The organism is Microbacterium sp. GW823-FHT02G05, assembly GCF_058797175.1.
The window spans coordinates 739103-851754 of sequence record NZ_JBXAJK010000001.1; the positions used below are offsets into that span (position 1 = coordinate 739103).

Here is a 112652-nt window from a genome sequence, read left to right on the forward strand (position 1 = left end):
CTCGGGTCTCGGAGTCGTCACCCCGGGAAGAACGATCTCGACGATGGGGGCGACGATGTCGTCGACCACGGGAGTGACGACCCCGATCACCGGAGCCAGAGTGTCGTCCAGTGCGGAGCCGACCGTGCCGACTGTGCCAACCGTCGTATCGACGACGTCCAGCACCGTGTCGACCGTATCGACGGCCGTGTCGACAACGACCGGAACGACGCCGGTGACGTCTTCCACGATCGCGGCAGCGGGTGGCCCGGCGACCGGCAGGGGCTCGACGACCTCGGTGACACCGTCGACGACCGGCTCTGGGGCGATCGCCGTCTCGACGGCACCGAGAACGTCGGACACCGGTGACGTGATCGATGACGTCGTGTCGCTGACCACGGACGTGAGGTCTTCGAGCTGCCCGGTCGGGCGCTCGACCGCCGACGCGGATCCGGAGCTCAGCGCGATGGTCAGCACAACCCAGCCGAGCACGACCACGGCACCACCGAGGAGGCCGGTGATGGCACGGCGGGTCCGACACGCGAGAGCGTCCACGTCACCTTCCCCTCTGAAGGAACGTCTTGCACGGAGCTGGGGTTGTAGGAGCCGAATGTACTCCTCACCGGGGCATCCGTCTAGCCCGACTTTCTCCGAGCTCGGACAGAAACCGCGTGATTCCGCGGAGGCGCGCCCGGCGCGGTTTCGACTTGACTTTCCCCACAGTTGTACACACGTGCATAGATCACTGACAAACCTTCAACGTGGGGTTTAAGTCGCTTGTTATCCACATCCTGGGGAAACAACAAATACCAGGTCAAAGGGAAATACCTTAGGCAACCATTGAGTTGTTCCCACAGTTATCCACAGAGCTTGTTCACAGACATGCCGGAGTTCTTCGCACACTCTCCACACAGTTATCCACAGGCTCTGTTGCGTGGGGATAAGGGCGCTCGTAGCGTGGGGGAGCCCCCCGATGTCCGAGGCCTGTGGTCTTGTTGTGTCAGGGTCGCCGCGGCCCGATCCAGGCAGCGAAGCGACCTCGGAATCCGGGCGGGCGCGCACAGGTCGCTGACAGCGGAAGGGGTCACGTGTCGATTGCTGACATCTCGGACGAGCGCCTCGGAGGAGGACGCGGACCCGAGCGCACCCCGCCGCACGACCTGATCGCCGAGCAGAGCACCCTGGGTGGAATGCTGCTCTCGAAGGACGCGGTCGCCGACGTCATCGAGACGCTCCGCGGCACCGATTTCTACGTCCCCAAGCATGAGCTCATCTTCGACGCGATCCTGACGCTCTACTCGCACGGTGAGCCGACCGACGTCGTCGCCGTCACCGATGAGCTGATCAAGTCGGGCGACCTCGGACGCGCGGGCGGTGCCGACTACCTGCACTCGCTGACCTCCATCGTGCCGACGGCCGCCAATGCCGGCTACTACGCGAGCATCGTGTCCGAGCGCGCGATCCTGCGCAAGCTCGTGGATGCCGGAACCCGCATCGTGCAGATGGGCTACGACGGCCAAGGCGATGCCACCGACCTCGTGAACAATGCGCAGGCAGAGATCTACTCCGTGACCGGTGGGCAGGAGACCGAAGACTACGTCCCGCTCACGATCGCCGTCGATTCCGCGCTCGAAGAGATCGAAGCGGCGAGTGGTCGCGATGGCTCGATGACGGGTGTGCCCACGGGATTCCGTGAGCTGGATGAGCTGACCAACGGCTTGCACGGCGGACAGATGATCGTCATCGCCGCCCGTCCCGCCATGGGCAAGTCGACGCTCGCTCTGGACTTCGCCCGTGCAGCATCCATCGGACACAACCAGCCGTCGATCTTCTTCTCGCTTGAGATGGGGCGCGCCGAGATCGCCATGCGATTGCTCAGCGCGGAGGGCTCCGTGCCGCTCCAGAGCATGCGCAAGGGCACGCTGGACCAGCGTGACTGGACGACCGTCGCCGCGACCCGCGGGCGCATCAACGACGCTCCGCTGTACATCGACGACAGCCCCAACATGACGCTCGTCGAGATCCGCGCGAAGTGCCGGCGCCTCAAGCAGCGTGCCGGCCTGCGCATGGTGATCATCGACTACCTCCAGCTCATGACGAGCGGCAAGCGCGTCGAGTCTCGTCAGCAAGAGGTCTCGGAATTCTCACGTGCGCTGAAGCTGCTCGCCAAGGAGCTGCAGGTTCCCGTCATCGCGCTCTCGCAACTGAACCGTGGTTCTGAGCAGCGCCAAGACAAGAAGCCCGCGATCAGCGATCTGCGTGAGTCCGGCTCGATCGAGCAGGACGCCGACATGGTGATGCTGCTGCACCGCGATTCCGTCTACGACAAGGACGTGCGCCCGGGCGAGGCCGACCTCATCGTCGCCAAGCACCGTAACGGTCCCACCGCGACGATCCCCATCGCCTTCCAGGGCCACTTCTCGCGCTTCACCGACATGGCGCCGGGTGGCGACTTCGGTGGTGGCGGCGGAGGCGGGTTCGGCTAAGCCGGCGAGGTGAGCAGTTTCAGTGCAGTGTCAAGCGCCTCTGACGCGTGTTCCGCGGGCAGTTTCGCACTGAGAGTCATCACCGCGAGGCCTTCTGCAACGGCCAGCAGTGATGTGGCCACGAGGGAGAGATTTCCTTCAGGCGCACCGCCGAGGAGGTGACTGATGTGCCCGATCAAGGCGTCATTGCCTTCGCTCAACCGCGCGGCAGCGGAGGGGTTGTTCGCGGCATAGGCCTGGAATGCCAGGGCGACGCGTGCGTCCTCGACTTCTGAAGGGCTCTGGGGGATGAGGCCCCCAACCAGCGATCGAATGACCGCAAGCGGCTCAGGCTCTGCCCCCAGCGCGCCAAGCCGTTCGGTGATGCGCTGCTCGTACCGCTCGCTCGCGAATGTCATTGCGTGCTGCAGCATGTCTTCCTTGGAAGGGAAGTAGTGCTGCACCATCCCCGCGGTGACGCCCGCTTCTGTGGCGACATTGCGCAGGCTCACGGCATCCAGGCCGTCGCGAGAGACGACGCGCAGAAGAGCCGCGGCGATGTCTCGACGGCGTCCTTCATGATCCACGCGTTTGGGCATGCCCACAGCTTTTCACATTGCACTTGTATTGACAATCGCTGACTCAACGCTTTACATTACGAGTGTATTGAAAAGACTGGTTGGTAGCGCGCCCGCCACCTATCACCGCATTCTTGCCATCCTCACCCCGCCGAAAGACTCCAGATGGACGCCACACCTCACGCGCTTGCCGACACGGGCCCTCGCAAGATCGGCCCCGAACTGCACGGCTCCGCGCGGGCACGTCATCTGGTGGCCCGGGGGACCGCGATTGAGGTGGCCGGCTGGCGCAGCATTGGACGCGCCATCACGCGGCGCCCGCGCGTTCCGGAAGGGGCCTCCGCGCACAGCTATGACAAGCCCGTCCGCACGATTCTCATCGTCTTCCTCGTGCTCTCCGCGATCGAAGTGCCGATCATCGACCTCATCACCCACCCCTGGCCGGCGGTGCGCTTTCCGCTGCTCGCGCTCGGCATCTGGGGCGTCATGACCATGCTGGGGATGCTGTTGTCGTACTACACCCAGCCACACGCGGTCGGCCCCGCGGGCATCCGCGTCCGCAATGGCGGGGAGGTGGACATCGACCTCCCCTGGGAGGTCATCGCGGTCGTCGAGAAGCGGCGCAGGTCGCTGTCGGATTCGCCCACTCTTGCGCTCACCGGATCAGGCGACCATCAGGTCCTCAACCAGGTCATCCAAGATGGAACAGACATCGACATCACGCTCGAAGCTCCCACGCTCCTGCGCTTGCCACAAGGAGATGTCACGGCCTCAGCTGTTCGCATCTCCGTGGACGACACCGAAGCGTTTCTCGACGCCGTGCGCCTGCATATCCCGTGACGCCCTTTCGGTGAAGAGCCGCTGAGGGGCGGCGCTGCCTCGGGTGTCTGCCCCTCTTGCTAGGGTGGCGGCGTGCGATGGCGGGCGGACGAGGCGGGTGGTTCACGAGGTGTTCCATCCTCTCCGGGGATACCCCGGGGCACGCAGGCTGAGCTGGCAGAAACGCCGCAGGCGCCTCCCTGCGCTTCGCGCAGTACAGCGCCCGCACTGATGGACGAGTCGTACGCCCGCCATCGCACGCTGCGTTCGCGCCTGGCGAGCGTCAGCGCATGACGCCGACCGCGGCCGCTCGCACCCTGGGGCACACTCCGCAGCCGGCGGCATCCGCCATTGCCCGGGCACTTGCCGACGCCTTCCTCGACGCCCCGGCATGGTCGCGGCACGAACTGATGGCAGCCGGAGCGCGCGTTCTGGGTGCCCGCCGCCGCTGGCTCGGTCGTGTCGTAGATGAGATCCTCGGCGACTTCGTGCGAGCACCGCGCGATTCACCTCGGCTGCTTGCCACACTGATCGAAGACTCTTCTGCCTTCCGAGAAGGCGTCTCCAAGGCCGCGGCGCGCCGTTCCCCCCAGCAGATCCACTACCGACCGCTCGCGCCGCAGCATCCGCTCGCGCCGCAGCCATATCCGCTCGATCCGGCACCGGCACTGCCGCGACTCCGCACCCTCCCGGAACTCGCCGAACTCCTCGACCTCAACCTCGGACACCTCGAATGGCTCGCCGACACGAAGAACTGGAACCGCCGAGCCCGCCCCGGCGGCCTTCATCACTACCGATACGAGTGGCGGGCTCGTCCGGGGCGCGTCCCGCGGCTGCTCGAGGTGCCCGAGGATCGGATGCGACGCACCCAGCGCGCCCTGCTGGATCAGCTCCTGTCACGTATCCCTGCGAACGACGCGGCGCACGGTTTCCTCCCCGGGCGGAGTGCCGTCACGGGGGCTGCGCGGCACGTGGCATCCGACATCGTCATCTCGCTCGACCTGACCACGTTCTTCGCGCGCGTCACCGCAAACCGCATCTACGGAACGCTCCGGCAGGCGGCGTACGACGAGCAGATCGCCCACGCGATCACCGGTCTGTGCACGAACTCCGTGCCTCCGCGGGTACTGGCGGCGATGCCTCCGGGCGGCTCACCAGAGGAGCGCTTCGCTCTGCGGCGGGTGCTCGCCGCAAGCCATCTGCCGCAGGGGGCGCCGTCGTCGCCGATGCTCGCCAACCTCGCGGTGCGCCGGCTCGACTCTCGGCTCATGGGGTGGGCCGAGAAGGCGGATGCCACCTACACGCGCTACGCGGACGACCTGACCTTCAGCGGGAATGGCGTCATCGCGAAAAGGCCGGATGCCTTCATTCGTGGCGTACGGCGCATCATCGCCGACGAAGGGCACATCGCGAACCCGGCGAAGACGCGTGTTCGGCGGCAGGGCACGCGGCAGACGGTCACGGGGATCGTCGTCAACCAGCATCCGAATCTCGCTCGCAACGAGTTCGACCGGCTCAAAGCGATCCTCCACAACTGCGTCGTCCACGGCCCTGCGGCGCAGAGTCACGCAGGTGCGGATGGCTTCCGCGCCCACCTGCTCGGGCGGATCTCGTGGGTCGAGAGCCTGAACCCTGCGCGAGGTGCAAAGCTGCGCCGGGAGTTCTCACGCGTCGACTGGGGGAACTCGTAGTGACCGGTCGTCAGGGTTCCTGATCGCGCCAGAAGATCGGCGGGCCCTCCGTCGGGCGGCGCGGCACGTAGTTGTTCCAGGATCGCTGGTACGTCCGGTAACCCTGGAACGCCCCGGTGATCGCCCACGCGACGCCCACCACGGCACCCACTGTGATGGCCCAGCCGAGCGCACCGCTCGCCATCTGCACGAGCGCACCGGCGAACATCCCGTACACGCAGGCGTTCACGATGATGATCAGCACGGCGGAGCTGCCGAACAGGTGACTGAAGTCGCTGCGACGGTGCAGGAACGAGTAGGTGCGCGCCATCCCCGCTTCGTCATCGGTGGACGAGGCGAGGAAGTACTGTGCGACCTGAGGGTCGAGGTCGACGTACCCACTGCGCATCCGGTTCATCGCGACGACGTACATGAGGTCTTCGTCCGCCACATTGATCACCCGCATCTGCGTCATCACGCCGATGAGGCACAGGAACGCGAGTATGGCCAGCAGCGCGGCCGTGAACCAGCCCGAGAACGCGGATGCTTGGCCGAGAAGCCCGATCGTCACAAGTCCCGCCGACACGAGCGTGAGGAAGATCGTGATGCGCGTGAGCACCTCGCTCTGCGCGGTGCTGCGGGCCGCGAGCAGGCCCCAGTGCTCGGTGGCCAGAATCTGCGCGCGGCGTGCGAGCGCGGCATCCGATTCCGCCGGATGGATGTCGGGCGGAATGTTGTCTGAAGCTGCGGCGCCTGCGTCCATTGGCTGTGCTCACGGTGTCTGACTGTGCCGAATGTCAGCATCCTTCTCTCTGCGGGTGGCATTTCACAAGACCCTCTTCGAGTGGGGTCGAGTTCGGGCCGGGGAGGCGTTCGACGCGAGGTCGCCGGCCCGCGTTTGGCGACGCCGTGTCGATGCTCTAATTTTGGACTTATGACAAACATGGTCTCCGTCCAGACTTTGGACTCCTCTCCACAGCGTCGTCGTTTCGGGCGCGCGATCCTGGGTGCACTGCTTGCGGTCTCGCTCTGGTGGCCCGCCGTGCCGGCTGCAGCGGTTCCCACACCCGCGCCGGTGGAAACGGTGACAACGGTGGAGTTGTCAGCGGCAGCGGCGCAGTACGGAGACGTCACTCTGGCTGTCGCACACGTCTCCCCTGCGGGGCCGGTGAATCTGATGGGTCAGCCCGTGACCTTCCTTCTTGATGGATATCCCCTCGGCACGGGGATATTGATCTACACGGGGTCGGGTGTTTTCACGGCATTCGGCGTATTCACCCGTGAGGTTCCGGCGGGAACGCACGCCCTGACTGCGCGATTCGACGGGTACACGCCGGCGACCGGAGACAGCGCCGCGGGGTCGACGAGCGAACCGGCCTCCTTCACGGTACGACAGGCTCCGACCGGCACGGTGCTGGTCAGCGCCCCGTCAGCGGCGACCGCCTTCGAGGCCATCGACGTCTCCGCATCGGTGTCATCGCCGGTCAGTGGCGTGACAGGAACGGCGACGCTCTACGGAGACAACGCACCTCTGGCGACGACGACCGTTGCCGTTGATGGCACTGTTCAGTTCGAAGACGTGGTGGTTGCTCCGGGAATCAGCGCGCTTCACGTGGGCTTCGACGGGGATGCTGCGTCGAACTTCGCGTCATCGTCGTCGGCCTTCTTCCCCATCACGGTCTCGACGATTGCAACCTCAGTTGCACTGCAGCTCTCGGATGCCGACACGTGGGCGGGTGACACGGTGACGGCAACGGTCGATGTGTCCGCCCTGCCCTCCGGGGAAACCGTGACGCCACGCGAACTGCACGGCGCAGTGGAGGTCCTCGTGAACGGGACGGTGGTGGCCACTGCTCCCGTGCAACCGAACGGTCCGACGGTCTTCGACGGTGCGCAGACCCAGATCGCCCTGGATACAGCCACGCTCGGGCTCGGCGGGCACACTGTCTCGGCGCAGTTCCTGCCGATGGCGGGGCTCGATCCTTCCCGGAGCGCGGATGCTCCGCTGGAGGTGCGTCCGATCGTCACGACGCTCACCCCGGACCACGGTGCGGTGTCGGGAACACCCTCGCTGGCTGCATCCGTGGCGGTTCGTGTATCGGAAGAGCGGGGCGGCGAATTCCCGGCGACCGGCACCGTGCAGCCGTTCGTAGATGGGGTCTCGATCGGTGACCCGGTTGCGCTGGTCGACGGAGCAGCCGAGGTGACGTTCACCGGACTGGCCGTGGGCACGCATGACGTCGAGCTGCGCTTCGCTCCTCTGTCCGGGGATCGTCGTGAGAGCACCGCACAGGTCCGCGTCGAGGTCGTCCCCGACCCGGTTCCCGCTCCTGGCCCCGCACCCGCTCCCGCGGCACCGGCGACCGCGCTGCTGGCGACGACGGGTGCCGAGGCGCCATGGATGCCCCTCGGCGCGGGACTGATGCTGCTTGCCGCAGGGGTGGTTCTGTCGCTGCGACGTCGAGGCGCAGTCTAGGACTTCACCCTGGCCTTCGCCCGTTGCTGCGCAGTACCTTCGGAGCACACGAAGCAGGGGAGGAAGCATGGATCACTTCGACACGATCGTCGTCGGCGCAGGTGTCGCCGGTCTCACGGCGGCGCGCCTGCTCGCCCGGGAAGGGCACCGCGTCGTGGTCCTCGAGGCGCGCGATCGCGTCGGCGGGCGAGTCATCACCGACCGCTCCGATGGTCAGACCACCGATCTCGGTGCTTCGTGGATCCACGGCATCACCGACAGCCCTGTCGCTGCGGCGTGTGAGGCGTTCGGCATGCGCATGGTCGAGTTCACGGTCGGCGGCTATCAGCCCGACAGCCGACCGATCGCGTACTACGGGCCGGACGGGGCGCGCCTCAGCCCGGAGGAGACCGCGCAGTTCATCGACGACATCCACCGTGCGGATGCGGCGCTGCCGGCGATCATCTCGCACTCCGCGCCGCGTGATTCGTACCTCGACGTCACCGACGCGGCGATCGCTGCGCAGGGCTGGTCTGCCGACCGTGCCCAGCGCGTACGCGAGTACATGCGCCATCGCAGCGAGGAGCAGTACGGCGCGCGCATCGACGAGCTCGCCGCGCACGGACTCGACGATGACGTGGTCGACGGTGACGAAGTCGTCTTCCCCGACGGCTACGACCGCCTCCCGCAACATCTCGCCGAGGGGCTCGATGTTCGCCTCGGCCACATTGTCACCGGAGTGCGGTGGGGCGATGACGGAGTGACCGTGACGAGGGATGATGACACGTTCAGCGCGGCATCCGCCATCGTCACGGTTCCGGTCGGCGTGCTCCAGTCGACCGACTTCAGGATCGAGCCGCCATTGCCCGATCCGGTCCGCGGTGCGCTCGGCCGCCTCGCGATGAACGCCTTCGAGAAGGTGTTCCTGCGTTTCCCGACCAAGTTCTGGGACGACGGCGTCTATGCGATCCGTCAGCAGGGTCCGGCGGCGGACTGGTGGCACTCCTGGTACGATCTCACATCGCTGCACGGAACGCCGACGCTGCTGACATTCATGGCCGGCCCCGCAGCCCAGGCGCTCAAGGACAGCGATGACGCCAAGATCGTGGCATCCGCCCTCGTTCAGCTCCGCCAGCTCTACGGTCCGAGCGTGACAGAGCCCACCCGCGCGCATGTCACGCGCTGGCAGGACGATCCCTTCAGCCGCGGCTCCTACGCGTACATGACGCTCGGGTCCACGACTGCCGACCATGACGATCTCGCCACACCGATCGGGGGAGTGCTGCACCTCGCCGGCGAAGCGACCTGGACCGATGACCCCGCGACCGTCACGGCCGCGCTGTGCTCCGGTCACCGTGCGGCCGAGCGGGTGGCGCAGCGCCACATCCCCATCGAGAGTCTGTGGCAGGTCTGACTATGCCCACCGCACCGTGCTCTGCAGTCGGGTGCGCACATCGAACAGCTCGTTGCCGCCGATGACCCTCGCCCCGGGAACGCCCGTTCGCAGGGCAGATCCGACGACGCTGCGGCGCACGACGATCGTCGGAACGCCGCGGATGTTGCCGAGCGTCGTCACCGGCTGCGATACGTCGTCATCGGGGAGCGCGATCACCGCACCGCTGAAGCGGACTCCGGCCGCTTTCCCAACTGTGCGCATCCGCGACAGCAGCCCGGTCACCGGGGCGCTCGGGCCGATCGCCGGTCCGACGATCTCGCCCTTGCGGAACCCGACGACGTCGCCGAAGTCCTCGGAGAGCAGGCCGTAGAGGCCCGTCGGGCTGAGGACGACATGGTCGAGCGTGTCGCCGAGATCCGTGCCCGCCTGCACGTCGTGCCAGGCCGTGAAGCCCATGCCGAGCTCAGAGACCGCGTGGGCGGTCGCCTCCTGCGCGAGGGCGACGGCGAGCATTCGCCGCAGTTCGCGCGGCACCGTGCGCACCAGTGCGGGGTCGAAGGGATCCGCGATCTCGGTGCCCGCCCAGTCGCGCACCAACTGGACGTACTGTGCGCGGATCGCTCCGCCGGGAGTGCCGAAGGCCTGACCGCGGACCCGGGTGCCCGTGCGGCTGGGGGGATCCCACGCGCCCCAGCCGGAGCTCTCCGCGAAGCCATGACCGCGATCGTAGGACACGCGGGCTTCGACGGTGCCCACGAACTCCCATGCGCGCTGCACCTGGATGAACACGGATGCGTCGCCGCCGGTGTCGGGATGCGTCTGGCGCAGCCGCAGGCGATAGGCGCGACGCAGGGTGTCGTCGTCGCTGTCGGGCGCGACGCCGAGGATCTCATAGGCGGATGCCGAGAGCGGACTGTCGAACATCACACTCTCCTCGGGTCTCGACCTCCAGCGTATCCGCTGGGTGAATCAGCCCAGGACGACGAGGAAACCGAGCACTGCGCTGACGAGAGCGAGTCCGCCGAGCACGAGGTTGACGATGAACTTCTCCTTCAGGCGCACGTGCACGATGATCGCCACGGCCATCGTGATCACGAGTCCGACGGCCGCGATCGGTGCGAGGACGGGAGCGATGTTCAGCAGGAGAGGGAGGACGAGTCCGATCGCGCCCAGCAGCTCAACCGCGCCGATCGCCTTGATGCCCGCGGGTGAGACGTCCTCCGCCCAGCGCATGCCTCCGGCGACGATCGCCTCCTTCGACTTGAGGAGCTTCATGGTGCCGGCGCCGAGGAATGCGAGGGCGAGAAGGCCGTTGACGACCCACAGAGCGATGATCATGGTAATCCTTGGTAAGTCAGTTACGATTTGTTAGCTACCCCATGATGCGTGATCATCCGGGCGCGTACAAAAGGCACACGCGTGTGCCGTAGCGACAGGGATGTGCCATGACCGACGTGCAGATTGAGGCGCCGCGCAGCGCCTACGAGGACTCCTGCCAGCACGGTGCCGACTTCGCTCGGGCCGTCCGCGACGTGCTCAACCGCATCGGCGACAAGTGGTCACTGCTCGTCATCGCCACCCTCAACGACGGGCGGCTGCGCTTCTCTGAGCTGCGTCAGCACATCCCCGGAATCTCCCAGCGGATGCTGACGCTGACGCTGCGGCAGCTGGAACGCGACGGACTCCTGACGCGCACCGTGCACGCCGAAGTTCCCCCACGGGTGGAGTACGAACTGACGCCGACGGGGGAGACCCTCATCGGCCCGGCGACGCTGCTCGCCGACTGGGCGGTCGCGAACCACCCGCAGATCGAGGCGTCACGCGCGGCCTACGACGCCTCGCACGCCTGACGTCAGTACTCGGCGCGACCCGGATTCTCCGCCCAGGCGGAGAAGGGATCGAAGAACGTCGTGGTCTCACCCCGGCGCCACGGGACATCCCAGGTTGAGTAGTCCGCGCCCACGAGGTTCCAGAAGTGGCGGTCGTCGAAGCCTCCACGCGCTGCGTCTTCACGGTCTGCGGCGAACACCACTTCGTCGACGCGCGCCCACAGCGCCGTCGTGGCGCACATCGGACACGGTTCGCACGAGCTGTACAGCACGCAGCCCTGCAGCGAGAAGGTGCCGAGCGCCTGGGCCGCGCGGCGGATCGCCACCACCTCGGCGTGTGCGCTCGGGTCGTTGTCGCGGGTGACGCGGTTCTCGCCGGTGGCGATGACCTCGCCGTCCTTCACGATCACGGCGCCGAAGGGCCCTCCGCCGTCGGCCACGTTCGCGACGGCGATGTCGATCGCGCGCTGAAGGAAGGGGGAGTCGGTCATCGCTGTGCTCCTCGGCTCGGGTGATTCGAGTGTATCGACCAGATCAGGCGGGAACGTCGATGATGCGCTCGGTGCCGGTGATCGGTTGGACGGCACCGCCGGATGCCTCGGCGAGGTCCGCCGCGAAGCGCTCGAGTTCCGGCGCGGGAACCCACAGTTCGAGCATCGCCTTCGCGCCGTAGTGGGTCTCACCGAGGGTCGCGCCGTGCTGCGCAGCCCAGGCGCGCACGAGGTTGTCGTAGCGTCCGGCATCCGCGTGAGCGACGTCGAACGTGACCTGGGTGAGCGCCTCTCGTCGCAGCAGGGTCGCGTGATCCAGCGCATACGAGACCGCTGACCCGTAAGCGCGCACCAGGCCGCCGGCGCCGAGCTTGATCCCTCCGAAGTAGCGGGTGACGACCGCGACGACGTCAGTGAGCTCACGCCGCCGCAGCACCTCCAGCATCGGGATGCCCGCGGTTCCCGAGGGTTCGCCATCATCCGACGAGCGCGCCTGATCGCCGAGCAGCCCGGTCACCATCGCCGTGCAGTTGTGCCGCGCATCCCACGCTCGCTTGCGGACAGCCGCGATGACAGCATCCGCCTCTGCCACTGAGGAAACCGGCGCGATGTGAGTGATGAACCGCGACTTCTTGATGACCAGTTCGTGGTCGACCGCCGCCGCGATGGTCTGCGGGTAGCGGCGGGCGGTCACCTCATCACGATACCGAGGGCGCGGGCGGGAGTCAGGTCGTCGCGGTCGCTGCTCGAAGAACCGCATGGAGAGACGCGGTGAGGACAGACCGGTCCTTTGCCGCCACCCACCCACTGCCCACGGCGTTGCGGTACTCGACGATCGTCACCGCTTCGCTGGCGCTGCCGACACCGATGCTGGTCTGGTGGAGGCCGAGGACGTCGACGCGCACTCCGATTCCCTCAAGCGCGGCCGTCAGCGCTTCGATGGGGCCGACGCCGTCATGGCGGGTCACGTTCTCGTCGCCCGCGGCCCGGAGGGTGATGGTCGTCGCCGGACCATCGAGCTGGAATCCCGCGAGCTCGACGGAGGTGGTCGTCTCGGCGAGATAGGCGGCCTCGAAGATGTCCCACACCTGCTCAGCGGTGATCTCCCCACCCGTCTGATCGGCGTGCTGCTGCACGTGGCGGGCGAGATCGATCTGCAGCCGGCGGGGCAGCTCGATGCCGTACTCCGTCTCCAGCAGATAGGCGATGCCACCCTTACCGGACTGGGAGTTCACGCGGATGACCGCGTCGTAGCTGCGCCCGATATCGGCGGGGTCGATCGGCAGGTAGGGCACCCGCCACGCGACCTCTGACGCGGGGCGGCCCTCCGCGACAGAGCGGGCGCGGTGTTCGACGAAGCCCTTTCTGATCGCATCCTGATGGGTGCCGGAGAAGGCCGTGTGGACGAGGTCTCCCACGTAGGGGTGGCGCGGGTGGATCTCGATCCGGTTGCAGTGCTCGACCGTGCGGCGGATCTCGTCGATGTCGGAGAAGTCGATCATCGGGTCGATCCCCTGAGCGTGCATGTTCAGTGCGAGTGTCGCGAGATCGACGTTGCCTGTGCGCTCGCCGTTGCCGAAGATGCATCCCTCGACGCGCTGCGCGCCCGCGAGAACGGCGAGCTCGGCGCAGGCGATGCCTGTGCCGCGATCGTTGTGCGGGTGCACCGAGAGGATGACTGCGTCTCGGCGCGAGAGGTTCTTGTGCATGTACTCGATCTGATCGGCGTACACGTTGGGGGTCGCGGCCTCGACCGTCGCCGGAAGGTTCAGGATCACGGGGCGTTCCGCCGTCGCATCCCACAACGTTGTCATCGCATCGCAGACCTCAAGCGCATAGTCGGGCTCCGTGAGGTTGAACACCTCCGGCGAGAACTCGAACCTCACGTGAGGCAGGTTTCCGGCGAACTCGAGCACGTCCCGGCCGCCGGAGAGGATCAGCTCTGTGAGTCCCGTCCGATCGTGGCCGAGAACGACATCGCGCCAGATCGGTGCTGTGGCGGTGTACATGTGGATGACCACAGGGTTGCGGATGCCGCGGATCGACTCCACCGTGCGCTGGATCAGGTCGCGTCGTGCCGGCGTGAACACCACGATCGTCACGTCCGGCGGTGCGATGTCAGCTTCCGCGATCAGCCGGACGAAGTCGTAGTCGGTCTGCGATGCCGAGGGGTACCCGACCTCGATCTCCTTGTAGCCCATCGCGACCATCAGTTCGAAGAAACGTCGCTTTCGTGCGGGGTCCATCGGCTCGGCCAGCGCCTGATTGCCGTCGCGCAGGTCCACGGGCACCCAGAGCGGCGCCTGCGTGAGACGCGCCTGCGGCCAGTCCCGCTCGGTGAGCGGCACCTCGACGCGGGAGAATACGTCGTCGTACCGGTGGGACGGCATCTGTGAGGGGCGCTGCCGGTTCCACGCCGGTGCATCGACGGGGACAGGCCCGGAAGGGGTGGAGAGCGTGGGGAAAGTGATCATCGGGAGTTCCTCTGCGGAGTCGAAGAAAGTCGACCGGCACGCACTGGCTCCCACGTCGGGGAGCCGGTCTGGCTACACCCCGCCGTGGCGGCGAAGAAGGAGGAACGGGCGGATGAGCATGGCGCCACGCTATCACAACTCCTCAGACAAGTAGATAAGCTGCGCAGTATGGGATACTGAGCCTGTGACCGTCGTGCGCCGTGAATCCCTCGCCGAGCAGGCCGCGGAGCTCGTGCTCGACCGCATCCGAGCCGGAGAGTGGAGCATCGGCGACAAGCTGCCCGGCGAGACCACGCTCGCGCCCCAGCTGGGTGTCGGACGCTCGACCGCCCGAGAGGCGATCCGCATTCTCGCTGGTCGTGGAGTGCTCGCCACCCGTCAAGGTGCTGGCGTGTTCGTCACCGCCTCGGAGGTTCCGGAGAGCTGGGACGACGTCCTTCGGCAGGCCGACATCATCGCGGTCATCGAGGCCCGCATCGCTGTCGAGGTCGAGGCCGCAGCGCTCGCCGCTGTACGGCGAACCTCCGCCGATCTCGAACGACTGCGAAGCGCGCTCGCAGAGAGAGACCGGCATCGGGTCGACATCCCCGCGCACGTCGACACCGACATGGCCTTCCACCGGCACATTGTCGTCGCCGCGCAGAGCCCGGTTCTGACCGAGCTCTTCGACGGCTTCGCGGCCCGTTCACGGCAGGCCATGATCGACATGCTTCGCATCCGTGGTCATCACGGAGACCAAGGCGACCAGGACACGCACCGTCGCATCGTCGAAGCGATCTCCGCGCGCGATGCTGAGGCTGCCGCGGCTCGGACCCGCACCCACCTCACTGCGCTCAAGGACAAGCTCGCCTGACGCGGCAGACCCCTACTGTCGCGATCTGCCCTAGTGGCGGACGAGAGCCTCGGGGGATTCGCCGCCCTCGTGGAACGTCGGCTCCTTGCCGAACAGCTTCACGATGCCGACCACGATGCCCACGATGACGAGTCCGACGACCAGCCCCGCGATCGCCGAGACGACGGTGCCCGCCAGCCACATCGCGAAGCCGCCGAGTGCGGCCAGGGCGTGCTCGGCACCGTGCAGCAGATCCGCCGGGAAGTGCCATCCGACCTCACCGAGGTTCACGAGCACGAGGTGCCCGCCGACCCATAGCATCGCGACGGTGCCGACGATGCTGATGACACGGAACACCGCGGGCATCGACCGGACGATCCTCGTGCCGGTGTGGCGCACGCGCTTGACCGGGTTCTTCGCCATCTTCAGGCCGACGTCGTCGATCTTCACCAACAGCGCGACGGCACCGTAGACGACGCCAGTCATGAGGACCGCGATGACCGAGAGGACCGCGAGCGTCATGCCCAGATCGAGTCCGGGGTCGAGGTTGGCGAGCGAGATGAGCATGATCTCGGTCGAGAGGATCAGGTCGGTGCGGATCGCGCCGAGAACGAGCCGCTTCTCATCGCGGGCGCCCTCTTCGCCGTGGCCGTGCGTCGCGCCGAACCATTCGAGCACCTTCTCGGCACCCTCGAAGCACAGGTACGCGCCACCGACGATGAGCAGGTACGGCAGCACCCACGGTGCGAATGCGGTGAGCAGCAGCGCCACCGGGATGATGATGAGGAACTTGTTCGCGATCGACCCGAGCGCGATCTTGCCGACCACGGGCAGCTCGCGGGCGGGCGTGATGCCCTGCACATACTGCGGCGTCACGGCGGCGTCGTCGATCACGACGCCCGCGGCCTTCGACGATGCCTTCAGGGCCGCCGTCAGAATGTCATCGACAACAGCGAGCAGGCCAACCGACATGTGATTCCCCCCGGGGTCCGTGAACGTCGGAAAGCAACACTATCGGTGCGCGGCGCCTCCCGAGGATCAGACGCCGAGGTGCTGGAAGGTCTCCAGGATCAGCTCGACGCTCAGGTGCTCGGGAACCTCGGATCCGGAGGCCTCGAACTCGGCGAGCTCCACACCGCGGACGGATGCGGCGGGCAGCGCTGCGAAGATCGCGGCGATCTCGTGCGGACGCAGTCCCTCCGGGACCTTGTATGCGGCCGGGATGTAGCCGGGAGTCAGCACATCCCAGTCGACGTGAATCCACACATCGCGGCCGGCCACGAACTTCGCAACCGCCTCGGGCGTGCTCTCTGTGGGCGCCAGTACGGTCACGCCGGCCTCGGCGAGAAGCGCCTGCTCGGCCGGGTCTATGTCGCGCGCGCCCACCAGCGCCACCTGGTGCGGGTTGAGGCCGGCGCCGTGGCCGCTGTCCCACAGGCCGCAGGCCGCAGCGAGAACCATGCCGCCGAGGTAGCCGGAGTCGGTCGTCGCCGGCGTGTGGAAGTCACCGTGCGCGTCGATCCACAGCACGACCGCATCCGGATAGCGGGCAGCGACCTCGGGCAGTGTCGCCAGGCTCGCCGCGCAGGTGTTCGTCGCCAGCACGGGCGTCGTGCCCGCGTCGAGGGCATCGCGAAGTGCGGAGCGAAGACCCGTGAGGGTCTCGGATGCGGCGGGGAGCGCGACGCTCCAATCATCCGTTGCCGGGGCGCTCGGCGTGCCGACGATCACGGGATCGACGTGCAGCAGCGTGCCGAGCGCCTCACCGGTGATGCGGGCACCGGCAAGCGCACCGCCCGTGCGGTCGGCCACGCGGCCCTGATTGATGATGACGGTGCGGGTCATGATGCAGGAATCTCCTGGGGTGCGAGCCGTGCGGCGAGGAACGCGGCCTGGCGCGGCCAGTGCAAGCCTTCGCCGCCCTCGTGCCCATTGAAGTGGTAGTCGGTGATGTCGGCGTACGCCGCCCACGTGTTCTTGGCGGCGTACACGGTGGAGGGCGGGCACACCGCGTCCATGTGCGCGACGGAGAAGAGCGCAGGAGCAGTCGCGCGACGGGCGAAGTTCACCCCATCGAAGTACGAGAGGGTGCGGAAGACGGTCTCACCCGCGTCGCGGTGCACGGCGAGGTAGCGCACGATCTCCTGGTACGGGTCGCGCTCGGTGAGGCCGACGGCGCGCTCGAAGTGGCAGAGGAAGGGGACGTCGGGCATCGCGGCGACGAGGCCGTCGCTGAGTCCTGCTGCGGCGATCGCAATCCCGCCGCCTTGGCTGCCTCCGGTGACCGCGACGCGCGCGGCATCCACGCGATCGAACTCTCGCACCGTGTCGACGGCGCGCACGGCATCGGTGAAGACGCGACGGTAGTAGTAGTCGTCCCGGTGGGCGATGCCCCGCGTCATGAAGCCGGGCGTGGCGCCTCCCGATCCGTGTGGATCGGCCGTGGAGCCACCGGTGCCCCAGCCGCCGCCCTGACCGCGCGTGTCCATGCGCAGGTAGGCGTAGCCGGCGGATGCCCAGGCGAGGCGCTCATGGGGAAGACCGCGACCGCCCCCGTATCCGACGTACTCGACCACCGCGGGGAGGGGTTCTGCGCCGCCGACCGGAAGGATCAGCCAGGCGCTGACGGGGTCGCCGCCGAAGCCGCTGAAGGTCACGTCGTAGACCTCGACGTTCGCCAGAGGTGAGTCGACGCGACGCACGTCGGGAGCGGTCGCCAGCGCACGCGACTCGGCAATCGTGCGCTGCCAGAAGGCGTCGAAATCCGCGGGCTCCGCGACCTCGGGACGGTAGGAGCGCAACTGCTCCAGGGGCAGGTCGAAACGGGGCATCGCGGCTTCCTCACAGACACGGGACGTACCACGGCAGTCTATTGAGTCGTGGAGGGACGCCCGTCGCGATAATACGGATTAGCGCGGCGGATCACAGGCGATCAGCGGATGTCGCGGGCATGTCGCAAGCTCAAAATAATACGCATTATCAAATTGACCTTCTCTTCGCGCTCTGACCAGACTGGCACTCGTGCCCACCCGGGTGTGCGTTGATCAGAGAGGATCACGATGCCGCGTCACCGCTTCACGCAGGCCGATGTCGCCGCCCTCGCCGGCGTCAGCCAGTCGACCGTGAGCTTCGTGCTCAACGGCAACGCCCCGGCCGGTGTGCGCATCTCGGAGGAGACCCGCAAACGCGTGCTCGAGGCGATCCGGATCATCGGATACTCGGCGAATCCTGTGGCCCAGCGCCTTGCCGGGGGACGCAACCAGATCCTCGGCGTGTTCACGTACGAGACCACCTTCCCCCGGGGCGGGCAGGACTTCTACGGCGCCTTCCTCGTGGGGATCGAGCACGCCGCCGAGCAGTTGGGCGTAGACACGCTCCTGTTCACCTCCGCCCGTGTGGTCGATGGCCGCCGCCGGCTCTCGCGCGACGGCTGGCAGCGACTCGGCATCGCTGACGGGTGCCTGCTGCTCGGCCAGCACGAAGACCAGAGCGAACTGCAGCATCTGCTCGACACGAGCTATCCGTTCGTCTTCATCGGCAAGCGAGTGAGCGAGGGGCGACGCCTGCCCTACGTCGGCGCGGACTATGTCACCGCGACCGCACGTCAGGTGGAGCGATTCGTCGCCCTGGGCCACACACGCATCGGCTATGCGGGTTCGCGCGGTTCGGATCAGTCCACGATCGATCGCGTCGACGGATACCGCGAGGCGATGGCGCGCCACGGCCTCCCTTCCCGCTTCGTCGATGTGCACGACGCGGAGGCCGCCGCCGACGAGGTCGTCGAGCGCGGTCTCACCGCCCTCGTGGTCGCTCCGGAGAACTACCTGGAGGACTTCAGCGACGCGCTGGAGTCCCGCGGGCGTCGCATCCCGGAGGACATCTCGATCTTGCTGCTGGGGCAACCCCTGCATCCCGTGCCCCGTGGTCGACGCTGGTCGGGGTTCTCCGTCCCCCGGGAGGAGATGGGCGCACGCGCCCTCGTCCTGCTGTCGCGCATCGTCAACGAGGCCTCCGGGTCCCGCCGTGACGACGCCCGCACCCGACCGCCCGCACTCGACGACGAAGACCTGCATCAGATCCTCGTCTGCCCCGACATCGACGGCGAGACGATCGCCGCCGTACCGCCCCACCCCGCTACACAAGAAGGACATCGTTCGTGACCGCACGTGAACTGACCACCGACGTACTGATCGTCGGAGCCGGACTCGGCGGCGTCGCCGCCGCGCTCGCCGCCGCTGATCGAGGGGCGCGTGTCGTCCTCACCGAGGAGTACCCCTGGATCGGCGGCCAGCTGACCTCGCAGGCCGTGCCGCCGGACGAGCACCCCTGGGTCGAAGAGTTCGGGATCACCGCGCGCTACCGGGCGCTGCGCGACGGCATCCGCGACGTCTACCGACGTCAGTACCCGCTGGTCGAAGAGGTGCGCGAGCGCAAGGACCTCAACCCGGGCGCCGGATGGGTCTCGAAGCTCTGCAGTGAGCCGCGCATCGCCGTCGGCGTGCTGGAGGAGATGCTCGCTCCGCACCGCTCCACCGGTCGGATCACCCTGCTTGAGCGCGTGCGACCGACCGCGGCGACCGTCGAGGGTGACCGCGTCACCTCGGTCACACTGTCGTCGGAGATCGGAGCAGAAGACGTCACGGTCACTGCGCAGTACGTCTTGGATGCGACCGAGACCGGCGAGTTGCTTCCGCTCACCGGCACCGAGTACGTCACCGGCTTCGAAGCACGCTCGGAGCACAACGAGCCCAGCGCTCCCGAGGTGGCACAGCCGAGCAACGTGCAGGCCGTGAGTGTGTGCTTCGCCATGGAGCACGTGGAGGGCGACCACACCATCGAGCGCCCCGCGAACTACGACTTCTGGCGCGACTACGTGCCCTCCGCCTGGCAGGGCGAGAGGATGCTCTCCTGGACCGCACCGAACCCCCGCACCCTCGAGCTCGGAACGCGCGTGTTCGACCCGAACCCGGGCGACGACGCCCTCGCCGTCGATGCGGACCAGTCGAAGAACGCCGGAGACCACAACCTGTGGACCTTCCGTCGTATCGCCGCCCGCGACCTCTTCGAGAAGGGCTTCTACGAGAGCGACATCTGCCTGGTCAACTGGCCGAGCATCGACTACTTCCTGAAGACGTGGCTGGATGAGCCGCGTGAGGTGGAGCTCGCGCGCTATGAAGAGGCCCGTGAACTGAGCCTGTCGATGCTCTACTGGATGCAGACCGAGGCTCCGCGCCCCGATGGCGGTTTCGGCTTCCCGGGACTGCGTCTGCGCCCCGATCTGATGGGCTCGGAAGACGGTCTCGCCCAGGCGCCGTACCACCGCGAGTCTCGCCGCATCCGCGCGCTGACGACGGTCACCGAGAACGATGTCTCCTACGCCGTGCGCGGCGACGAAGGAGCGACCCGCTACGAGGAATCGATCGGTGTGGGCATGTACCGCATCGACCTGCATCCCTCGACCGGCGGCGACACCTACATCGACGTCGCATCCACGCCCTTCGAGATCCCGCTGGGCGCGCTCATCCCGCAGCGGATGACGAACCTGCTGGCCGCCAACAAGAACATCGGCACCACGCACATCACCAACGGCTGCTACCGCCTGCACCCGGTCGAGTGGAACGTCGGCGAAGCCGCCGGGCACCTGGCCGCGTACAGCATCGACCGTGACACCACGCCGCATGCCGTGCACGGCACCCCGGCCCTGCTCGCCGACTACCAGCGTGAGCTCGACGACACCGGCGTCGAGCGGCACTGGCCCGAAGGCCGCGTCTACGCATTCTGACCTGTTTCACCCACCCCACCCACAGCACAAGGAGCAAGGCATGAATCACTTCACGCCCCGTCGCCGGCGCACCGCGCTGGTGGCCGCCGCTGGCATCGCCGCCAGCGCCCTCGTCCTCGCCTCGTGCAGCGGATCTCCCGCTGCCACCGAGACACCGGACGAACCCGTGAGTCTGCGCATGACCGTCTGGACCGCAGACGAGACCCAGCTCGCGCAGTTCCAGGAGATCGCCGACGCCTATGTCGCCGAGAACCCGGAGCTCGTCTCGGACATCACCTTCGAGACTCTGCCGTTCGCGGACTACACCACCTCGCTCACCACCCAGCTGGCCGGAGGCAACGCCCCCGACCTCGGCTGGATCATGGAGAGCTACGCGCCCGAGTTCGTGCAGAGTGGCGCCCTCGCCGACATCAGTCAGACGTTGAAGGACGCCGAGGGATACGAGTACGACGACCTGCTCGCCACTTCGCTCGAACTGTGGCAGAAGGACGACGGCCTGTACGCCTACCCCTTCTCCAACAGTCCCTTCGCGATCTTCGTGAACACGACGCAGATCGCCGCGGCAGGTCAGCCGAACCCCGCCGACCTGATGGCTTCTGGCGACTGGACCTACGAGAACGCCCGCGACATCTCCGCGGCCACCGCCGCAGCGTCCGGCAAGCAGGGTCTCGTCGCGCGTGACTTCGACTTCAAGGTGTGGGAGAACCTCTCCACCATCTGGAACGGCTGGGACGCAGAGCCGTGGCCGGCCGACGGCGCCAGCTGCACGTTCACCGAGCCGGAGATGGTCGAGGCGATGACGTGGATCCACGACGCGATCTTCGTCGACGGCGCCATGCCCGGCCCGGGTGTGACCGCGGACTTCTTCGCCGGTGACGCCGCCATGACGATCACGCAGATCAGCCGCGCCTCGGCCCTGGATGGTTCGTTCGAGTGGGATGTCCTCCCGCTCCCTGCGGGCCCTGAGGGCCAGCAGAACGTGATCGGTCAGGCTGGGATCGGCGTCTTCGCGAACGCGAAGAACCCGACCGTCGCCGCGGACTTCCTCGCGTACTTCACGCAACCGGACAACGCCGAGAAGCTCGCGGCGTTCTTCCCGCCGCCCCGCGAGTCGCTGCTGAACGCGGATGTGCTGGCCGTCGCCAACCCGAAGCTCAGCGCTGAGCAGCTCCAGGCCGTCGTCGTCGACGGAATCCAGGGGGCGGTCACCAAGCCGACGCACGTCAACTTCGCCAAGGTGCAGGACGCCGTGCGCGCCCAGCTCGACGCGATGTGGACCGCGGATGCTGACGTCGAGGCTGTTCTCGACAAGACGTGCTCGACGATCGCTCCGCTCCTGAAGGGCTGAGAACGCATGACCTCCACCGTCGTCGAACAGACGACACGGACCGCGGAGCGGAATGAGGGTCCTCGCCCTCGCCGCTCCGCGGCTGTCCGCGCCGACTGGATCGTGGGTTACACGATGGTCGCGCCCGCTGTGCTCGGCGCACTCGCCTTCGTGATCGCTCCGCTCGTGGCGGTGCTGTGGTTCTCGCTGCACGACTGGAACGTCCTGGCGAACACCTTCGTCTTCTCTGGGACCGACAACTACGAGCGCATGCTCGCAGACGAGGGCCTGAAGGACTCGCTGCTGGCGAGCCTGTGGTTCTCGATCGGGCTGGTCGTGTTCAACATCAGCCTGGCGCTGCTGCTCGCGGTGCTGTTGAACCAGAAGCTCCCCGGCACCACGACGTTCCGCACCTTCTTCTTCTCGCCCGTCGTCGTCTCGCTCGTGGCCTGGACGATCGTCTGGAGCTTCCTGCTGCAGGCCGACGGCGGCATCAACGGCTTCCTGTCGCTCATCGGCATCGAGGGACCGAACTGGCTGCGCGGCGAGTTCACCGCGATGGTCTCGGTGATCGTGGTGCAGCTGTTCAAGAACGTCGGCCTCAACATGATCCTGTTCCTGGCGGCACTGCAGAGCGTGCCTGAGGAGATTCTCGAAGCCGCACGCATCGATGGGGCGGGCGCCTGGCGGCGGTTCCGCTCGGTCACGCTGCCGCTGATCAGCCCGACCATCCTGCTGGTGTCGATCATCACAATCGTCGGCTCGCTCGAGGTGTTCGCGCAGATCGCGGTGCTCACCGGCGGCGGCCCCGGCAACTCGACGACCGTGCTCGTCTATTACCTGTACCAGCAGGCGTTCCGCTTCAACGACTTCGGTTATGCGAGTGCGATCTCCGTGCTGCTGTTCGTCATCGTCCTCGTGCTGACCCTCATCCAGTGGCAGACGCGAAAGAGGTGGGTCTTCCATGAGAACTGAGACACGGATGCCGGATGCCGCAGACACCCTGCCGACGGGGAGCACGACCGCGATCGTGACCGGTTCGCGCGTGCGTCCCCGCGCACGCCGGGCGGGCAGCTCGAAGACGCGCCGCCGACTCACGACAATCGGCTTGGTCGCGCTGCTGACGGTCATCAGCATCCCGTTCATCTTCCCCACGCTGTGGATGGCGACGTCGAGCCTGAAGCCGATGAGCGAGATCCTGCAGAAGGTGCCGACGCTGTGGCCCTCGGATCCGAGCTTCGCGGCGTACGGCGAGGTGTTCCGACTGCAGCCGTTCGCGCAGCAGTACTGGAACAGCCTCTACATCGCCGCCCTCGTGACGATCGGTACGATGCTGGTCGCGGCGATGGCCGGGTACGCGTTCGCTCGCATCAAGTTCCCCGGAGCGAACGCCCTGTTCCTCGTCGTGCTGATCGGGCTACTCGTGCCGTCGGAGGTGACCATCGTCCCGCTGTTCCGCATGGTCAACGCGATGGGGCTCATCAACACCCATTGGCCGCTCATCGTGATTCCGATCTTCGGGGCGCCCGCGGTTCTGGCGATCTTCATCATGCGCCAGTTCTTCCTCGGACTTCCGACGGAGCTCGAAGAAGCAGGGCGTATGGACGGGCTCGGCCGCTGGGGTATCTTCTGGCGGATCGCCTTCCCGCTCGCGCAGCCCGCGCTGGGGGCCGTGGCGATCTTCACGTTCCTCAAGTCGTGGAACCTCTACCTCGAGCCGATCGTGTACCTGTCCAGCAAGGACATGTTCACGCTTCCGCAGGCGCTGACGCAGTACGTCGACGCCTACGGCGGCCCGATGTGGAACGTCCAGCTCGCGGCGACCACGCTCACCGTCATCCCGGTGCTGGCTGTGTTCCTCGTCGCGCAGCGCCAGTTCGTGCAAGGTCTGGCGCACACCGGCCTCAAGGGCTGAGAGAAGGGGCGGGATGATCTCCCGCCCTTTCTTTTCTGACGGCTCCGCCACCGCGGAGGCGCTGTTCGTCGTGTCTGAAATCGCTGTTCTGTATTCACTGTCGAAGGAGATGGTCATGAGAAGAACCTCACCCCGGACCTGGCATCGGCGGCTCTTCGCCGCGGCGCTGGCGACGGCTCTCGGAGCGGGAGGGCTCGCTGCGGCGACACCCGCCGCCGCCGCATCCGCCCCGCAGGCATCCGCGACGTCTGTCGCCCCACCGCCGGAAGGCTGGCCGACCTTCGGCTATCAGGGCGTCATCACCGACAAGTCGCAGATGAGCTACAACCCCACCAACGAGTTCATCTTCCCGACGCTGTTCCACGCGGGGGAGTACTTCGAGAACCCCCTCGGCGAGTGGTACCTGTACACGGCGCCGCACGACGCCCCGGCGGGCATCATCCTGATGTACTCCGACAGCCTCGCTGGACCCTGGACCGAGTACACGGAGAAGGCTCCGCTCATCTCGAACGTCTGGGAGCCGCACTACAAGGTCAGCCACACGTCGAGTCCGGACGCGATCTGGAACGAGGAGGCCGGGAAGATGTTCATGTACTTCCACGGCGAGAACTCGGTCACGCGCTACGCGACCTCCGACGACGGCATCACCTTCGAGTACGGCGGCTCGGTGGTGACGAACGCCATGGGCGGTCCGAACGTCACCGAGACCAGCTACGCGCGCGTCTTCGAGCACCCGGACGAGAACTCCGAGTACCAGTACGGAATGTTCTACATGGGCAACGAGCGCGACAACATCCGTCGTGTGCGGCTCGCCGAGTCCGTCGACGGCGTCACGTGGACGGTCGATCCCGACTACGTCGTCGCACCCGGTGCCGAAGAGGGCGCGAACGTGTCCGGCGGCAACCTGTGGGAGCGCGACGGTCAGCTGTACGTCATCTACCACGGCTCCAGCGGCAAGAGCTATGCGCGCACGATCGATGAGACGCTGCGCCAGGTCGGCGAGGTGCCGATCGTGCTGCACCAGTCGACAGGCATCGGAGTGGATGTCGGACGTGTCGCCGCTCCCGAGATCATCACCGACGACACCGGAACGTACCTGTTCTACGAGTCCGGCGATCGGCTGGGCGCGACCGTCGCCTACGCGAAGGAGGGTGCGGAGCCCGAGGTCGGCCCGATCTTCGAGGGGTTCCCGTCCGATCCGGCGAACCCGGTGTTCGCTGAATGCGCGGCGGACGGCTCGGACGAGTTCACCGCAGGACTCGCTCCCGTGTGGGACCGTGTGGTTCGCGAGGAGTCGGCGCGTCACGCTGTCGAGGATGACGCGCTCGTCATCCCGACCTACACGGGCGGGGTCGCTGCGGCGCCGCTGCTGCAGCAGGAGCTGCCCGAGGGGGCATGGCAGGTCACGACCGAACTCGACATCGCCGCGACGCAGAAGTTCCAGCAGGGAGGGATTCTGCTCTACGCGAGTGACACGCACTACGTAAAGCTCGGAATGGGACGCGCGACGCCCGGCCCGACGGTCGAGCTCGTCTTCCACCGGAACGGTGTGAACCGGCAGGATTCGCGTGCTCCCGAGGTCGCGGGCGCGACGAAGATCTGGCTGCGCCTCACGAATGATGGCGCGCAGGTGCAGGCGTCCGTCTCCTACGATGGCGCGACCTTCGCAGACTTCGGGCGTCCCGTCGAGTCACGCGACATGGCATTCACGCACATCGGACCCTTCGCGTTCCGTGGGGCGACGGAGGCGGCGGAGATGCCGGCTCGCTTCGATTGGTTCCGCTTCTCACCGAGCGCAGAGCAGTACGAAGAATGCCAGAACGCGGAGCCGCCGCTGCCCGCGGACAACGAGACTGCCACGCCCAGCGCGGGCGTCCTCTCTTCCACGAGCGGTTGGGCGACCGGTCTGCATGACGGTACGTTCGACCTGCGCTGGAACCTCTGGTGGGGCGCGAACGCATCGCGCGTGAAGGTCTATGAGAACGGTGCGCTGATCCACACGGGTGATCTCACTGCGGCGGGGCCTGCGGCGCAGATTGTCACGGTTCCGATCTCGGGCCGCGTGAACGGCGAGTACGTCTACACGGCGGAGGTCATCAACTCGCAAGGCGTTTCGCAGCCGCAGCCGCTCACGGTCACCGTGAAGGATGCGCTGCCCGGCATCCCGAAGCTCGCGCTCGCAAAGACCCCCGCTCCGGGGGAGGTCCGAATCGTCGCGAACATGTGGTGGGGTACCAACGCCTCCGCGTGGCGTCTGCTCGAGGACGGCGTCGTCGTTTCCGGGGGCGAACTCGCGGCGGTGACTCCTCAGGCACAGCGCGTAGAGGCTGTGCTGGAGGGTCGTGCTCCGGGAGCGCATGACTATGTGATCGAGTTCGTGAACGCCGCTGGCGTCACCGCCAGTTCGCCGATCACGGCGACGATCACCTAGTCCAGGAGGGGACGGCGCTCGGAAGCATCCGGGTGCCGTCCCTCTTCTATCTGTACAACTCCACCGTTTGAATGATTCGCATCCCGTGGCGGACGCGGCAGACTGCAGGCAGACGGAGAGGATTTCGCATGCATGCAGTGACCGCGGACAAAGCACGGGCGCAGGCGCCGAGTCGCCGCGACTGGATGGCGCTCGCCGTCCTCGCCGCAGGACTCGGAATGATCGTCCTCGACGGAACGATCGTCGGTGTCGCATTGCCGGCGATGATCGAGGATCTCGGGCTCACCCTCACCGATGCGCAGTGGGTCAACAGCCTGTACGCCGTGCTGCTGGCGGCGCTGCTCCTGTCGACAGGCAAGCTCGCAGACAGCTGGGGGCGCAAGCGTCTGTTCATCGCAGGCCTCCTCGTGTTCATGCTCGGCAGCGTGCTCGCCGCGATGGCATCGGATGCAGGCCTGCTCATCGCGGCGCGCGCCGTGCAGGCCGTCGGCGCCGCACTCATCATGCCTTCGACGCTGTCCACCGTGAACGCGGTGTTTCGCGGGAGGTACCGGGCGGCCGCGTTCGGCGTATGGGGTGCAGTCATCTCGGGTGCGGCTGCGATCGGGCCGCTGGCGGGTGGGGCGCTGACGCAGTGGGCGGGCTGGCACTGGATCTTCCTCGTGAACGTGCCGCTCGGGCTGATCGTGCTCGTCGCGGCCCTGTTCACCGTCCCGGAGACACGCGCGGTCAAGAAGCTCCCGGGGGCCGATGTCGACGGGGCGCTGCTGAGCGCGATCGGCTTCGGCGCGCTCGTGTTCGCGGTGATCGAGGGGCCGGACCTCGGGTGGTGGGCGCCATCGGGCGACCTGCAGGTCTTCGGATGGAAATGGCCCACGGATGCCCCGGTGTCGGCGGTTCCCGTCGCTTTCGCGATCGCGGCGGTGGCGCTGACGCTCTTCGTGATCTGGGAACGCCATCGTGAGCGCGTGCAGCGTTCGGCGCTGCTCGACCTCAACCTCTTCGTGCTCCCGACCTTCTCCTGGGGAAACCTCACGGCGGCGATGGTCGCGGTCGGCGAGTTCGCGATCATCTTCGTCCTGCCGCTGTTCCTCATCAACGCGCTCGGCCTCGATGTGATGGGTGCGGGTCTCGTCCTCGCCGCGATGGCCATCGGCGCGTTCCTCTCCGGCGCGGCCGCACGGCATCTCGCTGTGCGGTTGGGGGCGCCGGGCACGGTGCTGCTGGGCCTCGGCCTCGAGGTGGTCGGCGCGATCGTCATGGCACTGCTGCTCACGAGCACGAGTCCCGGATGGCTGATCGCCGTGCCGCTGATCGTCTACGGCCTCGGGTTGGGTCTCGCTTCCGCGCAGCTCACCGGAACGGTGCTGCGCGATGTGCCGGTGGATTCCTCGGGGCAGGCGTCCGCGACGCAGAGCACTGTGCGGCAGATCGGCTCCGCGCTCGGCACGGCTTTCGCGGGCGCGGCGTTGTCGGTCGCTCTCGCGATCACTCTGCCGGGCTCGCTCGCGGCGGCGGGCTTCAGCGGATCATCCGCCGATGCGCTCGCAGAGAGCACCCGTCAGTCTGCGGGCGCCGTCATCGGTCAGCTGCGCGATCAGGGAGAGGCGAGCACGCTCGGTGACCAGACGGCGGCGGCCGTGGACGCCCTCGCGGCGGGATTCGCGGATGCCACCCGCTGGGCGATCCTCATCGCCAGCGCGTTCCTCATCCTGGGCTTCCTCGGTGCGCTGATGCTGCGCCGCGCCTCGCGAAGCACCTCAGCGGAGTGACGCCGTGCGGCGCAGAATCGCCTTCTGTGCCTCAACGACGAGCGGCACGATGACGGCCAGGGCGAGAACGGTGAGCCATTCGCTGCCGCTGAGCGACACGGTGCCGATCAGTCGCTGCAGGAAACCGAGCTCGACGCAGGCGACCGTCATGACCGCAGGGATCGCCAGCCACTTCAGCGCATTGGCGATCGGCGAGACGAACCCTGAGCCGGGGGAGCGACGCATCGCCAGCCCGCCGAGGATCGCACCGAAGCTCGCCACCGCGAAGGCCATCGTCACTGGGACGCTCGGCTGCTCGCCGTGGAGCTCGTCGGCCCGGGTGAGCAGCGGCGTGATGGTCGTCGCGGCGATCACTGCACCGAACAGCAGCCACTGCAGCACGGCACCCGGGTGCGAGAGCGTGACCTTCGGATCGCGTGGTGGACGCGACATGATGTCGTCAGGAACCGGGTCGAGCAGGATGACGATCACGGGGAACATGGTCGTGAAGAAGTTGAGGAACAGCACCATGAGGGGTGTCATGGGCACGCCCTCGTTGATGTTGAAGATGCTCGCGGTGAGGAACAGGATCACGAGCGAGAACAGCAGCGACATCTGGAAGCGCGCGTAGCTGACGATCTTCTCGTAGATCGACCGGCCCACCGTGATCGCGGTGATGAGGGTGCCGAAGTTGTCATCGGTGAGGATCATGTTGCCGGCCTGCTTGGTCACCTCGCTGCCCGAGCCCATCGCGACGCCGACGTCTGCCTGCTTGAGTGCCGCGGCATCGTTCACCGCGTCGCCGGTCATCGCGACGATCTCACCGGACTCCTGCATGAGCCGTGCGATGCGCAGCTTGTCCTCTGGCGTCACGCGGCCGAAGACGTGGATGTTCGGAAGTTGCGCGCTCAGCTCCGCGTCGCTCATCGTACGCAGGTCGCTGCCGCTCGCAGCGCCGGGGCCCAGATCGAGCTGCGCGCCGATCGCCGCGGCGGTGATCGCGTGGTCACCGGTGATCATGCGCACCTCGATGCCGGCCTCGTGCGCCGTCCGCACGGCGTCGACGGACGAGGGCCGCAGGGGATCGATGATGCCCACCATCCCGACGAAGACGAGGTCCTCGACGGCGCTCATGGGGTTGGCGGTCATGGCCGCCTCAAGCGCATCGTCGGCGCGGAAGGCGAACGCGAGCACCCGCAGTCCCTGCTCGGATAGCTCTCGCTGTGCCTGCTCGATGCGGGCCCGTTCCTCTTCGATGTCCACGTGTGTGCCGTCGGCGGTCATGGCCTTGGAGCAGCGGGCGAGCACGACATCCACTCCGCCCTTGACGACGCTCAGCAGGCGCTCCTCCCCGCGCACAGGGGCGTGGTGGAACGTCGCCATGAACTTGTACTCGGAGTCGAAGGGCACCTCGGCCACGCGGGGGTACTCGCGGCGGGTCAGCTCGGCATCGACGCCGAGCTTCGCGGCGAGCACGATCAGTGCCGCTTCTGTGGGATCGCCGATGACGACGCCGGTGTCGGAGACGGTCGCATCGCTGCAGAGGCAGAGACCGTAGGCGAGGGCGGTGAAATCAGGCACCGTGGTGCCTGCGGCGCCGCGGATCTCGCCCTGCTTGGAGTAGCCGCCTCCGCTCACGGTGAACCACTCGTGTGCGAAATAGAGCTTCTGCACCGTCATCTCGTTGAGGGTCAGAGTGCCCGTCTTGTCGGAGTTGATCGCGCTCGTGGCGCCCAGTGTCTCGACGTCAGCGAGGTTCTTCACGACGGCGCGATGATCGGCGAGCATCTTTGCGCCGTAGGCGAGCATCCCCTGCACGAAGGTCGGCATGCCGGAGGGGATCGCCGAGATCGCCATCGAGATCCCGAGCAGCAGCAGCGCCTCGAAGGGCTGCTGGCGGGCCACGCCGATCACGACGATGATCGCCACGGCGCCCCAGGCGATGAGGGCCAGCACCTTGGTGAGCGAGCGCAGCTCCCGCTGCAGGGGCGACAGCGTCGGCTCGACGGCGGCGAGCAGTTCGGCGATTCGACCCATCTGCGTCGCGGCGCCCGTATCGGTCACCACGACGGTGGCGGTGCCGCGCGTGATCTGCGTGTTCTGGAAGACCATCGAGCTGCGATCGCCGAGTGTCGCATCGGTATCGGCGACTACGTCAACGCCTTTGTCAACCGGTGCGCTCTCACCGGTGAGCGCGGCCTCCTGCGCCTCGAGCCGCGCCGCGCGGAGGATGCGCGCATCCGCGGGCACGAGGTCTCCCGCCTCAAGCAGGACGATATCGCCGGGAACGAGCTCCGAGGCCGGGATCTCCTGCGTCGATCCGTCTCGCACCACGCGGGCGTGCGGGATCTGCAGGTCTGAGAGGGCGTCGACCGCGGCACGCGCCGACATCTCCTGCCGCGCCCCCATGACGACGTTGACGACCACGAGCAGGCCGACCATCACCGCGACGGGGATCTGATCGATGAAGCAGCTCACGACAGTGACGGCGATGAGCATGATGTTCATGGGATCCACGAGCAGGCGCAGCGCGATCTGCCAGAGCGAGGGCCCCCGTTCGGCGGGGATCGTGTTGCTGCCGTACCGCTCTCGCCGCTGGGTGACCTCGCTCGAGGAGAGCCCAGTGGTCGGATCGACGCCGAGGGCCTCGGCCACGGCTTCCGCGGGGCGGGCGAACCAGACGTCAGGCTGGTCGGAGGTGGATACAGTCATGTGCGTCGCCCTTCGCAGGAGTATGCGGTCAGTCTTGCGCACGCCACGGCGGGGCGGAAGACGAATGTCCGTGTTCCGTGTTGTCGAATCGATTCGATAGAATCGAGCAACGGTGCCGCATCCGACACCCCACATCCCCCGTTTCTGTTCTGCGAGCACCCATGGCTACCTCCCTGACCACTGGCCGCCCCTGGCGCGTCATCCTGGCCTTCTCGATCCCCCTGCTCATCGGCAACGTCGTGCAGCAGCTGTACCAGTTCGCCGACGCGATCGTCGTGGGCCGCCACCTCGGAGTGAACTCGCTCGCCGCCGTCGGTGCGACCGGAAGTCTGCTGTTCCTGCTGCTCGGCTTCGCCTGGGGTGTGACCTCTGGCTTCGCGATTCCCACCGCGCAGGCCTTCGGGGCGCGGGATGCGGCAGGGGTTCGGCGTTCGGTGGCAGCGGGGACCGTGCTCACCGGCATCCTGAGCATTCTGCTGACCATCGTCGCGCCGCTCGTCAGCGAACCTGCGCTTCGCCTCATGCAGACGCCGCCCGAGCTGCTCGCCGAGGCGACCGTGTTCACGCAGATCAGCTTCCTGGGCGCGAGCGCCATGATGGCCTTCAACTACCTGGCCGCGATCGTCCGCGCGATCGGCGACTCGCGCACACCGCTCATCTTCCTGTCGATCTCGTGCGTGCTCAACGTGGGCCTCGTCGTGCTCATGGTCGGCCCGCTCGGATGGGGAGTCGCGGGCGCAGCTCTTGCGACCGTCGTCGCCCAGGTCGTCTCCGTGCTCATGTGTCTTGAGTTCGTGCGTCGCCGCCTGCAGGACCTCAAGGTCTCGCGCGCGGATTTCCGTGCCGTCACCAAGGCCGACCTCGGCGAGCACCTGCGCATCGGACTGCCGATGGGCTTCCAGGCCTCGATCATCGCGATCGGCACGCTCACCGTGCAGGTGGCGCTCAACACCCTCGGTGCGGATGCCGTCGCCGCCTACACGACCGGATCCCGCGTCGATGGTCTCGCCGTCGCGCTGCTGTCCTCGCTCGGACTCGCGGTGTCGATGTACGTCGCGCAGAACCACGGCGGCAAGCGCCCCGACCGCATCCGCAAGGGCGTGGTCGAGGCGACCTGGATGTCGATCATCGCAGCCGTCGTCCTCGGTGCGCTGCTCGTGGCCTTCGGCACCCCGATGATTCGACTTTTCGTCGGCGAAGGTTCTGACAACGTCGTCGAGATGGCGCACCTCATGCTCATCATCAACGGCCTCAGTTACTCCGCGCTCGCCGTGCTGTTCGTGCTTCGCGGCGCACTGCAGGGGCTCGGCCACACGCTCATCCCCACTGTGACCGGCGTCGTCGAGCTCGTCATGCGCGTCGCCGCGGCCATCATTCTCGGGGCGCTGCTTGACTTCGCGGGTGTCGCGCTCAGCAACACCCTTGCCTGGGTGGGCGCCGCTGCGCTGCTGATCCCCGCGTACATCAAGGAGCACCGCCGACTCGCGAAGCTCCCGGTCGAGCCGGACGAGCCGACGCTCACGACGCCCATCGCGATCGTCGGGCCCGTCGACGGTTCGATGAATGTCGACGCCGTCGTGACCACGACCCAGCCGATCGCCATCCTCAAGAAGCCGTCGAAGCGGATGCTGCGCCGTCGCGAACCGCAACGGTGAGCTCGCTCCGCGCGACTAACGTTAAGCGGTGACATCCGCACCCCTTCGCTCCCGCCTGCGCTGGAGCGGCCTGAGCCGACAAGAGCTCGCGCTCATCGTGATCACCGTCTTCTGGGGCGGAACGTTCCTGATCGTGCATACGGCGATGGATCACAGCGGTCCGATGTTCTTCGTCGGGGTGAGGTTCCTCACCGCGGGCCTGCTGTGTGCCGTGCTGTTCTGGCGGGTGCTGCGAGGCATCCGCTGGCAGGAGATGCTCGCCGGTGCGGCGATCGGCGCCGCCATCTTCGGTGGCTATGGTCTGCAGACCGCGGGACTGCAGACCATCGACTCGAGCACCTCTGCCTTCATCACCGCCTTCTACGTGCCGTTGGTTCCGCTGCTGCAGTGGATCGTCTTCCGCAAAGCGCCGCGCGCGCTGACGCTCGTCGGCCTGGCGCTTGCCTTCGTCGGCCTCCTCCTCGTGGCCGGTCCCACAGCTGACGGCTTCGCGTTCGGCGAGGGAGAGATCCTCACCCTGATCAGCACGATCCCGATCGCTGCGGAGATCATCCTGATCAGCCTGTTCACCGCGAAGTTCGACCTGGGTCGGCTCACGGTCGTGCAGCTGCTCACGGCCGGCGTGCTCGGCTTCGCCGCCATGCCGGTCGTCGGCGAGAGCGTGCCCGCGTTCTCCTGGGTCTGGGTGCTCGCCGCGGTTGGCATGGGGGCGGTCAGCGCGCTGATTCAGCTCACGATGACCTGGGCGCAGCGCTCGGTCTCACCGACGAAGGCGACGATCATCTACGCCGCCGAGCCCGTGTGGGCCGGTGTCGTCGGGCGCATCGCGGGCGAGCGCATCCCCGCACTCGCGATCCTCGGCGCGGGGCTCATCATCCTGGGCACGCTGGTCAGCGAGTTGAGGATCCGGCGGCGTGGGGCGGATGCCTCCGGCGTCAGCCCTTCGCCAGAAACTCCAGCGCCGCCTCTTTGAACGCGCGCGACCCCGGCGCGTTGAAGTGATTGCGGCCGGGGATCTCGAAGAACTCACTGTTGGGACAGGATGCCGCCAGTGCCCGTGACCCTTCGATGACGGTGTCTTCCGAGCCGGTCGCGAACAGCGTCGGCGTCGTCGGGGCGTTCGACGCGTCGGGGTTGAGCGTGCGCGAGACGCGCATGCCCTCCGCGAGTGCGAGCAGCGCAGTCAGGTCGTTGCCGGGAACACGCTCGGTCAAGGCGATGTACGCCTGCGTCGTCACATCCTGAACGGGCGTGCCGTCGATGATGTACCCGCGAACCTCGTCGAGATCGAGGCGCTCCAGGGGGATCCCCTCGGGGACGCCACCGAGAATGGCCCGCGAGATGCGGTGCGGCAGGTCGCGAACGACCTCCCACCCCACGCGGGCGCCGAGCGAGTATCCCAGGTACATCGCGTCGTCGACGAGGTAGGTGTCCATGACCGTCTCGACATCGTTCGCGAGGGTGCGCATCGCGTACGCCTCGCCCTCATGAGGTTTGTCGCTCTTGCCATGCCCACGCTGGTCGAGCGCGAGCACGCGGTACCCCTCACGCATCAGGGCCCGTATCCATCCCGTGAGCACCCAGGTGTCGCGCGCGCTGGACGCGAAGCCGTGCACCGCGATGATCACGGGGGCATCGAGTTCGCCCCAGGTGTACGTCGCCAGGCGGGTGCCGTCCGCCGCGTAGACATACTGGGGATCGGGCATTGCGGTGAGTTCAGCGAGAGGTTCAGCCACCCCTCCATCTTGCTCCCTTCTTCGCGGCCGGGATCGGAATCGCTCCCCGGGCATGCTCGGGTGCCCGCTGGCGGATCCGGACCCTTGCAGGAACTCAGGAGATCCCTCACAGCGCGCGCGTAGACTGGGGAGGTACCCCGTCTGTCAGAGGATTGAACATGCCGGCACCTGTTGCCCACACCTTTACAGCGCGCACCGTGCAGTCCCTGCGTGCGCTGTTCGCGGCCGCTGCCGCACTCATGATCACCTTCTCGTCGGATCATTCGGCGCAGGTCGGTCTCGCTGTCTTCAGTGGTTTCGCCGTCGCCACCGCGCTCGTGTGCGTCCTCGCCGCATGGCTCGTCGCCGCATCCGGCAACCGCTGGCCGTGGGTGCTTCTCGCGGCGATCAGCTTCATCGCCGGTATCGCCGGCGGTGTTCCGATGTGGCGCAGCGACGTTCTCTTCTTCGTGCTCGTGATCGTCTGGGCGGCGGCCACCGGCCTGGTCGAGCTCATCGTCGGCATCCGCGGTCGACGCGCGCGCGCCCAGGGAGTCGTGCCCGTTCCGGGCGGTGTGGCCGACGAGACCACGCGCGACGCACTCCTCATCGGTGCGCTCGGCATGCTGCTTGCCGTCGTCCTGCTCGTCGTCCCGGTGCAGTACGCGCTCGACTACTCGATCGAAGGGGCGGGCGACTTCACGCTCACCGGCATCACGATCGCCGTCGGCCTTTTCGGAGGGTACGCGGCCATCGTCGCCGTCATCCTCGGCATCGCCGCCTTCTCTCCGCGCACGACCACCCCAGACCGTGCCGACATCATTACCGAAGCCCCCGCGCCGCGCGCTGAGGCGACCGAAAAGGGAGGCCACGCATGAGCGACAAGACCACCCGCCGCGACCTGCTGCGACCACTTCACCTTCTTCTCATCGCGCTCGCGTGCGGTGTGTTCGCGGCTGTGGTGACGCTGTTCTCCACAGGTGCCTTCACCTCCCGTGTCAACGACCTCATCTCGCGTGGACTGTACGAGGGCCTCACGCCGGTGGCGCTCAGCCTCGTCGTCGGCGGTGCCGCGTTCATCGTGACGCTCCTCGGCCTCGCGATGCTCATGCTCGCCGTCGATCCCGCCGAGGTCACCAAGACCGTCGACCGCCCCGTGCTCTATGACGCGTCCGCCGGTGACGCAGAGGGCGATGCCCCCGCCGGCGGCGCCCCGAAGCCCACGCACCCGTAGGGTCGGCTCACGCTCGGTCACGTGTCCGCACACCTGTGCAACGCAGAAGCGCACGCCCCCATGGGGACGTGCGCTTCTGCTTTAGGTCGGATCAGCGCGCGAGGCGCTCGGCGATTCCCGTGTATGTGGCGGGCGTCAGCGCGAGAAGACGCTGCTTCGCGGCATCGCCGATCTCGAGGCCCTGCACGAACTCGGCGAGCTCGGCCGCGCCGACGCGGTGGCCGCGGGTGAGCTCCTTGAGCAGCGCGTAGGGGTCGGTGATCGTCGAACGGCCAGCGACGACCTCTGCGCGGATCACGGTCTGGATCGCCTCGGCAAGAACCTCCCAGTTCGTGTCGAGGTCGTCGAGCAGCACGTCGCGGCGCAGCGAGATCGCGTTCAGGCCCCGGCGCAGGTTGTCGAGCGCGAGCAGCGAGTGCCCGAACGCGACGCCGATGTTGCGCTGCGTGGTCGAGTCCGTGAGGTCACGCTGCAGGCGCGAGGTGACGAGTGTCTGCGAGAGCGAACCGAGCAGGGCGCCGGAGATCTCGAGGTTCGCCTCGGCGTTCTCGAAGCGGATCGGGTTGATCTTGTGAGGCATCGTCGACGACCCGGTCGCACCCGCGACGGGGATCTGCGCGAAGTAGCCGAGCGAGATGTAGGTCCAGATGTCGGTCGCGAGGTTGTGCAGGATGCCACCGGCGTGACGCACGCGGTCGTACAGCTCGACCTGCCAGTCGTGCGACTCGATCTGGGTCGTCAGCAGGTTGAACCCGATGCCCATGCCCTCGATGTACTCGCGGGCGATCGTCGGCCAGTCGGCGTCGGGGTCGGCCGACAGGTGCGCCGACCAGGTGCCGGTCGCGCCGGAGAACTTCGCGAGGTAGTCGGATGCCGCGATCTGAGCGCGCACACGCTCGAGGCGCCACGCGAAGACGGCGAGTTCCTTGCCCATGGTCGAGGGGGTGGCGGGCTGGCCGTGGGTGCGCGACAGCATCGCCGCATCCGCGTGCTCTTCTCCCAGCTCACGGAGCTTGGCGATCACGGTGTCGAGGGCGGGCAGCCAGACCTCTTCGACGGCGCGCTTGACGGTCAGCGCGTACGAGGCCGAGTTGATGTCTTCGCTCGTGCACGCGAAGTGGGTGAGCTCGGCGATCTTGTCGAGACCGAGAGTCGCGAGACGGTCGCGCACGAGGTACTCGATGGCCTTGACGTCGTGCTGCGTCACGGCTTCCTTCTCGGCGAGCCAGTCGATCTCGTCCTGGCCGAAGTCGCGGTACAGACCGCGCAGTGCCTGCTTGTCGGCATCCGACAGCGGCTGGGTCTCGAACAGTGAGCGATCGGTGAGCGCGATGAGCCACTCGACCTCGACCTCGACGCGGGCGCGGTTCAGGCCTGCCTCGGAGAGGTAGTCCGACAGTGCTGCGACGGCACCGCGGTAGCGGCCATCGAGCGGGCTCAGCGGCTGGAACGGGAGGGAAGGCTGGGCAGTCAGGGGAGACCTCCTGATAGAGGCACCCTCAGTGGCGGGGCGCCGGCGGCCGAATGGCGGGTTCGAGCTGTCGGAGAAGACCGTGGCTCGCGTTCTCAATCATACCGAGCACGTCGTCGAACATCTGGGTGTCGGCATAGTACGGATCGGGCACATCGAGGCCGTCCCCGTGGGCTCCGAAGGTGAGCAGCAGCGTGACCTTGCCCTCATCAGATTCATCGCGCGCCCACTGCGTCAGAATGCGCTCGTGCGTGCGGTCGAGTGCGACGACGAGGTCGTTCTCAGCGAAAGAGTCGGCGGTGAACTGGCGGGCGCGGTGCGCGGAGCCGTCGTAGCCGCGGCGTGCGAGCGCGTCGATCGTGCGTTCATCAGCGTGCTCGCCGACGTGCCAATCTCCGGTGCCGGCACTGCGCGAGACGATGCGGCCGCTGAGCCCACGTTCCTTCACCAGCTCGCGGAAGACGATCTCTGCCATCGGGGAGCGGCAGATGTTGCCTGTGCACACGAAGATGACGCGAAACGGGTCCGGATCGGTCATTGCTCCATTATCGACCAGGAGACGGATGCTGCCAGTGCCGTTTCCTGCACAACGGCGAGCGTTCATCAACTGTGCACGCACCGGGAGGAGCGTCCGCGATGAGCCGCCACCGCACTTCACAGTGGACGTCATGGCTCCTCTGAACGCGATCCCCGTCATCAGCGCTGCGATCGAAGAATCGTGGCAGCTCTCCGAGATCCGTGCCCAGCTGCACCGCATCCGCGATGAACTTGCCGATCTGCACGCGACGCTGCAGAGCCTGGTCGCGCAGACGACGTGGGAGACGCGATCGCAGGCGATCGGTGCGTTCTCCGCGCGAATGCGCGAGCATGCGGAGCACACAGCGTCAGGTGTGCTTCTCGTCGACGCGGAGCTGATGCGAGCGGGGGGATGGTGATGGCGCATGACGGTCTCGACATCTCGTCCGGCGGTGTGGTCGCCGTTGACAGTGAGCAGCTGCGCGGCGTGCACGACCAGCTCACACGGGTGCGCGAGCAGATGAGCGACGTTCCTGCTCGGCTGCAGAACGTGGCGGGTCTGGCGCTGGACGCGGAGCAGCCCTTCGACGAGATGACACTGATCCCGAGGACGCAGCAGCTGGTCGACGACATCGCCGTGACCTGCGCGAACCTGATGACGATGGTCCATACCTTCGAGATCGTCGAGGCGCGACTGACAGACAGCCCGATCATCGAACCGCAGGAGCTTCCGTGGTGGGACGTGCTCGGACGGTCCCGCTGGTTCCGTGAACCGACGCTGGCTGAGCGCGCCGATGACGTCATCGCGGAGTGGCAGGCAGACCGGCATGCGCACTTCGTGAACAAGGCAGAGCTGATGGGCCTGCATTACGCGTGGCTCTTCCCTGGCGGCCTGATGGGCGCGGCGATGTGGCGCCAGGTGGCGCGCCTGTACCCGAAGGTGGTCGAGCAGACCGGTCTCGGGGTCGTCGGCGCGCAGACGCCTCTGCGCCCGAAAGATCACACGGTGGTCATTGAGCCCGCCGTCGTCAGTCACCCGCGCCGGCCGGTGCAGGGCTTCCGCGATCTGCTGGACCGGATGCCCGAGGGGTCGTCGCAGGTCGTCATCGAGGAGTACACGCAGCCGGGAAGAGAGCCCACCCACGTCGTGTACATCGCCGGGACGCGACTTGATCCCGATCAGCCCTGGGATATGGGGTCCAACGTGGAGCTCTACGCCAACCGGCAGGAGTCCGCTTCGTACGATGCGGTCGTCGCAGCTATGCGTGACGCCGGGATCGAGTCCGGAGATCCGGTCGTGCTGGTGACGCACTCACAGGGCGGGATGATCGGAACGCACATCGCTGCCAGCGGGGACTTCACTGTGATCGCGCACAACTCCTACGGCAGCCCGCTGCAGGGGCAGCCGCTTCCTGGTGTCGCCGAAGTCGCGGTCAGACACAAGGACGACCCTGTGGGGCTTCTCGCAGGAGGAGGATCGGGGATGGTCTCCGACGGCGTCGTTCTCGTTGAGCGGGTCGCCCGCCCCGAGCTCCACGTGGATGATCTCTGGTTGGGGAGCCACCATCTGGACGCCTACCGGGACACGGCGCAGATGATGGATGAGTCACCCGATGGGAGCCTTGGCAGAATGCGGTCGATCTTGGATCGCCTCGGCGAGGCGACCGCCATCACCTCTCGCGAATACACAGTAAAAGACGAGCCGGCGCGGTGACGCCGTTCGTCAGCGCCGGTCGCGCTTGTTCTGCGGGCGGAGGATCGCCCCGAAGACGGCGTTGATGATCGAGATGATGATGGCCGCGACGACGCCCCACCAGAAGTTGCCGACGCTCAGACCCCAGCCGAACCAGCCCGTGATCGCGGCGGTCAGCCACAGCAGGAAGCCGTTGATGATCAGCCCGATGAGGCCGAGCGTGAGGATGTAGAGCGGGAAGGCCACGATCTTGATCACGGTGCCGATGATCGTGTTCACGATCGCGAAGATCGCACCGATCGCGAGCAGCGTGAGCACGAGCTGCAGCGTCTCGCCGGGGGCGAAGGAGGTGACGGTCACCTGCAGGCCCGGGATCAACGTGACGACCCAGATGGCGAAGGCGTTGATGATGACGCGGATGATGAAGCGCATAGTGCGCCCAGTTTTACACGCGGGCCCTGCCTCTCACCAGGGCATCGCCTTGTCGGGGTTCCGCGATCCGTCATTGGGCATGTGCGGCAGAGGCGTCCCGCCGGCGCGGATGCACAGCCACCGCAGCTGTGTCGTGCTGTCCGGCCGTGCCCGCCAGGTGCGCCACACGTGCTGCCCGACCCGCACCACCGACCCGGCGCGCACCTCGATGAGATCGTCGTCGAGGCCCATCTGGCCTTCGCCGTCGAGGAACACGTAAAGCTCCTCCACCTCGCTGTGCGTGTGCCAGTAGCCGGCTTCCTCGCCCGGTTCGAGCGCATTGGCGGTCATGCCGATGTACTGCATCGTCAGCTCATGGTCCACGACCCGTCGGCCGTCGCGCGAGCGTGCGGCATCGAACCCGCCGAAGTGGTCCCGCCAGGCGTCGGGGGCGCCGATCTGCATCACCTCGTAGTCGGTCATCCTGCATCCTCTCGTCGCGGAAGTGTGCCAGAACTCTACTGCCGCCCCGTCGCCCTGATGCCTCTTCTACACTCGAACTGTGACCGAGCCCACGCTGCCCCGCATCCGCCCTGAGATCGCTGCTCTGCCCCCGTACCGTCAGGGCAAGCCCGCCGGCGCGGACGCGTTCAAGCTCTCCAGCAACGAGAACCCCTTCGACCCGCTGCCGTCGGTCGTCGAGGTTCTGGCGCAGCAGACACCCATGAACCGCTACCCGGATGCGACAGCCGCGGCCCTGCGCACGCGACTCGGGGAGCGCTACGGCGTCGCGCCCGACGCCGTCCACGTGGCGTCCGGAAGCGTGTCGATCCTCTACCAGTTCGTCCTGGCTGCGGCGAGCGTCGGCGATGAGGTCATCTACGCCTGGCGCTCCTTCGAGGCGTACCCCGGACTGCCGCTGGTCGCCGGTGCCACAGGCGTGCCGGTGCCGCTGCTGCCCGATGCTCGCCACGATCTCGACGCGATGGCGGATGCCGTCACGGACCGCACCCGCGCGATCATCGTCTGCACACCGAACAACCCGACCGGGCCGATCGTCACAAGCGCCGAGTTCGCCGCCTTCGTCGAGAAGGTCCCCTCCGACGTGCTGATCCTGCTCGATGAGGCGTACAACGAGTTCGTCACCGCGCCCGACGCCGTCGACGGCCTCGCCGAGCGCGTGTTCGAGAAGCACCCGAACGTGGTCGTGCTCCGCACCTTCTCGAAGGCGTTCGGGCTGGCGGGGCTTCGTGTCGGCTACGCGATCGGTCACCCCTCCGTGCTCGACGCCGCCCGCACGACCGCGATCCCGCTGTCGGTCACGTCCGCGGCCGAGCTCGCGGCGATCGCGAGCCTCGACGCGGAGGACGAGCTGCGCGCGCGCGTCGCCGTGATCGTCGAGCGTCGCACCGCACTCGTCGCGGGCCTCCGTGCCCAGGGCTGGGACGTGCCGGATGCGCAGGGCAACTTCGTGTGGCTTCCCGCGGGCGAGCAGACGATGGCTGTCGCTGAGGCGTTCGACGCCGCAGGGCTCATCGTGCGCCCCTTCGCCGGAGACGGTCTGCGTATATCCGTCGGTGAGCATGAATCCGTGGAGAAAGTCCTACGAGCTGCGGAATCCGTTGTGCACACTCTCCAGCCCTGAGCGCCGATGCTCGGATAGCGTAGAACGGTGACAGCTGCCGACCCCGCTCTCGTTCGCATCCTCGATGCCGACGGCGCGTTCACCCCGAGTCCTGCTGCCGACGAGTATCTGCCGCTGATCGAAGCGCTGACGGATGCCGAGCTCGAGCAGTTCTACCGCGACATGGTCGTGATCCGCGCCGTGGACACGCAGGCGATCAACCTGCAACGTCAGGGCCAGCTCGCCCTGTGGCCGCCGAGCCGTGGGCAGGAGGCGGCGCAGGTCGGATCCGCGCACGCCGCGCGACCGCAGGACACGATCTTCCCCTCATACCGCGAGCACGTCGTGACCCGCATCCGCGGCGTCGACACGATCGATGTCATCAAGCTCATGCGTGGCATCTCGCACGGCGGGTGGGACCCGACCGATCCCAAGAACGGCAACACGCGCCTGTACACCCTCGTGCTGGGCTCGCAGACGCTGCACGCGACCGGCTACGCGATGGGTCTCGCCTTCGACGGCAAGCACGCGTCCGGCGATGCCGACGTCGATCAGGCCGTCATGGTCTACTACGGCGATGGTGCCTCCAGCCAGGGTGACGTGCATGAGGCGATGGTCTTCGCCGCGAGCTACCAGGTGCCTGAGGTCTTCTTCCTGCAGAACAACCAGTGGGCCATCTCGGTTCCGGTCGAGACGCAGTCCCGCGTCCCGCTCGTGCTGCGCGGTCGCGGATACGGAATGCCCAGCATTCAGGTCGACGGAAACGATGTGCTCGCCAGCTACGCGGTCACCCGTCGTGCGCTCGACGAGGCACGCGCCGGGCAGGGCCCTCGGGCGATCGAGGCCGTCACCTACCGGATGGGCGCGCACACCACGACTGACGACCCCACGAAGTACCGCGGGACCGACGAAGAGTCGCAGTGGGCGCAGAAAGACCCGATCGCGCGCATGCGCACCTTCCTCGAAGGGCGCGGAGCAGCAGCATCCTTCTTCGCGGATGTCGAGGCCGAGGCCGCCGAGGCCGCCGACGACCTGCGCGTGCGCACGAACGCACTGCCCGGGCCCGACCCGGTGAACATGTTCGACAACGTCTACAGCGAGGCCCACCCGCTCATGGAAGAGCAGCGCGCGTGGCGTGCCCAGTACGAAGCATCCTTCACGACGGAGGAGCAGGCATGACCCTCGAGACCATGACCTTCGCCAAGGCGCTCAACGCCGGCATGCGCAAGGCGATGGAAGACAATCCCAAGGTGCTGCTCATGGGGGAGGACATCGGCCAGCTCGGCGGCGTCTTCCGTGTCACCGAGCACCTGCAGAGGGACTTCGGTCCGCAGCGCGTGCTCGACACCCCGCTGGCAGAGTCGGGCATCGTCGGCACGGCGATCGGACTCGCGATGGCCGGATTCAGCCCGGTCTGCGAGATCCAGTTCGACGGCTTCGTCTACCCGGCCTTCGATCAGATCACCTCGCAGCTCGCGAAGCTGACCTACCGTCATGAGGGCGCGATCTCGATGCCCGTCGTGATCCGCATTCCCTACGGTGGGCACATCGGCGCCGTCGAGCACCACCAGGAGAGCCCCGAGGCGTACTTCACGCACACGGCCGGCCTCCGTGTGATCTCGCCGTCGACGCCGAATGACGCCTACTGGATGATCCAGGAGGCCATCGCGTCCAAGGATCCCGTCATCTTCATGGAGCCCAAGAGCCGCTACTGGCACAAGGGCGAGGTGGAGACGGATGCCTCGGCGCTGCCGCTGCACGCGTCTCGTGTCGCCCGTCGCGGCACGGATGTGACCCTCGTCGGTCACGGCGCCATGGTCGCGACGCTGCTGCAGGCCGCGGCGCTCGCCGAGTCCGAGGGAACGAGCTGCGAGGTCATCGACCTGCGCTCGCTGTCGCCTGTCGACTACGGACCGATCCTCGACTCCGTGCGCTCGACAGGGCGCATGGTCTACGCGCAGGAGGCGCCGGGCTTCAACAGCCTGGGCAGCGAGATCGCCGCGACCGTCATGGAGCGCGCCTTCTACGCGCTGGAGGCTCCGGTGCTGCGGGTGTCGGGTTACGACATCCCCTTCCCTCCGGCGAAGATCGAGGGCGCGTACCTGCCCGACGCCGACCGTATTCTCGAAGCCGTCGACCGCGCCCTCGCGTACTGACCGGCCCCGCCGAAAGGACTCGCAATGAGCACTCAGACCTTCATCCTCCCCGACGTGGGCGAGGGCTTGACCGAGGCTGAGATCGTCACCTGGAAGGTCGCCCCCGGCGACACCGTGGCGATCAACGACGTCATCTGCGAGATCGAGACGGCCAAATCGCTCGTCGAGCTTCCCTCGCCGCACGCGGGCACGGTCGGCGAGCTGCTGGCCGCCGAGGGCGACACGGTCGAGGTGGGTGCTCCGATCATCACGTTCGTGAGCGCGGATGCTGCGCCTGCCGCCGTTGCGCCCGTGACGCCGTCGGTGCCGGGGGAGAGCGGTGGATCCGTCCTGGTCGGCTATGGCTCGGCAGGTGCGGTGTCGTCGCGGCGTCGCAAGACTCCGGAGCGCCCGGTGCGCGCATCCGTGGGTGTCGTGGCGAAGCCTCCGATCCGCAAGCTCGCCCGCGATCTCGGTGTGAACCTGGCTGACGTGACCCCGTCGGGTGCGGACGGCGAAGTGACCCGCGACGACGTCGTGAAGCAGGCCGAGCAGGCCAGCGTGTTCCGCAACATCCAGACGCCCGAGTGGGGCGCTGTGCGTGAAGAGACGCGGCCGGCGCCGGCATCCGCTCCGGTCGGTCTCGCCCGTGGCATCGCCCCCGGCGACCCGGCTCGCACCGAGTCGATCCCCGTCAAGGGCGTGCGCAAGGCGACCTCGTCGGCCATGGTCCAGAGCGCGTACTCCGCGCCGCACGTGACGGTGTGGAAAGAGGTGGATGCCTCGCGCACGATGGAGCTCGTCAAGCGCCTGAAGGCCTCCCCGGACTTCGCCGACATCAAGGTGTCGCCGCTGCTCATCATGGCGCGCGCCGTGATCTGGGCCGCCCGCCGCACCCCCATGGTCAACGCGGCCTGGGTCGACACCGACTCGGGTGCGGAGATTCTCGTGCGCCACTACGTGAACCTCGGCATCGCCGCGGCCACGCCCCGCGGTCTGCTCGTGCCGAACATCAAGGACGCCCAGCTGCTCGGCATGAAAGATCTGGCCCGTGCGCTGGAGCGTCTGACGCTCACCGCGCGCGAGGGCAAGACCTCGCCGGCCGATCAACAGGGCGGCACGATCACGATCACCAACATCGGCGTCTTCGGCATGGATGCGGGCACCCCGATCATCAACCCCGGTGAGGCAGGCATCGTCGCGATGGGCACGATCGCGCAGAAGCCCTGGGTCGTCGATGGTGAAGTTCGCCCGCGTTGGGTCACGACGGTCTCGGGTTCGTTCGACCACCGCGTGATCGATGGCGACGGCATGAGCCGCTTCATCGCCGACGTTGCTGCAGTGCTCGAAGAGCCCGCGCTGCTCGTCGACTGATCGGGGCGATCCCGGCGCCGACTCTGCGGGGTGGGGCCGATTGCGCGTGTCATCCCGCGGGAGATCTGACCTTCCTTGGGCGTGTCGCATGCGACACGCTGTTCGGCGTGACGTTTCGCCCGCGGGATGAATCACATGGGGCGAAGCTGTGAACTTCCTTATCGATAACGATTCTCATGTGCGTTATGCTTTTCGAGTGAAGAAGCCCGCCATCGCCCTCGTGACCGTCGCCCTGACCGCCCTCGTGCTCGCCGGCTGCGCGCCGTCCGCTGCGGAGACCGTCGACGACGGCACGATCGACGTCGTCACGACGACCAATGTCTACGGCGACCTGGCCGCACACATCGGCGGCGATCGCGTCACGGTGACGGCACTGATCGACTCGGCCGCGAAAGATCCGCACTCTTACGAGGCATCCGCGCGCGATCGCCTGACCGTGCAGGGTGCCGATCTTGTGATCGAGAACGGCGGCGGCTACGACGCCTTCATGCACGATCTGCTCGAAGGCAGCACGGCGACCGTGCTGACAGCGGTCGAGTACTCGCACGACTTCCCCGGCAACGAGACGCATGAGGAAGACGCGGATGTGGCGCACGACGAGGCCGCCCATGAGTCCGAGTCGCACGACGAACATGCGCATGACCACGGCGACCATGAGCACATCGAGGGCTTCAACGAGCACGTCTGGTTCGACCCTCACACCGTGAGCCACCTGGTCGACGACATCGCTCGTACGCTCACCGAGCTCGACCCCGAAGGCGCCGAGACGTTCGCCGCGAACGCCGCCGAGCTTCAGACGGATCTGGAGGGCTTCGAAGCCCAGCTCGCCCAGCTCAAGACGGATGCTGCCGGCGCCGGCGTCTTCGTTACCGAGCCGGTTCCCGGCTACCTCGCCGTCGCCGCCGGCCTCACCGACCTCGCCCCCGAGGGCTTCGCCGCCGCCGTGGAAGAGGGGCGCGATGTGCCGCCGGCGATGCTGCTCAACGCGCTCGACGTCATCGCATCCGGCGACGTCAAGGCCGTGCTCAGCAACGCCCAGACCGGCGGTGCGGAGACCGAGCGTGTCGAGGCCGCCGCTCGCGACGCAGGAATTCCGGTCGTCGGGTTCCGCGAGATCCTGCCCCAGGGAACCACGTACTCTGAATGGATGACGTCTGCGATCGACTCACTCGTCGCGGCTCTGACCGCATGAGCGTGCTGGAGATCCGCGGCGCGAGCCTGCGCCGCGGCCAGCGCGAGCTCTGGGCCGGACTCGACCTGAAGGTCGAGCCGGGGGAGTTCATCGCGGTGCTGGGCCCGAGCGGCTCGGGTAAGACGACGCTGCTGCGCAGCATCCTGGGTCTCCAGCCGCTCAGCGAGGGAAGCATCGAGGTCGAGGGTTCGCCGGTCCGCCGCGGCAACCGTCGCATCGGCTACATCCCACAGCACCGCCCGTTCGCGCCCGACACCGGAATGCGCGCGCGTGATGTCGTCGCGCTCGGCGTGCAGGGCACCCGCTTCGGCCCCCCGGTGCCGCGCCGCGGCGATCATGAGCGGATCGACAGCGTCCTCAGCGCGGTCGGCGCCGCGCACTACGCGAACCGTCGCGTCGGTGAGCTCAGCGGTGGCGAGCAGCAACGCCTGCGCGTCGGGCAGGCGCTCGTCGATTCCCCGTCGCTCCTACTCTGCGACGAGCCGCTGTCGAGTCTCGACCTCGCCAACCAGCAGGGCGTGACCGAGATCATCGACCGGCAGCGCCGTGAGCACAACGCAGGCGTGCTGTTCGTCACCCACGACATCAACCCGATCATGGGCAAGGTCGACCGCATCCTCTATCTCGCTCGCGGGCGCTTCATGCTTGGGACTCCCGACGAGGTGCTGCAGAGCCGCGTGCTGACCGACCTCTACGGCGCCCCGGTGTTCGTGCTGCGCGCGGGCGACCGGCTGGTCGTCGTCGGAGTTCCCGATGCCGACACCCACGACCACGGAGACATCGAATGAGCCTCGGGATGGTCCCCGCCGTCGACTGGAGCGACATCTTCTCGTTCCAGGACTACGGCGCGCTCGTAGCGCTGCTGGCGAACTCGATCATCGCCGGTGCAGTGCTCGGCGTCGTCGGCGGGCTCATCGGCGTCTTCGTGATGCAGCGCGACCTGGCCTTCGCCGTGCACGGCATCAGCGAGCTCTCCTTCGCGGGAGCCGCCGCCGCCCTGCTCTTCGGCGGAAGCGTCGTGGCGGGCTCGGTCGGCGGCGCACTCGTCGCGGCGATCATCATCGGCGTACTCGGCGCCAAGGCGCGCGACCGCAACTCGGTCGTCGGCGTGCTGATGCCGTTCGGGCTCGGCCTGGGCATCCTGTTCCTCTCCCTCTACGACGGACGCAGTGCCAACCAGTTCAGTCTCCTCACGGGGCAGATCGTCTCCGTCTCCAGCCCCGACCTGGGTTGGCTCGTCGGCATCAGCGCGATCGTGCTGGTCGGCCTCGTGCTGATGTGGAATCCGCTGCGCTACGACTCGCTCGATCCGGTGTCGGCGCAGGCGCGCGGCGTGCCCACGCGCACCGTCAGCATCGTCTTCATGGTGCTGCTGGGACTCATCGTCGCGGTCAGCGTGCACATCATCGGAGCGCTGCTCGTCATGGCGCTGCTCGTGACGCCCGCCGCGGCCGCGATGCGGGTGGCCGCAGGACCGGTTCTCGTGCCGCTTCTCGCCGCTCTGTTCGGTTTCACGTCGGCCGTCGGCGGCATCCTGCTCGCGCTCGCGGGCACCCTCCCCGTGAGCCCGTACATCACCACGATCTCGTTCGCGATCTACGGAGTCTGCTGGCTGGTGAGCCGTGCACAGGGTCGGGTTCGTCCCGAACGCAGAGCGCGCATCGCGGGCTAAGCTACAACCACCCCACGCCGTCGCCGAGCGGGTATCGGTACGGTCTTCCTTCCTCGCTGTCTCACATCGCCCCGGATGCTGCAGATGTCGCGAGAGCCGAATCAGGAGAGGTCGCACGTGACCGAGCAGAGCACGACCGAGAACGAGCAGGGCGACTTCTTCGACCAGCTCATCGACCGCAACCCGCGGGAGCACGCCTCGTTCACGGTGGCCTTCCGCGGCTACGACCGCGACGAGGTCGACGCGTCCGTCACGGCGCTGCGTGCAGAGGTGCGCCGCCTGACCGAGCGCCTCGATTCCGTGAACGACCGCACGCGCGACGAGATCGAGCGTGCGCGCGAGCAGATCCGCCGTGAGAGCGATGAGGCGGCGCAGTCGTCTCAGGAGGAGCGCGACGAGGCCGAGCGCGCGTCCCGTGAGGAGCTCGAAAAGACCGCCCGTGCGCAGCGCGAAGAGCTCGAAGAAGCACTGCGTGCGGCGAAGGCAGAGGCGGCCGACGCCGAGTCCGCGCGTCAGGCCGCCGACGCCGAGCGTGCGACCGCCGAGGCGAAGGTGGCAGAAGCTGCGGAGCAGGTTGCCGCTCTCACCGCCGAGCTCGCTGGGAACACCGCCCTGGCCGACGCGGACGAAGCCTCGTCGCGTCAGCAGTTCGACGCCGTCCTTCGTGTGGCCGAAGAGCAGGCCCGCTCGCTGATCCAGAACGCCGCCGTGCAGTCCGAGCGCCTCCTTGAGGCCGCTCGCGAAGAGGTCGCGGTCAAGCGCGCCGACCTCGAGGTCGATGTCGCCCGCATCACGACGCAGGCGCAACACGACGCCGATCAGGTGCGCCTGAAGATCGAGACCGAGTACACCGCGCACGAGGCGCGCATCGAGCGCGAGAGCAAGCACGCCGCAGAGAAGGCCGCGCAGGCCGAGCGTGAGGCCGCGGCCATCCGCACTGAGGCAGAGAAGGGCGCCGCGGCACTGCGTGCCCTCGTCACGCGCGAGGTCACCGACCTGCGCACCGACGCCGAGCGCAGCGCTCGTGAGATGAACGCGCGCACGCTCGAGTTCGAGGAGTCGCTGGCACGCCGTCAGGATGATGCGCAGCAGGAGTTCCTGGTGCTGCATGAGCAGGCCGTCGCGCACGCCGAGCGCATCACATCCGACGCGAACGAACAGGTCTCCTCCTCGCTCGAGCATGCGAAGCGCATCTCGGCCAAGGCGGATGACTACGAGCGTGTGGCGCGGACGCAGGCGCAGGCGGTCGACGCCGACGCCCAGGCGCGGGCACGCGAGACGCTGGAGCGGGCACGCGTCAAGGCGCAGAAGATCGTCGAGACGGTCGCAGAGCACACCAACACGGTGCTTCGCGACGCCGAAGACCGCGCCCGTCAGCTGCGCTGGCAGCAGCAGCAGATGTCGAGCTTCATGGCCGAGGTGCGCGAGCTCATCCGCCCCGACGGCGTGCTGTCCGCGGCTGCGACGGACGACGAGCAGAAGACGGATGGTCCCGCACGCGCGGAGTCCGTTGAGGAGACGCCGGCTGAAGACGCGGATGCTTCCGCGAAGTCGCCCGCGATCACGAAACCGACCCCGAAGAAGAAGGGCTGATCCGCGCTCTCAGGGCTCTGTCACGAGGCCGGATCTAGACTCGAATCATGGCTCAACGCAACACCTGGCAGCGCGAACGCGTGCGCGAGGCACTCGCCGACGTGCGGGGCTTCGTGAGCGCGCAGACTCTGCACGGCACACTGCGCGACGAGAACACGGGCATCGGCCTGGCCACGGTCTACCGTGCGCTGGCGGGCCTGGTGGCGTCCGGTGACGCCGACTCGCTGCTGAGCCCCGACGGTGAAGCGCTCTACCGCGCGTGCAGCACGCAGGGGCACCACCATCACCTCATCTGCCGCCGGTGCGGGCTCACGGTCGAGATCGAGGCGACCGACGTCGAACAGTGGGCGCAGCGCACCGCGGCGATGCACGGGTTCCGCGATGCGGAGCATGTCGTCGACGTCTTCGGGCTGTGCACCCCCTGCGCGAAGGCCAAAGCTCGCGCCGAGGCCTGACTGTGGCCGTCGTCACCCGCACAGGGCGCCCCTCCGCCGCGATCGGCGCCGGCATCGGCATCCTGATCATCGCGGCCCTGGTGCTGCTCGACCTCTTCGCTCCGACGCTGTTCCCGATCTCGCTTCCCGAGCGTGCACAGGACGGACTGACCCTCGCGCTCAGCGTGCTCTTCGAGGCTCTGCCGTTCGTGATCCTCGGCGTGCTGCTGTCGATCGTCGTGCAGGTGTGGCTGCCGACGGGCGCGATCGAGCGCATCCTCCCGCGCCGCGGGTGGGCGCGCCGAGCCGTCCTCTCGCTGCTGGGCATGTTCATCCCGGTGTGCGAGTGCGGCAATGTGCCGTTCGCTCGCGGCCTGATGATGCGCGGGCTCGCCCCGGCGGAGGCGCTCACCTTCCTGATGGCCGCGCCCATTGTGAACCCGATCGTGATCCTCACGACGCACGCCGCGTTCGGCTGGGACGGCGGCATCCTCGTGGCACGCCTTGTGGGCGGCTACCTGATCGCCAACCTGATCGGCTGGATCTACTCCCGGCACCCTTCGCAGGACGCGCTGCTGACCTCGCGATTCATCGCCACCTGTGAGCGCGTCGCCGTCGAGCCGGGAACACCGGTGCGCCGCAGCCTCACCCAGTTCCTGATCGAGCTGCGTGCCGTGATGCCGGCGCTCGTGATCGGCTCGGCGCTCGCGGGGGCCGTGCAGGTGCTCGTGCCGCGCGACGCCCTGCTCGCGATCGGAGCGAACCCGGTGCTGTCGATCGTGGCGATGATCGCGCTGGCGATGACGGTCGCGATCTGCTCGAACGTCGACGCCTTCTTCGCGTTGTCGTTCGCCTCGACGTTCTCGCCCGGTGCCCTCATCGCTTTCCTGCTCGTCGGCCCGCTCGTCGACGTCAAGATGCTCGCGCTGCTGCGTACGACCTTCACGACACGCACTCTCGTCGGCCTTGTCGTGATCGTGGTGCTGAGCGCCTTCGCGATCGGGATCGGGGTGAATGTCTTTGGCTGACGTCTCGTTGTCGACTCCGGATGCTGCGGCGCACCGCCATCCGTCACGTGCGGCCGCGCTCGGCAGCCGGTGGCTCGGCGTCGGCCTTGCCGCGGGCATCTCCGTCGTCACGCTCATGCTGGCGTTCGCAGGTCAGCTCACCCTCTACATCAGCCCGGAATCCGTCTGGTTCGCGTGCGCCGCAGCCGTCGTGACGATCGCCGGCGCGATCTGGTCGTGCACGCTGCCGCTCGGCGCCGAGAGCGATCACGACCATGACCACGGTGAGGCATCCGGTGGTCGCCGGGCGGTCGCGGTCGGCGCCACGGCCGTCGGCGGGGTCATCGCGAGCGCGGTGGTCGCCGGGGCCGTGCTGCTTCCCCCTGCCTCGCTGTCGGTGAGCCTGGCGCTCTCCCGCGACACCGGCGGCGCCGGTCTCTTCGCGGGCGCGGATGTCGCGACGCTGGGCGCCGCGAGCGACACGAGCTCGTTCGGTGTGGGGGAGTGGTCGACGGTCTTCGCTACCGCCACCCGCCCGGAGCTGTACGACGGTGCGACCGTGACCCTCACCGGGTTCCTGACACCGGGTGCGGATGACAACGCGCAGCTGACCAGACTCGTCATCACGCACTGTGTGATCGATGCGCAGCCCGCCTCCGTGCCGGTGGACATCGCCGACTGGCAGAACGACTACGCCGTGGGGGACTGGGTGGAGATCGCCGGAACCGTGCGCGTCGCATCCGATGGTTCGCTGAGCATCGAACCGGCCGACGTCGCGCAGATCGAGGAGCCGGGGGATCCCTATGAGCACTGACGTGCCGGATCCCTCGCCCACCCCGGGCGACACCCCGGAGCCGCGCCCCATGACGCGCGCCGAAGCCCGCGCGTTGCGAGAGGCTGCCGAGGCTGCCGAGGCGGCCGAAGCACCCGCACCCGCACCCGCGGTGCCGGTTCCGGAGACGCCGCCCGCGGCATCCATCTCCCTGCCTCCGGCTCCTGCGTCCGCAGTTCCACCGCGTTCCTCGCGCCGATTCCTGCTCCTGTTCGCGTCGGTGCTCGGAGTCCTCGCCGTCGTGGTCGGAGCGCTCAGCGCGGTGAGCCTCGTGCAGGGGCCTCGGCTCGCGAGCGTGCAGGTGGATCCGAACGGCGCCGTCGAAGCATCCGGAAGCCGCCTGATTCTCACGGCCAACCAGGCGCTCGCGCCGATCGACGAGTCCCAGGTGAGCATCGAACCGGACGTTCCGTTCACGATCGACAGCACCGGGCGTGCGCTGGGCGTCCGCTTCACGGTGCCGCTGCACGATGACACGGTCTACACCGTGCGGGTCGCCGACGTCACCGGCGTCGGTGGCGGACCCAGCGCGACGCTGGAGACCGAGTTCCGCACCCCGAAGACGCACATCTTCCTGCTGCAGCGCAGCGTGGACGGTGACGACAAGATCTTCCGCACCGACCTCACCGGGCAGAAGGCCCTCGCCGTCTACCAGCACCCGCAGATCGACGACTTCCGCGCGACGGCGAACGAGCTCATCGTCGCGGTCGAAGAAGAGGGTACGTCGAGTCTGATCGCGATGGATCGCGAGGGGAAGAACGAGCGCGAGCTGCCGCTGCCGGGCGTCGGCTATGTCTCGACGCTGCAGGTCTCCGACCGAGGCGGACTCGTCGGCTACACCTTCACCGACAAGAACCTGTCTGCGACGCAGGGGCGCGCGAGCGTCCTCGCGACCCAGTCGCTGCGCGACGCGAACGCCGAACCGCAGCTCATCGAGATCGGCGGTGAGCCTGCGAGCATCGCGTCGTGGGAGTTCGTTCCGGATGCTGCTGCGGTGCTGTTCGTCGACTTCGACGGCACGCTCTCCCTTGATGATCGTTCGGGTGACGCGGGCCCGCAGACACTGGGACTGGCGCAGTCGATCCAGGCGCTCTCGCGAGGTACGTACACGGCGATCATCGAGCGCACCGAGGGTCTCTTCGTGCTCGACCTCGCCGACGGCGCGGAGGAGCCCCTCGCCCTCTCCGTGCCTGACTTCGGCACCCCCGTGGGAATCACCCTCTACCCCGGTGGTGAACTGCGTCACGTCATCGCGCGCGACGCGGGGGGCCTTCCCACAGGGCAGGCGATCATCCGCGTCGACGACGACGGTGCGGCGCAGCCGCTGTTCGAGGTCTCCAGCACGGACTCGATCGTGCAGAGCTGCGCCTCCCCGAGCGGTCGCTACGCCGCCGTCTCCGTCGCCCCCGACCTGCTGAACAACCCCTACGACCGTTCACTGCTGCCGATGCCCGAGACGGTGCAGACGCATCTCATCGAGATCGCGACGGGAGAGGAGCTGGTCGTGCTGGCGGGCTTCGACACCTCCTGGTGCGCGAAGGGGCCGCGTCGGTGAGCGCGGAGGCGAGGAAGCTTCGCCGCGCGACCCGCGCGGACCTGGCAGGCCTCCCCGCCGACGTCGGACCCTCCCTGCTGGGAGCGGAGCTGCGCACCGTCGTCGGCGGTGCCGAGGTCCGGGTGCGCATCACCGAGGTCGAGGCCTATCACGGACACGGAACGGGTGCGGTGGCGGACCCGGGATCGCACGCCCGGATGGGACGGACCGCACGGAACGCGACAATGTGGGGAGAGCCCGGTCATCTCTACGTCTACCTCAGCCACGGCATCCACTCCTGTGTGAATGTCGTCTGCGGACCGGAGGGTGAGGCCGGGGGAGTCCTTCTTCGTGCCGGCGAGATCGTCTCAGGAGTCGAGACCGCTGCAAGGCGACGCGGTGCCACGGAGCCCCTGCGCGCGACCGCCCTGCGTGATCTCGCCCGTGGGCCGGGACGCTTCGGGCAGGCGGTCGGCCTGCGGCATCCGATCCATGACGGCATCGATGCGATCAACGGGATCGCGCAGGCCGGAGCATCCGCCGAGCTGTGGCTCGGTGCACTCGAAGCGGATGTCGTGAGTGGCCCGCGCGTCGGCGTTGCCGGCCTCGCCGGAACGGCCGCATTCCCCTGGCGGTACTGGATCGCCGATGACCCGACGGTCTCGCCGTTCCGATGGGGGCGCGGAGCAGCAGAAGCCGCTCGTGGCGCTTCCCCGACGGGTGACGTCTCCGGCGCTCAGCATCCGGCGCTCTCGCCCACCGACACGCCCGGCTCCGGAGGCGTGCTAAACTGACTCCTTGTCTGTGCGCACTCCTGTGCACAGTTCGCATACTTCCCCTTCCTGAGGCCGAGAAATCGGCGAGGGATGGCTGTGTGCAGACAAGGGATCTTGGGTGAGGCCGTCCGGCCTCACGGTAATGAAGGAGTCACAACATGGCAGCAGTGTGCCAGGTGACCGGAGCTGTTCCCGGCTTCGGACACAACATCTCGCACTCGCACCGCCGGACGAAGCGTCGCTTCGACCCGAACGTGCAGAAGAAGACCTATTTCGTGCCGTCGCTCGGTCGTAAGATCACGCTGAACGTGTCCGCCAAGGGCATCAAGGTGATCGACGTTCGCGGCATCGAGAACGTGGTCAACGACCTCCTTGCGAAGGGTGTGAAGCTCTAATGGCCAAGAAGGCACAGGACGTACGTCCGATCATCAAGCTGCGTTCGACGGCAGGTACGGGTTACACGTACGTGACCAAGAAGAACCGTCGCAACACCCCCGACCGCCTGGTGCTGAAGAAGTATGACCCGGTCATCCGTCAGCACGTCGAATTCCGCGAGGAGCGTTAATCATGGCGAAGAAGAGCAAGATCGCTCGCAACGAGCAGCGCAAGGTGGTCGTCGACCGCTACGCAGAGCGTCGTCTCGAGCTGAAGAAGACCCTGATCGACCCGAACGCGACCGACGAGGCCCGTGAGGCTGCACGCGTCGGCCTGCAGAAGCTCCCGCGCAACGCGTCGCCGGTGCGTGTGCGTTCGCGCGACGTCATCGACGGTCGCCCCCGCGGTGTCCTCACGAAGTTCGGCATCTCGCGAGTCCGCTTCCGTGACATGGCACACCGTGGCGAGCTGCCCGGCGTGACCAAGTCGAGCTGGTAAGCATCGCTTTCTGAAAGGGGCGGGGTTCTTCGGAACTCCGCCCCTTTTGCGTGCCTTCGGCGGCCTTGCGACCGCGTGACGGTTTGTCCCCTGTCTCATCCTCTCCCTCTCTCGGCCTCTCCTCTTCCTTCCTCTGCCTCTTCCTGTCCCTCCATGTGCGGAGGAGTTCTCACGGACCGGAGGGGTATCCCGCGCGATTCCTCCTCCGACAGTGAGAAGTCCTCCGGAGCCGGAGCCGGAGCCGGAGCCGGAGCCGGAGCCGGAGCCGGAGCCGCACGCCTCGACCGTACAGTCCGGGCGTGTTCTGCACATCGCTCCGGGTGAGGTTCTTCTCCACGAGTCGACCCGACGGAGGCATCTGGGTGCTGCACCCTGGCCATCCTTGATGCATGCGCACGATCGATGCTCTCCGCTCCCGCGCCGGCGTCGCGCCGATCGTCGCCCTTCGGCGCGACGGCGTCTCGGAACATGCACTGCGCACGGCGCGCGAGCGCGGCCAGATCTTCTCCGTGCGGCGCGGGTGGGTGGCCCTTGCTGACGCCGATCCCATGCTCGTGGCCGCGGCGCGGCGCGGCGTCATGCTGACGTGCGTCACACTCGCGGCGCGCAAGGGCCTCTGGGTGCTCGAACAGGATGATCCTCATGTCGCCGCGCATCCGAAGTCGGGTCGTGCGCTGGTTGATCGGGGCGTGATCCATTGGAACGTGCCGGTGTTTCCGCGTGATCGGGAGTCATGTGAGGACTCGCTGGAGAACGCCCTCATCCAGGTGGCGCGATGTCAGCCGTATGAGCAGGCGCTGGTTGTGTGGGAGTCGGCGCTCAAGAAGAGGATGATCGACCCGCAGATGCTTGCCCGCGTTCCACTTCCTCCGGCGGCTCGCAGGATGCTTGCTGATGCACGTCCTTTCGCGGATGCAGGCACGGAGACGATCTTTCTCACGCGCCTGCGCTGGCTCGACATCCCGATCGTGCCGCAGGTGTGGGTTCTCGGGCATCGCGTGGATCTTCTTCTGGGCGAGCGACTGGTCGTTCAAATCGACGGCGGCCATCACGTCGGGGCGCAGCGCACCAGTGACATTGCGCATGATGCCCTGCTGAAGCTGCATGGCTACCACGTGATCCGCGTCAGCTACGAGCAGCTGATTCATCAGTGGCCACGCCTGCAGGCGACGATCATGGCGGCGATCGCACAGAGGCTGCACCGCGCCGCCTGACCGCACCCGCGAAGTGAGGAGAACTCCCTGATCGGAGGAGGGCAGTCTCTCCTACTTCCGCCGATCAGGGAGAACTCCTCCGAACGCTTGGGAGGTAGTGAAACTCCCCGCCTGGGCCCTCTGTCTGTGACTGGAGTGACGAAAGTAGCGCGACACGCCGACCGAATTCGGCAAATTCCGCGAAATGACGCGGAAATCCGGGCAGAGATTGATACATTCAAGGCGGTCGTTCCGACCATCGGGGGGCATCCGCTCTTCGACTTTCTGAACACGATGTGACGGAATCTCCGTCGCTGGAGGATGCAATGGCTGACAAGTCCATCACCAAGACCGAGCTCGTCGCGAGCATCGCAAGCGCCACCGGTCAGAGCCAGGCCGCCGTTTCCGGCGTTCTCGACGCACTGTTCTCCACGGTCGCCGACGCTGTTGCCAAGGGCAGCAAGGTCTCGATCCCGGGCTGGATCGCGTTCGAGCAGGTCGCAACTGCTGCTCGTACGGGCCGCAACCCGCAGACCGGTGCCGAGATCAAGATCCCGGCCGGCCACCGCGTGAAGGTGACCGCTGGTTCCAAGCTCAAGGCAGCCGTCAAGTAAGACCGCCTGTCGCAGAAGGCCGTTCTCTTCGGAGGGCGGCCTTTCGCGTTCCCGGGTTCTCCACAGTTCTCGGAATCGGGACAGCGGGGCGGATGCTGACCCCTACACTGGCGCGCATGACCTCCGCCCCGGGCCCTGTGCCCTCCCTGTCTTCTGGTGCCCTGCGCCGGGAGGCACAGCTGCATGATTCGTCCCGGCCGCGCTGGGGCGGTGTGGGGCCCCGGCCGGTCCGTGCGCACATCCTGCGCCCCGCGGGTGAGGGCCCGCACCCGGTGGTGCTGCTGTCGCATGGCACGGGCGGTGCGTTCGACGACCTCCTGTGGCTGGCGGACGCGCTCGTGTCGGCAGGCTTCCTGGTTGCAGGCGTCGACCATCACGGCAACTCGACAGCCGATGAGTATCTCGTCGAGGGTTTCGCCTTCGTCTGGGAGCGGCCTCGTGACCTGGACGTGCTGCTCACCCACCTGCGCGACACCGAGCACATCGATCCGCGCAGCATCGGTGCGGCCGGGTTCTCGCTCGGCGGGTACACGGTGGCGGCTGCCCTGGGGGCTCGCGTGAGCCCAACCACGGCCGCCGGCGTTCTGCTGGGACTCGTGCCCACCCCGCCGCTGCCCGAGTTCCCCGACCTCATCCCGGAGCTGCGGGCGCGTTATCCGCACGACGAGCTTCTCGCCCAGATCGTGGGCGGCACGGGCTCGCAGCGCATCCCTGAGGTGCGGGCCGGCCTGCTTCTCGCTCCGGCGATCTGTGATCTACTCGACCCCGCAAGCCTCGCTGAGATCGCCGCCCCCGTCTCGATCCTCTGGGGTGACGCCGACGACAACGCCGTTCCCTCCCGCAACGCGCACGTCTACCGCGACCGGATCCCCGGGGCCACGGGCGAGAGCGTCGGCGCGGACGTCGGTCACTATGTCTTCACGGCGGATGCCGCCGATCCGACGGGCGTCCGGGTGCGCACCGCATCCGCGGCAGTGGCGTTCTTCAGCGCGGCTCTGAGCCCGGGCGGCACCGCTCATTAACGCGCCTAGGCTGGAAGGGTGAATACGCGCGTGCCCTCCGCCTCCCCGCTCTATCGAGTCGCGGGTCTCACGATCCTGGTGGTGGCCTCGCTGGTCGGGCTCGTGATCGCGCTGATCGCGGGTGGCGGTGCCGCGCCGCTGCTGCTCGGAGACGCGGGTCCTGTCGTGCGCTGGGGGCTTCCGCTGGCGAAGCTGCTGAGCAACCTGTCGGCCGCCGTCATGATCGGCTCGCTCGTCTTGGCTCTGTTCGCGTTGCGCAGTGACGAGCGCAGCTTCGCCATCGCGTTCGACACCGCCTCTATCGGCGCGGCCCTGTTCACAGTGACGTCCGCAGTGGCGGCGTTCTTCACCTTCCTCATCTCGTTCAACCCGCAGCTGAGTCTGTCGACGGAGTTCGGTGCGCAGCTGGGGCGCTTCCTCTTCGAGCTGCCGCTGGGTCAGTCGTGGATCATCACCGTCCTCATCGGCGCTGTCGTCACGATCATGGCCTTCGCTTCGCGCTCGTGGACGGCAGGACTGTTCACCGCCGTCATCGCGGTCGCCTCTCTGCTTCCCATGGCGCTTCAGGGGCACTCCGGTGATCTCGAGGGCCACACGACGGCAGTGAACTCGATCCTGCTGCACACGGTCGGAGCCGCGGTCTGGGTGGGCGGCCTGGCCCTGCTGATCATTCTGCGCAGCGCGCGTCGCCGTGACGCGAAGGCGAAGGAAGCCCCGGCGACGCCCCTCAACAGCGTCCTGCGTCGCTACTCGTCGCTGGCTCTCGCCGCCTTCATCGTCGTGGGCGTCTCGGGCATCGTGCGCTCGCTCGTCGCGATCGGCACCTGGGACGGGCTGTTCACGCCCTATGGGGCGATCCTCCTGGCGAAGACCGTGCTCCTCGGTCTCCTGGGCGCCTTCGGTGTCTGGTACCGCGCGCGACTGATCCCGCGGATCGATGACGCCAAGAGCGGAGCCAGCCGCTGGTTCTGGATGCTGGTGCTGGGCGAGCTCGCCCTCATGGGTCTCGCCTCGGGGGCCGCTGCGGCTCTGGCGCGCACGCCCCCGCCGATCGGTGAGGAGCCGCCGGCTGTGCGCACGCCGGCCGAGATCCTGACGCGTTCGCCGCTGCCGCCCGAGTTCACGATCGACCGCTGGGTCACCCAGTGGGACGTCGACATCCTGTGGGTGGTCGCGGCCGGCTTCGGTGCGGTCCTGTACATCGCCGGTGCGCTGCGTCTGCGCCGCCGCGGTGACGCCTGGCCGGTGCATCGCACGATCTTCTGGATCCTCGGGCTTCTGCTGCTCGTCTGGGTCACCGGTGGGCCCATCAACGCATACCAGGAGTACCTGTTCAGCGTGCACATGCTCGGGCACATGATGCTGTCGATGGCGATCCCTCTGCTGCTCGTGATGGGCGCCCCGGTCACCCTTGCATTGCGGGCCATCGAGAAGCGCGACGACGGCACCCGCGGTGGCCGAGAGTGGATCATGTGGGCGGTACACTCGCCGTACTCGCGCATCATCACCAACCCCTTCGTCGCGGCGGCGATCTTCGTGCTGTCGCTGTGGGCGTTCTACTTCACCGACATCGTGCGGTGGACGATGAAGGAGCACCTCGGGCACGAGTGGATGATCATCCACTTCCTGATCTCGGGCTACCTGTTCGTGCTGTCGCTCATCGGCACGGACCCGGTTCCGAAGCGTCTGCCGTACCCGGGCCGGCTCATCACCCTCATCGCCGTCATGGCCATGCACGCCTTCTTCGGGATGGCGATCATGATGCAGGAGGGCCTGATCGTGGCCGAGTGGTTCGGGTCGATGGGGCGTACCTGGGGTCCGACGCCGATGGAGGACCAGTACATCGGCGGCGGCATCGCCTGGTCGATCGGTGAGATCCCGACGCTGATCGTCGCGGTGACCGTGGCCGTGCAGTGGAGCCGCAGCGACACGCGTGAGGGACGCCGTTCCGACCGCCACGCGGATCGGACCGGTGATGCGGAGCTCAACGAGTACAACGAGCAGCTCGCCGCTCTCGCTGAGCGTGACCGCCGACGCGCGGAGCGGGAGCAGGCCGCGCGCGGCAACCGCTGAGCGTCAGCGGCTTAGGGGCCCCGCAGACCTGCGAGCTACTCCGCGGGCGCGCCGATCCGGATTGACGCGGAGCCATCGGGCAGGATCGTGATCGTGCCGTCCACCCGGAACGGCACGTCCTCGGAGAGTTCGGTGACCTCGCCGTCGAAAAGGGACTTCACCTCGACGTCGATGTGGGCGACGGCCGATGCCGGCAGGATCTTCCAGTTCGCGCCATCGGGGACGACGCTGATGGTGGGCATCTCGATGATCGACCAGACGGGGGCGCTCGTGACGCGGTTCTGCACCTGCAGGCCGAACGGGCAGGCAGTGGGCTGCAGCACTTGCTGCTGCGCGCACGCGGTCAAGAACTCGCTCACGCGGGTGGACACGGTCTCGGTGAACGCATCGGTGGGTTCGGTCTGCACACTCAGTGGAACAGTCACGAGCGGAGCATCCGCCAGCACTCCCACCGGATCGGCGGTCGAGATCATCGTGTCGACCGCGACGGTGTACATGCCCGGCGAGAAGACGAGCAGTGGCAGAGGCTCGAGCGGCGGCGCCTCGAGGCCCCCTGCGGCGACCTGACGGCGATCGAGCGTGAAGCCGTTGACGCTGAACTCCTCGGCGCCACGGAGCGTCAGCTCTATCACGGACAGTGGGCTCTGCGCGAAGGCCCACGAGGGGGCAACGCCGATCCAGCCCTGCTGCTGCACGCGGAAAGTCGTGGTTCCTGAGTGGGAGCCGGCGCTGTACGTGGCGGTGATAAGGAACTCCTCGCCCTCCCTGCGCTGGTCGACGATCTCGACGTCGCTCAGCGTATTCAGCGCGTCGCGGCGCAGCAGCACATCCGAGGCGGTGCCGAGGATGTCGGTGGCGGCAAGGTCGGTGTGACTGATCGCCACGCCCGGCAGCTGCAGCGCGTCGGCGGCCCGACCTTCTTCCAGGAGGGAGAGGTAGCGCTGGACGAATGCGGCGGGGCTGTAGAACTCGCGGTACAGCGCGGCACCCCCAGCGCCGATCGCGGCGACGAGCAGGAGGCCGACCACCAGCAGGAGGGTCAGGTCGTTGGTCAGGTTCGCGGGGCGACGGGCGGATGCTGCGCGGCGCGCTCTGCCGGACCGGGTCGGCGGGGTCGCCGATGGATCCGCCACCCCCTGCGTCTGCGCCATGCGCTCAAGTCTAGGCAGAGCGTGCTGGGTCTCTCCCGAGTGCCCTCGGGGAGGAGATGGGCCGGGTCGCGACCGTGCTGTCCGCCGTACCATGGAGGGGCGCTTCGCACCCGAAGCGCGTGCAGAGCCGAGAGTTCGAGAGCGCGTTGAGCATCCCCACCCTGTCCGAGGAGCAGCAGGAACTGTTCCGTCTCATTGAGGACACCAGGGAGCACGTCTTCGTGACAGGACGCGCCGGCACCGGAAAGTCGACGCTTCTGCAGCACTTCGCGTGGAACACGAGCAAGCAGATCGCCGTGTGCGCACCGACGGGCGTCGCCGCGCTGAATGTCGAAGGGCAGACGATCCACTCCCTCTTCAAGCTTCCGATCGGGCTGATCGCCGATACGCAGATCGATCAGTCGGATGCGACGCGCCGCATCCTGAACGCGATCGACACGCTGGTGATCGACGAGGTGTCGATGGTCAATGCCGACCTCATGGACGGCATGGATCGGGCACTGCGCCAGGCTCGAGGGCGGCGATCCGAGCCCTTCGGCGGTGTGCAGGTCGTGATGTTCGGCGACCCGTATCAGCTGGCTCCGGTTCCCCCGCGCGGCGACGAGGCCCGCTACATCGAAGATCACTACCGATCCTTCTGGTTCTTCGACGCGAAGGTGTGGGCGGGGTCGGTCGAGAATGCCGAATCCGGCCTGCTCGACCTCGGACGACACGGTGCGCACCTGCATGTGCGAGAGCTCGTGCAGATCCACCGCCAGTCGGATGACGGCTTCAAAGCCATGCTGAACGCGGTGCGCTACGGCAGGGTGACCGCCGACATCGCGGAGAAGCTCAACACGGCCGGCGCACGCCCCGCACCCGAGCCCGCGCCAGGTGAGACGCCCGTGATCACTCTCGCCACGCGCAATGACATCGTCAACAGCATCAATCGACGTCATCTCGCCGCCCTCGCCGGCCGCGAGCAGACGGCGAAGGCAGAGGTGAACGGCGACTTCGGGCGCGGCGAGTCCGCGTTCCCCGCGGATTCCGAGCTCAAGCTCAAGGTCGGTGCGCAGGTCATGTTCCTGCGCAATGACGTCTCTCAGCAGGGGGACCCGCCGCGGTGGGTGAATGGCACGATCGGCACCGTGCAGCGCATCCTCGGCGACAGCGTGCGGGTCGAGATCGACGGCGAGAGCGTCGACGTCGAGCCCGCCGTCTGGGAACGGTTCCGCTACGCCTACAATCCCGGCACCAAGACACTCACCCGCGATGTCGTCGCGGAGTTCACCCAGTTCCCGCTGCGCCTGGCATGGGCGGTCACCATCCACAAGTCACAGGGCAAGACCTACGACCGGGCGGTGATCGATCTCGGCTCGGGCGCCTTCGCACCCGGGCAGACCTACGTCGCCCTGAGCCGACTCACCTCACTCGACGGCCTGCACCTGTCGCGCCCGCTGCGGCCCAGCGACATCCGTGTGGACCCGGACGTGACGCGCTTCATGAAGGCCGCGTGGGAGGCGCGCAACGCCGCGGCCGGTGCGGAGATCCCGGCGAAACAGGGCTGAACTGCGGCATCCGGAAACAGCGAAGCCTCCGTACAAGACGGATGCTTCGTGCGAGTGCTTCCGCTCAGGCGGCCCGGCGTTCACGGTCGAGCTCTTCGAAGAGCTCGGTGTTGAACCGGTACGCGAGGATGACCTCCTCGATGACGCGCTCGCGTTCGGTGTCGTCCCAGGGGGCGGCGTCGAGCTGTTCGCGGTAGACGTTCTTGAACTCGTTCGGGTCGGCGATCGCGTCGAACAGGTAGAAGCCGATGCCGTTCGTCTCGAAGCCGAATCGACGTGCCATGACGCGGCCGATGAAGATGCCGCCGGAGAGGTCACCGAGGTAGCGGGTGTAGTGGTGTGCCACGAAGCCACCTGCCCACGTCGCGCCGACCTTGCGAATGCGGTCGACGTAGCGCTGCGTGGTCGACAGCGGGGTGATCTTCTCGCGCCAGTCGGCACCGATCAGGAACTCGAGGTCGGCTTCGAGCGCGGGAAGGCGCGTCAGCTTGTCGGAGAGGAAGGTGGATGCCACGGCGTCGTTGCGCATCAGCTCACCGGCGGCCTCGAGGGCTTCGTAGATGAAGTAGTGCTGTGCGACGAGGTTGACGTAGTCTTCGCGTGACCCCTCGCCCTTGAGGAGGTCGGCCATGAAGCCGGCGTGCTCGCTTCGGGAGTGCGAGCCGGACGAACGCTCACGGAGCGCCGTCGAGAAGGAGATGATCTCGGTCATGCTCCTAGTGTAAGGGTGACCTTACCTTCAGCGAAGCCGAAGATTTCATGACGTGTCAGTGCGGACGCGGTGTGATGCCCAAGGTCACGCAGGCGGCGTCGTACAGGGCGACGATCTCGCGGCGCACCTCGGGGCGCTCGGTGATGGCGCCACCGGGCCACGGTACGCGCAGCTCCTGGGGTGCAGCACCCGCGTCGGCCCGGCGAATCTCCCACAGGCCCGCATCTCCGTCGAAGGCGACCATCGTCGCGGCCGTGACGTCAGAGCCGCCGAAGGCGCGGCCGATGAGCAGATTGTCGTCGCGGTGGTCGTCGTTCATGTGATGCAGAACGGCGGCGATGACCTCAGGAGAGAAAGGCGTGGACACCCGGCCCACTCTACGCCCCGATCCAGGATCATCCTCTGGGTGGATAGGATCGCGCGCGCAGGCAACCTAGACTCAAGGGGGAGCTCAGGGGGTTTGATGCAGGTCACAGCAAAGCAGCGCATGCGCGCAGCGGTCGTCGGAGTCGCCGCACTTGCGCTTGTGCTGACCGGGTGTGCCGGGTCTTCAGGCTCGATTTCGTACGCCGGTCCCGCGCAGGTCGACGGCGCACTGCCGCAGGAGACGCAGGCGCAGCTCAACGACGCCGTCACCCACGCGATGGCGGCAGCGGGTGCCTCGGGTGCCATCGTCGGCGTCTGGGCGCCCTGGAGCGGCACCTGGGTCACCGGCCTCGGTACGCAGACGGTCGATGGTGCGGACGCCGTCGATGCCGAGATGTCCTTCCGCGTGGGCGACGTCACCCGCCTCATGACCTGCGACGTGCTCTACGCGCTCGCCGACCGCGACATCCTGGAGCTCGACGATCCGGTCACGAAGTACGTCTCGGGCGTCGCCGACCTGTCTGCCGTGTCGCTCATCCACCTCTGCAACGGCACAGGTGGAATCGGTTCATCCGCCGCGGTCGTGGGCGGCTCGATGATCAACACCCCGAACCGCAACTGGAACCCCAAGGAACTCGCCAGCTTCGGCCTTGAGCGTTCACGTCTTGCTCCCGGCCTCCAGTACCAGGATTCGGACGCCGGCTACCTTCTGCTGGGTCTCGCGATGGAGCGCGCGTCCGGCAAGAAGATGGAAGAACTGATCGAGGAGTACGTGGCCGCGCCGCTCGACCTCGACCACACGCTGCTTCCCGGCTCGGCGCCGGGCGCACCGGGCGACGCGCCGCTGAACGGGCACTTCCTGGTGCCCGCTGAAGAGGGCGGCATGAACTGCGCCGCACCCGTCGACATCACGAAGAGCTCTGCGAGCGCAGGATTCTCCAACGCGGGCGTCGTGTCGACGATCACCGACCTCGGGCGCTACGCGCAGGCAGAAGCCGTCCAGGCGCTGCGTATCCGCGAGAAGCCCCAGCGCTACGCCGAGGCCATGCCTGCGTACGCAGACGCACCGTCCTGGCTGCAGGCCACCGGGGGCGCCTTCATGGTCGGATCGATGATCGGTCAGCACGGCTGGGCACCCGGTTACCTCACGGCCGCCTACTCCGACCCGACCACCGGGTTCACGGTCGCTGTCGTGCTGAACAACTCCACGGCGGGCAGGGGCCTCATCTCTGCGCTCGCCTGGGAACTTGCGGCGATCGCCTCCAAGGCGCCGGCCGCCGCGGGGCAGACCGCCCCCGAGTTCGGCCTGCCGTTCACGGCAGAGCAGTACCACGAGCAGATCACGGCTCTCGCGGTGTGTCCGATCGCGCCGCCCGCGGAAGAGCCCGCGCCGGTGGAGGGCGAAGAAGAAGAAGGCTGAGCCGCCTCCGCGGACTGACCGAGAGGGGCAGCATGGCGATCATCGACAACGGGATCTATGTCGACGGTGTGCGCACGTCGAATCCGGCGACGCTCGATGAGACGTATGAGCTCATGCGTCATCGCGGCGGCGTAGGGTGGATCGGCCTGTACCGCCCGAGCGAGACGGAGATCCGCTCGGTGGCGCAGGAGTTCGGTCTGCACGAGCTTGCGGTCGATGACGCTCTCGCCGGGCACCAGCGCGCGAAGCTGGAGCGCTACGGAGACACGCTGTTCGTGGTGCTGCGTCCCGCGCGCTATCTCGATCCGCTCGAGGAGGTCGAGTTCGGCGAACTGCACGTGTTCGTTGGCCCCAACTTCGTGGTCACGATCCGCCACGCCGAGTCGCCGGACCTGGGTGCCGTGCGCCGGCGCCTGGAAGCCGATCCGGCCATGCTCGCCCGCGGGCCCGAAGCGATCCTGTACGCGATCCTCGATGAGGTCGTGGACGAGTACATGCCGGTGCTCGCGGGACTCGAGAACGACATCGACGAGATCGAAGGGCAGCTCTTCGTCGAAGAAGCGGATGTGACGCAGCGCATCTACGAACTCGCCCGTGAGGTCATCGACTTCCAGCGGGCGACGCAGCCGCTCGCGGCCATGCTGGAAGCGCTGCTGCGCGGCTCCGAGAAATACGCCGTGGATGTGGAACTGCAGCGCCACCTGCGCGATGTGCTCGATCACGTGCTGCGGGTGAGTGAGCGTTCGGCGTCGTTCCGCAGCATCCTAGACAACGCTCTGACGGTGGAGTCGACGATCGTCGCGCGCCGACAGAACGAAGAGATGCGTCGGATGACCGAGCTGAGCGTCCATCAGAACGAGGAAGTCAAGAAGATCTCCTCCTGGGCAGCGATCCTCTTCGCTCCGACGGTCGTCGCCGGCATCTACGGCATGAACTTCACCGAGATGCCGGAGCTGGAGTGGTTGTTCGGGTACCCGATGGCTGTGGGGTTGATGCTCGCCATGGCCGGTGGTCTCTACCTGGTGTTCAAGAGACGAGGCTGGCTGTAGTCGGCCATGAGCCCCTCGGCTTGCGAATGACGGGGTGCCCGAGCATCGGGTTGTAGTCTTTCGTCGCGGGCTTCCGCGCAGACGACCCAGCGAAGGAGCCGACGCCGATGCCATCAATCGTCTTGTTCGGGCTCGCCGCGATCATCCTGTGGTCGCTCGTCGCGCACCGATTCGAGCGGTGGGGCGTCGCGGGACCGGCCGGTCTCATGCTGCTCGGCGCACTCTCGGTCATCTGGGACGTGGACGCGTTCGGTGTGACGATCGACTCGCACTTGGCGGAGAAGATCGTTGAGATCATCCTCGCTGTGCTTCTGTTCGTGGATGCCACGGAGGTGAAGGGCGGCCTGTTCGGCGGGGAAGGCCGGGTGATCTCGCGTCTGGTGCTGATCGGTTTGCCCCTGTCTCTTGTCCTCGCTGTCGCATCTGGATTCTTCCTCGCTCCCGGCGCGGGCATCCTCGTGGCACTCGTGCTGGCCTGCGTGCTCATGCCGACCGATTTCTCGTCGGCCGCGCAACTGCTGCGGGGACGACACCTTCCGGAGCGCACCCGCCAGATCCTCAACGTCGAGAGCGGATACAACGACGGTCTGATCTCGCCCCTGTTCAGCATGGCGCTCGCCGCCGCCGTCTTCGTGTTCGCGCTCGGACCGATCACCTCCGACACGATCGAGGTCACCGACGAGCAGGCAACTCAGCTCGAAGGTCCTGCGGAAGAGTTCGTCGTCGCCTTCTTCAACGCCGTCCCGGCGACCGTGAACGCGCTGATCGTCGGAATCGTGCTGGGCGCGGGCATCGGTCTTCTCGTCGCGTTCGTCCGTAGACGGGAGCTCGCCAACGCGGTGGGTGTGCGCTACATCATGCTGCTCGTGCCCCTGGTCGCGTACGGCATCGCCACCCTTCCCGTCCTCGGGGCGAATGGCTTCGTCGCCGCGTTCGTCGCCGGCATCGCCTATCGTTTCGCGCGCACGCGGAAGCTGCCGGAGCGTGAGATCGATCGCTCCGAGCTGCTTCTCATCGACGAGGTCGGCACCCTCACTGCGTACTTCGTCTGGTTCGTGGTCGGCGGTGCTGCCGTGCTCGTCTTCACGACAGGCGTCGACTGGCGCATTGTGCTGCTCGCGATCCTGGCGCTGACGGTGCTGCGCATCGGGCCCGTCTACCTGTCACTCATGGGCAGTTCCGTGGCGCGTCAGGAGCGGCTCACGATCGGTGCACTCGGCCCGCGTGGCACGGCATCGATCGTGTTCGGTCTGCTCGCGTACAACGCGCTCCCCGAAGGTCCGGATGACATCGTGCTCAGCGCGACCGTTCTCGTCGTCGTCGGCAGCATCGTGTTGCACGGCGTGATCGCGCCGTTCGCGGTGCGTCGGATCTACCGCGACGCCGCCGCGGTGAACTAGAGGAGCTCAGCCCGCAGATCTGCGGGCGATTTCGGCGACAGCAGTGCGGGAGCGACGTCGAGCACCGTGACGGCACCCGTGCGGCCCTGCTGATTGAGCCGGTGCGCCGCGCGGGCGTAGGTCACGAGCACGCTCGCCGTGAACTCGGGGTTGCTGTCGAGCGCGAGACGGTACTCGATCGTCTGCGACGCCTCGGTGCTCGTGTTGCCGCTGCGGATCACGAAGCCACCGTGCGGCATCGCGGAGTGATCCCGTGCGAGTTCCGCCGCGCTGATGAAATGCACGGTCGTGTCGTACTCGTCGAAGTAGTGCGGCATCGTGACGATGGCATGCTCGACAGCGGCAGCATCCGCTCCGTCCTCCAGCACCACGAAGCACTCGCGGGTGTGCTTCTGGCTCGTCGTGAGCGTGGGTCGTGTGCCACTGCGCACTGCATCGATCGCGGTGTCCGACGGCAGGGTGTACTGGGCGGCTCCGGCGACGCCGGCCACGCGACGGACCGCGTCTGAGTGTCCTTGGCTGAGCCCCCGGCCCCAGAAGGTGTAAGTGTCACCGTCAGGCAGAAGCGCCTCGCTGTACAGGCGGTTGATCGAGAAGAGGCCCGGGTCCCAACCGACGGAGATCATCGCCGTGGTGCCGGCGGCCGTGGCCGGAGCATCCATCGCAGCGAAGTACTCGGGGACGCGCGCATGCGTGTCGAAGCTGTCGACCGTGGTGAACAGTGTCGCGAGCTCGGGACCCTGCACAGGGAGGTCGTCCTTGGAGCCGCCGCACAGGATGAGCACGTCGATCTCATTCTTGAACGACGGAAGATCGGTCATCGTGCGCACGACCGTATCGTCGCCGAGCGTGGTGACCTGCGCCGGATCGCGGCGGGTGAAGACACCCACGAGAGTCATGTCGGGATTCTTGCCGATCGCCGCTTCGACGCCGCGGCCCAGATTTCCATAGCCGGCGATGCCGATGCGGATGTGCTCACTCATACCTTCTACGGTACCGGGGAGAGTGGGCGGGGCCGTGTCAGTGGACGGCGACTCGGCTGGCGTGATCTGCGGCGTCGGTGAGCTTCTCGAGGAACGCCACCACGACGGCATGCTCGTCGGGGGCAAGGTCGTCAGCGATGCGCTGGGTCTCGTTCTGGAAGGCGACGACGGGCGCGCCGACGGTCTGCTCCGCGTGGTCGGTCGCCGTGATGAGGAGGCTGCGGCGATCGGAGGGGTGGCGCACGCGCTCGATGGCGCCGGCGCGCTCGAGGCGGTCCAGCAGTGCGGTCATCGAGGCGGAGGTGACTCCTAGGTGCTTCGACAGATCTGTGGGCGTGACCGCGTGCTTCTCTTCGGCCTGCGTGAGGAGATAGCGAACGATGCGCATCTCGTTCTCGCTCATGCCTGATGCAGCGCGTGCGCGGTCGTTCATGGCGTTCTCGGCCATGCGGTAGCGATGCAGTGCGTCGAGCACCTGCGTCACTGAGTCGATCATCTCTGCCATTGCTGCCTCTTCCCGACGCCCATCATAGCAAGGTAGCAAGTGTGACAGATAAGTAGTTTGACAAACTAGTTTTCTGGTGAGTAAGTTTTTGAACACAACGAACCCAAGGAGGCGTCATGGGCAAGCTCTACTACGGCAACGCGATCGAACCGGTGGAGATGCCGGACCGGACGCTGGCACACGTCAAGACGCTCATCACGACGAAGCTCCGCCGCTCGGAGAGCTTCTCCCTGTCGTGGGATCGAGTGGTCGATGGCGAAGTGCAGCGATCGGGCATCTGGCTCCAGAGCTCCATCCCGCTCAGGTTCGAGCTGAGCGCCGAGGCGGCGACGAAGTTGGACATGGCCTATCTGCAGCAGCTCGCGCAGGCGGCCAACTCATCCGCCGGCGTCATCATCGACCTCTGCGATGCTCCGATCGAGACGCAAGCGCAGAGCATTCCGCGCATCAGCGAACTGGGGCGTGCCGCATGAGCATCATCGAAGACGTCGTCACCCGGGTCAATCCGGACGCGATCACCTGGAGCAAGGTGGATACAGACTTCTACGTCGCCTCGCGCGCCGGAGAGTACGTCGGCTCCGTCGACGGCACGGCGGACGGGCACTTCATCGGATTCGACGCCACCTCGACGCCAATCGGGCGCTACGCCGACCTCAAAGAGGCGCAGCGGGCAGTCGCCGAATGGGAGCCGGAGCAGGCGCGCGAGAACGACCGCCACCTCGCGCGGGTGCTCATGCCCATCGCCACGGCCGCCGGCCTCGTCGCGAGCGTGACCGCCGTGACGGGAATGCTGGTCGCCGCAGCCTGAACCGGGGAGGTCAGCTTGTGATGGGGTCGGGCTCGGTCTGAGCCTGGGCGCTGTCGTGCGCCAGCAGCGCAGCATCCGTCTTCATCTGCAGGAAGATGCACAGGCCGCTCAGCGCGCCGATATCGGCAGACAGCTGCTCGAGTGCGACCGAATCGAGGTCGAGTGCCTCGCTGCGAGGCTCGAAGGTCACGATCCAGCGGGGGAGCCCCTCAGCGATCACGGGGTGCGCGTAGGTGATCGTCGACGCCGTGCGCAGCTCGACGACGACCAGACCGGAGTTGGGACCCGACTCGAAGTTCTTGTCGAGGACGGCGACCTGCAGTGCCTCGGAGGGGCGGGATGCGAGGTATTCGGAAATCCAGGATTCGACTGTGTTGCGGTCGCGATACGGCATGCTTACCCCGTCAGTAAAGATGTGCGAATGCACTGGTCTGAGCGTACCCCAGGGGCCTATGCGTTTGTTGCTCTTGTATCTGCGCCGCTGCGGGTGTAGGACTGAGCCAGCTGATGTTCACTGGGGATCATCGGCATTGGGGTTGGTGGCTCATGGGGATGATTCATCGCGCCCGAACAGCAGCGATCGCGCTGCTCGGAGTGGCGGCAGTTCTGGGTTCCACGCTCGCCGTGCCCGCCGCACAGGCGGCAGAGGACACGTTCACGATCGTGGTGCTGCCCGATACGCAGGGGTACACCGCGACGGCGACGTATGAGCAGACGATGGGCGCGCAGACCCAGTGGATCGTGGATTCCCGACAGCAGCTCGGCACGAAGTTCGTGATCCAGGTGGGCGATCTCGTCGAATCCTGGCCGAACGTCAACCACTGGGAACGCGCGAGCCGATACATGAAGACGCTCGACGATGCCGGCGTCCCGAACTCGGTCCTGCCCGGCAACCACGATCTCAACATCACGACCGGAGAGTCGAGCACCTACGACACCTACTTCCCGCCATCGCGGTATGCGAACGCATCTTGGAACAGCGCGACCGTGTCCTACGGCGGGTACCTCGGGCAGAACCTGTACGGGCCCGATGGCATCGACCGGAAGAACAAGGACAACTTCGCTCTGCTCACGGTGGGCTCGACCAAGCTGCTCATCCTGAACCTCGAGTTCGAGTCGCCGGCGTACACGCTGACCTGGGCGCAGAAGGTGCTCGATGCGCACCTGGACCGCAAAGTGATCCTCGCGACGCATGGATTCATCAACACCGCCGGCGTGCGCTCGTCGCATGTGATTCGTACGGATGTCACGCCCATCTCGGCCGTGACGCTCTGGAATGAGTTCGTCTCGCGCAACTGCTCCATCTTCATGGTCGTCAACGGGCACTGGCACGATGGCGACATCGGTGAGGCGCGTCGTACGGACGCGAACTCCTGCGGGGAGCCCGTGCACCAGATCCTCTCGGACTACCAGAGCCGAGCGAACGGCGGCAATGGATGGCTGCGGTACTACACGTTCAATCCGACTGCGGGAACCGTCGACGCGTACACCTACTCACCCACGCTGCGGCAGTACGAGACCGACGACAGCAGTCGCTTCACCCTCCCGATCGACCTCTCTGGTGCGAAGACGGAGGTTCTGCTGCCCGGTGGATCGACGTGGAAGTGGCGCAACTCCACGCAGACCTGGCCGATCGGCTGGAACATGCCGGGCTACTCCGACGCATCGTGGGGCACGGGGGCGGCGCCGCTGGGATGGGGAACCGGCGTCGCCACCGTGCTCGACCTCGCGCCTCCGACGTCGAACCGGGCGAGAGCGATGATCTTCCGAAACACGGTGACGATCGCCGACGTGGATGAGCTGTCGGATGTCACCGTCACGACTCGCGCCGATGACGGCGTCGCGGTCTGGGTGAACGGCACCCTGATCGGCACCTCTCATCTGCAGTCCACGAATCCGAACAGCTCGACCTACGCGGATGCCACGAGGTCGACGAATCTCGCCACCTCGGATCCCGCTGTGTTCACCGTGCCGGAGGGGCTCCTGCAGGACGGGGCGAATGTGATCGCCGCGTCGGCGCACGTGAACTATCGGGCGACGGCGAACAGCACCTTCGATCTCTCCATGACCGCCCGCCGCACGACCGTCGCCGAGCCGGGTGATCCGCCGGGGGCACCTATCGTCTCCGCCACTGCGACGTCGCCGACGAGTGTCGAGGTCGCCTGGTCGGCAGGGGCCGGAGCGCCCGTCGCGAGTGTCGAGGTGGCCCGCGCGGGCATGACGACGCTGACGGGGGCGGGGGCAACCGGAACCGTAACGGATACGGCGGCACCGCCGAACACGGCGCTCGAGTACACCGTGACCGCGATCGGCGTCGACGGGCAGCGGTCCGCCCCGACCGTGGCGACCGTCACCACACCGCCGGTGGTCGTCGTTGATCCGCCCGCAGCGCCGACCGCGACTGCCACGGCGACGTCGGCGACGAGCGTCGACATCGCCTGGGCCGCCGCGGCAGGGAGCCCGATCTCCGGCGTGGAGGTGACGCGCGTCGGAATGACGGCGCTCCCGGGCAGCGGGGAGACGGGGTCGGTGACGGATGCGGCGGCTCCGCCGAACACCGCGCTGGAGTACGCGGTCACCGCGATCGGCGTCGACGGGCAGCGCTCCGCGCCGACGGTCGTGACGGTAACGACTCCTCCGGGCGGTGAACCGGTGCCGACGACGCTTGTCGCGGCCGCGAACAGCTGGCGCTACCGCTACGCCCCAGGGGCGTGGCCCGCAGGGTGGACGGGTGTTGGCTTCGACGACTCGACGTGGAGTCAGGGCGCTGCGCCTCTCGGCTTCGGCTCCGGGATCACGACTGTCGTCGATGTTCCGCCCCCGACATCCAACCGGCCGATCAGCATGATCTTCCGAACGAGCTTCGATGTCGCCGACCCGAGCAAGCTCTCGGCGCTCGTGCTCACCGCGCGCGCGGACGACGGTGTCGTCGTGACAGTCAACGGCGTGGAGGTTGGCAGGCTCCGGATGCCGACGACGGCAGTGTCCGCAGGGACGTACGCGACCGCCGCCCCGAACGCCGCCGCGGCGGCGAGTTCTCCGCTCGTTATCGCGATCCCGTCGTCCGCGCTCGTTCCGGGTAAGAACGTGATCGCAGCATCCACCCATCTGAACTATCGGGGGACGGCGGGTGTGCAGTTCACCGCGACGCTGGAGGGGATGACGCTGCCCTGAGCTGGCCGCAGCATCCGGCGGAGCGGACACAGCTGGATTAACGAGTACACTAACGATTGGTGTACAAATCAATCGTTAGTGTTCGCGCCGTGCTGACATGCGCCGGCGTGACCCCGTGTGAATGAGGCCGAACATGAAGTCTGCGCACGTCGCTCCACCAAGCCCCGCAGAAGAGTTCTCCGACGACCAGCACCTGAACGATCGCATCGAGTACACGATGTGGTCCGTCTTCGCCCACGGTCCGGAGCGGCTCACCGTCAGTCGACTCACCGCGATCGACGAGGTCGAAGCGCTGCTCGAAGACCTGCGCCGGCGCGGTGTGCGCATCCGCGGGCTCTACCGCCTCTCGGGGATGCGCGCCGACGCGGACTGGATGATCTGGTGGCATGCGCCCACGATCGCCGCTCTTCAGGACGCCTACGAGCAGTTGCGTCACACAGCCTTCGGCCGGGCGAGTGCTCCCGTGTGGAGTGCCGCGGGGCTCCACCGACCCGCGGAGTTCTCTGCGACGCACATCCCCGCGTACCTGCGCGGCCTGGAGCCGGCCCGCTACGTGACGGTCTATCCCTTCGTGCGTTCGACCGAGTGGTACCTGCTCCCGGAGTCGGAGCGTCGACAGATGCTGATCGATCACGGCGCCGCCTCGCGTGACTATCCCGATGTCCTCTCGAACACCGTGGCCTCGTTCGGGCTCGGAGACTATGAGTGGCTTCTCGCCCTCGAAGCGGACGACCTGCACCGACTCGTCGATCTGATGCGGACGTTCCGCTACACCGACGCGCGCCGACACGTCCGCGAGGAGACACCCTTCTTCACGGGCGAACGGGTCTCGGTCGGTGCACTCGTGACCGCCGCGCCCTGATCGTCACAGCTTCGGCGTGTTTGCGCCGCGCGCGGCGGCGAGGAAGGCCCGGATCAGGGACACATCCTTCTGCCCGCGCGTGCTCTCGACGCCGCTCGAGACGTCGACTCCTGCGGGCGAGGTCGCGCGAATGAGGTCGGCGACGTTGTCGGGCGTCAATCCGCCGGCGAGCAGCCAGTCACTCTGAGGGGGGTGCGTGCGCAGGGCGGTGGAATCGAAAGGCTCGCCGGCACCGGGGATCGGAGCATCGATGAGCAGGCGGTGCGCGAAGAGACTCTCGGGTGCGGTCCGCGCCTCGTGGACGTACTCGTCGATCGAGAGGGCGCGGATCGTGCCGAAGCCCTCCGCGCGCAGGCGATCGAAGTCGGCGAGTGGTTCGCCCCCGTGCAGCTGCACGGTGTCGACGCCGGCGGCCCGCGCGGTCGCGATCACCTCGTCGAGAGGCTGACGACGGAAGACACCGACGGTCTGAAGGCCATCCGGCACCGACTGCACGAGCTCGCGGACGGTCGCAGCAACCACGGTCCGCGGGCTGCCCGGCGCGAACACGAAGCCGACAGCATCCGCTCCGGCCCGCACCGCGGCATCCAGAGTCGCAGGCTCACGCAGGCCGCAGATCTTCACGAACATGCGTTCAAGACTGCCATGTCGAATCAGTGCACGAACGCTCTCAGCGCGATGGGCGGCATCTAAGGGTGCTGCCATCAGCGCGCCGGCGGCGAAGGCAGCAGCTCGGTGCGACGCGCGCGCTCGGCGGCGGCGCGCTTCCTGGTGGCACTGGCCACGGTTCTGGAACAGTCCTTCCGGGCCCTCGCGTGAGTGCGCGCCTTCCGCTCAACGCCGGTAGGTGCCGACGATCGAGGCGATGAGATCGGAGTACGCGGCATCCGGGCCGACGAAGGAGCCGTTGTTGCGTCCGTGACGCAGCACCTCGACCCGGTCGGAGACCGCCTGGACATCGGCGATGTTGTGACTGATGAAGACCACGCCGAGGCCCAGTTCGCGCAGTTGCTCGATGTACGTGAGGACATCCGCGGTCTGCGCGACGCTGAGCGACGCCGTCGGCTCGTCGAGAATCACGAGGCGGGGGCTGCTGATGAGGGTGCGAGCGATCGCCACGGCCTGCCGCTGCCCTCCGGAGAGAGCGCTCAGCGGGGTGCGGATGGAAGGGATCTGGGCGGCGAGGGAGGAGAGCGCGTCTCTTGTGGCGCTCTCCATGTCGCCGTCACGGAGCATGCCGTTGGGCGTGCGCAGCTCGCGTCCGAGGAAGACGTTCGCCGTGACGTCGAGGTTCTCGCACACCGCCAGATCCTGGAAGACCGTCGCGATCCCGAGTCGATTGGCCTCGGCAGGGGAGGAGATGTCGACCTGTTCGCCGTTGAGCCGGATCTCTCCGGACGTGGGGATGAGCGCACCTGCGATGATCTTCGCGAGCGTGGACTTCCCTGCGGCATTGTCGCCTACGAGGCCGACGACCTCGCGGGCGTTGACCGTGAAGTCGACATCGGTGAGCGCCTCGACCGCACCGAAGTGCTTCACGATTCCGCGCATCGTGAGCAGCGGTGCGGCCTGCGAGGCAGAGAGCGTCATGGCCGTTCCTCAAGCAGTTGCGAGGGGTCGGTCGACTGCAGGATGTGGATCGTCGCGCCGACGAGTACGGCATCCTTGCCAAACGAGCTCGGGATCGGCTCCCGACGGGGAACGCGCCCACGGGGTGCGTGTTCCCGAAGCGCCGCGCTGAACGCGAGCAGGAAGACGGGGCCGGCTTCGACCAGCTCGCCGCCCACAGTGATGATCTCGGGATCGAGAGTCTGCGAGACCCCCGCGACGACTCGTCCGAGAGCGGCGCCTGCATCGGCGACCACTCGCGCGCATCCGGGATCGCCCGCTGCGGCGCGGGCGATGACATCTTTGAACGTGATCTGGCCGTAGGTGGCGCGCAGCGGCGACGTGACAGCCTCCGCTCCGACGACGGTCTCCAGGCAGCCGCGCTGCCCGCACGTGCAGATGGAGCCGCCGGCATCGACCTGCACATGGCCGATCTCGCCCGCGGTTCCCGTGCGACCGCGGAAAAGGCTCGATCCGAGGATCACCCCGGCGCTCGTCGTATAGGACGCGTGCACGAAGAGACTGTCGGAGACGTCACGTGCCGTTCCGAGCGTCGCCTCTGCGATCGCCGCGAGATTGGCCTCCTTCTCGACCAGCACCGGGCAGCCCAGCCGCTGCCCGAGGACGTCCGCGATGGGCTGAGACTCCCAGCGCCGCATGACTCCCCGATAGGCGATAAAGCCGCTTTCGGGGTCGACCGGAGCGGGCACGGCGATGCACACGCCGATCAGCTCGTCCACATCGGCAGCGATCATTCCGAGCATCTCGAGAAGCAGCAGGGCGATGCGATCCAACACGGTGTCCTCTGCGTGGTCCGCGGGCAGCGGCATCGCGCGATCCGCGAGCACATCCTGCGCGACATCGGCGATCCGCACGCGCATGCTCCGGCTGCCGATGTGCACGGCGGCGACGAGTCCGGCGCGTCTCGCGATCGTCACCAGCTGCGCGCGACGCCCGCTGCGAGACGTGGGGTGAGTCTCCACGAGTCCGGAGTGCGAGAGCTCCTTCACGATGGCCGAGACCGTCGCGGTGGACAGGCTGGTCGCTTCGGCGAGCTCGACCTGGGTGAGCCCGCCGAAGCGCTTGACGGCGTCGACGATCTTCGCGGTGTTGGCTTCGCGCAACCCTGACTGGGAACCGCTTGACCATCTGCTCATAGCGGGAGCCTATCGCGAGACATCATCGACGCCGAGGTCAGCGTGCGACGCCTGCCCGGCGCTTGTTCCACACGTCGAAAGCCACGGCGATGAGCAGCACGAGCCCCTTCACGACCTGCTGCGTCGCCTGGTCGAGGCCCATGAGCTGCATGCCGTTGCTCATGACAGCCATGATCAGGCCGCCGATGATCGCCCCGCCGACCCGTCCGACGCCACCGGTCACCGCAGCACCGCCGATGAAGCATGCGGCGATGGCGTCGAGCTCGAACATGCTGCCAGCGCCCGGCTGGGCCCCGTTGGTGCGCGACGAGAAGACGACGCCGGCCACTCCGGCGAGCAGTCCCATGTTCACGAAGATCCAGAAGTTGACCTTTCGCACGTTGACGCCGCTCAGGAGTGCCGCGTGCAGGTTGCCGCCGATCGCGTAGACGTGGCGTCCGAAGACGCTCTTCTGCGTGATCACCGAATAGACGATGATCAGGACGGCCAGCAGGATCAGCACGAAGGGAAGTCCGCGGCTGCGGGACAGCTGATAGCCGAACCACATCACCACCGCCGCGATCACGAGGATCTTCGCGACGAACCACCCCATCGCCTCCACAGACTGCTGATGCGCGATCTTGGAACGGCGACTCCGTACCTGCCAGACGGCGTAGCCGACGACTCCGAAAGCGAAGATCACCAGTGTGAACACGTCGACGCCATAGCCGCCGAGAAGGCCGTTGAAGAAGCCGTTGGCTATTGAGTAGTAGGTGCCGCCGAAGGGCGAGAGCGAGACATTGCTGAGGACGAGGAAGGTCAGCCCGCGGAAGAGCAGCATGCCGGCCAGCGTCACGATAAATGCCGGGATGCCGACGAACGCCACCCAGAACCCCTGCCAGGCGCCGACCAGGAGCCCGACGATCAGCGCGGCGAGAACCCCCACCCACCACGGCTGCTGCATCCGGATCACGACGACGGCCGCCGTTGCACCCGTGAGGGCGACGACGGATCCGACCGATAGGTCGATGTGTCCCGCGATGATCACGATGACCATTCCGATCGCGAGGATCAGGATGTAGGAGTACTGCAGCACGATGTTCGTGAGGTTCCCCGGCGAGAGGAACGCCGGGTTCAGGATCGCGAAGAACGCGACGATCGCGACGAAGGCGACGAGAATTCCGCTCTGTCGCAGGTTGCGGGTGGCGAGACTCAGCAGGTTGGTGACGTCGGTCATCGTGAGTTCGTCCTTTCAACAGTCATAAGTTGCATCAAGTTCTCCTGGGTGGCTTCAGCCGCCGTGACTTCGCCGGTGACTCTGCCGAACGCCAACGTGTAGATCCGGTCGCAGATGCCGAGCAGCTCGGGAAGCTCGGAGGAGATGACGAGCACACCCTTCCCCGCGGCGACGAGGCGGTTGATGATCGTGTAGATCTCGTACTTCGCACCCACGTCGATTCCCCGAGTGGGCTCGTCGAGAATCAGAACCTCGGGCTCGGTCTGGATCCATTTGCTGAGCACGACCTTCTGCTGGTTGCCGCCGGAGAGGTTGCCGACCACCTGCAGCACGCCGGGAGTCTTGATGTTCATCTCCGCGCGGTAGCCCTCCGCGATCTGGAGCTCGCGGTTGGCGTCGATCCAGCCGCCCGGGCTGATGCGATCCAGCGAGGCCAGCGTGATGTTGTGGCGGATGTCATCGATGAGGTTCAGCCCGAACTTCTTGCGATCCTCGGTTGCGTAGGCGATGCCCGCGCGGATCGCTGCGCCGGTCGTGGAAGTGTCGACCTCCCTGCCGCGGACCAGGACGCGGCCACGGGCATTGCGCCCGTAGGTGCGGCCGAAGACGCTCATCGCGAGCTCTGTGCGCCCAGCGCCCATGAGACCGGCGATGCCGACGACCTCTCCGGACCGCACGGTGACCGAGGCGTTGTCGACCATGATGCGTCCCGGCTGGGTCGGATGCTCCACAGACCATTCCTCGATCCGCAGCACCTCGTCACCGACATCCGGCACTCGTTCCGGAAAGCGGTGCTCCAGGTCTCGTCCGACCATGCCGCGAATGATCCTCTCCTGAGTCGAGCCCGGATCGCTCATATCGAGAGTCTCGATCGAGCGGCCATCACGGATGATCGTTGTTCGGTCCGCGATGGCGTCGATCTCGTTGAGCTTGTGGGAGATGATGATCGACGTCATCCCCTCATCGCGCAGCCGCCGGAGCAGGTCGAGCAGGTGAGCCGAGTCGGTGTCGTTGAGTGCCGCGGTCGGCTCGTCGAGGATGAGAAGGCGCACGTTCTTCGAGAGCGCCTTCGCGATCTCGACCAGCTGCTGCTTGCCGACGCCGAGTTGCGCGACAGGTGTTGTGGGGTTCTCGACCAGGCCGACCTGAGCGAGCAGCAGGGCTGCTTCGGAGTTGGCGCGATCCCAGTCGATGAGACCGCCGATGCCGCGGCGTTCGTTGCCCAGGAAGATGTTCTCCGCGACGCTGAGGTGCGGGACAAGGGCGAGCTCCTGATGGATGATCACGATCCCCACCTGCTCGGAGTCGCTGATGGATCCGAACCTCGCCTCCGCTCCCTCGTAGACGATCTCACCCTCGTAGCTGCCGTGTGGGTAGACGCCGGACAGCACCTTCATGAGGGTGGACTTCCCTGCGCCGTTCTCGCCGCAGATCGCGTGGATCTCCCCCCGGTGCACCTCGAGGCTCACGCCCTGCAGTGCTTTGACGCCGGGAAAGCTCTTCTCGATCCCCCGCATCCGCAGTACCGGTATCTTCATGATCCGGATCCTTTCGATCGAAAGGGCGCGCCGCCGTGGTGGCGACGCGCCCCGTGGCCTGACTACTCGGCGACGCCTGCGTCCACCTCGGCCTGCGTCCAGTAGCCCGAATCGATCAGCAGCGAGACGATGTTGTCCTTGTAGACGATGTCCGACTGCAACAGGAAGGAAGGAACGACCTTCACACCGTTGTCGTAGGTCTTGGTGTCGTTCGCCTCCGGCTTCTCGCCCTCGATCATCGCGGCGGCTGCGACGACGGACTGCTCTGCGAGCTTGCGGGTGTCCTTGAAGATCGACGCGAACTGGATGCCCTGGTTGATGAGGCTCACCGAGCCGATCTCGGCATCCTGTCCGGTGACGATCGGAAGACCCTCGGCGATGCTCGGGCCGCGTCCTCCCGTGCCCTGGAGCGCCGTGATGATTCCGCGGGACAGGCCGTCATACGGCGAGAGCACGCCGTCGAGCTTCGTTCCGCTGCTGTAGGTCGACGTCAGGAGGTCTTCCATGCGCTTCTGGGCGGTCTCCTGCTGCCAGCGCAGGATCGCCGCCTGCTCGATCGTGGTCTGCCCGGACGGAACCGCGAGCACGCCCTTGTCGATGTAGGGCTGCAGGGTGTCGATCGCGCCCTGCCAGAAGAAGTGGGCGTTGTTGTCGTCCAGCGACCCGGCGAAGAGCTCGACGTTGTACGGGCCCTTCTGTCCGGTCTCCCGACCATCCTGGGTGAGGACTCCGAGGCCGACGAGGAGTGAGGTGGCCTGCTGGACGCCGACCTTGTAGTTGTCGAAGGTCACGTAGAAGTCGACGTTCTCGCTGTCGCGGATGAGCCGATCGTAGGAGATCACGGGGATGTTCGCGGCGGCGGCGGCGTCGAGTTGCGACGACAGTGCGGTGCCGTCGATCGCGGCGATGATGAGGAGGTCGGCGCCCTTGGTGATCATCTGGTCGATCTGCTGTCCCTGCGTGGGGATGTCGTCTCCGGCGAACTGCAGATCGACCTCGTAGCCGGCCTCTTCCAGGCCCTCCTGCACGGCGCTGCCGTCGGCGATCCACCGTTCGGACGTCTGGGTGGGCATGGACACTCCGACCAGCAGGTCGTCTGCCGTGCCTGCTTCGCCGCCGGTGCCATCCGTGGAGGCGCCGGCGCCCCCGCCGCCGCATCCGGCGAGTGCCATGACGCCGACGAGACCGAGTGCGGCGAGTGCGTACTTCTTCTTCATTCCGAGCTCCTTTGCTGTGCAATGCGTCGTCCGGGCTGGGTCCGGACGACTCGCGTCCCGGTTCTCCGGGAATCACTTCGGATCACTTTCATGAGTTCGAGACTCAAAGTCAAGTGAACGTGATCGGTTCGTAATTATTCGAATCACGCAGGATCGAGTGCGACTACTTAGGGTGAAAGCGGCAAACCGGGTAGCAGTTGAATATGAGACTCAAATTCAAGGTTGACGATTGACGCACTTGTGAAAGCTGCGATAGGTTGGCTCAACCCAAATAGTTTACGTAAACAATGGCGTTGCGTCACCCCCCAGGGGGTTCCCCGCATCCGCGGGCCGCCATATCCGAAGAGTGCACGGATGCATGCCTTCCGTGCGCACCCCATCGGTTCCGAGAGACAAGGTCGTGTCATGGAACGCTTCAGGAGATCTCCATCATCCGGTCGCAGGCCTCACGCTTTCGTCGCATCGGCCGAGCAGATTCGAGATTGGAAGATGATGTTGAAATCCTCGACATGTCGAGCAGCGGCGATGGTCGCCGCTGCCGGCGTGACATTGGCAGGGGTCATCACCGTGCCCGCGCTCAGCGCGAGTGCTGCGAGTCCCGACGTCGTACTGGCGCCCAACCCGGCATACGCCGGTGGACCGTTCGAGGGCTGGGGCACCAGCCTGGTCTGGATGGCGAACGCGACAGGGGAGTACCCCGCGGAGCTGCGCGACGAGCTCATCGACAAGGTCTTCGGTGACGGCGGCCTCAACCTGAACATCGCTCGCTACAACGTCGGCGGTGGCAATGCGACAGATGTTCCCGACTACCTCCGTCCGGGCGGCGCAGTCCCCGGATGGTGGAACCCGGATGCCCCGCTGACGGACGAGAACGGTGAGATCACGTCGTCGTACGCCGATCGCGAGCGCTACCGTGCTGCCTGGACGGGCGAGCAGGCCAGTGACTACAACCTCTCGGCCGATGCCGCACAGCTGGCGTGGGTCGCCGCAATCAAAGACCAGGTCGATACCTGGGAGGCGTTCAGCAACTCGCCGCCGTACTTCATGACCGAGAGTGGCTTCGTCAGCGGTGGCACCGACCCCTGGGCCGACCAGATCCGCGCCGACTCGCTCGACAAGTTCGCCACCTACCTCAAGACGGTCATCCAGCACGTCGAGGACACGCAGGGTATCGAGTTCGCGTCCATCGATCCGCTCAACGAACCGAACACCAACTACTGGAAGACGACCATCGGCGGTGACGGATGGCCGACGAGAGAGAGTCGCCAGGAGGGAGCGCACGCCTGGCCGGCTCGACAGGCGGAGGTGATCAGTGCGCTGGCCGCGGAGCTCGCCGAACCCGACACGACCACGGAGGCCGTGATCTCGGCTCCCGATGAGACTAACCCGGATCGCTTCGTCGAGAACTGGAACGGCTGGACCGACGAAGCGCGGAACACGGTCGCCCAGCTCAACGTGCACACATACTCGACCGGCAACCGCCAGCTCGTGCGTGACATTGCGAAGAGCGCGGACAAGCCGCTGTGGATGAGCGAGGTCGAGGGAAACTGGGGCGGCGACAGCTGGAACCCCGACTCGATCGACAACGGTCTCGGAATCGCGCAGCTCGTGAACGCGGATCTCCGCGAACTCGAGCCGGGCGCCTGGGTGCTGTGGCAGCCCGTCGAAGACCTCTACAACATGGAGAAAGTCGAGAAGAAGAACTGGGGCTCGATCTTCATCGACTTCGACTGCGACGCCGACGGGAATTCCAGCCGCCGCCTCAATGACGGTGACGCGAACCCGGGATGCAGTATCCGCACCAACTCGAAGTACAACACGCTGCGCAACTTCACCCACTACATCCAGCCCGGAGACCAGCTGGTCCGCGTCGACGACAACAACACCACTGCGGCGATCGACGGCGATGGTTCTGGCGCCACCCTCGTCTACACGAACGACTCGGGAGACGACCGCACCGTCGAGATCGATCTCTCGATGTTCGGCGGTGTCGAGGCCGGTGCCACGGTGCAGCCGATCGTGACGACGGAGTCGCCCGCGTCTGACCCCACCGTGAACGCGCTGCGTGCGGGCGATCCCGTCGCTGTGGGTGCAGACAAGAAAGCGACGGTGACAGTTCCGGCGCGTTCGGTCACAACGCTGCTCGTGAGCGGTGTTTCGGGCGCCAGTGACGAGGCTCCCGCCCTGCGCGACGGTGAATCCTTCACCATCAGCGGCGTGCAGAGTGGGCAGGCGCTCACCGCGGCCGCGGAGCAGGCGGAGCTGGGAAACCCGCGCGACCCCGAGCAGATCGAGTCCCAGACCTGGACCGCGACGCTGATCGACGACCAGCCCGGAACTGCGCGCGACCGCTTCGCCCTGCGTGCGGGCGACGGTCGGACGCTCGTCGCGGACGGCGGCACCACCGCGCTGCGCACTGTCAGCGACGAAGACGCTGCGAATGACGCCACAGCGCTGTGGATGATGAACTCCACCGACGGCGCGACCTTCGGTCTGCTCAATGCCGGTGCCAACGCCGTGCTCGATGTCGCAGACAACGCGACGTGGGCCGGTGCGCGCGTCGGCGTGTGGCAGTCGAACTGGGGCGCGAACCAGCTGTGGAGACTCGAGCCGGCGCGAGCAGCGATCGAGCCGTACACGAGCTTCCGTCCCGGTCAGCCCTGGCTGGACGACAAGGGCAATGTCATCCAGGCCCATGGCGGACAGGTCGTTCCTTCGAAGGACGACGACGGCAAGACGATCTACTACCTGTACGGCGAGGACCGCACGAACGGCTACCACTCAGCACCGGGCGTCCACGTCTACAGCTCTTACGACCTCTACAACTGGAAGGACCAGGGTGTCGCGCTTCGTTCGCTCGCTTCGGAGGACCAGTTCGAGGAACCGTACTTCGATGCGCTCTACGGCGACTACACCCAGGAGCAGAAGGACGCCGTGTATCGCGACCTGGGAACAGTGCCCGTGCCGGGCGTGACGCCGCCCATCATCGAACGCCCCAAGGTGATCTACAACGAGAGCACCGACAAGTGGGTCATGTGGGCGCACATGGATGGCCCCACGGAGAGCTCGTCCGCGCAGTACGCCAAGGCCAAGGCGGGCGTTGCGATCTCGGATTCTCCGTTCGGACCGTTCCGCTACATCGACAGCTACTACCTGCATCACTCGCCCGATGGCTGGGACAACCCCGGCATGGCACGTGACATGAACCTGTTCGTGGATGACGACGGCACCGGGTACATCCTGTACTCGAGCGAGGGCAACGCGACCATGTACATCTCCAAGCTGAATGCGGAGTACACCGACCTCGCAACGCCCGCAGCCGAGGCAGTGGAGGGCGTCGACTACAACCGCATCTTCGCGGGGTGGTCACGGGAGGCCCCGGCGATCTTCAAGCACGACGAGCGGTACTTCCTGCTGACCTCGGGCACGAGCGGCTGGTCGCCCAACCCCACGAAGTACGCGAGCGCCACCGACATCATGGGCGACTGGACCGAGATCGGCGACCCGTTCCCGTGGTGGGCGCAGTGGAACTCGTGGAACACCCAGCCGACCTCAGTGATCCCGGTCGACCGCGAGGCGGGCAAGTACATCTACATGGGAGATCGTTGGAACGGCGGGTCCGACGACGCGCTCCGCAACGCACCTCTCGTGTGGCTTCCGCTGAACATGGGTGAGGGCGGAGACACGCTCTCCGTCGAGATTTGGGACGAGTGGACGCTCGACCAGCTCGATCAGTGGGCTGCATGGGATGTCAGCGGCGTGCCCGCATCCATCCCGGTCGGAGGCTCGCTTGATACCTCGACCGTCACGGTGCAGCAGTCCGGTGTGGAGACGTCGCAGGCTGTGACATGGAGTGTCGAGGGATCGTTTGACACCCCGGGCGTCGTGACGGCGACGGGCACGCTGCCGGACTTCGGCGGGCGCACTTTCACGCGCACGATTCCCGTTGTGCCGGAGAGCCTGGTCTACGCCGTCAATGCGGGTGGGCAGGAGACCTCCGACTGGCTTGGCGTGAAGGCTGCCGGCGGAGATGATCTGCGCAACTCCGTCGCGGATCAGGCCTATGGCGAGGATGCATCCTCGGGCTCGTCCTGGGGCTACATCAGCGAGGGCAGCAAGGTCGCGGGAAGCGCGGACGGGACGATGTACTCGACGATGAGGTACGCCGTCGAGGGACGTGACATCGCGTACCGCTTCGGTGATCTCGAACCCGGCCGGTACAGCGTGCACGTCGGTTACGCCGACCCGTGGGACCAGTGGGACGACCGCGGCGCTCAGGTCAGCGTCAACGGAACGGTCGTCGAAGCCGATCACGACTACGGCGCAGCCAACGAGAGCCGCACATACGGCGACATCTCCGTGGGCGGCGACGGGCAGATCGAATTCGTCCTCCACCCGACCCGTGGTGCCGACGTGCAGGTGAGCTGGGTGATGGTCACGCTCGACGAGGCGACTGCCCCGGCACTCGATGTGAGTGCGACGGCCACGGTGCGATGCACCGCAGGCAAGGCATTCGTCACGGTGAAGGTCGCGAACGATGCGGAGGTTCCGGTCTCAGCGGTCGTCGAGTCGGCGTACGGCACCAAGTCGTTCGCATCGATCGGCGCAGGAAAGACCTCGTCGCACGCCTTCACCACCCGCCAGGTGGACCTCGCGCCGGGACAGGTGACCGTTCGGGTCACTGCGAATGTCGACGGCGTGCCCACCGCTCGCGAACTCACGGCCACCTACCCGGCCAGCTCATGCCGCTGATATGCATCGGCGCATCCATTCCCTTGAAGGAGATACCCGAATGAACACCACTCGTATGGTCCGCTGGGCCGCCGTCTCGGTCGGAGCGACGCTCCTCGTCGGCGTCGCCGGCGCGGCCGCTGCCGCAGAAGAGCAGTACGGAGATGAACAGGTCGATGTGACCGTGTCGATCACTGAGATCGATGAGCCGGGAGTCCTGGCCATGAGCGTCGCCGGTACGTCGACGATGCTGGTGGAGAACGGATCGGACGCGATGGTGCGGCAGTTCACCGGAACGCTGCCGACCGTCACCGTCACCGATACCCGTGATCCGGCCGACATCCCCGCAGGAGTGGGATGGTACGTGCTCGGCACTTCTACCTCGCTCGTCGGAAATGCGGGGCAGCCGGCGATCGGTGCGGGGCATCTCGGATGGGCTCCGCGACTGATCGACGGCGGGGACGCCGGCCTGGTGACAGAAGGGGACCCGGTGCAGACCGTGCTCGACACGACGGCACCCGACCCCTTCGGTCTTGTCGACCAGGAGCTGTTCGCGATGGCCCTTGATTCCGCGGCGATCGCCCCAGAGGGGCAGTGGACCGCCACCGCGGATCTCACGCTGCGGACGCCGGCGGGCGTGGCCCCGGGTACCTACGCGGGCACCGTCACGCTCTCGCTCTTCGAGTAGAGCGCATAACCGGGGTCGTGGCCGCTCCTTCGCGGCCACGGCCCCGGTTCATCCCCTTCCGACTTCTCAAGGACGACGACTCATGATGATCTCCAGGACTCTGCTGCGCGCGGTGGTGACGGTCGCATCCGCCGGAGCGATCCTGCTCTCTCTGCTCACTCCGATGGCACCGGCCTCGGCGGCCGATGATCCTGCGGCGCCTACGGTGACGTGGTCGGTGCGTCCCGCGGACGAGTTCGGCCCCGATGGACGTGCGTGGGTCGAGCGCGAGCTCGAACCGGGTGAGACCACGACCGAGCACATGGCGATCGTGAATCTCGGAGCATCTCCGGTCACGTTCGCGATCTCCGGCGCCGACGGCTACTTCACCCGGACTGGGCGCTTCAACATGCTGGCGTCGGGGGAGGAGTCGACGGGGGCCGGCACGTGGATAGAGGTGCCGTCGACCGTGACGATCGAAGCCGGGGCCACCGCCGTCGTCCCGTTCCAGGTCACTGTGCCGGCGGATGCGACGCCCGGCGACCATGCCGCGGGTGTCGCCGCAGCGATCCGCTCGCAGAGCGCGAGTGAGGGAAACGCGGTGACGGTCGAGAGCCGCGTCGGCTTTCGCGTGATGGTTCGAGTGGCTGGCGAGGTGAGACCCGAGCTCTCGCTCTCCGCGACAGGTGAGTACGTGACGGCATGGAATCCTCTGGATCCGGGGGCCGTCGTCGTGCGAGGGACGTTCCGTAACAGTGGCAACGTGCGCATCGAGGCAGCGGGGCGCGTGGTGTGGGGGGAGAAGGTCTTCTTCGCGAACGGTATGAAAGCGGACACGGTCACCGAACTCCTGCCGGGCGATGTACGTGATCTGGAACTCCGTGTTGCAGGAGTCTCGCCGTTCGGACCGCTCTCTGTACCGATCTCGGTCGAGAGCTCCATCATCCTTCCTGACGGATCTCGGGAGGAGCTTCCTGTGCAGACCGAGACGATTCTGGTGTGGGCGATTCCGTGGCCTCAGCTGCTTGTCGTGCTGGCGGGGATGCTCATCATCGGCGGCATCGTCTGGCGCGGGAGGCAGCGGCGACGAGAGGTCGACTCGCTGGTCACCGCCGCCCGCGAGGAAGGTCGCCGTGAGGCGCTGACAAAGGAGATCGCTGAGTGAGGAGAACTGTCCGCTGGCTGCGTTCAACGGGTCGCCGCGGTCTCACTGTCGCGCTCAACGCCGCTCTGGTGAGCGTGCCGCTCGCCGTGGCCGCTCGCGAACCGGAGGACATCGACGGTGACCAGATCACGGTGCACGTCACGATCACGCCACGCGCCGTGCCTGCGGGGGATGGGGGAGTCCTTCCCGCAACGGGCGCGGACTCCGCCCTGCTCATCGCCGTCGCGTGTCTGCTGGTCCTGTCCGGCGCGGCTCTGATCGCGGTTCGCCGCGCTGGCGCACGCTGTGCGCTCGTCAGGAGCGCGGGGGCGGGCCGGAGCTCTTGCGGACGATGAGCTCGGTCGTCACGAGATCGGGTGTTGTCGTCTCGCGCCGTTCGATCGCTGAGATGAGCAGGCGCAGCGCCTGGATCCCGACCTGGTCGAAGTGCTGGTGAACCGTGGTCAGCGGGGGCCAGAAGCTTGCCGACTCCTGCATGTCGTCGAACCCGACCACGCTCACGTCTTCGGGTACTCGCAGTCCCTGCTCGTGAAGGGCGTGGAGCGCCCCGAGAGCCATCTGATCGTTCGCTGCGAAGATGGCGGTCACGTCCTTGCGCTGCGCCAGGGCGAGACCAGCGCGATAGCCGGACTCCGGGCTCCAGTCTCCGACGAGCACCTCGGGAACCTCTGCGCCGTGATCCCGGAGTGTGCGTTCCCAGGAAACGTGTCGCCGATGGGCGGAGTAGGACTCGGCCGGTCCGGCGATGTGCGAGACCGTCTTGTGGCCGAGGGCGAGCAGGTGCTCTGTGGCCAGTCGTGCCCCCTGCGCCTGATCGGTGTCGACGACGGGATAGCGGTCCTTCTGCTCAGAGTCGATGACGACGAAGGGCAGGCCGGTCGGCAGCTCGATGTCGGATTCCGCAAGACTGTGCGCTTCGATCACGATGACGACGCCATCGACGGCCTCTTCATTCAGTCGAGCGAATGCACCGGAGACGCTTGCCTGGGTGGCAGTGCTGAGGGGAATGAGATTCAGCGAGTAGCCCGCGGCGGAGCTCTCTGCTGCGATCGCGTCGAGAGTGCGCATGTTGCCATACGACGACAGCGAGAACATGATGACGCCGATGCTGCGGAACTGGCCCTCGCGGAGTGCTCGTGCGGCGCCGTTCGGTCGGTATCCGAGCTCCTGCATCGTCGTGATGATGCGTTGGCGGGTTGCCTCCTTGACGACCCCGCGCCCGGTGGCAACCCGGGAGACGGTCTGCCCCGAGACGCCGGCGGCCCTCGCGACGTCGGCCATAGAGACTGCTCGTCGCCGCGTGCCCTCGGCGCTTTCTTGCATCCAGCTTCTCCGTTCTCCGTGCGGGTTCTCCCGCCAGGCTTGCCTGATCAACACTGTACGGCGCACGGATAGCAGATCGGCGGACCGGCGTCACACAACGATCGGTGGGACACGGATGCTTGCCATCGGCGTACGCGCTCGTATAGTCTCGCTGCAAATTGTTGACGTAAACAATCCATTCAGGAACGAGACGATGATGTCCCTCCCCGATCGTCGACGCCCCCGAGGCGTCGCCTTCCTCCTCACCGTGCACGCCGCCCTGCTTCCGGGCGAGCGGCCGCTGACTGCTTCGTGCGTCCTCCGCAAAGGGGAAGTGCGATGAACCCGATGAATATCGAGATGCCCCGGCGCGGCTTCCTCACCGCAAGCGCGTGGGCGGCCGGTGCGCTACTGCTGGCTGATGGCACGGTGCTCGCGCGTCCGGCGCTCGCCAACCCGCAGGCGGCCGAGCTCCCGGAGCGGGGGCTGTTCGACACAGCACCCGGCGGATCATGGACCCAGGCGCTGCTTTCGGGCAACGGTGAGTATGGCGCCATGCTCTACGGGCATCCTGAGATCGAGCGCATCGTGTTCAACCATCATCGGTTCGTGCTGCCCAATGGAACGCGCGACATGACCCCACCCGACCTGGCCCCGCGACTCGCCTCGGTGCAGGCGAAGGCACTGAACGGCGACTTCAACGGTGCCAGCGCGGAGTTCTCCGAGGGGTGGTCGCTGAAATGGACTCAGCCTTTCCATCCCGGATACGAGCTCGTGATCGAGGCGCCATCCATGACCGCGCACGACGGCTACATGCGCTCGACGGACTTCCGATCCGGAGAGATCCGACACTCGTGGGTCACCGCGGCGGGTACCTGGCAGCGGCGCATGTTCGTCTCCCGCAGCAGCAACGTCGTCGTTCACGAACTCTCGGCGCCGGCCGGGGCATCCATCGATGTCGACCTCTCCGCGGAGACCGCACTTCCCGGCACCCCCGATGACGTCCGCTACTCCGTCGCCGCGACCACCAGCGGCAGAAATGGGCACCTCAATGTGCGGGGCATCTACCCTGACGCACTCGGCGCCTATGGATTCGAAGGACTCACCCGCGCGGTCATCACAGGCAGCGGCGCGTCGATCAGCGCCTCGGATGGCCGCCTCGTCATCCGCAAGGCCGCCCGGGTCCTGCTCCTCACGAAGCTCGCCCGATACGAGGCGCAGGACGACTGGGACTCTCAGCCGCTCAAGTCACGGCTCGGTGTGCTGCTGACTGACTACGACGTCCTCCTGCGCCGTCACCTCCCTGTGCACAGGGCGCTGTACGACGGCTCGACGTTCCGGCTGAATGTCTCCGACGCCGACCGGGGGCTGGGAGCGGCAGCGCTCGTGGATCGACAGGGAGAGAACCGCTCTGCCATCGATCTCGCACTGCTGGAGGCGATGTACGACTCTGGACGGTATCTGTTCGTCAGCTCCTCCGGAATCCTGCCTCCGCGCCTCACGGGCATCTGGGTCGGGGAGTGGGGTGGCGCCTGGTCGGATGACTTCACGACCGATGCGAACGTGAACCTTCAGGTCGCGGGCGGCAACATGCTGTTCCACGGCGACGTCATGAAGGGCTATTTCGACCTGGTGCTGGGCCAGCTCGACCACTGGCGCACCAACGCCCGCAATCTGTATGGAGCGCGGGGCTTTCTCGCGCCGTCGCGCACAGACGGCGAGAACGGCCACATGCTTCACTTCGAGGACGGCTGGGCGGGGCAGTGCTGGACGGGCGGGGCCGACTGGATGCTGTACCCGCTGCTGGAGTACTGCCAGGTGACAGGCGACGACGAGTTCTATCGCACCACGCTCGCTCCAGTCCTGATGGAGCTCGCCCTGTTCTACGAGGACTTCCTCACCCATACGGATGGCGACGGCAAGTACGTCTTCGTTCCCTCCTTCTCGATGGAGAACACCCCGTCCTCGACGGGACGCGAGTTCTCGATCAATGCCACGGGCGACATCGAGGCAGGGCGGCATGCGCTGAAGTCCGCCATCGACGCGGCCAACGCACTCGGCCTCGAGCAGGGTGCGGGAGAGGGTGTCGCGCGGTGGACGGAGATGCTGAGCAGGCTTCCGGCGTATCGTCTGAACGGTGATGACGCGCTCGCCGAGTGGGCGTGGCCAGGGCTGACGGATCGCTACAACCACCGACACATCTCGCACCTCTACGGCACCTGGCCGCTGGACGAGGTGACCCCCGACGAGACGCGGGCCATTGCGGCGGCCTCATACCGTGCACTCGTGGTGCGAGGGGACGAGAACATGTCGGGACACGGCAGCCTGCACAGGGCTCTCGCCTGGGCGCGGCTCAAGGACGGACGAGGCGTCTACGACAACCTGCGCAAGATCCTCGGGGAGAACATGGTGTTCGACTCCCTGATGACATCGCACAACCCGGAACTGCACACATACAACGCCGACTCGGCCCATGCCATCCCAGCGATCCTGGCAGAGTCCGTCGTGTACACGCGTCCAGGAGTGCTGGAGCTGCTTCCGGCTCTTCCCGAGCAGTTCGCGTCCGGAGAGCTGACCGGAGTGCGCGGGCGGAACCGGGTGCTCGTCGAGAGCATCGCCTGGGACATCCCGGCGCGCACAGTGAAGGCGACCATCGTCTCCGCGGTCGATCAGACGATTGCCCTGATCTGCCGTCGTGGCATCACCTCGATCTCGGTCAGCGGTGCCACCGAGGCGGGCTCTGCACTCGGGCTGCATGCGCGGGAACTTGCGCTGGCCGCCGGTACGCGCGTCCAGATCGAGGTCGAGCTTGTTCCCACCGTATGCCGCCTGGTGAACAGAGCCAGTGGGAGCGTCATCGACGTCGACGGCGCATCGACGAGCAACGGCGCTGGCGTCATCCTCTGGCCCTGGTCTGGAGACCAGAACCAGCGGTGGAAGATCGAGGTCGGTTACGACGGCGGCTACCGCTTCAAGAGCGCTCACAGCGACAAGGTCATCGAGATCCCTGGCTCTTCCTCCTCCGCTGGGGTGCGTGCGGATCAGTGGACGGATTCGTTCAGCCCGAACCAGTGGTGGCGCCCGGTCGCGGTCGGAGACGGATGGTTCCAGCTCGTGAACGTGTCGAGTGAACTGATGCTGGACACCGAAGAGGGGGCCTCCGCTGATGGCGTGCACCTGGTGCAGTCTCCGCGGCAGTCCGATGCGCACACGCAGCACTGGCGCATCGAGGGGCTCTGAGGCTGTGGTGAACGGCGAGGCGTTCTTGAGAAGAGACCTGATCGGAGGGACTGACGGGAATCGAACCCGCGCTATCTGCTTGGGAAGCAGAAGTTCTGCCATTGAACTACAGTCCCGGAGCCGGTTGGCGTCTGGCCAGCATAACAAACCTCATGGCGGAGCCCCAGCGCCCGCGTCCTTCGCGATGAAGCGCGGGCGGGGCGCGCGCTCGAAACGCATACCGGGCGCGCGCCCCTCGGCCCACAGCCTCCGCCACAGAACTCATCCCCAGGTATGGCGCCATGGGTACTAGAGGATGATGTGCCGCCCGTGCCTCCGGAAATAGCGTCGAAGGCATGATCACAGCAGAAGGCCTCACGAAGAGGTTCGGGGACAAGACGGCGGTCGACGATGTGTCGTTCACGGTGCGTCCGGGCACGGTGACCGGCTTCCTCGGCCCGAACGGTGCGGGCAAGTCGACCACGATGCGGATGATCGTGGGGCTCGATCGTCCGACATCCGGCCACACGACCGTCAATGGCACCGCGTACCGCAGCCTTCGCGCACCCCTCACCGAGGTGGGCGTGCTCCTCGATGCGAAGGCCGTGCACACGGGTCGTACGGCGCGCAATCACCTGCGGGCGATGGCGGCGACGCACGGCATCCCCGACTCCCGAGTCGATGAGGTCATCGACCTCGCCGGCATCACGTCTGTGGCACGAAAGCGCGCGGGCAAGTTCTCGCTTGGCATGGGGCAGCGACTCGGCATCGCCTCGGCGCTGCTGGGCGACCCGCACACGCTCATCCTGGATGAGCCGGTGAACGGCCTCGACCCCGAGGGCGTCCGCTGGGTGCGCCAGTTCGTCCGGCACGCCGCATCCGAGGGGCGCACGGTCCTTCTCTCCAGCCATCTGATGAGCGAGATGGCGCAGACCGCCGATCACGTGATCGTGATGGGTCGCGGAAAGGTGCTTGCGGATGCTCCGCTGCAGGAGCTCGTCCGCGCTTGGACCAGCACCACGGTGCGGGTGCGCAGCCCGCGTCTCACCGAGCTTGCGGCGGTGCTCGCGGGCCCCGCCGTTGAACTGTTCACGGCGAGCCCCGAGACCATCGACGTCACGGGCGTCTCCGCCGAGCGCATCGGCGACCTCGCCGCCGAGCACGGCATTCCTCTACATGAGCTCACACCGACGGTGGGTTCGCTGGAAGAGGCCTACCTCGCTCTCACCAACGATGCCGTCGAGTACCGTGCGGCGCGCAGTGCCCTGGAGGCATCATGACCACGACCGTCGCACCCCCTGTTCCGGCCGTGCCGCGCACGGCGTCGCCGTACCGGCACTCCTTCTCGCGCTCGCTGCGCAGTGAATGGATCAAACTCGCCACCCTGCGCTCTACCTGGTGGTCCATCGCCCTTGTCGCTTTCGCGACCGTCGGCATCGCGATGCTGTCGGCGCAGCTGATGGCAGGTCAGGGCTACCCGCCGGCGCAGTACGTCGTGGGAGCACTGCAGCTGACGATGCTGCTCGCGGGCATCCTCGGCACGATCGCCGTCACGGGTGAGTACTCGACCGGCATGATCCGCTCGACGCTCACCGCCGACCCGAAGCGTGGTTCGGTGCTCGCGGCGAAGATGACCATAGTCGCCGCGCTCCTCTTCATCTCGTCGCTGGCGATCTTCCTGCTCGCCGCGGTGGCGATCTCCCCGCTGCTGCAGGGGCAGGGTGAATCGTTCCCGTGGGCTGAGCCCGGGGAGTGGATGCCGCAGATCCTCACCGCCTCGGCCGCGATGGCCGTCTTCGCGCTGCTCGGAGCCAGCTTCGGCTTCGTGATCCGCTCGGGCGCGGGCGCCATCGCCGCAACGGTCGGCCTGCTGTTCGTGCTGCCGGTCGTGCTTGGGATCTTCTCCACGCCCGACCACCAGTGGGAATGGCTGCGGGTCATCGCCAACCACCTGCCGTCGATGGCTGCGACCAGCGCCATCTCGCCGACGGAGGGCTTCGGCCTCACACAGGTCGAGGGCTATGTCACGCTCGGCGCCTGGGCGGTCGCCGGGATCGCGGCCGGGTGGATCTCCCTGCGGTCTCGTGACGCCTGACACCCGACGCCTCGGCGCGTAGAGTCAAGGCGATGTCGACGGATTCCTCTCGCAGCTCCTCGTCCACCATGGACGAGGAGCTGCGTTTGCCGCGTCCGCCGGGAGTTGTGCGGCGGTTCTGGGCGAAGCATCCACTGCTCGCCGACATCCTGATCGCCATCGTCTGCCTGCCGCTCTCCGTCGCGCCGGCCACCTTCCTCGCCGAACGACCGCTGCCGGCACCCGCGGCGGTCGCAGCCAGCATCCTGATCCTCGGCGCGTGCGTGCTGCTGGTCTGGCGGCGCCGCTACCCGCTGCTGGTGTTCGCCATCGCCTATGCGGTGTCGACGTTCTATCTGCTGCTGCTCACCCCGTCCGGGACGCCGCTGCTGCTCGTGGCCAGTTACTCCCTTGCGGTGTACCGCTCGGTGCGGGCCGCCTGGATCGGCCTCGCTGTCGGCGTCGGGGTGCTTCTTGTGATCTCCTTCGCGCTGTTCGCGGGTGGAGCAATCAACCTGCAGTTCACGATGAACGTGGTGCTCGGAGAGCTCGCGACCGGGTTGATCGGCACGCTCATCGGCGCGAATGTGCGCGGTCGCCGCCGGTACCTGGCTGCTGTCATCGATCGGTCGAAGCAGTTGTTCGTGGAGCGGGATCAGCATGCGCAGCTCGCCGCATCGGCGGAACGCGATCGCATCGCCCGAGAGATGCACGACATCCTCTCGCACTCGCTGACCGTGGTCGTCGCGCTCTCGGAGGGTGCTGCTGCGACGAACGACCCCGAGCGGGCGCGCAGCGCCTCACGGGCCGCCGCCGACACGGCGCGGAGCGCGCTCACCGAGATGCGCTCGATGCTCGGCGTGCTGCGCGATGGTGACGCGGATGCTCCGCTCGCGCCGACCGCCCCCGTCTGCCCGAGCGACACGGTGGCGGCCGCCCAGCGCGCCGGCTTCGCCGCGACCCTCACCACCAGCGGTGAGAGCGACCTCCCGCCCGCGCACGCGCTCGCCGTCGGGCGCATCGTGCAGGAAGGCGTCACCAACGCGATGCGTCACGCCCCGCGCGCGACCCGCATCGACGTGCGCATCGACTACACCGACGAGCGCGCCCGCATCGAGATCAGCAACGACGGTGCTCACGCCCCGCAGGGCCTCGCCGGTTTCGGCCTGCGAGGCTTGGCCGAGCGGACAGCACTGCTGGGTGGCAGCTTCCGCTCTGAGCCGGCGGGTGCGGGCCGGTGGATGCTGCGCGCTGACCTGCCCCGACCATCAGGAGCCACCACATGACTGACCCGATCCGCGTGCTGCTCGTCGATGATCAGCCCCTCATCCGCGTGGGATTCCGCCTTGTGCTCGACGCAGAGCCCGACCTGCTCGTCGTCGGCGAAGCAAGCGACGGCGCCGCGGCGATCGCGACCGTGGCAGAGCATCAGCCCGACGTCGTCGTGATGGACGTGCGGATGCCGGGTGTCGACGGCATCGCGGCGACCGAGGCCATCGTGCAGCAGCATCCGCAGGTCCGCGTGCTGGTGCTGACCACCTTCGACCTCGACGAGTACGCCTTCGGGGCGATTGCCGCAGGCGCCAGCGGATTCCTCCTGAAAGACGCCCAGCGTCACGAACTGGTCGAGGCCGTGCGCGCCGTGCACCGGGGCGACAGCGTGCTCGCGCCCCGGGTGACGCGCAGCATCCTGAACCGCCTGGCCCCGCAGCTGCAGGTTCCCGTCGACATCGACGATCCGACGGGCGAACTCACCGACCGCGAACGCGATGTGTTCCTCGCGATGGGGCAGGGGCTCACGAACGCGGAGATCGCGAAGCATCTCTTCGTCAGCGAGTCGACGGTGAAGACGCACATCGGGCGGGTGCTGATGAAGATCGGTGCGCGAGACCGCATCCACGCCGTGATCCTCGCGCACAGGCTGGGACTCATCGACGCGCAGCATCCCCTGCCGCCGCTCGCGTGAGGCCCTGCCCTATGGTCGAGACATGGCAGAGATGCGGGTCGGATTTCTCGGCGACGGGCACATCAGTGGAGTGCTGCGCGACGCCGTCGAGCAGACGCGACCCTACTTCGTTGTCGGTACCTTCGGCCGCGACGATCTGATCTCCGACGGTCTCGACGTCGTCGTGGAGGCCGCGACGCAGCAGGCGGTGCGTGAGCGGGTCCCCGGACTGCTCGCCGGGGGTATCGACGTGATCCTGCTGTCGGTCGGCGCGATGGCGGATGCGGCGCTGCGCACGACGCTGCTCGCCGGACCGGGACAGCTCATCGCCTGCACGGGTGCGATCGGCGGACTCGACCAGGTGCGGGCGCTCCGCGCCGCCGGTCCTCTGCGGGAGGTGTCTTTGGAGAGTCGCAAGCTGCCCGCAACGCTCGTGCAGCCCTGGATGGCGGACGAGCTGCAGGAGCGGCTGCGGCGCGGCACGGAGGAGATCGTGCTCGCCGAGGGGCTCGCCGCGGATGTGGCGCGGCGGTTCCCGACGAGCGCCAACGTCGCCGCATCCCTCGCGCTCGCGGCCGACGCCTGGGACACCGCGACCGCTCGTGTCATCGCCGATCCCGCGGCGACGCGCACTCGGCACGAGGTCTTCGCGGCCGGTGATCTGGGCGAGGTGCGAGCCCTCGTCGCGAACGCTCCGTCATCGGATCGTCCGCGTTCGAGCGCCATCGTCGCCTGGGCCGCCCTGCGGGCGCTCGACGACTACGCCCGCATGCGGGGCTTCGTCGCGCCAGGGAGAGCGGCGTTCCTGTAGCGGGCCCGCCCGCGCCTAGCGCAGCGGATTGAACGGCGCGATCGCGGGATCCGTCCGGCCCGTGACGATCTGCTCGGCGAGGAGCTTTCCGGTCGCGGGTCCGAGAACGATGCCCCACATGCCGTGGCCGCCTGCAACGTACACGCCCTCAGCCCGGGTGGCGCCGATGAGGGGCAGTCCATCGGGGGTGACGGGTCGCGAGCCGACCCACTCGTCCCGACGGTTGTCGAGGTCGACGCCCTGCAGCAGCGTGCGCGACTGGTTGATGATCGCCTGGATGCGGCGCGGCTGCAGCACCTCGTCCGGACCACGGAACTCCATCGTGCCGGCGATGCGGAAGCGCCCCTCGTAGGGCGTGCAGGCGATGCGCTGTGCGGGCAGGTAGACCGGATGCTCCGCCGGATCCGTCGTCTCCACGGTGAAGGAGTAGCCGCGGCCCGCCTGCACGCGGGTGCGCACACCGAAGCGGCGGGCGAGCTTCGGCATCCACGCGCCCGTCGCGATCACGACGGAATCGGCAGCGATGCGCTCGCCAGTCGCGAGTGTGACGGACGGTTCTGGGCCTCCGGTGACGTCGACGACGTCGGCGCCGGTGCGCAGCGTCGCGCCGCGGGCGACGACCGCCTCGCCGAGTGCCTTCATGAACGGCCACGGCTCCAGGAACCGCTGCCCGTCGAGACGGTACGCGGCCTTTACCGCGGGGGAGAGCTGCGGGGCGAGCTCCTGCGGGTTCTCCAGCCGCTCGAGCGGAACCGACTGCCCGTGCCGCTCCACGCCCGCGATCTCGCGCAGGAAGCCCTTGGCATGCGCCTCCTCGGGAAAGCCGATCACGAACGGCCCCTCGCGCGTCCACGAATCGACGCCGCCGTCGGTGAGCTCGTCGAAGCAGGCGAGCGCGATCTTGTCGATGGGCGTGAGCGCCGCCATCGTGCGGTCCCAGGCGCGATGCGTGCCGTGCGCGGCGAACTGGGCGAGGAAGGTCCACAGCGTCGCATCCACCCGGAACGGCACGTGCAGCGCCGCATCCGGATCGATCAGGGCCTTCGGTCCGTACGTCCACAGGCTCGGGTCGGCCAGAGGAATCGCCTTGCCGGGGGTGAGCCATCCGGCGTTACCCCAGGAGGAGCCGGCCGCGACGCCGGTGCGGTCGAGGACGGTGACCTCGACCCCATGCTCCTGCAGATGCCAGGCCGTGGCGAGTCCGACCATGCCCGCGCCGATGACGATCGAGTGCACCATTGCAAACCTCCGTGAGAACAAACAACTGCGCCCAGGATGGCAGATCTCCGTGTCATGCGACAGAATGGCGGGAGATTCTTCGTAGTTTGGGCAAGAATCAGTTCTTTCCTTCGATAGATCAGGATGCTGCGGCCATGCCAGAGACGGATTCTTCGCACTACCGCGAACTCGACCGGACAGACCGGGCGATTCTCGCGGAGCTCGAACGTGACGGGCGCATCTCCAATGCCGAGCTCGCGACTCGCGTGGGCATCGCCGAGTCCACATGCCACAAGCGCGTGCGGGCGCTCGTGGCATCCGGCGCGATCGTCGGCTTCCACGCCGAAGTCGACCCTGCCGCACTCGGTCTGCACATCGAGGCGCTCATCTCGGTACGGCTCCAGGCGCATGCGCGCGGAGACCTCCGACGCTTCCAGCGCGACCTCGAGAAGCTGCCCGCCACGCGACGCGTGTACTTCCTCGCTGGCGACCGGGACTTCCTTGTGCACGTCGCCGTCCGCGACGCCCAGGCCCTGCGCGAGCTCGTCGCCGACACGATCAGCGTGCGCGAAGAGGTCGCCGGTACGACGACCAACCTCATCTTCGATCACGCCCCGCGTCATCACGAAGCGCGCTGAACGACGCGCGGAGTCGTGCGCGTGGCATCCGCTCTCGGGCACTAAGTAGGCTGTTGCCGTGCTTCTCAGTGACCGCGACATCAAAGCCGAACTCGCGTCGGGCCGGATCGGACTCGACCCGCTGGCTCCCGAGCTGATCCAGCCGTCGAGCATCGACGTGCGCCTCGACCGCTACTTCCGGCTGTTCGACAACCACAAGTACCCCTACATCGACCCCTCCGAAGATCAGCCCGAGCTGACGCGGTTGATCGAGGTCGCGCCGGATGAGCCGTTCATCCTGCACCCCGGCGAGTTCGCCCTCGGCGCCACCTTCGAGCAGGTCACCCTCGCCGATGACATCGCCGCGCGCCTTGAAGGCAAGTCATCGCTCGGCCGCCTGGGGCTCATCACGCACTCCACGGCTGGCTTCATCGACCCCGGTTTCTCCGGGCACGTGACCCTCGAGCTCGCGAACGTCGCAACGCTGCCGATCAAGCTGTGGCCCGGCATGAAGATCGGCCAGCTCTGCTTCATCCGCCTCACCTCGCCTGCTGAGAACCCCTACGGATCGGGGCCCTACGGCAACCGCTACCAGGGGCAGCGCGGACCGACGGCGTCGCGGTCGTTCCAGAACTTCCACCGCACCGACGTGGGTACGACCGACGCGGGTGCGATCGGCGGCTGAGATGTCCTCTTCCCGTGACGACCAGCACGACGACCTGATCTATCACCCGCCTCCGCCGCCCGAACCCGTCGTCGAGACGGAAGAGTCCGAGCCGGATCCGGCGACGAAGGCGGTCGTCCGTCGCAGTCGCATCCTCGTGGTGACCGTGATCGCCGCGTGCGGCACGCTGCTGCTCGGCGCGATCATGGCGATCGTGCTGCTGAGCACCGGCCTGATCTCCTCCCTCGATCGCAAGGACGAGGCGGCGGAGCCGCGACCGATCGTTGCCGCACCTGAACCGGTCGACGAGGTGCCCGCGGAGCCGGACGACACCGTGAAGACGCAGGCGCAGGAGGCCGCGGAGGAGGCGGCGCGCAATGCGCGTCGCAGCATCTACCACCCGCTCGTGCGCACGGGCGCCGAGTCCTGCGGTTCGCTGTGCTCCTCTCTCACGCAGGAGGTCGGCACGCAGGCTGGTGACTGGACGGTTGACGCGGTATGGGCGGATGCCACGCGCGACGTGGGTGCTCGCGATGCCGCCTCGGTGGGGTTCGTGCGCGGCGACGTGCACGGCACCTTCACCGTCCTGCAGTTCGCCAGCGATGCAGAAGCCGCGGAGGCTGCCGTGAAGATGCGCGTCCTGCTCGGACAGCCGGCATACACGACCGCCCTCTTCGAGAACGGGACGGGCGTGCGTTACGACTTCATCGACGCCGTCAACGCAGTCCTCTGGCATCCTGACGCCAACTCGGACGAGCACGTTCCCGGTCGGCTCTACCTCGTCGAATCGCCTTCGATCGACGCGCCGGACTTCTCGACGGAGTCCGCCTTCGAACTGTTCCTCTCGCTGCCCATCTGATCAGCGCTGCGGTGAGGCGGCGACGGGCGCCGGACACACCGCGAACGCCAGCAAGGCATCCAGCACCTCATCGGAGGCGAGGATGCGGTTGTGGCCGAAGCCGTCGGTGAGCAACAGGTGCGATCCGGGATGTGCGGCGTGCAGCCGCTCGGAGTTCCGTGCGCTCAGCGCGCGATCATCGCGGTCGTGCGCGATGAGCAGGTCCGTGCCGCCCAACGGGTGGGCGAGCGAGTCATAGAGCGCGCTCGCGTCGGTGCGGGTCATTCCGAGGCGGCGGTAGAAGGATGCCTCGAATGCCGCGCGTACCCGCGGGGTGAGGTGCAGCATCCGCTCGAACTCGCTGTGGAAGGCTTCGACCGTGCCCGCTCCTGCGATGGTGACGAGCCGTGGCGTTGTGACGCCCGCACGCACGGCGGCGAGGGCGGCGAAAGCGCCGAAAGAGTGTCCGACGATCAGGTCGAACGGGCCTTCGGTGGCGCTGAGCTGCTGCGCGGCGTCGACCCAGTCGCGCACGTCTGTGACCGCTGCGGCGGAGGCCCCGTGCGCGGGTGCGTCGAACGACACCACGCGGAATCCTTCGGCGGTGAGGTCGCGCACGAGTGTCGCGAACTGCGAGGCGCGTCCGCTCCAGCCGTGCACGAGGAGGGCGGTGCGTGATCCCGTGCCCCATTGGTAGGTGGTGATGCTCTTGCCGCGCACCAGAAGCGTGCCGCGCCGGGCCGCCTCATGGGTGACTCGATCGGCTTCGCGTACGCGCATTCGCGGACTGGTGGAGAAGAACGCTCTGCTCGCCATGTCGCCAGCGAGGCGCGGCGAGAATGCGGACGTGAGCCGGATGCTGCGGGTCAGGGCGTTCATCAGTGCGGACACGACATCTCCTATCAATACGAACGATCGTACATAGAGTATATGAACGAACGTTCGTAGACTAGGGGCATGGCGGAATCGGTCGAGATCTCAGAACGTGCACCCGTGGATGGGCGGCGCGCCCGAGGTGATGCCTCGCGCCGTGCCGTGCTCGCCTACGCGACCGACCTGGTCTCCGTCGAGGGACTCGACGGGCTCAGTATCGGACGCCTCGCCGAGGCATCTGGGCACAGCAAGAGCAGCATCGCCGGCCTCTTCCAGAACAAAGAGGGGCTGCAGCTGGCGACGATCGCGGCAGCCCGCACTGTCTTCATGGCTGTCGTCGTCGAACCGGCGCGCGAAGATGAGCGCGGGCTCACCCGGCTCATCTCGCTCATGCACCACCTCATCGAGTACTCCCGCACGCGTGTGTTCGCAGGCGGATGCTTCTTCGTCGCGGTGAGCGTCGAGGTGGACTCCAAGCCGGGACCTGTGCGCGACGCGGTGCGCGCGGCCATGGCGGATTGGTACGGCTATGTCGAAGCGCAGGTGCGCGCCGCCGCCGACGCCGGCGAGCTCGCACTCGACGCCGAGGGGGTTGAGCTGCTCGCCTTCCAGCTGCCGGCGATCTACGAGCAGTCGAATTCGCGGTCGCTCCTCTACGGCAGTGAGCGTCCCTATGTTCTCGCGCGTCGTGCGATGTGCGCTCTGCTGGCGCAGGCCGGCGCGGATGCTGTGGCACTGGCCCCTCTCGAAGCGCAGTGATGGCGAAGGGGATGCCTCAGCGCGCCCCTGAGGGTCAGGCTGTGACATCCCCGTCGCGGAGGTGTGATCAGGCGTCGCGACCGCGAAGGAAGCCCGCGTCGAAGCCGCGCGCGTAGGCACGCTCGCTGCGGCGGATCCCGTCGTGGTGACCGTGGTGGCCGTGGCTGTGGTGGCCGTGGCGCATGTGGTGCCCATGGTTGCGGTCGTGGCGACCGTCGTCGTGCATGCCGTCGTGGTGGTTGTGGCAGGGGCGTTCCCGCTGCTCGTTGCCGTGATGGGCATGGTGATCGCGAGCGGGGTGGCCGAAGCGACCGCGCACCTTGCGAGGGTGAGGCGCGTTTTCGTCCCAGCCCAGCGAGCGAGCGAGGGTCTCGAGCGTGGCGAGCGTCGTGGCGAAGTCGTCGGCGGGCACGGCTTCGCGAACGCGGGCGCGCAGGTTCTCTGCCGCCACGCTCAGGCGTTCTTTGGCGGCTCGACCTTCATCGGTGAGTGCCCAGGCGTCGTCGGAGCGGGTGATCCAGCCGCGCTCGGCAAGGGTGCGAACGCGCGGCCCACGAAGCGGGCGGTCGGAGGCGACGGTGCCGTCGATGACGTTGAGAAGGCGCCAGTCGCGGCGCGTGGCGCCCTCTGTGTCGAAGGCTGCGGCGAACTCAGCAGACAGCTGGCGGTCGAGGGTCTTCAGCCAGAAGCCGAGCGGGCGGGGAGTGGTTTCAGGGTTCTGCGGGTTCATTGGGGTCTCCATCTTTTGTATGTCATTGTGCATGTATATGTAGTGTGACATGCACCACAAGTCCATGTCAAGTTGCATGTAAAGTTGATGCCATGAGTGCTGCCGATTCTGACCCCGCCGAGATCATCGCTCAGGCGCTGGGGCGCTTGCGCGCGCGGGGTGGGCGAGGCGGTGCCGGGCGCCGAGGCCCATGGGGAAGCGCCTCGGGGCGTGGGGGCCATGAGCACGGCGATCATGATCATCCCGGCGACGGCAATCCGGCACATGGGCATGGTCACGACCGCGGCCACCATGCCCCGTTCGACGCGAACGCGCATGCCATCACCCACCCCTGGATGCACGCCGAACCGCATGGCGCTGCGACAGGGCGCATCGGCGGACCGGCACGCCTGCGCATGCTGGACGCTCTTGCCGCAGCATCCCATCCCCTGGGGGTGAGCGAGCTCGCCGATGCGATCGGCGTCGACCAGCCGCGCGCCTCGCGGCTTGTTCAGCAGGGCGTCGCGCACGGGATGCTGAAGCGTGAAGTCGATCCCGATGATGCGCGTCGCACTCGCGTGGCGCTCACGGACGACGGGCGTGCGGTGGCGCGCGGCATCCGAGGAGAGCGTCGCGAACTGCTCACTCAGGCGCTCGCCGATTTCACTCCGACGGAGCAGGCCGAGCTCGCTCGCCTCCTGACTAAGCTCGCCGACGCGTGGCCCAGACGCGGTTCTGACTGACCCGCATGTGGATCCGGGTGTGGTCAGTGCTGCCAATGCCCTAGTGTTGACGTCAACATAGTTGCGAAGGGGACGTGATGTTCATGCAGGGGCTGCCGACACTCGAATGGACGAATGGCGTCTCGGGAGTTCTCCTCGATCCGCCTGCCGGCATGCTGACGCTCCACGGCGAGGGTGGGGTCGACTGGAGCAATGATGCTCTCGGTGGCCCGCATCAGCATGGGGCGAGCATGCTCGGTTTCGCACCTCGGGGGGACTTTTCTCTGCAGGCTCGGGCGCGCGTGGTCGGAGAGCGGACGACTTTTGACGCGGCCGCGCTCGGGGTGTGGATCGACAAAGACCACTGGGCGAAGCTCTGCTTCGAGTTCTCTCCGCAGCGGCAGGCCATGGTCGTGAGTGTCGTCACCAACGGCTACTCCGACGACAGCAACGCGGCTCTGGTCGACGAGGAGTTCGTGCACCTCCGGATCTCACGAATCGGCCAGGCATACGCATTCCACTCCTCATCGGATGGACGGCGGTGGGACTTCGTGCGTCTCTTCCGTCTGAACAGCGCCGCGGATCCTCAGGTGGGCTTCTTGGCGCAGGCGCCGTTGGGGGAGGGCATCGAGGCGTGCTTCGACCAGATCGAGCTTCGGGACTCCGCACCGCTCGATCTGCGCGACGGCTCCTAGCCCTACGCCGCTGCGCGGCGCTCCTTGACCGGCAGCAGCAGGAGGAACCCGGCGATGAGTACCAGCACGATGCCCAGGATGCCGAAGGCCGTCGACTGCGTGGCGACGATGAGCAGCGTCCAGGCTCCCGAGGCCATCCAGCTCGCGGCGCGACCGGTCGTGGCGTACAGGCCGAAGATCTCTCCCTCGCGACCAGCAGGGGTGACGCGCGCTAGGAAGGAGCGCGAGGCCGCCTGTGCGGGGCCGACGAAGGCGCAGAGGATGAGGCCGCCGATCCAGAACGCGACCGTGCCGGCATCCACGAGGAAGAACACCGCGAGCCCCGCGACGATCATGCAGGCGAGCGACCACAGGATGATCCGCTTCGGTCCGAAGCGATCGTCGAATCGTCCGGCGATGATCGTCGAGACGCCGGCGATGAGGTTGGCCGCGATGCCGAAGATCACGAGCTCCATGAACTCGAAGCCGAACACGGACGCCGCGATGACCGCGCCGAAGGCGAAGACGCCACCGAGTCCGTCACGGAAGACGGCGCTCGCCAGCAGGAACCAGAACGTCGGACGCGTCTCGGCGTTGCGGTACAGGCCGATGACGTCTTTGGTGAGCAGCACGTATGACTGGAAGAAGCCGACCTGTCGTTCGGGGCGGCCCAGCGAGGGCTCGGGTACGTTCAGGAAGATCGGGATGCTGAACACGATCGCCCACACGGCGCAGCCGACCGCGATCAGGCGGAACGGCAGCCCGTTCTCGGTCGACATGCCGAACCAGTCCGCCGTGTCCAGCACGACGACGATGACGAGCGCGACGATGCCACCGAGGTATCCGAAGCCCCAGCCGAGCCCCGAGATGCGACCGATGTTCTTCTGATTCGCGATGCCGATGAGCATCGCGTTCGAGTTCACCGCAGCGATCTCGCCGAACACGGCGCCCGCCGAGATCAGCGCGACACCCAGCCAGAACAGCGACGGGACGGGCTCGACGAACCAGAGACCGAACATGCACAGGATGAGGGCACCGGTGCCGATGCCGAGCCAGAGCTTCTGCTTGCCCGCGGCATCCGCCCGCTGGCCCAGCACGGGAGCGATCAGCAGGATCGCGAGCGCGGCGATCGTCGAGCCGAGGCCAAGGCCGGAGGTGAGCTCGGCGATCGCCGCCTCTTTGATCGGATCCTTCTTGTCGAGCGCCTGCAGCTCCGGTGCGAGGAACGCATCGGTCGTCAGGTACAGCGCCGTGAAGATGAACGTCAAAATGACCGTGTTGAACGGCTGCGTCGCCCAGTCCCAGAGCGCCCACGAGTAGACCTGCTTCTTGGGTGCCGGGGTCTCGCCACGAAGGTCGAGACCGACCACCCCGACGGCGCCGGTCGTGGCGATCGTCGGGATCTGGGGCTCTTCGGGAACGCTCATGATCGCAGTCTGTCGGTGCAGGGTGAACGGCGGGTGGCGGCGCGCCGTGACGCGATCAGCGCACGGAGCGGAGGATCAGCTCGTGACGCGCTCGGTGATGAGGGGAGCGACATCGACCGTCGTGCCGGGCGCCGCGAACGTGATGGCCCCGGTGAGCAGTTCGAGAGCACGGGGGATGCGCGACGCGTCGTCGGTCATGACGGTGTACAGCGGCTGGCCCGCACGCACCTGCTCGCCGGGCTTCACGTGCAGGTCGATGCCCGCCGCGTGCATCACGGGGTCTTCCTTGCGGCTGCGCCCCGCGCCGAGTCGCCACGCGGCGATCCCGAAGGCGAGGGCATCCTCGGATTCCACGACGCCGTCGGTCTCTGCCGTGACGGTGTGGTTCTCGGATGCCACGGGCAGCGGTGCATCCGGATCTCCGCCCTGTGCGATGACGGCGCGACGCCAGGTGTCCATCGCGCGCCCGTCGCGGAGCGCTTCCGACACGTCGGCGTCGGGGAAGCCGGCGAGCGTGAGCATCTCGGTGGCGAGGGCGAGTGTGAGTTCGACGACGTCTGCGGGTCCGCCTCCGGCGAGCACTTCGAGGGACTCTCGCACCTCGTTGGCGTTTCCGATGGTGCGTCCGAGCGGCGCGTCCATGCGGGTCAGCAGCGCGGTCGTGCGCACGCCCGCGTCGTTGCCGATCTCCACCATCGTCTGGGCGAGACGGCGGGCGTCATCAAGGTCGCGCATCAGCGCGCCGGTGCCGTGCTTCACGTCAAGCACGAGCGCATCCGTGCCCTCGGCGATCTTCTTCGACATGATCGACGCGGCCATGAGCGGCAAGGAGTCCACCGTCGAGGTGACATCGCGCAGTGCGTAGAGCTTGCGGTCAGCGGGAGCGAGATCTGCGGTCGCGGCGAACACGCCGCCGCCGACGGTGCGCAGCTGGTGCAGGAACTCCTCTGTCGTCACGTCCGCTCGCCACCCGGGGATGCTCTCGAGCTTGTCGAGTGTGCCGCCGGTGTGGCCGAGGCCGCGCCCCGAGAGCTGCGGCACCGCCGCGCCGAAGCTGGCGACCAGCGGCATGAGGGGGAGGGTGATCTTGTCGCCGACGCCCCCGGTCGAGTGCTTGTCGACCGTCGGGCGTCCGAGGTCTGCGAGATCGAGGCGAATGCCGGAGTGTGCGATCGCGAGTGCCAGGTCGCGGGTCTCGTCGCGCGACATTCCGCGGAAGTAGACGGCCATGGCGAAGGCGGCCATCTGCTCGTCGGGAACCTCGTCCGCCGCGTACGCCGTGATGAGCCACTGGATCTGCTCTGTGGACAGAGCATCGCCGTCACGCTTGCGGCGGATCAGTTCGACGGCTTCGTGGGGGCTGCTCATAGGGGGCTCCGAGTTCACTGGTGCGGAGAGAATGCGCGTCGACGCCGACGGTGCTTCCTCGCCGGGAAGGATTGACAGCAACGATGTAAGAGGACTATACCTATTTGGAGCCCACACGGGAATCGTCAAAGGAGACAGTCCATGACCACCACGCCCACAGCCGCTGCGGCCGCGCCGGTGTCCGCCGCCGCCCGCCGAAAGACGGCGGCAGCGACCGTCATCGGCAACACGATCGAGTTCTACGACTTCACCGTGTACGGCACACTGACCGCCCTGGTCTTCGGGCGCATCTTCTTCACGAACCAGGAGCCCGCGATCGCCACGTTCCTGGCGCTCGCCACATTCGGCGTCGGGTTCCTCTCCCGCCCGCTCGGCGGCATCATCTTCGGACACTTCGGTGACCGCTTCGGCCGCAAACCGGTACTCGTCACCAGCCTGCTGATCATGGGCGGTGCGACTGCGCTCATGGGCGTGCTGCCCACCTACGAGACCGCGGGATGGGTCGCACCCGTTCTGCTCATCGTGCTGCGCTTCGTGCAGGGGCTCGGCATCGGCGGCGAGTGGGGCGGAGCCATCACCCTGATGCTCGAGAGCACCCCCGAGAAGAAGCGCGGCTTCTTCGGTGCGCTGGTGCAGACCGGCAGCGGCATGGGCATCATGCTCGCCACCGGAATGGTCACCCTGCTGGTCACCGTGCTCACGCCCGAGCAGATGGATGCCTGGGGCTGGCGCATCCCGCTGCTCTTCAGCCTCGTGCTCGTCATCGTCGGACTGATCGTTCGCGCGACGATCGAGGAGTCGCCGGAGTTCACGCGTCTCGCGAAGAAGTCGAACGTGTCGCACGCGCCCTTCGCCGAGACGATCCGCAAGCACTGGCGCATGGTGCTGCTCGCCATCGGCATGTACATCGCGATCGCGGCGTTCGGCTTCACGCAGGGCGTGTACTTCATCTCGTACCTCACCAACACCGTGCAGGTTCCGCAGCCCGTCGCGACTGCGGCCAACCTCGTCGCTGCCTTCACCTACTTCCTCGCCACTCTCGGCGGCGGACTGCTCTCTGACAAGATCGGTCGACTGCGCGCCTACGTCATCGGCGGATCGCTGCTCATCCCCGCGCCGTTCATCATGTTCGGCGCCGGGTCCACCGGCAACGTCGGGCTCATCTTCGCGGCGATGGCTGTCGTGGGTCTGCTCACCGGCATCGGATACGGTTCGCAGGCCGCGCTCTTCTTCACGCTGTTCCCGCCGCGGGTGCGCTACACCGGCATCTCGGTCGGCTTCCAGGTCGCTGCCGTCATCGGCGGAGGAGTGACGCCGTTGCTCGCCGCGACTCTCACGGAGGCAACCGGCTCGACGCTGGCCATCTCGCTATACATCGTCGTACTGGCGCTGCTGCTCATCGGCTGCTCGCTGGCCGCACCCCGTCTGATTGGCAAGGAGGCCGAGCGTTGAGCATGAACGACCGGACCATCATTCTGTTCATGGTCGACCAGCTCGCCGCCAAGTGGCTCGAGAAGGCGCGGGACGGCATCGTGGACCTGCCCAACTTCGATGCGCTGCAGGCTGCGGGAGTCACTTTCCAGAACGCCTTCAGCGGCAACCCCGTGTGCAGCCCGTCGCGTGCGAGCATCGCCACCGGCATGACCTCTGCCGCGCACGGCGTCGGCGAATGCGGCTACGACCTCGACCCCGAGGTGCCGACCTTCATGCAGGCGCTGCAGTCCCGGGGGTGGCGCACTGGCGCCTTCGGAAAGCTGCACTACATCACCCAACTCGAGACCCTGTCGCCGGACTACGAGCAATACGGCTACGACGTGGTCTTCAACACCGAAGACGCGCGTGCCGGTGCCTGGGTGGACTGGGCCAAGGAGAAGCATCCCGAGCACTACGAAGCGGTGCTGTCGACGGTGTGGATGACGATGGCCCCCGACCTGCTCGACTATGGGCCCGACGGTGAGAACCTGCGCGATCAGATTCTCGCCGCACAGGAGCGCTTCCCGGAATCGACGACCAACGCCTACGAGCTGCCGTTCCCCGCAGAGGTCTCCCAGACCGCGTGGATCACCGACCGCGCCCGGGACTACCTGCGCGAGAGCACAGGTGATGTGTTCGCCCACATCAGCTACGTGCAGCCCCACAATCCGTTCACGCCGCCGGCCGAGTACGTCTCCTCGGTGTCCGTCCCAGCGATCCCCGCGCCCACTCCCGCTGCGTGGCAGGAGGATCCGATCCCCTACTACCAGCAGGAACGCTACGCGGACGCGACCTACGACGTCGTGGACTGGCGGCGCGAACGCCAGCTCTACTTCGCCGACCTGGTGCACCTCGATCACGAGCTCGGCCTGATCCTCGACGTGCTTCGCGAGACCGGACGCGCCGACAACACCCTCTTCATCTTCACGTCCGATCACGGCGAGATGCTGCACGACCAGGGCCTGCTCGGAAAATGGGAGCGCCACTACGACCCGTGCATCCGCATCCCGATGATCGTCACGGCGCCGGGTGTCGCACCTGGCGTGCGCGACGAACTCGTGGAGCACACGGATATCGCCGCGACCGTCTACGACTGGGCGGGAATCACGCCGCCCGCGCTGCCGGTGTGGGAGCTGGGCAACCCCAACCCGCCCACGGTGTCGATGATGCATGGACAGTCCATGCTCCCGTCCGCCGTCGACGGTGCTCCCGAGGTGCGCCGGGAGGCGATCCTGGTGCAGTCCAACAACAGCCACTTCTCGGCGACGCCGCGCAGCTGGGCGCGGACTGTGCGCACGGAACGCTATCGCTTCACACGTCACCTGGACGGCGGGGGTGAGCAGCTCTTCGACCTGCGCGACGATCCGGATGAGCAGCGCAATCGCGCGGCGGATCCGGCGTTCGCTGCGGTGCGCACCGAGCTTCTCGCCACGCTCGCCGAGCTCACCGCGCGCGACGCCTACCCGACGAGTCCTCGTGGCGCCTTCCAGCTCGGCTCCTGGTAGGCCGTCGAAGCCCGCCATAATGAGCACCATGGTCTCCCTCTCCCGCTCCCAGTTCGCGATCGAGCGGCTGAGGACGATCGTGGCCACGGCGAGTGTGGGCGACAAGCTTCCTGCGGAGAAGGAGCTGGCGACGCAGCTCGGCGTGAGCCGCGTCACCGTGCGGGAGGCTCTCTCGCGGCTCTGGCACGAAGGCGTCATCGTGCGCAAGTGGGGCGCGGGAACGTTCGTCGCGGAGAGCTCTGCCGCCACGAGCGCCGCCAAGTACAACAACTTCTTCATCGACTCGAACACGGTCGGCTCCCTGCCGGCGCGCATCAGCGCCGCCGGCCGTGAGGTCACTCTGCACGACTTCGCCGTCGTGGCAGAGCCCATTCCGTCGTGGGTTCGTGCCGAACAGGGTTTCGACGTCCCGTTGTGGCGCGTCTCACGATGCATGCACATCGACGGGGTGCCCGCGGTGCTGATCTACGACTACCTGCCGCAGGTCGTGGCGGGAGTGGAGATCGATCCCTATGACCTCGACCACCTGGAGAAGGACCTGCAGACCTTCCTGCGGCAGTGGGGTGAGCGCGTGGTGAAGCAGGAGGCACTTCTGCTGGCGAAAGCCGCCGAGCCGACGTGGGCCGACGCGCTTCAGGTCGAGAGCGGATCACCTGTCCTGGTCGGTCAGCAGCGCAGTGTCGCCGAAGACGGCACGATCGTGGTGTGCAGCGACCTGATCTACCGCAGCGACGGTCTCGGGCAGATCCTCGTGCGCACGCTCCCGGAGTAGTAGGTATCGCGTGTCTGGACGATCGGTCGGATTCGCCGGACGACCGGTCCTGCGGATGCCTCAGCACGCTGCGAGCGTAGAAGCATGACATCCACGGCTTCCCTTCCCATCCCGGTCGAGTTGCGCGCGCAGCCGCTGCGCTACGGCGGTCTCATCGTCATGATGCTGCTGAGCTTCCTGTTGGTCACGGCGGAGTTCCTGCCGAACGGAATGCTGATCGAGATGGCGACGACGCTCGGGGTGACTCCTGGGCAGGCGGGTCAGACGGTCACGGTGACGGCGCTCATCGGTCTGCTGGTCGCACCTACCGTCGGCCTGGTCTTCCCGCGGGTGGATCGTCGATCCCTGCTGGTCTGGATGGCGATCGCTGCGGCCGTGTCGAACCTCGTGGTGGCGATCGCGCCGAACCTCGTGATCATCCTGGCCTCGCGTCTGCTGCTGGGGGCGGCGATCGCGACGTTCTGGTCGATGTCGATCACGGTCGCCGCGCGCCTGTCCAGCCCGGAGCGGCTCGGACGAGCGGTCATGTTCACAACGGCGGGCACCTCGCTCGCCACCGTCGCCGGGGTGCCTCTCGGTGTCATGCTCAGTGAGCTCACGGACTGGCGCACCGTCTTCGTGATCGTCGGTGTCGCCACAGCGTTGCTCGCGATCGCGCTGCGCGCTCTGCTGCCGAGCGTTCCCGCTGCGGCGGCCTCGAGCATCCGCGTGCTCGTCGACACGCTGCGTCGTCCGGGGATCGGGCTTGGTCTTGCCGGTCACTCGCTCGTCGTGCTCGGGCACTTCCTCGCCTACACCTACGTGCGGCTCGCGCTGGAGCGCATCCCGGACGTCGATCCAGGAACCCTCGTGATCCTGCTCGCGCTGTTCGGCGTCGGCGGGCTCGTCGGCAACATCGTCTTCGGCCTGGTGATCGATCGCGCGTTCAGCCTGCTCGCCGTGGTCGTGCCGCTCGTGACCGCCGCGTCCGTTGCGGCGATGGTCACGCTTCCTGCGTCCATCGGGGGAGTCGGGGTCGTGATGGTGATCTGGGGCGCGCTGTTCTCGTCCTGGCTGATCGTCGTGAACGCCTGGGTCGGGCATCGGATGCCGGATCGGCTGGAAGCGGGCGGCAGCCTTGTCGTTGTCGGATTCCAGGCGGCGATCATGATCGCCGCGGGTCTCGGCGGACTGCTCGTGGATGCTGTGGGCGTCGAGCTCGTCTATGCGCTGGGCGCGGGGCTGTTGGTGGCGGGGGCGATCCTGTTCGGTCGTGCGAACCGCGCTTCGCGGCGGGCTGCGGCCTAGGCGGTCAGGAGTCGGGCGTCAGACGGGCAGGCCCACGGGGACCTGCCCGTCGCGCCGCATGGGTAACAGCTCATCGGCCGTCGTCCGCCACGCGGACGGGCTCATTCCCGTGCGCCGGCGGAAGGCACGACGGAAGCCCTCATCGGAGCCGTAGCCCAGGTCGCGAGAGGTGGCGGATACCGATCGACCCGCGTGCAGCATCCGCTTGGCCGCATCGATGCGCACTTCGGTCACATACTCCGCAGGCGAGCGGCCGATCGCGGAGCGGAAGCGTTCGGCGAACGTCGATCTCGACATGGCGCCGACGCTCGCCAGTCGTGCAACCGTCCATTCGCGACCGGGTTCGTCGTGGATCGCGGCGATGACGCGGTCGAGGAAGGGATCGCCCTGGCGTGATGGCCACGCGGCTGCCTGGTCACTCATCGCCCAGGCGCGGATCACAGCCAACAGCACGGTCGTCGCCATCATGCGGCACACGAGCAGGTCGCCGGTGCGCTTCTGGCAGATCGCCGGATCGTCGATGCCCATGTGAGCGGCCAGCGCCGCAGCCGCAGGATCGGCGGCGTCGAAGCCGTACACCGCCAGCGTGGACGGGATGTCGTGGGTCAGGCGCACCGCTGCATCGGAGAGTTCCAGGTCGACGATGACGATCTTCGCCGTGTCGACGGCCTCCAACGCGACCTCGCTCCGTCCGAAGGAGAGGAAGGCGTCACCTGCCGACAGGCGCACCGCATCCGCGCCCGTGGGTTCGAAAGCCGCACCCGCGGAGTTCAGGCGGCAGGCGAGACCAAGTCGCTGGTGCGTGCCGAGGGATCCTTCGGCGACGTAGATGAGCGTGGCGCCAGCGCGGGCGAGCGGCAGGAGATCGCCCGCCGTGAGACTCTCCCGACGCGCGGTGCCGATGCGCAGGTCGACGGCGCTGAGCACCTGGGAGAGAGCATCTGCGTCTACGGCCATAGGATCGGGAACGCCCGGCGCGGCCGTGCTATTCCGCGCGCTCGGCTCTGCGTCGGAAGTGCTCACATGTCGAGGCGGATCTGTCACGCCGGGAACGCATGGCGGGAAGACAGACGCACGCGCGGTGGATCAGCCGCGCTTTCGTCCGCCATCCGTGATTTCGCCCGCCACCCGTGCCACGGTGCGCGGTCAGTAGCTGGAGCTCTGTGCGCCGACGAGCTCACGACCCAGCACGCTGCGCGTGCCGGAGACACCGAGACGGGATGCTCCGGCCTCGATCATCTCGATCGCCTGATCCCAGGTGCGGATGCCGCCGGATGCCTTCACGCCGAGCGCGTCGCCGACGACAGAGCGCATGAGTCGCACCGCGTGGGCTGAGGCGCCGCCGGCGGGGTGGAAGCCCGTCGAGGTCTTCACGTAGTCGGCGTCGGCGGCCATCGAGGCGCGGCACGCCTGCTCGATCTGTTCGTCGTTCAGTGCGGCCGACTCGATGATGACCTTGAGGAGCGCGCCGGGAATCGCGTCGCGCACGGCGCGGATGTCGTTCTCGACAGACGCGATGTCACCGGCGATGAGCGCGCCGATGTCGATGACCATGTCGATCTCGTTCGCG

Annotated in this window: 105 protein-coding genes and 1 tRNA gene (2 of these 106 running past the window's edge); 68 read left to right on the forward strand and 38 right to left on the reverse strand. The window is 67.3% G+C overall.

All coding sequences use genetic code 11. The annotated features are described in order from the left end of the window. Positions 1-534 carry the 5' portion of a hypothetical protein gene (locus AC1REM_RS03485; protein WP_492513342.1) on the reverse strand. The gene continues 405 nt to the left of window position 1, outside the view, so 534 of the gene's 939 nt are visible here — the first part of the coding sequence; it begins with the start codon at positions 532-534; its stop codon lies beyond the left edge, outside the window. A gap of 533 nt (positions 535-1067) precedes the next feature. Here AC1REM_RS03485 and dnaB point away from each other — a divergent pair. After that, positions 1068-2465: a replicative DNA helicase gene (dnaB, locus tag AC1REM_RS03490; protein ID WP_489968260.1), complete on the forward strand. Its 1398-nt coding sequence runs from the start codon at positions 1068-1070 to the stop codon at positions 2463-2465. Here dnaB and AC1REM_RS03495 read toward each other — a convergent pair. Beyond that, entirely contained in the window at positions 2462-3043 is a 582-nt protein-coding gene (locus AC1REM_RS03495; RefSeq protein ID WP_492513343.1) for a TetR/AcrR family transcriptional regulator, read from the reverse strand. The genes dnaB and AC1REM_RS03495 overlap by 4 nt on opposite strands. Positions 3044-3187: 144 nt before the next feature. Here AC1REM_RS03495 and AC1REM_RS03500 point away from each other — a divergent pair, with 144 nt between their 5' ends. Both AC1REM_RS03500 and AC1REM_RS03505 read left to right on the forward strand, forming a co-directional pair. After that, the gene (locus AC1REM_RS03500; RefSeq protein WP_492513344.1) at positions 3188-3862 is read left to right on the forward strand and encodes a hypothetical protein; all 675 of its coding nucleotides are present in this window, start codon (positions 3188-3190) and stop codon (positions 3860-3862) included. 269 nt (positions 3863-4131) lie between these two features. Continuing rightward, positions 4132-5532 carry a reverse transcriptase family protein gene (locus AC1REM_RS03505; protein WP_492513345.1) on the forward strand — a complete coding sequence of 467 codons (1401 nt, stop codon included), beginning with the start codon at positions 4132-4134 and terminating at the stop codon, positions 5530-5532. Between the two features lie 10 nt (positions 5533-5542). Here the strand turns inward: AC1REM_RS03505 and AC1REM_RS03510 are convergent, their stop codons facing one another. Next, entirely contained in the window at positions 5543-6274 is a 732-nt protein-coding gene (locus AC1REM_RS03510; protein WP_492513346.1) for a hypothetical protein, read from the reverse strand. 180 nt (positions 6275-6454) lie between these two features. Between AC1REM_RS03510 and AC1REM_RS03515 the strand changes: the two genes are divergently transcribed. Further along, a complete protein-coding gene (locus AC1REM_RS03515; protein WP_492513347.1) occupies positions 6455-7987 on the forward strand; it encodes an Ig-like domain-containing protein in 1533 nt (510 codons plus the stop codon). A 67-nt stretch (positions 7988-8054) separates the two neighbouring features. Further along, positions 8055-9380 (forward strand): flavin monoamine oxidase family protein, encoded by a 1326-nt coding sequence (locus tag AC1REM_RS03520; protein WP_492513348.1) that lies wholly within the window; start codon positions 8055-8057, stop codon positions 9378-9380. On the opposite strand, the gene AC1REM_RS03525 is transcribed toward AC1REM_RS03520, so the two are convergent. Together AC1REM_RS03525 and AC1REM_RS03530 are read right to left on the reverse strand one after the other, a co-directional pair. Next, positions 9381-10286 (reverse strand): DnaJ domain-containing protein, encoded by a 906-nt coding sequence (locus tag AC1REM_RS03525; RefSeq protein WP_492513349.1) that lies wholly within the window; start codon positions 10284-10286, stop codon positions 9381-9383. Between the two features lie 45 nt (positions 10287-10331). Further along, positions 10332-10700, reverse strand: coding sequence for a DoxX family protein (locus AC1REM_RS03530; RefSeq protein WP_492513350.1), 369 nt, complete (start codon positions 10698-10700; stop codon positions 10332-10334). A gap of 107 nt (positions 10701-10807) precedes the next feature. On the opposite strand from AC1REM_RS03530, the gene AC1REM_RS03535 reads away from it, so the two are divergent. Then, on the forward strand, positions 10808-11212 hold the full coding sequence (locus tag AC1REM_RS03535; RefSeq protein ID WP_492513351.1) for a winged helix-turn-helix transcriptional regulator: 405 nt from the start codon (positions 10808-10810) through the stop codon (positions 11210-11212). Positions 11213-11214: 2 nt separating this feature from the next. Here AC1REM_RS03535 and AC1REM_RS03540 read toward each other — a convergent pair whose 3' ends face one another. From AC1REM_RS03540 to AC1REM_RS03550, 3 genes are read right to left on the reverse strand one after another with little or no spacing between them, the layout of a single operon-like run. Further along, positions 11215-11682: a nucleoside deaminase gene (locus AC1REM_RS03540; RefSeq protein WP_492513352.1), complete on the reverse strand. Its 468-nt coding sequence runs from the start codon at positions 11680-11682 to the stop codon at positions 11215-11217. Between the two features lie 43 nt (positions 11683-11725). Further along, a complete protein-coding gene (locus AC1REM_RS03545; protein ID WP_492513353.1) occupies positions 11726-12376 on the reverse strand; it encodes a YigZ family protein in 651 nt (216 codons plus the stop codon). A gap of 31 nt (positions 12377-12407) precedes the next feature. Further along, positions 12408-14156, reverse strand: a complete 1749-nt coding sequence (locus AC1REM_RS03550; RefSeq protein ID WP_492513354.1) for a 2-isopropylmalate synthase — start codon at positions 14154-14156, stop codon at positions 12408-12410. A 184-nt stretch (positions 14157-14340) separates the two neighbouring features. Here AC1REM_RS03550 and AC1REM_RS03555 point away from each other — a divergent pair, with 184 nt between their 5' ends. Further along, complete coding sequence (locus AC1REM_RS03555) at positions 14341-15009, forward strand: FadR/GntR family transcriptional regulator (protein ID WP_492513355.1); 669 nt, start codon at positions 14341-14343, stop codon at positions 15007-15009. 30 nt (positions 15010-15039) lie between these two features. Here the strand turns inward: AC1REM_RS03555 and AC1REM_RS03560 are convergent, their stop codons facing one another. The 3 genes from AC1REM_RS03560 to AC1REM_RS03570 all read right to left on the reverse strand — a co-directional run bounded on the left by AC1REM_RS03560 (position 15040) and on the right by AC1REM_RS03570 (position 17819). Next, complete coding sequence (locus tag AC1REM_RS03560; protein WP_492513356.1) at positions 15040-15960, reverse strand: DUF808 domain-containing protein; 921 nt, start codon at positions 15958-15960, stop codon at positions 15040-15042. Between the two features lie 66 nt (positions 15961-16026). Further along, positions 16027-16833, reverse strand: a complete 807-nt coding sequence (locus tag AC1REM_RS03565; RefSeq protein ID WP_492513357.1) for an arginase family protein — start codon at positions 16831-16833, stop codon at positions 16027-16029. Further along, positions 16830-17819 (reverse strand): acetylxylan esterase, encoded by a 990-nt coding sequence (locus AC1REM_RS03570; RefSeq protein WP_492513358.1) that lies wholly within the window; start codon positions 17817-17819, stop codon positions 16830-16832. The genes AC1REM_RS03565 and AC1REM_RS03570 overlap by 4 nt, the downstream gene beginning before the upstream one ends. Positions 17820-18047: 228 nt before the next feature. Here AC1REM_RS03570 and AC1REM_RS03575 point away from each other — a divergent pair, with 228 nt between their 5' ends. The 7 genes from AC1REM_RS03575 (at position 18048) to AC1REM_RS03605 (ending at position 28215) form a co-directional block, all read left to right on the forward strand. Beyond that, positions 18048-19148: a LacI family DNA-binding transcriptional regulator gene (locus AC1REM_RS03575; protein ID WP_492513359.1), complete on the forward strand. Its 1101-nt coding sequence runs from the start codon at positions 18048-18050 to the stop codon at positions 19146-19148. Further along, positions 19145-20770 carry an FAD-dependent oxidoreductase gene (locus AC1REM_RS03580; protein WP_492513360.1) on the forward strand — a complete coding sequence of 542 codons (1626 nt, stop codon included), beginning with the start codon at positions 19145-19147 and terminating at the stop codon, positions 20768-20770. Before AC1REM_RS03575 ends, AC1REM_RS03580 begins: the two co-directional genes overlap by 4 nt. 40 nt (positions 20771-20810) lie before the next feature. Further along, positions 20811-22118: an ABC transporter substrate-binding protein gene (locus tag AC1REM_RS03585; protein WP_492513361.1), complete on the forward strand. Its 1308-nt coding sequence runs from the start codon at positions 20811-20813 to the stop codon at positions 22116-22118. A 6-nt stretch (positions 22119-22124) separates the two neighbouring features. Further along, on the forward strand, positions 22125-23072 hold the full coding sequence (locus AC1REM_RS03590) for a carbohydrate ABC transporter permease (RefSeq protein WP_492513362.1): 948 nt from the start codon (positions 22125-22127) through the stop codon (positions 23070-23072). After that, positions 23062-24012 carry a carbohydrate ABC transporter permease gene (locus AC1REM_RS03595; protein ID WP_492513363.1) on the forward strand — a complete coding sequence of 317 codons (951 nt, stop codon included), beginning with the start codon at positions 23062-23064 and terminating at the stop codon, positions 24010-24012. The genes AC1REM_RS03590 and AC1REM_RS03595 overlap by 11 nt, the downstream gene beginning before the upstream one ends. A gap of 115 nt (positions 24013-24127) precedes the next feature. Then, on the forward strand, positions 24128-26443 hold the full coding sequence (locus tag AC1REM_RS03600; RefSeq protein WP_492513364.1) for a beta-xylosidase family glycoside hydrolase: 2316 nt from the start codon (positions 24128-24130) through the stop codon (positions 26441-26443). Between the two features lie 128 nt (positions 26444-26571). Continuing rightward, positions 26572-28215, forward strand: coding sequence for an MFS transporter (locus tag AC1REM_RS03605; RefSeq protein WP_492513365.1), 1644 nt, complete (start codon positions 26572-26574; stop codon positions 28213-28215). On the opposite strand, the gene AC1REM_RS03610 is transcribed toward AC1REM_RS03605, so the two are convergent. Next, entirely contained in the window at positions 28204-30906 is a 2703-nt protein-coding gene (locus AC1REM_RS03610; protein ID WP_492513366.1) for a cation-translocating P-type ATPase, read from the reverse strand. The two genes, AC1REM_RS03605 and AC1REM_RS03610, sit on opposite strands and share 12 nt — an antisense overlap. Before the next feature lie 161 nt (positions 30907-31067). Between AC1REM_RS03610 and AC1REM_RS03615 the strand changes: the two genes are divergently transcribed. Together AC1REM_RS03615 and AC1REM_RS03620 are read left to right on the forward strand one after the other, a co-directional pair. Continuing rightward, complete coding sequence (locus tag AC1REM_RS03615) at positions 31068-32561, forward strand: MATE family efflux transporter (protein ID WP_492513367.1); 1494 nt, start codon at positions 31068-31070, stop codon at positions 32559-32561. A gap of 28 nt (positions 32562-32589) precedes the next feature. Further along, a complete protein-coding gene (locus tag AC1REM_RS03620; RefSeq protein ID WP_492513368.1) occupies positions 32590-33534 on the forward strand; it encodes a DMT family transporter in 945 nt (314 codons plus the stop codon). On the opposite strand, the gene AC1REM_RS03625 is transcribed toward AC1REM_RS03620, so the two are convergent. After that, entirely contained in the window at positions 33497-34297 is an 801-nt protein-coding gene (locus AC1REM_RS03625; protein ID WP_492513369.1) for an alpha/beta fold hydrolase, read from the reverse strand. The two genes, AC1REM_RS03620 and AC1REM_RS03625, sit on opposite strands and share 38 nt — an antisense overlap. A 158-nt stretch (positions 34298-34455) precedes the next feature. Here AC1REM_RS03625 and AC1REM_RS03630 point away from each other — a divergent pair, with 158 nt between their 5' ends. Both AC1REM_RS03630 and AC1REM_RS03635 read left to right on the forward strand, forming a co-directional pair. Next, positions 34456-35154, forward strand: a complete 699-nt coding sequence (locus AC1REM_RS03630) for an acyl-CoA synthetase (RefSeq protein WP_492513370.1) — start codon at positions 34456-34458, stop codon at positions 35152-35154. Beyond that, positions 35151-35510 (forward strand): hypothetical protein, encoded by a 360-nt coding sequence (locus AC1REM_RS03635; protein WP_492513371.1) that lies wholly within the window; start codon positions 35151-35153, stop codon positions 35508-35510. The genes AC1REM_RS03630 and AC1REM_RS03635 overlap by 4 nt, the downstream gene beginning before the upstream one ends. 91 nt (positions 35511-35601) lie before the next feature. Here AC1REM_RS03635 and purB read toward each other — a convergent pair whose 3' ends face one another. Beyond that, entirely contained in the window at positions 35602-36984 is a 1383-nt protein-coding gene (purB, locus tag AC1REM_RS03640) for an adenylosuccinate lyase (protein ID WP_492514467.1), read from the reverse strand. Between the two features lie 25 nt (positions 36985-37009). Continuing rightward, positions 37010-37519 carry a low molecular weight protein-tyrosine-phosphatase gene (locus AC1REM_RS03645; RefSeq protein WP_204938642.1) on the reverse strand — a complete coding sequence of 170 codons (510 nt, stop codon included), beginning with the start codon at positions 37517-37519 and terminating at the stop codon, positions 37010-37012. A gap of 130 nt (positions 37520-37649) precedes the next feature. On the opposite strand from AC1REM_RS03645, the gene AC1REM_RS03650 reads away from it, so the two are divergent. Together AC1REM_RS03650 and AC1REM_RS03655 are read left to right on the forward strand one after the other, a co-directional pair. Further along, positions 37650-37916, forward strand: a complete 267-nt coding sequence (locus tag AC1REM_RS03650) for a hypothetical protein (protein ID WP_492513372.1) — start codon at positions 37650-37652, stop codon at positions 37914-37916. Next, positions 37916-39211 (forward strand): hypothetical protein, encoded by a 1296-nt coding sequence (locus AC1REM_RS03655; RefSeq protein ID WP_492513373.1) that lies wholly within the window; start codon positions 37916-37918, stop codon positions 39209-39211. Before AC1REM_RS03650 ends, AC1REM_RS03655 begins: the two co-directional genes overlap by 1 nt. A 9-nt stretch (positions 39212-39220) precedes the next feature. Here the strand turns inward: AC1REM_RS03655 and AC1REM_RS03660 are convergent, their stop codons facing one another. Both AC1REM_RS03660 and AC1REM_RS03665 read right to left on the reverse strand, forming a co-directional pair. Beyond that, entirely contained in the window at positions 39221-39622 is a 402-nt protein-coding gene (locus tag AC1REM_RS03660; RefSeq protein WP_492513374.1) for a phage holin family protein, read from the reverse strand. Between the two features lie 33 nt (positions 39623-39655). Beyond that, positions 39656-40084 (reverse strand): cupin domain-containing protein, encoded by a 429-nt coding sequence (locus AC1REM_RS03665; RefSeq protein ID WP_492513375.1) that lies wholly within the window; start codon positions 40082-40084, stop codon positions 39656-39658. Between the two features lie 79 nt (positions 40085-40163). Here AC1REM_RS03665 and AC1REM_RS03670 point away from each other — a divergent pair, with 79 nt between their 5' ends. The 20 genes from AC1REM_RS03670 (at position 40164) to AC1REM_RS03765 (ending at position 59549) form a co-directional block, all read left to right on the forward strand. Continuing rightward, positions 40164-41246: a histidinol-phosphate transaminase gene (locus AC1REM_RS03670; RefSeq protein ID WP_492513376.1), complete on the forward strand. Its 1083-nt coding sequence runs from the start codon at positions 40164-40166 to the stop codon at positions 41244-41246. Positions 41247-41273: 27 nt separating this feature from the next. Beyond that, a complete protein-coding gene (locus AC1REM_RS03675) occupies positions 41274-42404 on the forward strand; it encodes a thiamine pyrophosphate-dependent enzyme (protein WP_492513377.1) in 1131 nt (376 codons plus the stop codon). Continuing rightward, positions 42401-43381, forward strand: coding sequence for an alpha-ketoacid dehydrogenase subunit beta (locus AC1REM_RS03680; protein WP_489968310.1), 981 nt, complete (start codon positions 42401-42403; stop codon positions 43379-43381). The genes AC1REM_RS03675 and AC1REM_RS03680 overlap by 4 nt, the downstream gene beginning before the upstream one ends. Before the next feature lie 24 nt (positions 43382-43405). Continuing rightward, the gene (locus AC1REM_RS03685) at positions 43406-44734 is read left to right on the forward strand and encodes a dihydrolipoamide acetyltransferase family protein (RefSeq protein ID WP_492513378.1); all 1329 of its coding nucleotides are present in this window, start codon (positions 43406-43408) and stop codon (positions 44732-44734) included. A 196-nt stretch (positions 44735-44930) separates the two neighbouring features. Continuing rightward, positions 44931-45926, forward strand: a complete 996-nt coding sequence (locus tag AC1REM_RS03690) for a metal ABC transporter solute-binding protein, Zn/Mn family (RefSeq protein WP_492513379.1) — start codon at positions 44931-44933, stop codon at positions 45924-45926. Next, a complete protein-coding gene (locus AC1REM_RS03695; RefSeq protein ID WP_492513380.1) occupies positions 45923-46714 on the forward strand; it encodes a metal ABC transporter ATP-binding protein in 792 nt (263 codons plus the stop codon). The genes AC1REM_RS03690 and AC1REM_RS03695 overlap by 4 nt, the downstream gene beginning before the upstream one ends. Then, positions 46711-47598, forward strand: a complete 888-nt coding sequence (locus AC1REM_RS03700; protein ID WP_492513381.1) for a metal ABC transporter permease — start codon at positions 46711-46713, stop codon at positions 47596-47598. Before AC1REM_RS03695 ends, AC1REM_RS03700 begins: the two co-directional genes overlap by 4 nt. A gap of 117 nt (positions 47599-47715) precedes the next feature. Beyond that, a complete protein-coding gene (locus tag AC1REM_RS03705) occupies positions 47716-49191 on the forward strand; it encodes a coiled-coil domain-containing protein (protein ID WP_492513382.1) in 1476 nt (491 codons plus the stop codon). Positions 49192-49238: 47 nt separating this feature from the next. Further along, positions 49239-49646, forward strand: coding sequence for a Fur family transcriptional regulator (locus tag AC1REM_RS03710; protein ID WP_204938662.1), 408 nt, complete (start codon positions 49239-49241; stop codon positions 49644-49646). A gap of 2 nt (positions 49647-49648) precedes the next feature. Continuing rightward, positions 49649-50653 (forward strand): permease, encoded by a 1005-nt coding sequence (locus tag AC1REM_RS03715; protein WP_492513383.1) that lies wholly within the window; start codon positions 49649-49651, stop codon positions 50651-50653. Continuing rightward, the gene (locus tag AC1REM_RS03720; RefSeq protein ID WP_492513384.1) at positions 50640-51446 is read left to right on the forward strand and encodes a TIGR03943 family putative permease subunit; all 807 of its coding nucleotides are present in this window, start codon (positions 50640-50642) and stop codon (positions 51444-51446) included. The genes AC1REM_RS03715 and AC1REM_RS03720 overlap by 14 nt, the downstream gene beginning before the upstream one ends. Beyond that, a complete protein-coding gene (locus AC1REM_RS03725) occupies positions 51436-53019 on the forward strand; it encodes a hypothetical protein (protein WP_492513385.1) in 1584 nt (527 codons plus the stop codon). Before AC1REM_RS03720 ends, AC1REM_RS03725 begins: the two co-directional genes overlap by 11 nt. Beyond that, positions 53016-53792: a DNA-3-methyladenine glycosylase gene (locus AC1REM_RS03730; protein WP_492513386.1), complete on the forward strand. Its 777-nt coding sequence runs from the start codon at positions 53016-53018 to the stop codon at positions 53790-53792. Before AC1REM_RS03725 ends, AC1REM_RS03730 begins: the two co-directional genes overlap by 4 nt. A 140-nt stretch (positions 53793-53932) precedes the next feature. Continuing rightward, positions 53933-54169: a 50S ribosomal protein L28 gene (rpmB, locus tag AC1REM_RS03735; RefSeq protein ID WP_204938665.1), complete on the forward strand. Its 237-nt coding sequence runs from the start codon at positions 53933-53935 to the stop codon at positions 54167-54169. Continuing rightward, positions 54169-54339: a 50S ribosomal protein L33 gene (rpmG, locus tag AC1REM_RS03740; protein ID WP_017203558.1), complete on the forward strand. Its 171-nt coding sequence runs from the start codon at positions 54169-54171 to the stop codon at positions 54337-54339. The genes rpmB and rpmG overlap by 1 nt, the downstream gene beginning before the upstream one ends. A 2-nt stretch (positions 54340-54341) precedes the next feature. After that, positions 54342-54647, forward strand: coding sequence for a 30S ribosomal protein S14 (gene rpsN / locus AC1REM_RS03745; RefSeq protein ID WP_204938666.1), 306 nt, complete (start codon positions 54342-54344; stop codon positions 54645-54647). Between the two features lie 389 nt (positions 54648-55036). Continuing rightward, positions 55037-55861, forward strand: coding sequence for an endonuclease domain-containing protein (locus AC1REM_RS03750; RefSeq protein ID WP_492513387.1), 825 nt, complete (start codon positions 55037-55039; stop codon positions 55859-55861). Between the two features lie 305 nt (positions 55862-56166). Continuing rightward, a complete protein-coding gene (locus tag AC1REM_RS03755) occupies positions 56167-56454 on the forward strand; it encodes an HU family DNA-binding protein (protein ID WP_204938667.1) in 288 nt (95 codons plus the stop codon). Positions 56455-56570: 116 nt separating this feature from the next. Further along, positions 56571-57476, forward strand: a complete 906-nt coding sequence (locus AC1REM_RS03760; protein ID WP_492513388.1) for an alpha/beta hydrolase family protein — start codon at positions 56571-56573, stop codon at positions 57474-57476. Positions 57477-57494: 18 nt separating this feature from the next. After that, positions 57495-59549, forward strand: a complete 2055-nt coding sequence (locus AC1REM_RS03765; RefSeq protein WP_492513389.1) for a bifunctional copper resistance protein CopD/cytochrome c oxidase assembly protein — start codon at positions 57495-57497, stop codon at positions 59547-59549. Positions 59550-59584: 35 nt separating this feature from the next. On the opposite strand, the gene AC1REM_RS03770 is transcribed toward AC1REM_RS03765, so the two are convergent. Beyond that, positions 59585-60700: a hypothetical protein gene (locus AC1REM_RS03770; protein ID WP_492513390.1), complete on the reverse strand. Its 1116-nt coding sequence runs from the start codon at positions 60698-60700 to the stop codon at positions 59585-59587. 146 nt (positions 60701-60846) lie between these two features. On the opposite strand from AC1REM_RS03770, the gene AC1REM_RS03775 reads away from it, so the two are divergent. Beyond that, entirely contained in the window at positions 60847-62247 is a 1401-nt protein-coding gene (locus AC1REM_RS03775; RefSeq protein WP_378786305.1) for an ATP-dependent DNA helicase, read from the forward strand. A gap of 64 nt (positions 62248-62311) precedes the next feature. Here the strand turns inward: AC1REM_RS03775 and AC1REM_RS03780 are convergent, their stop codons facing one another. After that, a complete protein-coding gene (locus AC1REM_RS03780) occupies positions 62312-62959 on the reverse strand; it encodes a biliverdin-producing heme oxygenase (protein ID WP_492513391.1) in 648 nt (215 codons plus the stop codon). Between the two features lie 55 nt (positions 62960-63014). Then, the gene (locus AC1REM_RS03785; RefSeq protein ID WP_492513392.1) at positions 63015-63326 is read right to left on the reverse strand and encodes a DUF2470 domain-containing protein; all 312 of its coding nucleotides are present in this window, start codon (positions 63324-63326) and stop codon (positions 63015-63017) included. A 96-nt stretch (positions 63327-63422) separates the two neighbouring features. Between AC1REM_RS03785 and AC1REM_RS03790 the strand changes: the two genes are divergently transcribed. From AC1REM_RS03790 to AC1REM_RS03800, 3 genes are all read left to right on the forward strand, one after another. Next, positions 63423-64745 carry a serine hydrolase domain-containing protein gene (locus AC1REM_RS03790; protein WP_492513393.1) on the forward strand — a complete coding sequence of 441 codons (1323 nt, stop codon included), beginning with the start codon at positions 63423-63425 and terminating at the stop codon, positions 64743-64745. 32 nt (positions 64746-64777) lie between these two features. Continuing rightward, a complete protein-coding gene (gene corA, locus AC1REM_RS03795) occupies positions 64778-65794 on the forward strand; it encodes a magnesium/cobalt transporter CorA (RefSeq protein WP_492513394.1) in 1017 nt (338 codons plus the stop codon). A 107-nt stretch (positions 65795-65901) separates the two neighbouring features. Then, positions 65902-67194 (forward strand): cation:proton antiporter domain-containing protein, encoded by a 1293-nt coding sequence (locus tag AC1REM_RS03800; protein ID WP_492513395.1) that lies wholly within the window; start codon positions 65902-65904, stop codon positions 67192-67194. Here the strand turns inward: AC1REM_RS03800 and AC1REM_RS03805 are convergent. Both AC1REM_RS03805 and AC1REM_RS03810 read right to left on the reverse strand, forming a co-directional pair. Further along, entirely contained in the window at positions 67191-68177 is a 987-nt protein-coding gene (locus AC1REM_RS03805; protein ID WP_492513396.1) for a diaminopimelate dehydrogenase, read from the reverse strand. The two genes, AC1REM_RS03800 and AC1REM_RS03805, sit on opposite strands and share 4 nt — an antisense overlap. Positions 68178-68214: 37 nt before the next feature. Further along, the gene (locus tag AC1REM_RS03810) at positions 68215-68682 is read right to left on the reverse strand and encodes a MarR family winged helix-turn-helix transcriptional regulator (protein WP_492513397.1); all 468 of its coding nucleotides are present in this window, start codon (positions 68680-68682) and stop codon (positions 68215-68217) included. Between the two features lie 116 nt (positions 68683-68798). On the opposite strand from AC1REM_RS03810, the gene AC1REM_RS03815 reads away from it, so the two are divergent. Together AC1REM_RS03815 and AC1REM_RS03820 are read left to right on the forward strand one after the other, a co-directional pair. Then, a complete protein-coding gene (locus AC1REM_RS03815; protein WP_492513398.1) occupies positions 68799-69155 on the forward strand; it encodes a DUF7882 family protein in 357 nt (118 codons plus the stop codon). Further along, positions 69152-69490, forward strand: a complete 339-nt coding sequence (locus AC1REM_RS03820) for a peptide ABC transporter permease (protein ID WP_492513399.1) — start codon at positions 69152-69154, stop codon at positions 69488-69490. Before AC1REM_RS03815 ends, AC1REM_RS03820 begins: the two co-directional genes overlap by 4 nt. Before the next feature lie 10 nt (positions 69491-69500). Here AC1REM_RS03820 and AC1REM_RS03825 read toward each other — a convergent pair whose 3' ends face one another. Next, the gene (locus tag AC1REM_RS03825; protein WP_492513400.1) at positions 69501-69884 is read right to left on the reverse strand and encodes a protein-L-isoaspartate carboxylmethyltransferase; all 384 of its coding nucleotides are present in this window, start codon (positions 69882-69884) and stop codon (positions 69501-69503) included. 158 nt (positions 69885-70042) lie between these two features. Here AC1REM_RS03825 and AC1REM_RS03830 point away from each other — a divergent pair, with 158 nt between their 5' ends. Together AC1REM_RS03830 and hemQ are read left to right on the forward strand one after the other, a co-directional pair. Then, positions 70043-72664 (forward strand): hypothetical protein, encoded by a 2622-nt coding sequence (locus AC1REM_RS03830; protein WP_492513401.1) that lies wholly within the window; start codon positions 70043-70045, stop codon positions 72662-72664. A gap of 133 nt (positions 72665-72797) precedes the next feature. Beyond that, positions 72798-73526, forward strand: coding sequence for a hydrogen peroxide-dependent heme synthase (hemQ, locus tag AC1REM_RS03835; protein ID WP_492513402.1), 729 nt, complete (start codon positions 72798-72800; stop codon positions 73524-73526). Between the two features lie 3 nt (positions 73527-73529). On the opposite strand, the gene AC1REM_RS03840 is transcribed toward hemQ, so the two are convergent. From AC1REM_RS03840 to chvE, 6 genes are all read right to left on the reverse strand, one after another. Beyond that, complete coding sequence (locus tag AC1REM_RS03840) at positions 73530-74156, reverse strand: phosphoribosylanthranilate isomerase (protein ID WP_492513403.1); 627 nt, start codon at positions 74154-74156, stop codon at positions 73530-73532. A 204-nt stretch (positions 74157-74360) separates the two neighbouring features. Further along, positions 74361-75116 (reverse strand): ATP-binding cassette domain-containing protein, encoded by a 756-nt coding sequence (locus AC1REM_RS03845; RefSeq protein ID WP_492513404.1) that lies wholly within the window; start codon positions 75114-75116, stop codon positions 74361-74363. Beyond that, on the reverse strand, positions 75113-76291 hold the full coding sequence (locus AC1REM_RS03850) for an ROK family transcriptional regulator (RefSeq protein ID WP_492513405.1): 1179 nt from the start codon (positions 76289-76291) through the stop codon (positions 75113-75115). The genes AC1REM_RS03845 and AC1REM_RS03850 overlap by 4 nt, the downstream gene beginning before the upstream one ends. Before the next feature lie 37 nt (positions 76292-76328). After that, positions 76329-77507 (reverse strand): multiple monosaccharide ABC transporter permease, encoded by a 1179-nt coding sequence (mmsB, locus tag AC1REM_RS03855; RefSeq protein ID WP_492513406.1) that lies wholly within the window; start codon positions 77505-77507, stop codon positions 76329-76331. Beyond that, a complete protein-coding gene (gene mmsA, locus AC1REM_RS03860; RefSeq protein ID WP_492513407.1) occupies positions 77504-79045 on the reverse strand; it encodes a multiple monosaccharide ABC transporter ATP-binding protein in 1542 nt (513 codons plus the stop codon). Before mmsA ends, mmsB begins: the two co-directional genes overlap by 4 nt. 62 nt (positions 79046-79107) lie before the next feature. Continuing rightward, complete coding sequence (chvE, locus tag AC1REM_RS03865) at positions 79108-80262, reverse strand: multiple monosaccharide ABC transporter substrate-binding protein (RefSeq protein ID WP_492513408.1); 1155 nt, start codon at positions 80260-80262, stop codon at positions 79108-79110. Positions 80263-80787: 525 nt separating this feature from the next. Here chvE and AC1REM_RS03870 point away from each other — a divergent pair. The 4 genes from AC1REM_RS03870 (at position 80788) to AC1REM_RS03885 (ending at position 87160) form a co-directional block, all read left to right on the forward strand. Then, complete coding sequence (locus AC1REM_RS03870; RefSeq protein WP_492513409.1) at positions 80788-85014, forward strand: family 43 glycosylhydrolase; 4227 nt, start codon at positions 80788-80790, stop codon at positions 85012-85014. Positions 85015-85054: 40 nt separating this feature from the next. After that, positions 85055-85681 carry a hypothetical protein gene (locus AC1REM_RS03875; RefSeq protein ID WP_492513410.1) on the forward strand — a complete coding sequence of 209 codons (627 nt, stop codon included), beginning with the start codon at positions 85055-85057 and terminating at the stop codon, positions 85679-85681. Between the two features lie 82 nt (positions 85682-85763). Continuing rightward, positions 85764-86825, forward strand: coding sequence for a COG1470 family protein (locus AC1REM_RS03880; RefSeq protein WP_492513411.1), 1062 nt, complete (start codon positions 85764-85766; stop codon positions 86823-86825). Continuing rightward, the gene (locus tag AC1REM_RS03885) at positions 86822-87160 is read left to right on the forward strand and encodes an LPXTG cell wall anchor domain-containing protein (RefSeq protein WP_492513412.1); all 339 of its coding nucleotides are present in this window, start codon (positions 86822-86824) and stop codon (positions 87158-87160) included. Before AC1REM_RS03880 ends, AC1REM_RS03885 begins: the two co-directional genes overlap by 4 nt. Here the strand turns inward: AC1REM_RS03885 and AC1REM_RS03890 are convergent. Further along, the gene (locus AC1REM_RS03890; RefSeq protein ID WP_492513413.1) at positions 87120-88106 is read right to left on the reverse strand and encodes a LacI family DNA-binding transcriptional regulator; all 987 of its coding nucleotides are present in this window, start codon (positions 88104-88106) and stop codon (positions 87120-87122) included. The two genes, AC1REM_RS03885 and AC1REM_RS03890, sit on opposite strands and share 41 nt — an antisense overlap. Positions 88107-88466: 360 nt before the next feature. Here AC1REM_RS03890 and AC1REM_RS03895 point away from each other — a divergent pair, with 360 nt between their 5' ends. Further along, on the forward strand, positions 88467-91367 hold the full coding sequence (locus AC1REM_RS03895) for a glycosyl hydrolase family 95 catalytic domain-containing protein (protein ID WP_492513414.1): 2901 nt from the start codon (positions 88467-88469) through the stop codon (positions 91365-91367). Positions 91368-91412: 45 nt separating this feature from the next. Here the strand turns inward: AC1REM_RS03895 and AC1REM_RS03900 are convergent. Beyond that, positions 91413-91483 (reverse strand) — tRNA-Gly (locus tag AC1REM_RS03900). Between the two features lie 219 nt (positions 91484-91702). Here AC1REM_RS03900 and AC1REM_RS03905 point away from each other — a divergent pair. From AC1REM_RS03905 to AC1REM_RS03925, 5 genes are read left to right on the forward strand one after another with little or no spacing between them, the layout of a single operon-like run. Further along, positions 91703-92626, forward strand: a complete 924-nt coding sequence (locus AC1REM_RS03905; protein WP_492513415.1) for an ABC transporter ATP-binding protein — start codon at positions 91703-91705, stop codon at positions 92624-92626. Then, positions 92623-93441, forward strand: coding sequence for an ABC transporter permease (locus AC1REM_RS03910; RefSeq protein WP_492513416.1), 819 nt, complete (start codon positions 92623-92625; stop codon positions 93439-93441). The genes AC1REM_RS03905 and AC1REM_RS03910 overlap by 4 nt, the downstream gene beginning before the upstream one ends. Positions 93442-93473: 32 nt before the next feature. Then, positions 93474-94706, forward strand: a complete 1233-nt coding sequence (locus tag AC1REM_RS03915) for a sensor histidine kinase (RefSeq protein ID WP_492513417.1) — start codon at positions 93474-93476, stop codon at positions 94704-94706. Next, positions 94703-95386 carry a response regulator transcription factor gene (locus AC1REM_RS03920; RefSeq protein ID WP_492513418.1) on the forward strand — a complete coding sequence of 228 codons (684 nt, stop codon included), beginning with the start codon at positions 94703-94705 and terminating at the stop codon, positions 95384-95386. The genes AC1REM_RS03915 and AC1REM_RS03920 overlap by 4 nt, the downstream gene beginning before the upstream one ends. Positions 95387-95408: 22 nt before the next feature. Then, positions 95409-96176, forward strand: coding sequence for an aspartate dehydrogenase domain-containing protein (locus tag AC1REM_RS03925; RefSeq protein ID WP_492513419.1), 768 nt, complete (start codon positions 95409-95411; stop codon positions 96174-96176). Between the two features lie 15 nt (positions 96177-96191). On the opposite strand, the gene AC1REM_RS03930 is transcribed toward AC1REM_RS03925, so the two are convergent. Next, entirely contained in the window at positions 96192-97415 is a 1224-nt protein-coding gene (locus AC1REM_RS03930; RefSeq protein WP_492513420.1) for an NAD(P)/FAD-dependent oxidoreductase, read from the reverse strand. 134 nt (positions 97416-97549) lie between these two features. Here AC1REM_RS03930 and AC1REM_RS03935 point away from each other — a divergent pair, with 134 nt between their 5' ends. From AC1REM_RS03935 to AC1REM_RS03945, 3 genes are read left to right on the forward strand one after another with little or no spacing between them, the layout of a single operon-like run. Further along, complete coding sequence (locus AC1REM_RS03935; protein ID WP_204938689.1) at positions 97550-98032, forward strand: Lrp/AsnC family transcriptional regulator; 483 nt, start codon at positions 97550-97552, stop codon at positions 98030-98032. Positions 98033-98090: 58 nt separating this feature from the next. Beyond that, on the forward strand, positions 98091-98696 hold the full coding sequence (gene dcd / locus AC1REM_RS03940; protein WP_204938690.1) for a dCTP deaminase: 606 nt from the start codon (positions 98091-98093) through the stop codon (positions 98694-98696). A 1-nt stretch (position 98697) separates the two neighbouring features. Beyond that, positions 98698-99534, forward strand: a complete 837-nt coding sequence (locus AC1REM_RS03945) for a hypothetical protein (RefSeq protein ID WP_492513421.1) — start codon at positions 98698-98700, stop codon at positions 99532-99534. On the opposite strand, the gene AC1REM_RS03950 is transcribed toward AC1REM_RS03945, so the two are convergent. Further along, positions 99535-100404, reverse strand: a complete 870-nt coding sequence (locus tag AC1REM_RS03950; RefSeq protein WP_492513422.1) for an alpha/beta fold hydrolase — start codon at positions 100402-100404, stop codon at positions 99535-99537. It lies immediately after the preceding gene. 66 nt (positions 100405-100470) lie between these two features. Between AC1REM_RS03950 and AC1REM_RS03955 the strand changes: the two genes are divergently transcribed. Next, positions 100471-101145, forward strand: a complete 675-nt coding sequence (locus AC1REM_RS03955) for a TetR/AcrR family transcriptional regulator (protein WP_492513423.1) — start codon at positions 100471-100473, stop codon at positions 101143-101145. A gap of 67 nt (positions 101146-101212) precedes the next feature. On the opposite strand, the gene AC1REM_RS03960 is transcribed toward AC1REM_RS03955, so the two are convergent. Then, positions 101213-101875 (reverse strand): MarR family winged helix-turn-helix transcriptional regulator, encoded by a 663-nt coding sequence (locus AC1REM_RS03960; protein WP_492513424.1) that lies wholly within the window; start codon positions 101873-101875, stop codon positions 101213-101215. Positions 101876-101967: 92 nt separating this feature from the next. On the opposite strand from AC1REM_RS03960, the gene AC1REM_RS03965 reads away from it, so the two are divergent. Together AC1REM_RS03965 and AC1REM_RS03970 are read left to right on the forward strand one after the other, a co-directional pair. After that, the gene (locus AC1REM_RS03965) at positions 101968-102597 is read left to right on the forward strand and encodes a MarR family winged helix-turn-helix transcriptional regulator (RefSeq protein ID WP_492513425.1); all 630 of its coding nucleotides are present in this window, start codon (positions 101968-101970) and stop codon (positions 102595-102597) included. 77 nt (positions 102598-102674) lie between these two features. Beyond that, positions 102675-103271 carry a DUF1349 domain-containing protein gene (locus AC1REM_RS03970; protein WP_492513426.1) on the forward strand — a complete coding sequence of 199 codons (597 nt, stop codon included), beginning with the start codon at positions 102675-102677 and terminating at the stop codon, positions 103269-103271. A gap of 2 nt (positions 103272-103273) precedes the next feature. Here AC1REM_RS03970 and AC1REM_RS03975 read toward each other — a convergent pair whose 3' ends face one another. Further along, positions 103274-104677 (reverse strand): MFS transporter, encoded by a 1404-nt coding sequence (locus tag AC1REM_RS03975; protein WP_492513427.1) that lies wholly within the window; start codon positions 104675-104677, stop codon positions 103274-103276. Positions 104678-104752: 75 nt separating this feature from the next. Then, a complete protein-coding gene (locus AC1REM_RS03980) occupies positions 104753-106045 on the reverse strand; it encodes a thymidine phosphorylase (protein WP_492513428.1) in 1293 nt (430 codons plus the stop codon). Positions 106046-106186: 141 nt separating this feature from the next. Between AC1REM_RS03980 and AC1REM_RS03985 the strand changes: the two genes are divergently transcribed. The 4 genes from AC1REM_RS03985 (at position 106187) to AC1REM_RS04000 (ending at position 111082) form a co-directional block, all read left to right on the forward strand. Further along, positions 106187-107497, forward strand: coding sequence for an MFS transporter (locus tag AC1REM_RS03985; RefSeq protein WP_492513429.1), 1311 nt, complete (start codon positions 106187-106189; stop codon positions 107495-107497). A 2-nt stretch (positions 107498-107499) separates the two neighbouring features. After that, positions 107500-109023, forward strand: coding sequence for a sulfatase family protein (locus AC1REM_RS03990; protein WP_492513430.1), 1524 nt, complete (start codon positions 107500-107502; stop codon positions 109021-109023). A gap of 28 nt (positions 109024-109051) precedes the next feature. Then, positions 109052-109795, forward strand: coding sequence for a GntR family transcriptional regulator (locus tag AC1REM_RS03995; protein WP_492513431.1), 744 nt, complete (start codon positions 109052-109054; stop codon positions 109793-109795). Between the two features lie 84 nt (positions 109796-109879). Beyond that, on the forward strand, positions 109880-111082 hold the full coding sequence (locus AC1REM_RS04000) for an MFS transporter (RefSeq protein ID WP_492513432.1): 1203 nt from the start codon (positions 109880-109882) through the stop codon (positions 111080-111082). An 18-nt stretch (positions 111083-111100) separates the two neighbouring features. Here the strand turns inward: AC1REM_RS04000 and AC1REM_RS04005 are convergent, their stop codons facing one another. Both AC1REM_RS04005 and deoC read right to left on the reverse strand, forming a co-directional pair. After that, entirely contained in the window at positions 111101-112039 is a 939-nt protein-coding gene (locus AC1REM_RS04005) for a helix-turn-helix domain-containing protein (RefSeq protein WP_492513433.1), read from the reverse strand. 189 nt (positions 112040-112228) lie between these two features. Beyond that, on the reverse strand, positions 112229-112652 hold the 3' portion of the coding sequence (gene deoC, locus AC1REM_RS04010; RefSeq protein WP_492513434.1) for a deoxyribose-phosphate aldolase. The gene runs 260 nt beyond the window's last position; only the last 424 of its 684 coding nucleotides appear in the window; its start codon lies off the right edge, out of view; its stop codon occupies positions 112229-112231.

What these genes read in the sequence shown, in the direction of transcription:
- AC1REM_RS03495 (WP_492513343.1), bottom strand. Translation starts at nt 3,043, where the DNA reads ATGCCCAAACGCGTGGATCATGAAGGACGCCGTCGAGACATCGCCGCG.
- AC1REM_RS03500 (WP_492513344.1), top strand. Translation starts at nt 3,188, where the DNA reads ATGGACGCCACACCTCACGCGCTTGCCGACACGGGCCCTCGCAAGATC.
- AC1REM_RS03505 (WP_492513345.1), top strand. Translation starts at nt 4,132, where the DNA reads ATGACGCCGACCGCGGCCGCTCGCACCCTGGGGCACACTCCGCAGCCG.
- AC1REM_RS03510 (WP_492513346.1), bottom strand. Translation starts at nt 6,274, where the DNA reads ATGGACGCAGGCGCCGCAGCTTCAGACAACATTCCGCCCGACATCCAT.
- AC1REM_RS03515 (WP_492513347.1), top strand. Translation starts at nt 6,455, where the DNA reads ATGGTCTCCGTCCAGACTTTGGACTCCTCTCCACAGCGTCGTCGTTTC.
- AC1REM_RS03520 (WP_492513348.1), top strand. Translation starts at nt 8,055, where the DNA reads ATGGATCACTTCGACACGATCGTCGTCGGCGCAGGTGTCGCCGGTCTC.
- AC1REM_RS03525 (WP_492513349.1), bottom strand. Translation starts at nt 10,286, where the DNA reads ATGTTCGACAGTCCGCTCTCGGCATCCGCCTATGAGATCCTCGGCGTC.
- AC1REM_RS03530 (WP_492513350.1), bottom strand. Translation starts at nt 10,700, where the DNA reads ATGATCATCGCTCTGTGGGTCGTCAACGGCCTTCTCGCCCTCGCATTC.
- AC1REM_RS03535 (WP_492513351.1), top strand. Translation starts at nt 10,808, where the DNA reads ATGACCGACGTGCAGATTGAGGCGCCGCGCAGCGCCTACGAGGACTCC.
- AC1REM_RS03540 (WP_492513352.1), bottom strand. Translation starts at nt 11,682, where the DNA reads ATGACCGACTCCCCCTTCCTTCAGCGCGCGATCGACATCGCCGTCGCG.
- AC1REM_RS03550 (WP_492513354.1), bottom strand. Translation starts at nt 14,156, where the DNA reads ATGATCACTTTCCCCACGCTCTCCACCCCTTCCGGGCCTGTCCCCGTC.
- AC1REM_RS03560 (WP_492513356.1), bottom strand. Translation starts at nt 15,960, where the DNA reads ATGTCGGTTGGCCTGCTCGCTGTTGTCGATGACATTCTGACGGCGGCC.
- AC1REM_RS03565 (WP_492513357.1), bottom strand. Translation starts at nt 16,833, where the DNA reads ATGACCCGCACCGTCATCATCAATCAGGGCCGCGTGGCCGACCGCACG.
- AC1REM_RS03570 (WP_492513358.1), bottom strand. Translation starts at nt 17,819, where the DNA reads ATGCCCCGTTTCGACCTGCCCCTGGAGCAGTTGCGCTCCTACCGTCCC.
- AC1REM_RS03575 (WP_492513359.1), top strand. Translation starts at nt 18,048, where the DNA reads ATGCCGCGTCACCGCTTCACGCAGGCCGATGTCGCCGCCCTCGCCGGC.
- AC1REM_RS03585 (WP_492513361.1), top strand. Translation starts at nt 20,811, where the DNA reads ATGAATCACTTCACGCCCCGTCGCCGGCGCACCGCGCTGGTGGCCGCC.
- AC1REM_RS03590 (WP_492513362.1), top strand. Translation starts at nt 22,125, where the DNA reads ATGACCTCCACCGTCGTCGAACAGACGACACGGACCGCGGAGCGGAAT.
- AC1REM_RS03595 (WP_492513363.1), top strand. Translation starts at nt 23,062, where the DNA reads ATGAGAACTGAGACACGGATGCCGGATGCCGCAGACACCCTGCCGACG.
- AC1REM_RS03600 (WP_492513364.1), top strand. Translation starts at nt 24,128, where the DNA reads ATGAGAAGAACCTCACCCCGGACCTGGCATCGGCGGCTCTTCGCCGCG.
- AC1REM_RS03605 (WP_492513365.1), top strand. Translation starts at nt 26,572, where the DNA reads ATGCATGCAGTGACCGCGGACAAAGCACGGGCGCAGGCGCCGAGTCGC.
- AC1REM_RS03610 (WP_492513366.1), bottom strand. Translation starts at nt 30,906, where the DNA reads ATGACTGTATCCACCTCCGACCAGCCTGACGTCTGGTTCGCCCGCCCC.
- AC1REM_RS03615 (WP_492513367.1), top strand. Translation starts at nt 31,068, where the DNA reads ATGGCTACCTCCCTGACCACTGGCCGCCCCTGGCGCGTCATCCTGGCC.
- AC1REM_RS03630 (WP_492513370.1), top strand. Translation starts at nt 34,456, where the DNA reads ATGCCGGCACCTGTTGCCCACACCTTTACAGCGCGCACCGTGCAGTCC.
- AC1REM_RS03635 (WP_492513371.1), top strand. Translation starts at nt 35,151, where the DNA reads ATGAGCGACAAGACCACCCGCCGCGACCTGCTGCGACCACTTCACCTT.
- AC1REM_RS03645 (WP_204938642.1), bottom strand. Translation starts at nt 37,519, where the DNA reads ATGACCGATCCGGACCCGTTTCGCGTCATCTTCGTGTGCACAGGCAAC.
- AC1REM_RS03650 (WP_492513372.1), top strand. Translation starts at nt 37,650, where the DNA reads ATGGCTCCTCTGAACGCGATCCCCGTCATCAGCGCTGCGATCGAAGAA.
- AC1REM_RS03655 (WP_492513373.1), top strand. Translation starts at nt 37,916, where the DNA reads ATGGCGCATGACGGTCTCGACATCTCGTCCGGCGGTGTGGTCGCCGTT.
- AC1REM_RS03660 (WP_492513374.1), bottom strand. Translation starts at nt 39,622, where the DNA reads ATGCGCTTCATCATCCGCGTCATCATCAACGCCTTCGCCATCTGGGTC.
- AC1REM_RS03665 (WP_492513375.1), bottom strand. Translation starts at nt 40,084, where the DNA reads ATGACCGACTACGAGGTGATGCAGATCGGCGCCCCCGACGCCTGGCGG.
- AC1REM_RS03680 (WP_489968310.1), top strand. Translation starts at nt 42,401, where the DNA reads ATGACCCTCGAGACCATGACCTTCGCCAAGGCGCTCAACGCCGGCATG.
- AC1REM_RS03685 (WP_492513378.1), top strand. Translation starts at nt 43,406, where the DNA reads ATGAGCACTCAGACCTTCATCCTCCCCGACGTGGGCGAGGGCTTGACC.
- AC1REM_RS03695 (WP_492513380.1), top strand. Translation starts at nt 45,923, where the DNA reads ATGAGCGTGCTGGAGATCCGCGGCGCGAGCCTGCGCCGCGGCCAGCGC.
- AC1REM_RS03700 (WP_492513381.1), top strand. Translation starts at nt 46,711, where the DNA reads ATGAGCCTCGGGATGGTCCCCGCCGTCGACTGGAGCGACATCTTCTCG.
- AC1REM_RS03710 (WP_204938662.1), top strand. Translation starts at nt 49,239, where the DNA reads ATGGCTCAACGCAACACCTGGCAGCGCGAACGCGTGCGCGAGGCACTC.
- AC1REM_RS03720 (WP_492513384.1), top strand. Translation starts at nt 50,640, where the DNA reads ATGTCTTTGGCTGACGTCTCGTTGTCGACTCCGGATGCTGCGGCGCAC.
- AC1REM_RS03725 (WP_492513385.1), top strand. Translation starts at nt 51,436, where the DNA reads ATGAGCACTGACGTGCCGGATCCCTCGCCCACCCCGGGCGACACCCCG.
- rpmB (WP_204938665.1), top strand. Translation starts at nt 53,933, where the DNA reads ATGGCAGCAGTGTGCCAGGTGACCGGAGCTGTTCCCGGCTTCGGACAC.
- rpmG (WP_017203558.1), top strand. Translation starts at nt 54,169, where the DNA reads ATGGCCAAGAAGGCACAGGACGTACGTCCGATCATCAAGCTGCGTTCG.
- rpsN (WP_204938666.1), top strand. Translation starts at nt 54,342, where the DNA reads ATGGCGAAGAAGAGCAAGATCGCTCGCAACGAGCAGCGCAAGGTGGTC.
- AC1REM_RS03750 (WP_492513387.1), top strand. Translation starts at nt 55,037, where the DNA reads ATGCGCACGATCGATGCTCTCCGCTCCCGCGCCGGCGTCGCGCCGATC.
- AC1REM_RS03755 (WP_204938667.1), top strand. Translation starts at nt 56,167, where the DNA reads ATGGCTGACAAGTCCATCACCAAGACCGAGCTCGTCGCGAGCATCGCA.
- AC1REM_RS03760 (WP_492513388.1), top strand. Translation starts at nt 56,571, where the DNA reads ATGACCTCCGCCCCGGGCCCTGTGCCCTCCCTGTCTTCTGGTGCCCTG.
- AC1REM_RS03770 (WP_492513390.1), bottom strand. Translation starts at nt 60,700, where the DNA reads ATGGCGCAGACGCAGGGGGTGGCGGATCCATCGGCGACCCCGCCGACC.
- AC1REM_RS03780 (WP_492513391.1), bottom strand. Translation starts at nt 62,959, where the DNA reads ATGACCGAGATCATCTCCTTCTCGACGGCGCTCCGTGAGCGTTCGTCC.
- AC1REM_RS03790 (WP_492513393.1), top strand. Translation starts at nt 63,423, where the DNA reads ATGCAGGTCACAGCAAAGCAGCGCATGCGCGCAGCGGTCGTCGGAGTC.
- corA (WP_492513394.1), top strand. Translation starts at nt 64,778, where the DNA reads ATGGCGATCATCGACAACGGGATCTATGTCGACGGTGTGCGCACGTCG.
- AC1REM_RS03800 (WP_492513395.1), top strand. Translation starts at nt 65,902, where the DNA reads ATGCCATCAATCGTCTTGTTCGGGCTCGCCGCGATCATCCTGTGGTCG.
- AC1REM_RS03805 (WP_492513396.1), bottom strand. Translation starts at nt 68,177, where the DNA reads ATGAGTGAGCACATCCGCATCGGCATCGCCGGCTATGGAAATCTGGGC.
- AC1REM_RS03810 (WP_492513397.1), bottom strand. Translation starts at nt 68,682, where the DNA reads ATGGCAGAGATGATCGACTCAGTGACGCAGGTGCTCGACGCACTGCAT.
- AC1REM_RS03815 (WP_492513398.1), top strand. Translation starts at nt 68,799, where the DNA reads ATGGGCAAGCTCTACTACGGCAACGCGATCGAACCGGTGGAGATGCCG.
- AC1REM_RS03820 (WP_492513399.1), top strand. Translation starts at nt 69,152, where the DNA reads ATGAGCATCATCGAAGACGTCGTCACCCGGGTCAATCCGGACGCGATC.
- AC1REM_RS03825 (WP_492513400.1), bottom strand. Translation starts at nt 69,884, where the DNA reads ATGCCGTATCGCGACCGCAACACAGTCGAATCCTGGATTTCCGAATAC.
- AC1REM_RS03830 (WP_492513401.1), top strand. Translation starts at nt 70,043, where the DNA reads ATGATTCATCGCGCCCGAACAGCAGCGATCGCGCTGCTCGGAGTGGCG.
- hemQ (WP_492513402.1), top strand. Translation starts at nt 72,798, where the DNA reads ATGAAGTCTGCGCACGTCGCTCCACCAAGCCCCGCAGAAGAGTTCTCC.
- AC1REM_RS03840 (WP_492513403.1), bottom strand. Translation starts at nt 74,156, where the DNA reads ATGTTCGTGAAGATCTGCGGCCTGCGTGAGCCTGCGACTCTGGATGCC.
- AC1REM_RS03845 (WP_492513404.1), bottom strand. Translation starts at nt 75,116, where the DNA reads ATGACGCTCTCTGCCTCGCAGGCCGCACCGCTGCTCACGATGCGCGGA.
- AC1REM_RS03850 (WP_492513405.1), bottom strand. Translation starts at nt 76,291, where the DNA reads ATGAGCAGATGGTCAAGCGGTTCCCAGTCAGGGTTGCGCGAAGCCAAC.
- mmsB (WP_492513406.1), bottom strand. Translation starts at nt 77,507, where the DNA reads ATGACCGACGTCACCAACCTGCTGAGTCTCGCCACCCGCAACCTGCGA.
- mmsA (WP_492513407.1), bottom strand. Translation starts at nt 79,045, where the DNA reads ATGAAGATACCGGTACTGCGGATGCGGGGGATCGAGAAGAGCTTTCCC.
- chvE (WP_492513408.1), bottom strand. Translation starts at nt 80,262, where the DNA reads ATGAAGAAGAAGTACGCACTCGCCGCACTCGGTCTCGTCGGCGTCATG.
- AC1REM_RS03870 (WP_492513409.1), top strand. Translation starts at nt 80,788, where the DNA reads ATGGTCGCCGCTGCCGGCGTGACATTGGCAGGGGTCATCACCGTGCCC.
- AC1REM_RS03875 (WP_492513410.1), top strand. Translation starts at nt 85,055, where the DNA reads ATGAACACCACTCGTATGGTCCGCTGGGCCGCCGTCTCGGTCGGAGCG.
- AC1REM_RS03880 (WP_492513411.1), top strand. Translation starts at nt 85,764, where the DNA reads ATGATGATCTCCAGGACTCTGCTGCGCGCGGTGGTGACGGTCGCATCC.
- AC1REM_RS03890 (WP_492513413.1), bottom strand. Translation starts at nt 88,106, where the DNA reads ATGGCCGACGTCGCGAGGGCCGCCGGCGTCTCGGGGCAGACCGTCTCC.
- AC1REM_RS03895 (WP_492513414.1), top strand. Translation starts at nt 88,467, where the DNA reads ATGAACCCGATGAATATCGAGATGCCCCGGCGCGGCTTCCTCACCGCA.
- AC1REM_RS03905 (WP_492513415.1), top strand. Translation starts at nt 91,703, where the DNA reads ATGATCACAGCAGAAGGCCTCACGAAGAGGTTCGGGGACAAGACGGCG.
- AC1REM_RS03910 (WP_492513416.1), top strand. Translation starts at nt 92,623, where the DNA reads ATGACCACGACCGTCGCACCCCCTGTTCCGGCCGTGCCGCGCACGGCG.
- AC1REM_RS03915 (WP_492513417.1), top strand. Translation starts at nt 93,474, where the DNA reads ATGTCGACGGATTCCTCTCGCAGCTCCTCGTCCACCATGGACGAGGAG.
- AC1REM_RS03920 (WP_492513418.1), top strand. Translation starts at nt 94,703, where the DNA reads ATGACTGACCCGATCCGCGTGCTGCTCGTCGATGATCAGCCCCTCATC.
- AC1REM_RS03925 (WP_492513419.1), top strand. Translation starts at nt 95,409, where the DNA reads ATGGCAGAGATGCGGGTCGGATTTCTCGGCGACGGGCACATCAGTGGA.
- AC1REM_RS03930 (WP_492513420.1), bottom strand. Translation starts at nt 97,415, where the DNA reads ATGGTGCACTCGATCGTCATCGGCGCGGGCATGGTCGGACTCGCCACG.
- AC1REM_RS03935 (WP_204938689.1), top strand. Translation starts at nt 97,550, where the DNA reads ATGCCAGAGACGGATTCTTCGCACTACCGCGAACTCGACCGGACAGAC.
- AC1REM_RS03945 (WP_492513421.1), top strand. Translation starts at nt 98,698, where the DNA reads ATGTCCTCTTCCCGTGACGACCAGCACGACGACCTGATCTATCACCCG.
- AC1REM_RS03955 (WP_492513423.1), top strand. Translation starts at nt 100,471, where the DNA reads ATGGCGGAATCGGTCGAGATCTCAGAACGTGCACCCGTGGATGGGCGG.
- AC1REM_RS03960 (WP_492513424.1), bottom strand. Translation starts at nt 101,875, where the DNA reads ATGAACCCGCAGAACCCTGAAACCACTCCCCGCCCGCTCGGCTTCTGG.
- AC1REM_RS03965 (WP_492513425.1), top strand. Translation starts at nt 101,968, where the DNA reads ATGAGTGCTGCCGATTCTGACCCCGCCGAGATCATCGCTCAGGCGCTG.
- AC1REM_RS03970 (WP_492513426.1), top strand. Translation starts at nt 102,675, where the DNA reads ATGTTCATGCAGGGGCTGCCGACACTCGAATGGACGAATGGCGTCTCG.
- AC1REM_RS03975 (WP_492513427.1), bottom strand. Translation starts at nt 104,677, where the DNA reads ATGAGCGTTCCCGAAGAGCCCCAGATCCCGACGATCGCCACGACCGGC.
- AC1REM_RS03980 (WP_492513428.1), bottom strand. Translation starts at nt 106,045, where the DNA reads ATGAGCAGCCCCCACGAAGCCGTCGAACTGATCCGCCGCAAGCGTGAC.
- AC1REM_RS03985 (WP_492513429.1), top strand. Translation starts at nt 106,187, where the DNA reads ATGACCACCACGCCCACAGCCGCTGCGGCCGCGCCGGTGTCCGCCGCC.
- AC1REM_RS03990 (WP_492513430.1), top strand. Translation starts at nt 107,500, where the DNA reads ATGAACGACCGGACCATCATTCTGTTCATGGTCGACCAGCTCGCCGCC.
- AC1REM_RS03995 (WP_492513431.1), top strand. Translation starts at nt 109,052, where the DNA reads ATGGTCTCCCTCTCCCGCTCCCAGTTCGCGATCGAGCGGCTGAGGACG.
- AC1REM_RS04000 (WP_492513432.1), top strand. Translation starts at nt 109,880, where the DNA reads ATGACATCCACGGCTTCCCTTCCCATCCCGGTCGAGTTGCGCGCGCAG.
- AC1REM_RS04005 (WP_492513433.1), bottom strand. Translation starts at nt 112,039, where the DNA reads ATGGCCGTAGACGCAGATGCTCTCTCCCAGGTGCTCAGCGCCGTCGAC.